This is a genomic window from Pseudorhizobium sp. NPDC055634 (assembly GCF_053618655.1).
The window spans coordinates 54,048-161,405 of sequence record NZ_JBSHHW010000001.1 but is presented as its reverse complement, the minus strand read 5'-3'; the positions used below and the strand labels follow the sequence as shown (position 1 = coordinate 161,405).

Sequence of the window (107,358 nt, the reverse complement as noted above, 5' to 3'; positions counted from 1 at the left end):
CTCTTCCGCCACCGTGATGAAGACGGCCAGGGCATTGAGGTCGGGGGTCATTGGTTAGCGCTCCTTACCAATCCGCAAAGCTCGAGGCGGCTACCGGGCACAATGGCGAGCCTTTACCTTTCCTTCAAGCCCGGACGCCGGGCGAAAACGAGAGAAGGAAAGAACCATGGACAAGATCGTGCTCATCACGGGAGCCTCCAGCGGCATCGGCGCCGGCATCGCCCGCGAACTCGGCAGGGCCGGCGCGACCCTCATACTCGGCGCGCGCCGCACCGAGCGGCTGGACGAGCTTGCGGAGGAAATCCGCAGCTTTGGCGGAAGGGTCGCGACCCGTCGCCTCGACGTCACCGACCGGGACGATGTCGCCGCCTTTGCGCAGGCCGCGCGCGACGAGTTCGGCCGCGTCGACGTCATCGTCAACAATGCCGGCCTGATGCCACTGTCGCCAATGGCCGCGTTGAAGGTCGAGGAATGGGACCGGATGGTCGACGTCAACATCAAGGGCGTCCTCTACGGGATCGCCGCCGTCCTGCCCGAAATGACGGAGCGGGGCTCCGGCCATATCATCAACATCGCCTCGATCGGCGCGCTCACCGTTTCCCCGACGGCTGCCGTCTATTGCGCCACCAAGTTCGCCGTGCGGGCCATTTCCGAGGGCCTGCGGCAGGAGCGGGAGGATATCCGCGTCACCTGCATCCATCCGGGCGTGGTGGAAAGCGAGCTTGCCTCGACGATCACCGATCCTACCGCCGCCGAGGCGATGACGAGCTACCGCGCGATTGCGCTCAAGCCGGACGCGATCGGCCGGGCCGTCCGATTTGCCATCGAGCAGCCGGAAGACGTCGATGTCAGCGAGATCGTCGTGCGTCCGACGCGGTCGCCCAACTGAACGGCTTTAAATCCGGTTGCGGTCGGGTCCCGCCGCACCCGGTGATCCACCCTTGCGGGGACCAAGCCATGAAAGGACTGTTCCCATGCCCCATTCATTCATCGGCCTTCGCGAACTTCTCGTCGCTCTGGTCTTTTCCGCAAGCCTGACGCCGGCCTTTGCCCAGGCACCGGCCGCCGACGCGGCCGCAGAGAACGAGGCCATCGTCCGCGAGGCCTTCGACGAATGGTCGACAGGCGGCAACGTCTTCGAAATCCTCGCCGACGACGTCGCCTGGACCATCCACGGCTCCGGTCCGGTCGCCGGTACCTACAATGGCGTGGAAGATTTCGTGGAGCGGGGGTCCCGCCCGCTGGTGAGCCGGCTGAGCACGCCTCTCGTGCCCGAGGTCCATCACATATGGGCGGTCGGCGACCGGGTCATCATCCGTTTCGACGCGTCCTCCACGACAACCGGGGGCCATCCCTACAACAACAGCTTCGTCTGGATATTCCGGATGGAGGACGGTTCGGTGGTGGAAGCCGAAGCCTTCCTCGACCTCGCGGCCTACCAGGAGGTCGTCGACAACAACGAACCGCGCCTCCCCTAAGGCTCGGGGTATCCCCTCGATCCATGCAGTCATGCTCCATCCACCGAAGAGGAAATCGATCATGATCAGAGCAACCGCAATTGCCGCCGGCCTTCTGCTTTCGGGCTTGCCGGCGAACTCCCAGGAGACACAGATGCAGAACCAGCACCCCTATGTCGGAATGTGGGTCACGGACGACAACCGGGTCCGCCACGAGCTTCTTCCCAACGGCCGATACGACGAGGCCCGCGGCGATCGCGAGAGTGCCTATCAGGGCCGCTACGTGGTCACCGGCAACCACATCGACTACTGGGACGATACCGGCTTTACCGCCGACGGCGAGTTCGTCGACAACGACACGCTGCACCACGGCGGCATGATCCTGCGCCGGAGGCCCTAGCCGGCCTCGACCAGTGCCGCGGGGATCAGTCCCCGGAGCGCATTGCCGACGAAGAGCCGGCGGTTTGCGAGAGCCGCCGGCTTCAGCACTTCCGAACGCGCCCTTCCTTCGCGGATCAGTTCGGCGCGCAGGATGCCGGGAAGCAGGCCGCTCGACAGCGCAGGGGTCAGGAGAACGTTCTCGCCGGCATCGACGAAGAGGTTGGTGATCGTCCCCTCGCAGACTTCGCCGCGTTCGTTGAGGAGGATCACCTCGTCCGCCTCTTCTGTCGGGAACTCGGCGCGGGCCGCGTCATAGAGGTCGCGGCGGGTCGTCTTGTGGCGGAGGAAGGCGTCGTCGGAGGAGAGCCGCTGCGAGGCGATGCGCAGGCGCCAGACCTTGCCTTCCGGCTCCGGCTCGAAGGGCGCGGTGGTGACTTCGGTGCGGCCGCGATAGGTGACGGCAAGGCGCACCCGGAGCGGGGCATCGCCGCCGACGGCAAGTTTCAGCGCCGTCTCGGGATCGACGGGCGAGAGGAATCCGAGCGCGTCGGCCGAGCGCTTCAGCCGGCGGATGTGATGGTCGAGCCGCGGGAATCCCGTTTCCGGCTCCCAGCGGAGGGTCTCGACCAGCGAGAGATCACCTGACTGCCGGCTGCGGGCCGGGCCTTTAGAAGACATTCCTGATATTCCGTCCCGGCTCTCGAATCGATCATGATTCCTCCGCCGCCATTGAAGACGGCATCGCCGCCGTTGAAAAGGGTGAGCGCGTGAAAGGCGAGGGAAAACCGCCCCGGCCTTCGTGTGAAGCCGGCCGTCCACGCAACACCGTCGTGATCCCTCTCCCCAACGAGAGGAGAGGGGGGGCACAGGACAATCGCGAGCCGGTGCTGCGAGACGACCGTGGACCCTGCCGCCTACGTCTCGTCCAGCGCCTCGAGTTCGTCGATCAGGCCCTCGATCATCGAAAGGCCCTTCGACCAGAAGGACGGATCGGTGGCGTCGAGGCCGAAGGGAGCCAGGAGTTCGGAGTGATGCTTGGTGCCGCCGGCCTTCAGAAGCTCGAAATACTTCTGCTGGAAGCCGGGTTCGGCATTCTGGTAGACCGCGTAGAGCGAGTTCACCAGGCAGTCTCCGAAGGCATAGGCGTAGACGTAGAAAGGCGAGTGGATGAAGTGGGGGATGTAGGTCCACCAGTTCTCATAGCCTTCCGAGATGCGGATCGCCGGCCCAAGGCTTTCTTCCTGCACCGACAGCCAGAGTTCGCCGATCTGGTCGGAGGTCAGCTCGCCCTCCTTGCGGGCGGTGTGGAGCTTGCGCTCGAACTCGTAGAAGGCGATCTGGCGCACGACCGTATTGATCATGTCCTCGACCTTCTGGGCGAGCATGGCCTTGCGCTCGCGCTTGTCCTTCGTCTTGTCGAGAAGGGCGCGGAAGGTCAGCATCTCGCCGAAGACGGAGGCGGTCTCGGCGAGCGTCAGCGGCGTCTGCGCCATCAGCGCGCCCTGTCCGCCGGCCAGAACCTGGTGCACACCGTGGCCGAGTTCATGGGCGAGCGTCATCACGTCGCGCGGCTTGCCCATGTAGTTGACGAGGACGTAGGGGTGGGCCGAGGGGACGGTCGGATGGGCGAAGGCGCCGGGCGCCTTGCCGGGACGGACGGGCGCGTCGATCCATTCCTCGTCGAAGAAGCGGCGGGCGATCTCGGCCATTTCCGGGGCAAAGCCCGCATAGGCGGAAAGCACGGTCTCCCTTGCGTCCGGCCACGAGATCAGCGCCTTCGGCGTCTCGGGAAGCGGCGCATTGCGGTCCCAGAAGTTCATCCGGTCCATGCCGAGCCACTTCGCCTTCATCCGGTAGTAGCGGTGGGAGAGACGCGGATAGGCCTCGCGCACCGCCGCCGCCAGCGCATCCACGACCTCGCGTTCCACCCGGTTGGCAAGGTGGCGACTGTCGGCGATGTCCTCGAAGCCGCGCCAGCGGTCGGAGATCTCCTTGTCCTTGGCGAGTGTGTTGGTGATCAGCGTAAAGGTGCGGATGTTCTCCCGGAATGTCCTGGAGAGCGCTTCGGCCGCCTTGCGACGCACCGGCTCCTCCGGTTCCTGCAGCATGTTGAGGGTGATCTCCAGCGGCAGCTTCTCGCCGTCGACCTCGAAGCGCAGTTCGGCCATCGTCTCGTCGAAGAGGCGGTTGAAGGCGGCGGCGCTCGTCATCGACTTTTCGAGGAAGAGCTGCTCAAGCCTGTCCTCCAACTGGTAGGGCTTGTCCTGGCGCAGGTCGACGATCCAGGGGCGATAGTGGCCCGCCTGGGGATCGCGGTCCATGGCGGCATCCACGACCGCGTCGTCGATCCGGTTGAGTTCCAGCGCGAAGAACAGGAGATGGGCGGAAAGATCCGTGAGCTTCGACTGGACGTCGCCATAGAACTTGCCGTTCTCCGGGTTCGACGTGTCGGAGAAATAGGTGAGGCCGGCAAAGGAGCCGATCTTGCCAAGCAGGTCTTCCAGCGCCTCGTAATCGGCAAGCGCCTGGCCAAGACCGGCCTCGCCCGTCTTCGTGGCGGCGTCGGCGAGCTTGCCCTTCCACTTCGCCTCGAATTCCTTCGAAAGTTCCGTCGCCCGCTCCATGTCGGCCTTGAATTCGGGGGCCTCGCGGGAGGCGTAGAGATCCGAAAGCTTCCAGACCGGCAGCAGTCCGAGCGCCGGATCGGTCGCTGCATGTTCTGCGGATGACTGCATGGCCATCGGTGGGTTGTGACGGAGCATCGCCCGGTTCCTTTCCATTCCTCGTATCGCCGCCCTGTTTTCCGTGACGGCCGTTAAAATGCAAGAGTTTCTCAAAAGAGGATGTTCAAGCCTATCTGCCACAACCCCGGCATACGAAGCCCTTGTTGGACATTATGAATGATGTCGGGAGCCGAGCATGATTGCCCAAATCCTTGTAATTGATGACGACCTTGTTCAGCGCCGCCTGTTGAAGAACGCGCTCGAGCAGCACGGACACGTGGTTCACACGGTCGATGACGCTGCGCGTGGCCTCGACGTCCTGAGGAGGGGCGGCGACCAGATCGGCGTCATGGTGCTCGACCTGACGATGCCTGGGTTCGATGGAACAGGCTTTCTCCAGGCGATCCGCGAAGCCGGCATCGAGACGCCGGTGATCGTGCAGGCGGGACGCGGCGGAATAGAGACCGTCGTGGAGGCCATGCGGGCGGGCGCCTTCGATTTCGTCGTCAAGCCGGTCACGCCCGAGCGCATCGCCGCCTCCGTCGCCAATGCCCTGACGGTCGATCGCGGCGAAGGCCGGAGCGAGCCCGCGCGCCGGTCGCGCGGCGGCTCGGCCACGTTCAGCGACATCGTTTCCGCAAGCCCCGAAATGCTGCGCGTCATCGAACTGGCGCAGCGCGCCGCCCACTCGTCGATCCCGGTCGTGCTCGAAGGCGAATCGGGCGTCGGCAAGGAACTGATCGCCCGGGCGATCCGCTCCGAGGGCGACCGCGCCGGCAAGCCGTTCATCACCGTCAACTGCGGCGCCATTCCCGAAAACATGGTGGAAAGCGTCCTGTTCGGCCACGAGAAGGGTGCCTTCACGGGCGCGACCGAACGGCAGACGGGCAAGTTCGTCGAAGCCGACGGCGGCACGCTCTTCCTCGACGAGATCGGCGCACTTCCGCTGGACGTGCAGGTAAGGCTCCTGCGCGCCGTCCAGCAGGGCGAGATCGAAACCGTCGGCTCCTCCAGGGTGCAGCAGGTCAATGTCCGGCTGATCTCGGCGACCAACAAGGACCTCATCGAGGAGGTGAGGGAAGGGCGCTTCCGGGAAGATCTCTACTACCGCCTCAACGTCTTCCCGATCACCATCCCCGCCTTGCGCCGCCGCAAGGAGGACATCCCGCATCTCGCCCGCGTCTTTGCGGAGCGGTTCTCGCTGGAGCAGAAGCTGGCGCGGCCCGTCACCGTCGGTCCGGCGGCGATGGCCCTGCTCACCGCCCACGACTGGCCGGGCAATATCCGCGAACTCGAGAATGCGGTCTTCCGGGCGATCGTCCTGGCCAAGACGGACGAGCTGACGGAGGCGGACTTCCCTCAAATCGCCGCGCAATTGCCCGAATTCCGCTCGGAGGAATTGAGGCAGGCGACGAAGGCCCCGACGGCCGCCCAGAGGATTTCGCAAATACGCCAGGCGTCGTCCCCGACGGCGACGATCGACGCCTCCGACGTCTTCATCGGGCGTCCGACGCAGCCGGCCCGTCCCGATCCGCGCGCGCTTCTCGCCGCCGCCTACCCGACGTCCGCGAACGTGATCTCGAGCACGGATCCGGCCGGAGACGTGCGCAAGCTCGCCGACGTCGAGGAGGAACTCATTCGTTTTGCACTGAAATTCTACCGCGGCCAGATGAGCCAGGTGGCCCGAAAGCTGGGGATCGGCCGCTCGACGCTCTACCGGAAGCTGAAGGACTACGGCATCGACCCCGACAACCCGCTGAAGGAAGCCGCCTGACCTCAGCTCCATTAGGGATCGTTAACCTTCGCGCAAGGATGTTCTGCCACCCTCCGTCACTCTCTTGGTAGCGATTTATTGACTCTTCGAGAGATGCTTGTGATTGTGTGGCAAATTTGCCATCGTCTCACCGCAATTGACAGTCATCAACGACGACGAGGGAAGTTGTCGACAGGACGGGGACAGCCTTGCAGGATCTGAAAGCGAACGAAACGCCGGATGGCGCCGGCACGCGCGGCCACGCGGCCGCCTTCCTGAAGTCGCTCGTGACGGGTGCCGCGTCGCTCGTCATCGCCGGATGTCTCTCTCTTCCGCTATTGTCCGTATCCGCCGTCGAGGCCGCTGCCGAAACGCGCAGCCTGAAGCTCTATTTCGTCCACACGAAAGAGCGTGCCAACATCGTCTTCAAGCGCAACGGCAAGTTCGATCCCAAGGGCCTGCAGCAGATCAACCACATGTTGCGCGACTGGCGTCGCAACGAACCCACCAAAATGGATCCGCGCCTCCTCGACCTCGTCTGGGAAGTCTATCGGCGCAGCGGCGGGAACGACTATATCCACGTCGTGTCCGCCTACCGCTCGCCGACCACCAACGGCATGCTGCGCTCGCGCAGCAAGGGCGTGGCCAAGAACAGCCAGCACATGCTCGGCAAGGCGATGGATTTCTATATTCCCGGCGTCAAGCTCTCCACCCTTCGCGCGCTTGCGATCAAGATGCAGGGCGGCGGCGTCGGCTATTATCCGAGCTCCGGATCGCCCTTCGTGCACCTCGATGTCGGCGGCGTGCGCGCCTGGCCGCGCATGAGCCGTCAGGAACTGGTCAACCTCTTCCCCGACGGCAACACGGTCCACCTTCCGTCCGACGGCAAGCCGCTGCCCGGCTATGCGCAGGCCCTTGCCAGCTACAAGAAGCGCGTCAGCTCCGGCGCGCAGATCGAGATCGCCAGCACCTCGGGCGGCAGTTCCGAAAAGAAGCGGCCCAATCTCCTGGCCATGCTGTTCGGCGGTGGCGACGAGGACGAGGATGCCGATGCAATCGCCGCACCCGCACCCGCGGACCGCCCGGCTCCGGCCGTCCCGGCTGCACCGGCAGCCCAGGTCGCAGAGCCCGTCATGGTCGCGGCCGCACAGCCGCAGGATCTTCCCGGCGTAGAGACGATCGCCGCTCCCGTGCCGCAGACGCGCCCCTCGTTCCGCAACGACGGCGGACCTGGCGGGCTGGCCACGGCCCTCTATTCCCCGGCCCGCAACACGGCGCAGGAGGCGCTCGCCGCAGCACTTCCGGCCCAGCCGGTGCCGGCCGCCGAGGCCGAAGGCGAGGCCTTCGCCGACCTCCAGAAATATGCGATCCCCGTTCCCACCCTTCTCGGCCCGCGCGGCCTCAAGGGCGATGCCGAAGCCGGCGTGATGACCGCATCCGTGGGTGGCGTGCTGCCCGAGGCGGCACTGTCCGCCGTTCCGCTTCCCGCCGCCCGTCCGTCTGGCGCGGAGACGCTCCTGGCATCCGCGGCGATCGATCCCGAGAGCGAAGGCGATCTCGGCGAACAGCAGGCGCTGACGCCGGCGGTGATCGCCGCGCTCGCGCAGAGCGGCGCCTATGCCCGCTCGACGCTTCCTTCTGGCGCCCCGGCTGCCGCCGAAAGGCCGGTCGATGTGGCCTCCCTTCCGGCCGGCGTCCCGGTCGCCGACATGCGCTTCGGCGACGGTTTCGACGCGCCGCAGCAGGTTCCGGTTCCCACCAAGGGCGGCCGCAGCGGAGCCGGCGCGAAGTCGGAAACCGGTGGCGCGCTGACGGAAGACATGCTGGCGAAATGGGCCGTGAGCAACAATCGCCTCTCCGAGGTCGCTTCGGTGAAGGCTCCGCGGGTCGTCACCCGCACGCTGAGCACGGAGTACACGGCGGGCTACGCCTCGAGCGGCTTCAAGCCGGTAACGAAGGTCGCCACGATCGACCCGAACCGGTTCAGCCCGAAGACCCCGGTCAAGCAGTAGCCTGACGAAAAACGGATACAAAAAAAGCCGCCCGAGGGCGGCTTTTTTCATGGCTTGCGACCGGGGCTATTCGACCAGGTAGATTTCCTCCGCCGGCAGCGGCAGCAGGCGCTCGGCCATTTCGGTCTTCAGGTATTCGTGGCGCGCCACTTCTTCCGGCGTCTTGTCCTTCCTGGCGCCGAGGGTGACGAATTCCTCGCGCACGTGGCCGGGCCTGATGCGTGCCTCGACCGTCCTGCCGTGATAGGTGAAGCGCCAGACATAGGGCCCGGGCGGCTCGGTGATCACGTCGCTGCCGCCGATGCTCCAGTCGATCTCCAGGCGGTTGTCGGTCAGGGCGCGGGTGACCATCTCGATGGCATCGCGTCCGCCGGGGCCGGAAAAGGACGTCAGGACATGGATTTCGCGACGCTCCAGCGGTTCGGCGGAAAGGCGCGGGAAGGCAGCCTGCATGGCCTTCAGGCCATGCACCACGCCGCCGGGAAAGCCGCGACCGTGATAGTCGTTGATCGAGTCGAAGGAGAAGGTGAGGGGCTTGCCGTTCTCCGCGACGGTGATGGTGTCATTCATTCGTATATCTCTTCAGATTGGGGATGAAGCGGTCGAGGAACCGCGTGGTGGCGGGCATGAAGTGCGAGCCGTGGTGGAACATCGGATCGAGCGAGGAGACGATCATCCGCCCGGCGGTCGAAACCTCGTCCACATAGAGGATGGCGCGTCCTTGCCCGTCGCGCACCAGCACGTCCGCACCTTCCGGTGCGTCGAACCAGCCGTGGAGATGCCAGGTCACGTCCGCCTTCTCCATGCCCTCCAGCAGGGGATGGCCGGGTCGGGCGATCTCGACGCCGAGGTCGGCACCGGGCTCCAGCCACCACCACCAGTTCGTCGGGGTGGCCGTGAAGCGGACATTGGGGAGCCATAGGTCGGAGCGGCTTTCGCCGAGAGCGACCACCGTGCCGCCCCCCGCAAGATGGGCTGCGACCGTCTCCTTTTGGGCGATCATGCGCTGGGCGGGCGTCCGGCAGGGAACCCAGAGCACATCCGTCGGAGAGAGGACCGAAGCGAGGTCTTCCGGGGCGCAGATGACGTCGAAGGCTTCGGTATAGCGCGGACCTTCGAGGCTGCGGATACTGTAATAGGTGCCCGAGGAGGGCGCGACGATCCTGCGGCCGGCTTCTTGCGACATGCGCGGGCCGCCATAGGTTTCTGCCGGGGCGAGCGGCAGGTCGCCTGCCGGACGAGCGGGATCTTCCGGCCACGGATCGAGGCAGGCGCCGCCGTTCGTCCATGCGATGATGCGGCGTGACAGTTCGGGGGCGAGGCCCCATTCCATGCCGAGCGTCCCGAGGTCGTTGCCGGCATGGGAGAAGACCCGACCGCCCGACGGCCTTGCCCAGACCCAGTCGACCGGCACCCTGGCCGGGCCGAGCCCGTTGACGGCCACCGCGCCTTCCGGCAGCGGATTGCAGCCACGGCCATAGAAACCGGCCACGCCCTTGTTGGTCTCGATCTGCTTCAGGTCGATCCCGGCATAGACCGGATGCGGGTTGATGGAGGAAAGGTCGAAATCGGGGCGTTTCGGTGCCTCGATCGGCCGGTACTGGGCCACGCCGTCGAGCAGCGGCCGCACCATGTGGCCGTTGAAGAACCAGCGTCCGCCGGCATCGAGGAAGGCGGCAAGCGCCGGCTTCATCGCCATCATGGCGTTCTGGTCGAGCTGGTTGCCGGTGATCAGCCCCTTGTGGGTCACCAGCAATTCGGGCGTCAGGTCCGGCTGGTCGACGATAATCACCTCGCCGCGCGCGGCGGCTTCGCGGACTGCTTCGGAGGGCCCTTCATGGGCGGATTTCAGGTAGATGGTCGTCATGCGGCTTCTATTCCGGAAAATGCGGGCAGGATGGCCCGTCTCTGTTCGCCACGGGCGCCCGTCACCTCCACCCAGCGCATGGAGACGCCGTAGAGTTCGGACAGCTTGTCGGGCTGGATCATCTCGGCGACGGGACCGTGGATTTCTTTGCCATCCGGCATCATCAGAAGCACGTCGTCGGCCGCGGCCAGCGCGTGGTTCGGATCGTGGGTGGTGAACAGGATCGCCTTGTCGCGGCGCTGCCGGAGGAGGTTGAGGAGTTCCAGCGTCCGCGACTGGTTGCCGAGATCGAGCGCCGAGGTCGGCTCGTCGAACACGAGCGCCGGCGAACCCGTGGCAAGCGCCCGGGCGATCAGCACCATCTGCCGCTGGCCGCCCGACATGCGGTCGTAGGGCATCTCGGCGAGGTGGCAGGCGCCGACCTCGACGAGGGCCGCCTCCGCGGCGGCGCGATCCTGCTGTCCGGGCTGTCCGAACAGGCCGAGGCGGGCGGCACGCCCCATCACGACCACTTCGAGCCCGGTGAGCTTTGCCTGGGAGGAGCCGTGCTGCGGCACGTAGCCGGCGACCGGCGGCGCCTCGCGCCTGCCCTCCGCCAGCGGCAGGAAACCGAGAAGCGCGCGCAGGAGCGTGGTCTTGCCGCGCCCGTTAGGACCGAGCACCGCCATCGAGCGGCCGACCGGAACGCTGAAGGTGACGTCTGAGAAGAGCGTGCGGCTTCCGAAGGCGACGCTCGCGTTCTGCAGTCCGATCATGCCCTGTTGGCCTCGCAGAAATGGCGGCGCAGCAGGTAGCCGAAGACCGGCGCTCCGATCAGAGCGGTCAGCACGCTGAGCGGGATCTCGGCCGCCGTCAGGGTGCGCGCCAGGGTGTCGATGAAGGTGAGATATGCGGCGCCAAGGAGGGCGGAGGCAGGGATCAGCGCCCGGTGATCCTCGCCGACGAGGATGCGCGCGGCATGCGGCACCACGAGGCCGATCCAGCCGATGATGCCGGCGACGGCAACCGATGTCCCGGTCATGAGCGAGATGGCGACGAAGACGAACCAGCGCTCGCGGTCGGGATTGACGCCGAGCGAGCGGGCCTCCTGCTCGTCGAGCGCCAGGAGGTTCAGCCGGTAGCGCAGCAGCCAGATGATGGCGAGGCCGATCGCCATGCCGGGAACGGCGAGCCAGAGGCGCGGCCAGGTCGCGGTCGAGAAGGAGCCCATCAGCCAGTAGACGATGGCGGGGAGCGACGTGTTGGGATCCGCGAAGAACTGGACGATCGAGACGAGCGCGGCAAAGAGGGCGCCGATGATCATTCCGGCGAGGATGACCGTGATGACCTCGGTGCGGCCGTTGATGCGTGCAAGCAGGCCGACGAGGACGAGGGCGGAGAGGCCGAGGAAGAAGGAGAGGCCCAGGAGCACGATGCCGGCATAGCCGAAGAAGATGGCGAGCGCGCCGCCGAAGGCCGCGCCCTGGCTGATGCCGAGGACCTGCGGCGAGACGAGCGGGTTGCGGAAGACGCCCTGGAGGGCGGCCCCGCCGACGGCGAGGGCGGCGCCCGAAAGTGCCGCGAGGAGCACGCGGGGAAGGCGGACAAGCAGCACGATGCGCTCGTCCATCTGCTCGATCGCGGCGCCCGGATTAAGGACGGCGGCAAGAAGGATCTCGCCGATCCGCCAGATGTCGACGGAGAAGCGGCCCGCGCCGATCGCAAACAGCATGGATGCCAGGAGAACCAGCACCATGGCGCCGAACGCACCGATCTTCAGGACCGGGGACGCCCGGCGCTCGACAACCGTCGGCACCGCCATGCTCACCCTACTTCGCCTTGAACTGCGCGTAGTTGGCAGCGTCGGCCTGCTTGTCGATCCCCAGGATACCGTCGATGTCCTCTTCGGTCAGGTCGTAGTCGTAGAGCGACTTGTAGGCCTTCTTCATTTCGGCCCGCAGGTCGTACTGGAAGACGTCGGGGTGCAGGAGGTTGGCGAGCCACATCCATGTCAGCGGGCTTTCCTGGTTCGGCGGATCCCAGCGATAGCCGCCGAGCGGCATCTTGTAGACCTTGCGTGCCTGCGCCGCCTTGGTGAGCGACAGGATCGGGTCGTCGTAGACGCGGCTTGCGTCCAGCGTCGGCTCGAAGCTGTTGAGCAGGATCACGTCCGGATCCCATTCGGCGATCTGCTCGGCGCTGATCGTCACGCCCTGGCCGTCGAGTTCCGCCGAGGCGGACGTGCCGCCGGCAAGATTGATGTAGAAGCTGTTGTAGTTGCCCTTGTCGCCAGAGGCGGTCATCGTTTCCTGGGCACGCAGCAGGTAGAGAACCTTCGGCTTTTTGTCGGCGGGAATGGCCTGCGATTTCTCCGCCATCTCGGCGGCGACCTGGTCGCGCCAGCCGTTGATCATCTCGGCGCGTTCCGGCTTGCCCATCGCGGTTGCCAGCATCTGGTGGTACTGCTGCGTCTTCTCCTCGGTGCCGTAGGAGATCAGCATGGCGGTAAGGCCGGCATTGGTGATCGGATCGACGAAATCCGGGCCCCGGTCGGCCCACTGTACGACGAGATCGGGATTGGTTGCGGCCAGTTCCTCGACGTTCGGGATGAAGTTCGGCGCGGTGATGTCGGCGGGCCCCGCTTCGGTCTCGGGGAAGATCTTGCCGAGAATGCCGTCGAGGATGGCCTGCTTGGAGGCCGGGTTCATGCCGACCAGCCGGGAGGCGCCGCCGTCGATCGAGATGATGGTCGAGGCGATGGGCATCGGAATGGAGGCGATCCGTTCCGCCGGCTTTTCCAGCGTTATGGTGCGGTTTTCCTGATCGGTGATGGTGATCGGGTCGGCGAAGGCCGGAACCGCGGAGGCGAGGGCCGCGATGGAAACCAGGGTTTTGAGCGAGCTGGACAGATTTGGCACGGGGATGAAGACCTAAACTTGATGTTCGTTATCTTGTTTCGGTCAAATGACAAACGTGACTTTACCTGTCAAGATTAAGGGGAAAAGCGGGCCGCGTGTGCGGCAATTTGCGCAAGATCATCCGGCGTGCGCACGTCGAAAGCCCCGGCATTGAGCGCAATGCCGGGGCTCCGGAAATCTTGGAATTTTGAAAAGGGGGATCGCCTCAGGCTGCGTCGGCTTCCGGCGCGCCTTCGATCATGCCGAGCGCCTGCAGGTAGGTGTCGAGGATCAGTTCCTCTTCCATACGCTCCTGATCGTCCTTCTTGCGCAGCGCGATCACCTTCTTGAGGATCTTGGTGTCGAAGCCCATGGACTTGGCTTCGCCGTAGACGTCCTTGATATCGTCGGCGATCGTCTTCTTTTCTTCTTCCAGTCGTTCGATGCGCTCGACAAATGCGCGGAGTTGGTCGCGGGCGACGCCATGAGCATCAGACATCGAGGTCTCCTGTGTGTAGTGCGTTCTGAGATTGGTCCGTCACCTGCCGCGAAGGGCGGCCGAGGTCAAGCCGAATCGACGGCGGCCTCAGTGATCAACAGGCTTGTTTATATCAAATGCGGCTTTTTGATCGCCGGAAGCCTCGTTCTGGTGGAGCTTCTTCCACTCCTCGTAGGGCATGCCGTAGACGATCTCGCGCGACTGGTCCTTGGTCATCTCGACACCCGCGGCGATGGCGGCGTCGCGATACCAGTTGGAAAGGCAGTTGCGGCAGAAGCCGCCGAGGTTCATCAGGTCGATGTTCTGCACGTCGGTGCGTTCGCGCAGGTGCCGGACGAGACGGCGGAAGGCGGCTGCCTCGAACTCCGTCTGCTGCTGTTGCGTCAGTCCGCTCATGGCCTTCTCCTTCCAGGCGTCAGTTTCCGTAGGGGCCGGTCCGCGAGGGAAACACCCGATACTCGTGCAGCGCCGGATCGTCTTTCAGGGCGGCGAAAACGGGAGCGAGGCGATCGGCCCATTCGTCGATGCCGTTCTCGTCGGCGATCAGGTCCTGCCGCACTTCCAGAAGGGCATGCGGCGTTCCCGACACCATGCAGTGCCGATAGAGCGTGTCACCGCGCAGCGCCCCATCATAAGGCTGATTGTCGCCGATGACGAGATCGCCGTCCCGCCGCAGCATGTCGATGAGGGGCCGGACGGCCCTGTCGTCGCTATCCCAGAGGACGGCGGCGTGCCAGGGCCGGGGCACGCCCTTCCATGCGGGCGTGAACGAGTGCAGCGAGAGGACGAGCGGTGCGCGGCCGCCGGACCCCGCCCTGGCGATCGTACGCTCGACCGCGCGGTGATAGGGACGGTGGTAGGTGTCGAGGCGCCTGTTCCATTCCTCGTCGGTGATCGGGTAGTTGCCCGGTATGATCGCGCCGTCGGAGATCTTCATGATCAGCGTCGGATCGTCCTCGCCCCTGTTCGGGTCGATCAGGAGGCGCGAGAAGCAGCCGAGCACCGCCGGCACGCCCAGCCTCGCCGCGAGCTTGCGGGTCAGTCCCTCGATGCCGATGTCGAAGGCGATGTGGCGGCGGAACGCGCTGTCCGGCAGGCCAAGGCTTTCATATTCGGGCGGAAGACGGTTCATCGCGTGATCGGCGAGCAGCACCATGGAGGCGTCATAATCGCCTTCTACGATTTCGAACGGTACGAAGTCTGGCATGGCGGTTCCGGGTCGCGGCACGGTGCTTCAAGTAGGGTCAGGTTGATCGCACGCAGGCGCCGAACGCGCAAGCACGGTCTCGCCACGCCGGGTTTCGGGCCGCTATAATCGATTAGAGTTGCGTTGACTTTCCACCCCCGAAGGGCGAGAAAGTGCTTCGCGAATAACCATGGGGTTCCATCGGAAGCCGTGTCGAAATCATCCCGCCTATCCCGCTCCCTGCCGCTGCGCTACATCCCCGCGGCCGCATTCCTCGCCTCGCTATGTGTCCCGCTCTTCGCCGCAGGTGCCGCCAGAGCGGACTTCCGCGTCTGTAACGGCACGCAGAACCTCGTCGGCGTCGCAATCGGCTACCGGGCCGAGGAAGGGTGGACGACGGAAGGCTGGTGGCAGGTGCCGGCCTCGACCTGCGCAACGCTGATCGAAGGCGAGCTGCAGTCCCGCTACTACTATCTCTATGCGGAGGACGCCGCACGCGGCGGTCGCTGGACCGGCGAAGTCAACATGTGCGTCGCCGAGAACGAGTTCAAGATCGTCGGCGTCCAGGACTGTTTCGCCCGCGGATACCAGCGCATGGGATTCAAGGAATACGATACCGGGCGTCAGGGAAGCTGGATGGTGCAGCTTTCGGACGCAGCAAGCACGCAGGAAGGCCAGAATTGATGAAGCGTAACCGCAAAGTGAAAATCCTTGCGACCCTGGGGCCTGCGTCATCCGAGGAAGACACGATCCAGAAGTTGCATGAAGCGGGCGCTGACCTCTTCCGCATCAACATGAGCCACGCAAGCCACGAGACGATGCGCATGCTGATCGAGCGCATCCGCTCCGTCGAGGCGCGTTGCGGCCGGCCGATCGGCATTCTCGCCGACCTCCAGGGCCCGAAGCTGCGGGTCGGCAAGTTTGCCGAGACCAAGGTGACGCTGGAGCCGGGGCAGACGTTCACGCTCGACGACCGCGATGAGCCGGGCGATTCAAGCCGCGTCTTCCTTCCGCATCCGGAAATCCTGTCGGCGGTCAAGCCGGGCGACCGGCTGCTGATCGACGACGGCAAGCTGATGCTGCGCGCCGAGAAGACCGACGGGAAGAAGATCGTCTGCACCGTCGTTTCCGGCAACAAGATTTCCGACCGCAAGGGGATCAGCCTGCCCGACACGCTTCTGCCGGTCGGGGTGCTGACGGACAAGGACCGCGCCGATCTCGACGCCGTGCTGGCGACGGGCGAGGTGGACTGGGTGGCGCTCTCCTTCGTGCAGAGGCCGGAAGACCTCGCGGAAGTGCGCAAGATCGCCCGCGGTCGCGTCGGCCTGATGTCGAAGATCGAGAAGCCGCAGGCGATCGAGCGGATCGACGAGATCATCGAACTTTCCGACGCGCTGATGGTCGCGCGCGGTGACCTCGGCGTCGAAATGCCGCTCGAGGCCGTTCCCGGCCTGCAGAAGCAGTTGACCCGGGCCTGCCGCCGCGCCGGAAAGCCCGTGGTGGTCGCCACGCAGATGCTCGAGTCGATGATCAGTTCGCCGGTCCCGACGCGCGCGGAAGTGTCGGACGTCGCAACGGCCGTCTTCGAAGGCGCCGACGCCGTGATGCTCTCGGCGGAATCCGCATCCGGCGACTATCCGGTGGAAGCGGTCACGACCATGGCTTCGGTCGCGAGCACGGTCGAGCAGGATCCGTACTATTCCAACATCATCTACGCCCAGCGCCCGACGCCGGAAGCGACGGGGGCGGACGCCATCTCGCTTGCCGCCCGGCAGATCGCCGAGACGCTGAGGCTGTCGGCCATCGTCACCTACACGTCTTCGGGCAATACGGGCCTGCGCGCGTCGCGCGAACGGCCGCAGGTGCCGATCATCGCGCTCTCGCCGATCGTCCAGACGGCGCGCCGGCTCTCGGTCTGCTGGGGTCTCCACTGCGTCGTCTCGCATGACGCCGAGGATCTTGACGACATGGTCAACCGGGCCTGTCGGATCGTCGTGTCGGAAGGCTTCGGCATGCCGGGCGACCGCATCATCATCTCGGCCGGGGTGCCGCTCGGCACGCCGGGCGCAACCAACATGCTGCGCATCGCCTATATCGGCGCGGACGGCCAGAGCGGCATCTGACACCGGGTCAGGTGCCGGAGGCGCTCAGAGGGTCGCGATGCGGCCCTCGGCGGCGCGCGCGACCGCCTCGAGATCGCGGTCCAGACCCGCAAGCTTCTCGATCGCCGCGACGACGACGTCCGGGACGACATAGTCCGGCTTGTGGCCGAGATTGTCGATCCGGACGAGTTCGGCCTGGCCGATGTCGCGCTTCAGCCCTGCCGAGTGAATTTCCTCCGAGACGATCGCATCGCGGTTGCCGGTGATCACCACCGTCGGCGCGGTGATCGCGCCATAGCGGGGCGAGACCTTCTTCAGGTAGGCATTCAGGTTGGCGACGTCGATCGCATTGTCGTGGAAGTTGCGGGGGCGAAGGACAAGCGCCGGGGCGCCCTCGGTGACGTATTTTTCCGGACGCGGGTTGGGGTGGAAGACGGCGCGGGTCGCGCCCTCGATGCGCGCCAGTCCGGCCGGAAGCGCGACGAGACGGCTGAACAGCCAGCCGAGGCCGGGCATCCTCGCCAGATCGTAATACCAGTCGACGCCGCCGGGCCAGGGATGGGTGGCGGGCGCCAGGAACAGCAGCCCGGCCGTCCGTTCCGGGTGCTCCAGCGCGAAGGTCGCGGCGATCGCGCCCCCGAAGGAATGCCCGACGATGATTGCTTTCCCGATCCCGCGCAGTTCCATCAGCCGTGCGATGGCATCCGCCTGGCCGTCGGGCCAGCCGTTCCGTCCGCTGCCGCGCTCCGAATAGCCGTGGCCCGGGCGGTCGACGAAGAGGAGGTCGGCGCGGCCTTCGAGCCTGCCGCGGAAGGCGGTTTCCTGATCGCGCAGGTTGCCGCTCGCCCCGTGGATGAAGACGATCGGCGGAAGGTCCGCGTCGTCTCCTGCGGGCACGAAGAGCGAGTTCATGCGAAAGCCGCCGACGTCGATCAGCTCGCCGTGATTGGGAAAGGCGTGCTCGATGGCGCGGGCCTTCCAGGCCGTGAAGCCGAATGCGGCCGCGAGCAGCCCGAGAATGGTGAAGGGGGTGATCATCGGACCGTCGGAGGTCTCAGGTGCGGCTGCCCGCAAGCTTCTCCTGAAGCTTGATCGCCGCCTCCTGTGCGTCCCTGTCGGCCGGGTAGACCTCCAGGTATCGCTCCCATGCCTTCAGGGCGAGCTCGTCCTGGCCGTTGCCCTCCAGGATGCCGGCGAGCCCCGAGAGCGCACCGAAGTGGCGCGGTTCGCGGATCAGGACCTGGTTGATGTCCGCCATCGCCTTGCGGCGGTCGCCCATCGTGAAATGGAGGCCGGCGCGGCGGTTCCAGGCTTCCGCGAAGTCGGGCTTGAGGATGGTGATCTGGTCGAGGAAATCGAGCGCGGCGGCGTTGCGCTTCTCGCTTGCGGCCTTCCATGCCCACTGCATCAGCAGGTTCACGGTGGCGCTGCCCGAATCCTCCCATTCGACGAGGATCTGGCTGGCGATGCCGCGTGCCTTGTCCGGATCGCGCTCGCGCTTCAGCGAATCGTAGAGGGTGGAAAGCCGTGCGGCCGGAGCATCCTGCACGACCGCTGCGGCCCGCGGGTCCGGCGGCTGCGCCCACGCCGACGAGCCGGCGGCGAGGGTGGAGGCGATAAGCAGGCTGAAACGAAAACGGCGCATGCGGAAATATGTAATCCGCATGCGCCGAAGGTCAAACCCGAATGAGCCTGCGCTCAACAAATTGAACGGCACCGGGAAACCCGAGCCGCCAAGCGATCAGCCCTGGCGGGCCTTGAAGCGCGGGTTCTGCTTGTTGATGATGTATACGCGGCCCTTGCGGCGAACCAGACGGTTGTCGCGATGGCGGGCCTTCAGCGCTTTCAGCGAATTCTTGATCTTCATTGCTCTTGTCCGCAGGTTTACGAGCGTTTGGGCCCGCTTGTCATTACAATCAAAAGCGCGCCGCTTTTTCCCGAGAAGAAGGGCGCGCTCAAGGTTGGCGTGCAGATACCCCGACGCTCGGCGTCTGTCAACCATTTCGCTCGTTTTTGGGCCCGGTGAGCTGCGTCACGTGGCCCATCTTGCGGCCGGGGCGGGATTCCGTCTTGCCGTAAAGGTGCACGAGGACGTCCTTCCTCGCGAGCCATTCCGGAACGTCGCGGATATCGTCGCCGATCAGGTTGGTCATCACGCAGTCGGAGTGGCGCGCGATATCGCCGAGCGGCAGGCCGGCGACGGCGCGGATGTGCTGCTCGAACTGCGAGACGACGCAGGCCGCCTCGGTCCAGTGGCCGGTATTGTGGACGCGCGGGGCGATCTCGTTGGCCACGAGGCCGCCGTCCGGCATGACGAAGAACTCGATGCCGATGACGCCGACATAGTCGAGCGCCTCCAGGAGCTTGCGCGCTGCTTCGGCAGCCTGGGCAGCGGTCGAATCCGAGATTCGGGCCGGCAGGGTCGAGGTGTGAAGTATGCCGTTCAGATGAACGTTTTCGGCCGGATCGTAGCAGGTGACGGTTCCGTCCAGGCCGCGTGCGGCGATGATGGAGATCTCTCGCTCGAACTCCACCAGGCTTTCGAGAATCAGCGGCACCCGGCCAAGCGAATCGAACGTGCCGGCGGGATCGTGCTGCGGATCGCGGAAGAGCCTCTGGCCCTTGCCGTCGTAGCCGAGGCGGCGGGTCTTGAGGACGCCGGGTCCGCCGAATTCCGCGAGCGCATGCTCCAGGTCGTCCTGGCTGTCGACGGCGCGGAACTCGGCCGTGGCGATTCCGCAGCCGTTGAGGAAGCGTTTTTCGGTGAGTCGGTCCTGGGCGACTTCGAGCGCCCTCGGGGGCGGATAGACCGGCACGGACCGCATCAGTCTCTCCGCCGCCGAGACCGGTACGTTCTCGAATTCGTAGGTGACGATCTGGCAGGCGCGGGCAAGCGCGTCGAGCGCGTCCGGATCGTCATAGGGGGCGACGATCTGCTCGCTGGCGACCTGGGCGGCCGGGCAGTCGGACTGCGGCTCCAGGACGACGATGTGGAAGTTGAGGCGGGCGGCGGCCATGGCAAGCATCCGGCCAAGCTGCCCGCCGCCGATGATCCCGATCGTGGTGACGCTCATCAGCCCTGGTCCATGGGGTATTCGGCGACGCTTGCGGCCTGGTCGGCGCGCCACTCGTCGAGCCGATCGGCCAGATCCTCGTCGCCGAGCGCGAGGACCGCGGCCGCGAGCAGCGCGGCGTTGACTGCGCCGGCGCGCCCGATCGCAAGCGTTCCCACAGGGATCCCGGCCGGCATCTGGACGATCGAGAGCAGGCTGTCCTGTCCGGAAAGGGCCTTGGACTGCACGGGGACGCCGAAGACGGGCAGGGGCGTCATCGCCGCGGTCATGCCCGGCAGGTGCGCCGCTCCGCCGGCTCCGGCGATGATCACCTTGAAGCCCTCGTCGCGGGCGCCCCTGGCAAAACTGACGAGTCGGTCGGGGGTGCGATGGGCCGAGACGATTCTCGCCTCGTAGCCGATGTCGAGCGCGTCGAGCATGTCGGCGGCGTTCTTCATGGTCTCCCAGTCGGACTGGCTTCCCATGATGATGGCGACTGCGGGTCGTTCGGAGGTCATCCGTCTATCCTCCTCAGGCGATGATGTCGGGCAGGATCTGGTCTTCCATCTGGGTGATCTTGTCCTTGATGGCCAGCTTCTTCTTCTTCATGCGCTGGATGCGCAGCGCGTCGCTGCCGACCTGGATCATTGCGTTGATTGCGGCGTCGTAATCCTCGTGCTCCTGACGAAGCCTTGCAAGCGCCAGCCGAATATCCGCCTGTTCCTGGTCCGCCATTTCCACTGTCCCCATTCAACTCGCAACCTGTGCCCGATTGCCGGCAATGTGCGCAAGCTCCTAGCACCAATCGCCATTAACTGGAAGTTACAGCCTGCCACCAATTTGCCGCGCTCAAACCACGTTTTCACCTTCGACAAACGGCGCCGTTCGTGTCACAGTTTCTTCGTAAACGAGAAGCCTCCGGCTCGCTGGGATGGCCGGGGCAGGTTGCGCAAGGAGGATATGCCGCATGACCATTCAGGCTCATATTGCATCGCTTGAAAAGAAGCATGGTGCTCTCGAAGAGGAGCTCCAGAGCGTTCTTGCGTCCCCCTCTGCGGATGATCGCGAGATCGCAGAGCTCAAGCGCCGCAAGCTTCGTCTCAAGGACGAATTGCAACGTCTGAAGGCGTCGACGCGCCACTAACCCTCTAAGGAGAATATCGGGCCGCCGGCGCCCGTCCCAAGGGGGCCTCCAAGGCGGCAATGAAACCATCCACAAGCCTCTGGTCGTGGCTTATCGACGGTCACGACCAGAACTGGTCCAGCCATAGGTTCAACCTGTCGAACCCGCTGTTGTTGATCGAATAGACCCGCCGCGTTCCCGCGACATTCACCATCACCAGATTGCAATCAAGCAGAGCCTTTAGGTGCTGCGATACGGCCGGCCGGCTGATCGGCAGGCCGTGCGCAAGCTCGCCGACGGTCCTTGGTGCACGACGAAGCTCCTCCAGCAGGTGGCGCCGGTTCGGATCGGCGATAGCAGCGAAAGGGTCCGTGCTCGTCATGGGCGAAAGCTAGCCCAAGTCTTGCAGGGTGACAATCCTGTTTGTGCGGCGCAGCAAGGGGGGCAGGGCCGGGGCTTGCGAAGGGCGCTCAGGCCAGAGCATCCCACAGGAGCTTCAGCCCGGTCACCAGCGCAAGGCCGTAGGTCAGCGGATAGAATACTTCCGTCTTCAGGTGGCGGATGACCCAGGCGCCGAGCATGGTCGCGACCATGGCGACGGGAAAAAGGGTCGCCGAGGCGACGAGGTTTTCCGTGTCGAGGGCGCCGAGCGCGAAATAGGGGATAAGCTTGATCGCGTTCACCAGCGCGAAGAAGCGCACGCTGGCGCCCGTATAGGGTTTCGGGTCGAGCTTGAGCGGCAGGGTATAGATCTGGAAGGGCGGGCCGCCCGCATGGGCGACGAAGCTGGCATAGCCGGAAAGCGTGCCCCAGAAGGTTGCCGGGACCGGGCGGTGCGGCTGCGGCGGCGCCTCGCTTGCGCCACCCGTCCACCACTCCTGATAAAAATAGCGGGCCGCAAAGAGGATGGTCGAGACGGCGATCACGAATTTCAGCGCGTCCTGGGACACATAGGCGGAGGTCGCCCAGCCGAGTGCTATCCCAAGGATCGCGCCGGGCAGGAGTATCAGCAGCGTGCGCCGGTCATTGTGGTTGCGCCACGCCCAGAGCGCGACGATGTCCATGACGATGAGGATCGGAAGGAAGATCGCCGCCGCCTGCAGCGGATCGACCACGAGTGCGAGAAGCGGCACGCCCATCAGCGCGAAGGCGCCGCCGAAGCCGCCCTTGGACAGGCCGACGAGCAGCACGGCCGGTATGGCGGCCAGGAAGAAGGTGAGATCGAGAGTCATCGCAGACGGTTGATCCTGATATCGGTCCGGTCTATCGAACGGGGGAAAGGCGAGAAGCTACTCGTCCCACACTTTCGCGGTACAGGAAATACCATGACCGACGTCGAAAACCGCTGCCGCCTCGTCCTGATCCTTCCCGCCGGAGACGACGTGCAGGCCATGTCGGACCAGCTCCGGTCGGCACTTGCCGGCGGGGACGTGGCAACCGTCATCATTCCCCAGTACGACCGCAACGACCAGCAGTTCCAGGTCCTTGCCGAGACGGTGGTGCCAATCATCCAGGAGGCGGGAGCAGCCGCCCTGGTGGCGGGCGACAGCCGCGTCGCCGGACGGGCCAAGGCCGACGGCCTGCATATCGCGGGGAAGCGCGAAGAGATCGAGGACGCGATCGTGAAGTTCACGCCGAAGATGATCGTCGGCGCAGGCGGCGTCTCCGAACGCCACACGGCGCTGGAGATCGGCGAGGTGCAGCCCGACTACATCTTCTTCGGCAAGGTGGACGGCGACATCAAGCCGGAGCCGCATCCGAAGAACCTCGCGCTCGGCGAGTGGTGGGCGTCGATGGTGGAAATCCCCTGCGTCGTCATGGGCGGCAACGACGTTGCCTCCGTGGTCGCCGTGGCTGAGACCGGCGCGGAGTTTGTGGCGCTGCGGGACGCCGTATTCGCCGGACCGGAAGACCCGGAGCGGCAGGTTGCCGAAGCCAACCGGCTTCTCGACGAAAAAGCGCCACGGTTTGACGCTTGATGAACGGCATGCGCCCGTTTCCGATATCAAATGTTCTTGTCAGACTTATGGTCGTCGCCGGGACAACCGCCGCGGCCCTGCCGACTCCCGATGCCGCCGCCCAGCAGCCGCCGCGGGCGGTGACCCGATCCCTCGATGCCGATGCCCAGCCGATCAAGAAGGGCCGGGTGGGGGAAGGCGACGCAGGCGAGCAGCCTGACGGGATCGTGCCTTCCGGCGGGGTGGGGCTCTACCAGCGGATGGGGGCCACCCTTCCGGCGCTCCCGGACGACAAGCCGTACGAAGGACCGGTCGACAACGCATACGGCGCCTTCCAGCGCGGCCTCTACGTTACCGCGCTCGCCGAAGCCCTGCCGCGGGCGGAAGCCGGGGATGCGGCGGCGCAGACGCTGGTCGCGGAGATGATGTCCAAGGGGCTCGGCATCAAGCGGGACCCGAAGACGGCGGCCTTCTGGTACGGCCAGGCCGCCGAGCGCGGCGACCCGGCGGCGATGTTCGAATACGCGCTGATGCTGATGACGGGCCGTCACGTGGCGCGCGACAAGGCGAAGGCCGACGACTACATGCGCAAGGCGGCGGAGGCCGGAAATTCCTCTGCGCAGTTCAACTGGGCGCAGATCCTCGTCTCCGACAATCCCGGCGAAAAGGGCCTGAAGCTCGCACTGCCCTTCTACGAGAAGGCGGCGGAGCAGGGGCTGGCGGACGCGCAATATGCCGTCGCCCAGCTCTACGTGACGCTTGGCGACCTGCCCAAGGAGAAGAAGGCCCTGGCGCGCCGGTGGCTGATGCGCGCCGCAAACTCCGGCTACGACACGGCGCAGCTCGATCTCGGCCTCTGGCTGGTGAACGGGGTCGGCGGCGAACGCGATCTCGACCGCGGGTTCCAGTGGATGCGGATCGCCGCCCTTCGGGGCAATGTCGTGGCGCAGAACAAGCTTGCGCATCTCTATATCAACGCGCTCGGCACCCGCCCCGATCCGGTTGAGGCGGCCAAGTGGTACGTGCTTTCCCGGCGCGCCGGCCTTGCCGATCCGGAACTCGAGGATTTCTACCTCGGCATCGACGAGGCACAGCAGAAGAAGGCAATCGACGCCGCCAACCGGTTCCGCCGAAGCTGATCAGCGGGCGGTTGCCAGCGCATGCCAGACGATCAGCGCGTGTCCGGCCGCAAGCACCACGATGACGAGGAGCCAAAGCCCCTTGTAGAGCCGCGGGGATGCCGAAGCCTTGGGATCGAAACGCGGCGTGAGCGCGAAGATGAGCGTGGCGAAGGCTGCCGCGAGCGGCACGATCGACAGCGCGAAGGGCGCCCGCGCATAGCGGGTGGGCGTGCCGTCCAGTTTGAAGTGGACCGCCAGGTCGACCTCCGATCCGAGGATAGACCACGCCACCAGGGATGCGGCCGCCATCGCCGTCAGGAGAACGGCGCTCGTCGTCAGGGGCAGGGTATTCTTCATCCGTCTCTCCGGCACGTGCGGGCCAACCGGTGCCATCCATAGCGGCAGCGCGAATCGTCGCAAGGGCAGGCGGCTTGCGCGACTTGAATTTCCCTCGTTTTTGTGGTCTTGAACCCGCCGATCACTACATTGCCTGTACAATGCGTCCCGCGGCACCTCACATGCGGGACAGGCTTCCGCAATCCAAGGACCTTCCCGCATGGCACGTTCCGCCCTTCTCAACGTCATGGTTCAGGCCGCCCTCAAGGCCGGCAAGTCGCTGTCGCGCGATTTCGGCGAGGTGCAGAACCTGCAGGTCTCGGTCAAGGGACCGAGCGACTTCGTTTCGCAGGCGGACCTGAAGGCCGAGAAGATCGTGCGGGAGGAGCTGCTCAAGGCGCGGCCGACCTACGGCTTCCTGGGCGAGGAAAGCGAAGAGATCCAGGGCACCGACGGCGCCCATCGCTGGATCGTCGATCCGCTCGACGGCACGACGAACTTCCTGCACGGCATTCCTCAGTTCGCGGTCTCCATCGCGCTGGAGCGCAACGGCGACATCGTCGCCGGAGTCGTCTTCAACCCGGCCACCGACGAACTCTACACGGCCGAAAAGGGCGGCGGTGCGTTCCTCAATGACCGCCGGTTGCGGGTCGCGGCACGCCGCGTCCTCTCCGACTGCGTGATCGGCTGCGGCGTTCCCCATCTCGGGCGCGGCAACCACGGCAAGTTCCTGGTCGAGCTTCGCCACGTGATGGGCGAAGTGGCCGGCATCCGCCGCATGGGCGCGGCATCGCTCGATCTCGCCTATGTCGCGGCCGGACGGCTGGACGGCTTCTGGGAGGCCGAGCTTGCACCGTGGGACGTCGCGGCAGGCCTCGTGCTGATCCGCGAGGCGGGCGGCTTCATCAGCGACATGAAGGGCGGAACCGACATGTTCGGCGAACGCAATATTGTCGCGGGCAACGAGCACATCCAGAAGGCCCTGCTCGAAGTGGCCAACCGGCCCGTTCCCACCCGATAGGGACGGGCGCGGCCCGCCATCCCGGGCTGCCGGACTGTAACACACTTCAATTCGTCTCATTTTTCCACTAGCCTCCGGCAAACACGACCGGAGGCCGAGTCACGATATGGTGGATGCGAGAGTGGACGAACTGGATGAGTCGGAGACCGGTCGGACCGGCTACAGTCACAAGCTCTCCAATCCCGTCCCCTTCCTGTGGACGATGGTGATCTTCCTGATCCTCGTCGGGTTCATCGCCGCCATCCTCTACCGCCAGGCGCACAACGCCTTCATGACCAATCCGGGGCTGAACGGCTTCATCCTCGGGGTGCTGATCATCGGCATCGTGCTGGTCTTCAACCAGGTGATCAGCCTCATTCCGGAGGTCCGGTGGTTCAACTCGTTCCGGGCCGCCGGAAGCGCCGACAAGGTCGGTCGCGAACCGCGGCTGCTCGCCCCGATGCGCGCCCTGATCGGCCGGCGCCGGATGATGGCGCTCTCTCCCTCCTCGCAACGCTCGATCCTCGATTCGATCGGCACGCGCCTCGACGAATCGCGGGAGATCTCGCGCTATCTTATCGGCCTCCTGGTCTTCCTCGGCCTCCTCGGGACGTTCTGGGGACTGATCGGGACGATCGGCTCGATCAGCACCGTCATCCAGACGCTCGACCCCAATGGCGGCGACACCAATGACGTGCTGGCGGCACTGAAGAGCGGCCTGACGGCGCCGCTCTCGGGCATGGGCACGGCGTTTTCGTCCTCGCTGCTCGGGCTTTCCGGCTCGCTGATCCTCGGCTTTCTCGACATCCAGGCGGGGCGCGCACAGAACCGTTTCTATATGGAGGTGGAGAACTGGCTCTCCTCCGTCACGGATGTCGGCTCCGACATTACTCCGTCAACAGGAGGTGCTTCCCGGCTCGGCTCCAACGAGGAACTGCGGGCGCTGACCGAGCAGTTGCGGAAGCTCTCCGCCCTGCAGGCGAAGGCGCAGGACGGGGCGGTCAGCGACAAGTCGCTCTCGGCGATGGCGAACCTTGCCGAAGGCATCCAGGGGCTGGTGAAGAACATGCGCAACGAGCAGCAGATGCTGCGCGACTGGATCGAGGCGCAGCAGGAGGAAGCCAAGGTCCTGCGCCGGACGCTCGACCGCCTTTCCGAGAAGATCGGGAGCAAGTAGCAGATGGCGCTCGTCAAGAACCGCCGCCGCGAGCGTGGCGTCGATTACTGGCCGGGCTTCGTGGATGCCCTCTCCACCCTGCTTCTCGCCATCATGTTCCTGCTCACCGTCTTCGTGCTGGCGCAGTTCCTGCTCAGCCGCGAGATCAGCGGACGCGACGAGGTGCTGAACCGGCTGAACACCCAGATCGCCGAACTGACCGAACTCCTGGCGCTCGAGAAGGGCAATGCGCAGGACCTGGAGGATACGCTCGCCAACCTGCAGTCCTCGCTTGCCAGCTCAGAGAACGAACGGTCCCGCCTGCAGTCCCTGCTCGACCAGGGCACGGGCGCCGGCGACGCCGCCAATGCGCGGATCGGGGAACTGACGCAGACCCTCAACGAGGAGCAGCAGGTCAGCGCCCGGGCGATGAGCCAGATCGAGCTTCTCAACCAGCAGATCGCCGCCCTGCGGGCGCAGATCGCGGCGGTGGAGCAGGCGCTGCAGGCGTCGGAGGCGAAGGATCAGGATTCGCAGGCGCAGATCGCCGACCTCGGCCGCCGGCTGAACGTCGCGCTGGCGCAACGCGTCCAGGAACTCAACCGCTACCGCTCCGACTTCTTCGGGCGGCTGCGGGAAATCCTCTCCGACCGCGAAAACATCCGCATCGTCGGCGACCGATTCGTGTTCCAGTCGGAAGTGCTGTTTCCGGTCGGCGGGAGCGAGCTGGACGATGCGGGGCGGGTCGAGATGGGCAAGCTTGCCGAAGCGCTTCTCGACCTCGCCAAGGAAATCCCACCGGAGATCAACTGGGTGCTTCGCGTCGACGGCCATACGGACAATGCGCCGCTCTCCGGCACCGGGCGCTACCGCGACAACTGGGAGCTCTCCTCGGCCCGCGCGACCTCGGTGGTCAAATACCTGATCGAGCAGGGCGTGCCGGCAAACCGGCTGGTGGCCGCGGGGTTCGGGGAATTCCAGCCGATCGCCGCGGGAGATGCCCCGGAGGCCCGCAACCAGAACCGGCGCATCGAACTGAAGCTTACAGAGCGCTGACCACCGGGCGTTCCATGTCGTGGAACTGCAGCCGCGCCAGCCTGGCGTAGAGGCCGCCCTTCGCGACGAGGCTTTGATGCGTCCCTTCCTCGACGATCCGCCCGTCTTCCATGACGAGGATGCGGTCGGCCTTGAGGACGGTCGCCAGGCGATGGGCGATGACCAGCGTCGTCCGTTCCTTCATCAGCCCGTCGAGCGCCTTCTGCACGAGCGTCTCGCTCTCGGCGTCGAGGGCGGAAGTCGCCTCGTCGAGGAGCAGGACCGGCGCGTCGCGCAGGATGGCGCGGGCGATGGCGATCCGTTGCCGCTGGCCGCCCGAAAGGGTCACGCCGCGCTCGCCGGCCAGGGTGTCGTAGCCGTGCTCGAGCTTCTCGATGAATTCGTGCGCCTGCGCGGCGATGGCGGCGGCACGCACTGCCTCGCGGCTGACGCCGGCGGTGCCGAAGGCGATGTTGTCGTGGATGGAAGCCGCAAAGATCGTCACGTCCTGCGGCACGAGCGCGATCCGGCTGCGGATATCGGCGAGCGCCGCATCCCGCAGGTCGACGCCGTCGAGCCGCACGGTCCCGGAGACCGGATCGTAGAAGCGCAGCAGAAGCGAGAAGATGGTGCTCTTGCCGGCGCCGGACGGGCCGACGATCGCGACCGTCTCGCCCGGACGGACATCGAGGCTAAGCCCGTTCAGCGTCACGGTGTTCTCGCGGGAGGGATAGGCGAAGGAGACGTCGTCGAAGCTGACGGCGCCGCGCGGCGGGCGGGGAAGGGCGATAGGGGAGGCCGGATCGCGCACCGCCGGCACCTCGTCCAGAAGCTCCGACAGGCGTTCGGCAGCGCCGCCGGCCTGCGAGAGTTCGCCCCAGACTTCCGAGAGCTGGCCGAGCGCGCTTGCGGCAATCACCGAATAGAGGACGAACTGGCCGAGCGTTCCTGCCGTCATCGTGCCGGCGAGCACGTTCTGGGCGCCGTACCAGAGCACGCCGACGATGCTGCCGAAGACCATGAGGATCGCAAAGCCCGTCAGCAGCGCACGCGAGCGGATGGCGGCGCGGGCGGCGTCGAAGGCATCCTCGACGGTCGCCCCGTAGCGCGCCGCCGCGGCGGCCTCGCCGTTGAAAGCCTGGACGGTGCGGGTGGCGCCGATCGTCTCCGACGCGAAGGCGGAGGTGCGGGCAAGGGTATCCTGCGCGGCGCGGGAGCGCTTGCGGACCGAGCGGCCGAAGGCGACCAGCGGGAAGACGATGACCGGGATTGCGCCGAGCGCGAGGCCCGAAAGCTGCGGGCTCGTGTAGATCATCATCGCCATCGCGCCGATGCAGAGGATGGTATTGCGCAGCGCCTGGGAGGCGGCGGATCCGAAGGCGGACTTGATCTGGGTGGTGTCGGCGGTCAGTCGGGAGACGATCTCGCCCGACTGGTTGACGTCGAAGAAGGCGGGCGAAAGGCGCGTCACGCGCGCAAAGACGTCGCGGCGAAGGTCGGCGACCACGCGCTCGCCGACGGTGATGACGAAATAGTAGCGAAGCGCGCTCGCCAGCGCGAGGAGGCTCGCCAGCGCCAGCAGCATGCCGAAATAGTTGTCGATGAAGCTTCCGTCGGCGGCCGCGAAGCCGCGGTCGACCATGCGCCGGACCGCGAGCGGCAGCGCAAGCGTCGCGGCGGCGGAGAGGATGAGGCTGAAGAGGGCGCCCATGACGAGGCCACGGTAGCGTGACAGATAGGGAAGGAGCCTCGCAAGCGGGCGGATGCCCTTGCCATTTGCCTGTCGTTCTTCTGAATGCGCCACTTTATCCCCGGATTGATCGGACTCTTTTCTGAGACCGGCGGTACTTGTGCTCCCGGCGCCCTTCCTGTATAGGCTCCGCATCGAATTGGGAAGCCGTGGCCAGCCGGTCTGCGGCTTCATTTATTGAAGAGGGTCTGCGATCGCAATTGCGACATTTGGACCTCGCAGCGCAGGATTATCGACATGAAGGCTGACATCCATCCGCAATACCACACGATCAAGGTGGTCATGACCGACGGCACCGAGTACGAGACCCGCTCGACCTGGGGTTCGGAAGGCGCGACCATGAACCTTGAAATCGACCCGAAGTCGCATCCGGCATGGACCGGCGGCAACCAGCAGCTCATGGACCGCGGTGGCCGCGTCTCCAAGTTCAACAAGCGTTTCGGCGGCCTCGGCCTCTAATCCTTGTCTGCAAGTGGTTTTTGAAAGACCCGGCTCCGGCCGGGTTTTTTTATGCCTTGCGGTCGGCTCAAACGGCACAAAAAAAGCGGGCCGAAGCCCGCCTGTTCCGGATCGGTCGCCGATCAGGCGCCGAAGGCCGTGTGCAGGAGATGAAGCTGCGCGCGCACGCCGTTCTCGTTGCTCGGCACCGGGGCATCGCCCGGGCGATAGATCTCGCGGTCGAGAAGCGCCACGCGGTTCTGGAGCCTCAACGAGCGCTCCACGAGGTCGCGGAAGCCCTCCGGAAGGTCCAGCCAGCCCGGTGCGTTCTTGTCGACGTTGAAGCCGTCGAGGCGAACCTTGTTCTTCTCGGCCAGGACCTGGTCGCGGCTCATCTCGCCATTGTTGACGGCGCGTTGCAGCAGCAGCCAGGATGCCATCTGCATCAGGCGGGTGGTGAGGCGCATCGATTCTGCGGCATAGAGCACGGAAGCCACGCGCGGCAGGACCTTGGAGGCTGCACGACCCGGGCCGTCGAGGTAGCTTGCGGTTTCCTCGACCAGGGCCATGCCCTCGGTATAGAGCGCCTTGAACTGCGACGAAGCTGCGGCGCGGCCTGCAAAGTTGACGGTGTTCAATCCGTGTTCGGACATCGAAATCATCCTGCTAACGCATCACAATACAGGCAATGACCCCGGGAAGGGAAAGTTCCCTGGCGCCTCTCCTAGAAGTTAAGATGGAGTTTATAGCTGTAAACCGCAAGCCGTTTCTTAAGGAAGGGTTAATACCCACACCTTTGCTCGGCGCGCAAAAAAGAAGAGCCGCGAAAGCGGCTCTCAAGGTAAAACAGGGAGAAAAGTCAGACCCAGTCGCCACATGGTGAAAACCGTCTGAATCCAGGAGGCCCGGATGTTCATCATAATGTACGTTAATGCTTAACGTCCGGTTAAAGGCGGGATTGGTCTGCCCTAAATCTCCCGTTTCGGGACATCAGGAGCGGAAGAAACTGTCGGCGGCGCGCCGGCCGGCCGCCTTCTTCTGCTTTTCCTCTTCCAGGCGGACGATTTCCTGCCGCAGCAGAGCGATCCGCCTGTCGAGCTCGTCGGCCGACAGGGCGTCGAGTTCGCAGCCGATCTCGTGGGAAACCGGCTTTTTGGGTCTGTCGTCGTCCGTGAAGCTCATGACGAGGGCCTCTCGTGATCCGGGTCGCCGCCGCCTTCGGCCGCACGGGGATTAAGCAGCAGACTCTCCGGCGTCGTCAAGGACGGGGCGAGGGCGGGCGAGCCGGAATAGCTGTCGCGATCCTCCACCGGCACCGCCGGCCTCCGGCGGCTGCGGAAGATCGAATAGGCGGTGACGAGGATGTGGGCAAGCGCGGTGACGGCAAAGAGCGCGTAGGGGCCGAGCCAGGTCATGACCGGGCCGCCGAGCGTCGGGCCGATGATCGTGCCGATGCCGAAGAGCAGCAGCAGTCCCCCCGAGACCTTCACGAAGTCTTCCGGCGCGGCATGGTCGTTGGCATGGGCGACGGCGATCGGATAGAGCGCGTTGGCGGCGGCGCCATAGGCGGCGATCAGGATGATGATCGCATAGACGTTCTCCGGCCGGAACAGGAAGAGCGCCAGGCCCGCGGTCGCCGCAAGTCCCGACAGGGCGGCCAGCACGAAACGGCGGTCCATCCGGTCGGAGAATCGCCCGGCGGGAAACTGGGCGATCGCGCCGGCGAAGATGGTGATCGACACCATGACGGCGATGGTCGACGGGTCGAGGCCGGCGCGCGCGCCGAAGACGGCGGCGAGCGTGCCGTAGGCGCCGTTGGCGGTACCGACCAGCAGGATCGCCACGAAGGAGACAGGGGAGTTGCGGTAGAGCGCCCTGAGGTCCAGCCGGACGCGCTTCAGCGGCTGCGGCGAGGCTGCCTTGGAAACGGCGGTCGGGATGATGGCGAGGCAGTAGAGGATGCCGCAGATCATGAACAGGACGGGCGTCGAGATGTCCGCGAAGGGCACCATCATCTGGCCGCCGACGACGCCGAACAGGGTGATGGAGATGTAGAAGGAGAAGATTGCGCCGCGGCTCTCGTTGGTGGCGCGTTCGTTCAGCCAGCTTTCGATGATCATCGACGTGCCCGCGGTGCAGAGCCCGGTGACCGCACGGAGGATGAGCCAGGCGGTCTGGTCGACGAGGATGCCGGTGAGCAGCACGTTGAGGCAGATCAGCGCGCCGAAGCCTGCGAAGGCGCGGACATGGCCGATGCGCCTGACGAGATTGGGGGCAACGAAGCAGCCGACGACGAAGCCGGTCGCCCAGGTCGTGCCGATAAGGCCGAGGATCTCGTTTGAATAGCCCTCGTACGATCCCCTCACGGGGAGCAGCAGGCCCTGCAGGCCGTTGCCGAGGAACAGAAAGAGCGTGCTCGTAAGCAGCGCCAGGATCGGGAGGAGGTTACGTCGCATCGTGCATGACCAGCTTCTTCTCTCCTTCAGATGGGCATCGGGAGGCCAGGGAATTATATGTTGCCTATACCGTCAATCGGGGATTAACGGGCGAAGCGAAAAGCTTTCATGGCAACCGATTCGGTGCGGGGCATTGGTGGCCACCAAACATGTCCAGCCTGTGACGGCGCCGGACCGAAGGAGAGACACATGACGAAAGCCATCGGCGTTCTCCTCGTCCTGGCGATGCTGGTCCATATCATCCGGCCGCTCGGCCTGCCGGGGCTCAGGCGCCGAGGCGACTTCTGGAAAGTGGCCGTCGCGGCCTTCGTGATATGGGGCGGCGCCCTCCTGGTGAGGGACTTTTCCTGAGGCCTGCCCGGACGTGAGAAAGGCCGCACCGTTTCCGGCGCGGCCTTTGCAATCTCCGGGCTTCGAGAGCCGGATCAGACCTTCTCGACGCTCGCCTTGTAGATCTGGTCGATCGTCGCGGCGAGGCTCGCATCGAACTCCGCATCGCTCATGGTGACGCGCATCTTTTCCGTCAGCGCGCGGGAGAAGCTCGCGATCATGCCATGGTTGTGGCTGAGCTTCTCGCAGGCATCCGCGGTGCTGTAGCCGCCGGAAAGGGCGACGACGCGGACGACAGACTTGTGGGCGACGAGCGGGGCGTAGAAATCGGCGACCGTCGGGATCGTCACCTTCAGCATGACCTTTTCGTCCGCCGGAAGCTTGTCGAGCTGCTGCGCGATCTCGTCGCGGAGGATGGCCTCGGCCTCCTGCTTGGTGGGGCTCTTGATGGAGACTTCAGGCTCGATGATCGGAACGAGGCCCTGGCCGATGATCTGGCGGCCGACCTCGAACTGCTGCTTCACGACGGCGGCGATCCCGGCCTTGTCCGCATGGGCGATCACCGAGCGCATCTTGGTGCCGAAGATGCCCTTTTCGCGGGCACGGATCAGCAGCGCGTCGAGATCGGGCATGGCCTTCATCAGCTGGACGCCGTTCTCTTCGGCTTCCAGGCCCTTGTCGACCTTGAGGAAGGGCACGACGCCGCGCTTTTCCCAGAGATAGGAAGGAACCGGCTGGCCTTCGACGTCGCCGTCCATGGTGCGCTCGAACAGGATCGCGCCGATGACCTTTTCGCCGGTGAAGGCGGGCGCGCTCATGATGCGGACGCGCATGGCGTGCATCAGGCGGAACATTTCCTCTTCGCCGTCATAGTCCGACTCCGAGATGCCGTAGAGGCTGAGCGCCTTGGGTGTGGAGCCACCGCTCTGGTCCAGCGCGGCAATGAACCCCGGGGCGGAGCTGATCTTTTCCAACATCTTCGCGTCGACCATATGTGACTCCTGTTTTTTGAATTGCGCGATGCGCGTTCCCCGAACTCATGTCCCGGACGACCGGCGGAATGTCCCGCATTTCCGCCTCGCCGCCGAAACCGTGTCAGCGCGATATCAGAAGTTGTCGGGCATTCAAATCCCGCTCTAATCTATTGAAACGTTTGAAATTATTTCAATCGTTTAAAATGTCTAAATTGTTTAAACGTGGTTGATGAAGGCGCGGCGGCTCCTACCTTCCGCGCCTTCATCCCGTTTTTACTTCGAGAGCACCGCGACGCCCGGCAGTTCCTTGCCTTCCATCCATTCGAGGAAAGCACCGCCGGCCGTCGAGATATAGGTGAAGTCGTCGGCAACGCCGGCATGGTTGAGGGCGGCCACCGTATCGCCGCCGCCGGCAATCGAGACGAGCCTGCCCGAGCGCGTCTCATCGGCGGCATGGCGGGCTGCCGCGACGGTCGCACGGTCGAAGGGCGCGATCTCGAAGGCGCCGAGGGGGCCGTTCCAGACGAGCGTATGCGCCTTCGAGATCCAGTCGTTGACCTTCTCGATCGACTTCGGCCCGATATCGAGCACCATCGCATCGGCGGGGATGGCGTCGATCGCCACGACCTCGTTGTCGGCGCCGGCCTTGAACTCTCGGGCCACGACGCCGTCCACCGGCAGGACGATGGTGCAGCCGGAGGCTTCCGCCTCGACCATGATGTTCTTCGCGGTCGCCGCCAGATCGTGCTCGCACAGCGACTTTCCGACGGAGACGCCGCGCGCGGCGAGGAAGGTGTTCGCCATGCCGCCGCCGATCACCAGGGCATCGACCTTCTGCACGAGGTTCATCAGCAGGTCGATCTTGGTGGAGACCTTGGCGCCGCCGACGATGGCGACCACCGGACGGGCCGGGTTGCCCAGGCCCTTCTCCAGCGCCTCAAGTTCGGCCTGCATGGTGCGGCCGGCATAGGAGGGCAGGTGGTGGGCGAGGCCTTCGGTCGAGGCATGGGCGCGGTGTGCGGCCGAAAAGGCGTCGTTGACGTAGATGTCGCCGTTCTTCGCAAGTTCGGCCGTGAAGTCCGGGTCGTTCTTTTCCTCGCCCTTGTGGAAGCGGGTGTTCTCCAGGAGCAGGATGTCGCCATCATTCATCCGGGCGATCGCTTCGGCGGCGGGGGCGCCGATGCAGTCGGAGGCGAAGAGGACGGCATGGTCGAGAACCTGCTCGACGGCGGGCAGGATCGTCGAGAGCGACATTTCAGGCACGACCGCACCCTTGGGGCGTCCGAAATGCGCCAGGAGGATCACCTTGGCGCCCTTGTCGGAAAGCTCCAGGATGGTCGGCGCGACGCGTTCGATCCGCGTCGTGTCGGTCACATTGCCGTCCGCAACCGGGACGTTGAGATCGACGCGCAGGAGCACGCGCTTCCCGGCGATATCGTTGAGGTCGTCGATGGTCTTGAAAGCAGGCATGGCATGATCCTCGTCGGCAGATGGTCGCGAGGGACCATACTATTCCTGACCGGTCGCGCAAGGCACCGGCCCCGTGTCGAGGCCGGCAAATTCTACTCTCCGTGGTGGCCCGGCTCCGGCGTCTTCAGCGACTTGCCGCGATAGTGGCGCAGCCGGTCGCGTATCCGGTGGGCGATTTCGCGCATGTTGATGAAGATGGGCAGGGTGGTCGCGGGCTCCACCGGCTCCAGCGAAATGCCGATGCTGCGGATCGCCTGCTGTTCGTCGAGATCGCGGACGATCAGCACGACGGAGCCGAAGCGGACGCGGTCGGCGTATTCCGCTACGCCGCCGAGACGATAGGCGACGAGTTCGGCAATCGTCATGCTCTGCTCGGCCGGGGAGAGGAGCCCCGGGCCATAGGCCGCGTCGAGCTCCTTGGCGGGCCGCGAGGGCGAGATGGCGAAGGCGCCGAAGAATTCCTCGTCATCCTGCTCGACGGGTGCGCGGCTCGCGAAAAGGCGGTCGAGGAGCCGGATATAGTTCGGGGTGACGAAGAGATAGACCTGGTCGCCCTCCTGCAGACGTCCCGCATACTGGTAGCGCATGCTGCGGCCGTCCCTGATGACGAGGGAAGGCAATGCCCAGCGCGGGATACGCTCGCCGCGAAGGACGGGGCTGTCCTTCATGACACGATAGGAGATGAGCTCGTGGGTCGATTTTCCCGGAAGGTCCAGCTCGATCTTGTCGATCTCGCCGAGCCGCGGCGGGATGATCAAGCCGAGCTTTCGCGCCATGGGCTTGATCGTCCATCCCTGCACGATGAGCGAGACCATGACGATAATGAAGGCGGTGTTGAAGAACAGGAGGCCGTTTTCCATGCCGCCGAGGAGCGGCAGGATGGCGAGCAGGATGGAGACGGCGCCGCGCAGGCCGACCCAGGCCACGAACCCGGTTTCCTGCTGCGTCATCTGGAAGGGCAGGAGGCTCAGCCAGACCGCGAGCGGGCGCGCGACGAATATCAGGAAGAGCCCGAGGATGACCGCCGGGACGGCGACCGTGAGGAACTGCGAGGGGGTCGCGAGCAGGCCGAGCACGATGAACATGATGATCTGGGCGAGCCATGTCAGCCCGGAGTGGAAACGGGCGATGGATTCGCGCGCGAAGATCTTGCTGTTGCCGGAATATATGCCGGCGACATAGACGGCGAGGAAGCCGCTGCCGCCGATCGCGCCGGTGAAGGCGAAGACGAGCAGGCCGAGCGCGAACGCGAAGATCGGGGCAAGGCTGCGGTCGGAGGTGAAGCGGTTGAGGATCCAGACGATCATCATGCCGCCCAGAAGGCCGAAGATGAGGCCGAGCGCCATCTGCTCGACGAAGAGCAGCAGGAACTCCGCGTCGAGGCCCGCGAAGCCCTCGCCGCTGGCGAGCACCTCGACAAGCGCGATGGTGAGGAAGATCGCCATCGGGTCGTTGGTGCCGGATTCCACCTCGAGCGTGGAGCGCACCTGCTCGCGGATGTTGATGCCGCCGATGCGCAGCAGGAAGAAGACGGCTGCCGCATCCGTCGACCCGACGATGGAGCCGAGGAGGAGGCCTTCAAGCCAGGAGAAGCCGAGGAGCAGCATGGCCGCGAAGGCGAAGATGGAGGCAGTGAGGACGACGCCCACCGAAGCGAGCGTGAGGGCCGGCCAGGCGGCGACGCGGAAGGAGTGGATGGAGGTCCCGAAGCCGGAATCGAAGAGGATGACGGCGAGGGCTAGAGAGCCGAGCATGTAGGCGAAGGCGAAATTGTCGAAGGCGATCCCGAACCCGTCGACGCCGGCGATCAGGCCGATCGACAGGAAGACGAGCAGCAGCGGCGCGCCGAAGCGGAAGGCGATCAGGCTGGAGAAGGCAGCCACCAGCACGAGGATCGTGCCCACCAGCAGGAAAATGTAGAACGCCTCCACCATTCCGATGCTCTCCATTGGGACAGGCTCGACGATTGCAGCGCCGGTGGCGGTGCTCGTTAACCTGTCGGATCTCACATGTCTTGGATTTCCGCCGGGCGGAAAGAATCAAGAGGAAGTGAATAAGGCGGGAACAAATCCGGCAACAGAAGGGCGGCGAAAAAGAAAACGGCGGCCGGAATGTCCGGCCGCCGTTTAAAAAAGCGATTGGGGTGGAAATGACCTAGAGCAGCTTGCCCATCGCGACGGCCGTATCGGCCATGCGGTTGGAGAAGCCCCACTCGTTGTCGTACCAGGTGAGGATGCGAACGAGGTTGCCTTCCAATACCTTGGTCTGCTCGGCTGCGAAGTTGGACGAATGCGGATCGTGGTTGAAGTCAACCGATACGAGCGGACCCGTGACGTAGTCGAGGATGCCCTTCAGTTCGCCGTCGGCGGCGGCCTTGATCGCCGCGTTGACTTCTTCCTTCGTGACGTTGCGCGAAGGAATGAACTTCAGGTCGACGACGGAAACGTTCGGGGTCGGCACGCGGATCGCCGAGCCGTCGAGCTTGCCCTTCAGTTCCGGCAGGACCAGGCCGACGGCCTTGGCTGCGCCGGTGGAGGTCGGGATCATCGACAGGGCAGCGGCACGGGCCCGGTAGAGGTCCTTGTGCATGGTGTCGAGGGTCGGCTGGTCGCCCGTGTAGGAGTGCACGGTCGTCATGTAGCCCTTCTCGATGCCGAAGGCCTTGTGCAGGACATAGGCGACCGGGGCGAGGCAGTTCGTCGTGCAGGACGCGTTGGAGACGACGAGGTCGTCCTTGGTCAGCGTGTTGTGGTTGACGCCGAAGACGACCGTCTTGTCGGCGCCGTCGGCCGGGGCCGAGACGAGGACGCGCTTGGAACCGTTCGAAAGGTGCAGCGACGCCTTCTCCTTGGAGGTGAAGATGCCCGTGCATTCAAGCGCGATGTCGACGTCGCCCCAGGGCAGTTCCTTGGGGTCCTTGACGGCGGTCACCTTGATCGGCTTGCCGCCGCCGACGACGATCGAGTCGCCTTCGACCCGGACCTCGGCAGGAAACTTCCCGTGGACGCTGTCGTAGCGCAGAAGATGGGCATTGGTCTCGACCGGGCCCAGATCGTTGATGGCGACGACCTCGATGTCGGTCCGGCCGGATTCCTGGATGGCGCGCAGGACGTTGCGACCGATGCGGCCGAAGCCGTTGATGCCGACTTTCACTGTCATTTCAGATACTCCCGTCTGTCTGTCGTAACATTGGTTCAACCTTGCTGACGCGAGGGAACGGCTTCAGGAAAGTCGCTTCTCGGTAGCAGCCACCACGGCTTCCGCCGTGATGCCGAAGTGCTTGTAGAGATCCTTTGCCGGCGCCGAGGCCCCGAAGGACTTCATGCCGATGAAGATGCCGTCGGAGCCGATCAGGGCATCCCAGCCCTGGCGGACGCCGGCCTCGACCGCGACCTTGACCGGCGAGGTGCCGATGATGGCGGTCCGGTAGTCCTCGTCCTGGTCCATGAAGAGCTCGACGCAGGGAACGGAAACCACGCGGGTGGCGATGCCCTTCTGCTCCAGCATGCCGGCGGCCTTGACGGCGATCTCGACCTCCGAGCCGGAGGCGAAGATGGTGACGCGGGCGTCGCTCGACGACACGAGGTCATAGGCACCGTAGGCGCAGAGGTTCTTCTCTTCGTATTCCTTGCGGACCGGCGTCAGGTTCTGTCGCGTCAGCGCCAGGCCGGAGGGACGCTTCTTTTCCTTGAGCGCGAGCTGCCAGCATTCCGCCGTCTCCGTCTCGTCCGCGGGGCGGAAGATCAGGAGGTTCGGGATCGCGCGCAGCGATGCCAGCTGCTCGATCGGCTGGTGCGTCGGGCCGTCTTCGCCGACACCGATGGAATCGTGGGTCCAGACATGGACGACGCGGATGCCCATCAGGGCCGCGAGGCGGACCGACGGCCGGCAGTAGTCGGAGAAGATCAGGAAGCCGCCGGCATAGGGGATCAGGCCGCCGTGAAGGGCGATGCCGTTCATCGCGGCTGCCATGCCGTGCTCGCGGATGCCGTAGTGGATGTAGCGGCCGGAGAAGTCGGTCGGCGTGATCGCCTTCATCTGGCTCGTCTTGGTATTGTTCGACGGCGTCAGGTCGGCGGAACCGCCCAGGACCTCGGGCAGAAGCCCGTTGATGATCTCGAGCGCGTCCTCGGAAGCCTTGCGGGTCGCGACGGTCGGGTTGTTCGCGGCGATCTTCTTCTTGAAGGCATCGATCGTGCTGTCGAAGCCGCCGGGCAGGTCGCCCGCGAAGCGGCGGACGAATTCGGCGCGGGTTTCCGCCGGGGTGGCGGCAAGCCGTGCTTCCCATTCCTTGCGGGTCTTGGTCGAGCGCAGGCAGGCGAGGCGCCAGGCATCGAGAACGTCGGCCGGCACGCTGAAGGCTTCCGCCTCCCATTCGAGCGCGGTGCGCGCCGCGGCGATCTCTTCGGCTCCGAGCGGACTGCCGTGCACCTTGTGCGTTCCCTGCTTGTTGGGAGCGCCGAAGCCGATCACGGTCTTGCAGGCGATGAGGGTGGGCTTGTCGGAAAGCTGTGCTGCCTCGATGGCCGCGGCGATGGCATCCGGATCGTGGCCGTCCACCTGGATCGTGTTCCAGTTCACCGCCTTGAAGCGGGCGATCTGGTCGGTGGAATCGGAGAGCGAGACGGCACCGTCGATGGTGATCGAGTTGTTGTCCCAGAAGACGATCAGCTTGTTGAGCTTGAGGTGGCCCGCCAGAGCGATGGCCTCCTGGCTGATGCCTTCCATCAGGCAGCCGTCACCGGCGAGGACATAGGTGTGATGGTTCTGGAGGTCGGAGCCGAATTCCTCGGCGAGCTTGCGCTCGGCGATCGCCATGCCGACGGCATTGGCGAGGCCCTGGCCGAGCGGGCCGGTGGTGGTCTCGACGCCCGAGATGTGTCCGTATTCCGGGTGGCCGGCGGTCTTGGAGCCGAGCTGGCGGAATTCCTTGAGGTCCTCGATGGTGAGGTCTTCGTAGCCCGTCAGGTAGAGCAGCGAATAAAGGAGCATCGAGCCGTGGCCTGCCGACAGCACGAACCGGTCGCGGTTCGGCCAGAGCGGGTTCTTCGGGTCGAAGTTCATGAAGCGCGTGAACAGGACGGTCGCGACGTCGGCGGCGCCCATGGGCAGGCCCGGGTGGCCGGAATTGGCCTTCTCCACGGCGTCCATGGAGAGGAAGCGGATCGCATTCGCCATCCGATTGTGTTTTTCGCGAGAGATCATGACTATTCCGCTGTTTCCGGGTGTCGTTCACGGTCCTTTCGGGGACCGGATGAAAGCGGGCTGATCCTTAGCAGGTGCGCCGGACAAGTCAACAAACCCGGGACCTCCAGTATGCCGCGGGGGCCGGGCGGCGAGGGCCCGGCAGCGGGGCGGAACGGGGTCGCGGCCGCGGCGCCGGCGCGACGATTCACAGGATTGACGCGCGCCGGGCAGGGGTTTTGTTGACCCCTCCGGCCGGCAAGATTAGTCTGTGCGCATTCTCGGCAGATGGCGCCGTTTTGAGTCGGCGCCCTGCCCATATTTCAACGGAAGACATGGATGCCGGCGGACAAGACGTTGGATCAGGCGCTCGCGGAACTGGCTGCTGCCATCGGCAGCCTGGAAAACGCGGTCGACATGCGGATCGAACACCAGCGCCAGAACAGCGAGATCGAGGGCGAGGTCCGCCGTGTCCACGAGGACCGGGCGCGCCTGGCGCAGGAGCTCGACCAGTCACAGTTCCGTGCGAACCGGCTGGAAGAAGTCAACCGCGAGGTCTCGCGCCGGCTCGTCACCGCGATGGAAACCATACGCGCGGTTCTCGACCGCTGACGGCGACAGGGGAAGGCAAGCATGGCCCAGGTGACGGTGACGATCGACGGCAAGGCCTACCGCATGGCCTGCGAGGAAGGGCAGGAAGACCACCTGAGCGGTCTCGCCGCCCGCTTCGACCGTTATGTGGGACACCTGAAGTCGCAGTTCGGCGAGATCGGCGACCTGCGGATCACGGTCATGGCCGGGATCATGGTCATGGACGAGCTTTCCGAACTTTCGCGGAAGGTGGAAGGCCTGGAGGCGGAGGTCCGGACGCTCAATTCCGCCCAGGCGGGCGTGCTCGAGGATCGCCACCAGAATGAACAGGTGCTGGTCTCGACGCTCGACGAACTGACCGGGCGTCTTGCCTCGCTGACGGCGAAGCTCACGGGGCGGCCGGCGTCGATCAACTGAACGGCGGCCGGGACTGGCGCTTCAGCGATTTTGCGGCTATATCTCGGATGCGGTCTGCGCCTCACGACAGGAACCACAATCCCTGGGGCCATACTCGATCCTTAGGGAGCTGTCCCTGACCAGGCCCGTGGGCTTGGACATACGGCGCCCACCTACTCTGTAGGCACCCAGGATCGTAAATCTCCATCGGTTGCGTGGATCGCACCCTTCTTCCAGACCGCCGACGCCGGGACAACGGCCCCGCCGCGCCCATCGGGCTTCTCAGGTCCACTTTCGTCAAGCGCATCTTGGTCAGACGCACATTGTCGGGTTCGATGTCTGGAAGTCCTGTCCGGGCGAGGGGCTGACGGTAGCGGGCGGCGTCGCGCTCTCCCGCAGAACCGAAACGCCCAGTCTCAGGCTCTGCCCCAGCGCCCAGGAGGCGGCGAAGGACTCGACCCTGAAGTGCCGCTGCGTGGCTACACCGTTCTCCACGATGCAAACGCTGTAGCGGTCGATAGCTGAAATCAAGAGAACTCTGTTCGTTTCCATCGCCAGACCCTCATCCCTGAAGGCGACGATACGCGGTTTTCGAGGCTGGAACAGTGCGAGAATTAGCACTGCCTTAAGAATACATAAGACGAAAGTCGAATCCTTGACTTTGTCCGGTGCAGGCCCGAGTTTCGGCCCGCCTCAACTTTTCGGGATGCCATGCCGCTCAGTACCAATACCTTCGCACGCTCGTCGATCCTCATGCTTCTGGTCGGCGCGGCGATCCTCGTGGGGATCGTGTTCTCGTCTTTGTTCCAGGCGCGGATGACGCAATCCTACTTCGACAACGTCATGCAGTTGCGGACTGCGCGCTCCGCGTCGGCCGACATGCTCATCCTGCTCCACGCTGCCGAGACCGGCCAGCGCGGCTACCTGCTGACGCAGAACAGGTCGTTCCTGGAGCCCTACGAGCAGTCGCTGAACGAGCTTCCGGTGCGGCTGGAAAGGCTGAGATCCGCTCTCAAGGCGGAAGCCTCGATGGCCGACCAGATCGCCCGGATCGAGTTCCTGATCAACGAGAAGCTCTCCGAACTGCGCCAGACAGTCGAGATGGTGGAGGGCGGCGACGTTCCGGGGGCGGTCGCCATCGTGCGCGCCGATTATGGCCGCCAGGTCATGAGCGAAGTGCGCGAACTGCTGCAGGGCTTCATCGACACGTTCCAGGCAAGGCTCGATACGGGCGCGGAGGAACTGTCGGCCTCGGCTGCCTCGATGCAGTGGTTCGCGATCGGCGGCGGCATCGTCATCCTTGCGGTGGTCGGCGGCGCGATCATGATCGTGGCACAGCATGTGCGGGAACTGTCGCGGGCACGCGAGGCGGTGGAGGGGCTCAATGCGAGCCTCGAGGAGCGCGTCGAGGAGCGGACGGAAGACCTGATGCAGGCCAACCGCGAGATCCAGCGCTACGCCTACATCGTCTCGCACGACCTGCGCGCACCGCTCGTCAACATCATGGGCTTCACCAGCGAGCTCGACGCGACGCTGGCGACGGTGAAGGCCTACGTGCTCGCGGAAGGGGCGACGCTCACCGAGGACCAGGTGCGCGATGCGCGGCTGGCGGTCGAGGAGGACCTGCCCGAGGCGATCTCCTTCATCCGCTCGTCGACGAAGAAGATGGATGCGCTGATCAACGCCATCCTGAAGATTTCCCGCGACGGGCGGCGTGAGTTGCGGCCGGAGGCGATCGACCTTGCCGAACTGCTGGAGAACACCGCAGCGTCGATCTACCACCAGGTCGACGAGGCGGGCGGCGAAGTCCGCATCGCCGTCGGCGGCGCGCGCGGGATGATATCGGACCGCTTCTCGCTCGAGCAGGTGTTCGGCAACCTGTTCGACAATGCCGTCAAGTACCGCCACCCGGACCGGCCGCTGCATCTGGCGGTCAGGGCCATGCCGGGAGGCCGCAACTCCATCCGCATCGAGGTGGAGGACAACGGCCGCGGCATCGCGCCGGAGGATCACGAACGGGTTTTCGAGCTTTTCCGCAGATCCGGCGTGCAAGACAAGGCGGGAGAGGGTATAGGCCTCGCGCATGTGCGGTCGTTAGTCAGAAATTTAGGCGGCGAGATTACCGTGACATCGACCTTGGGGGGAGGATCCACTTTCATTATCCGCCTGCCCACGGATCTGTCCCAGTATGTCAGGAGTAGCGGGTCATGAAAGCTGCAGCAAAAGAAGTCACGATCGTCATGGTCGAGGACGACGAGGGCCACGCACGCCTCATCGAGAAGAACGTGCGGCGCGCCGGCGTCAACAACGAGATCGTTCCCTTCACAAACGGCAATGCCGCCCTGGATTACATCCTCGGCCCGGACCGTACCGGCGCCAGCACCCAGGAACGCCACCTGCTGATCCTGCTCGACCTCAACCTGCCGGACATGTCGGGTATTGACATCCTCGAGAAGGTGAAGTCCAACGCTCATGCGAAGCGCCTGCCGGTCGTCATCCTGACCACCACGGACGACGAGCGGGAAATTCAGCGTTGCTATGACCTCGGCGCCAATGTCTACATCACGAAGCCGGTCGACTACGACAGCTTCGCCCACGCGATCCGTCAGCTCGGTCTGTTTTTCTCTGTGATGCAAGTGCCGGGGCAATAACGGAAACAGATGTCGCAGACCATCCTCTATGTCGACGACGATCTCGCGCTGGCACGGCTGGCGCAGAGATATCTGGGGCGCGCCGGCTATGACGTCGTGCACGCCGCAGGCTCCGCCTCGGCGCTGGAGGCGCTGGAAAGCAACACATTCTCGGCGATCGTTCTCGATCACTATCTGCGCTCCGAAACGGGGCTGCAGATCCTTGCCGTGCTGAAGGAGCGCAACATCGCGCTTCCCGTCATCTACGTCACCGGCTCCAGCGAGGCGACCATCGCCATCGAAGCGCTGAAGAACGGCGCATCCGACTACGTCATCAAGACGGTCGGCGAGGAATTCTGGCCGCTGATGGAAAGCGCGCTGCGCCAGGCCATCACCAGCGCCGAGCTCAGGCAGGCCAAGGAAAAGGCCGATCACGAGATCCGCCTCGGCAAGGAGCGGGCGGAAGTCCTGCTCGCGGAAGTCAACCACCGCGTCGCCAACAGCCTGGCGCTCGTCGCCGCGCTCATCCGCCTGCAGGTCTCCAACAGCCGCAGCGACGCCGTGAAGGAGGCGCTGACCGAGACCCAGGCCCGCATCACCGCGATCGCCGGCATGCACCGCAGCCTCTACACGTCGGACGACGTCCGGCAGGTGGAGATGGACAAGTATCTCGGGACGCTCGTCAAGGAAGTGCAGAACTCGGTCAACATGGAGCAGCAGGGACCGGTGATCCGGCTGGAAGCCGATCCGGTATCACTCACCTCCGACCGTGCCGTGTCGGTGGGCATGATCGTCACCGAGCTCCTGACCAATGCGATCAAGTACGCCTATACCGCCGGAGGCGAGGGCGAGGTTCGCGTCACCCTGCAACGGCTGGCGCCCGACCAGGTACTGCTGGTCGTCGAGGATGACGGAGTGGGCTGGACGCAGGACGATACGCCGAAGGGAACGGGGCTCGGCAGCCGCATCGTCAAGTCGATGGCGGCGACGCTCGGCTCCGCCGTCGAGTACAAGCCGAGAACCAGCGGGACCCGCGCCGAACTCCTTCTTTCGCTTCACTGCTGACGCCATGTCCGCGACCTGGCTGCCATTGCCACAGGGCCTTACGAGCCCTATCATCTCCTCCACCTGGATAAGCGACCTCGGTCCGTGCGCAAGCCGCGCCGGACGGGCGCCGACCCCTGGACGGAAGTTTCTGGGCGACCTGCATCCAGTTGCGCTGCCGATGCGGCGCGCCGGCGGGTCGATTCCGTCCCAACCGAGAGTTTTCCTTGTTAGTTGAAATTCTGATCGTCCTCGCCCTCACCGTCATCAACGGCGTCCTTGCCATGTCCGAGCTTGCCGTCGTCTCCGCCCGATCGGTGCGTCTCAAGGTCATGGCGGACCAGGGCAAGGGAGGGGCAAGCCTCGCGATGAAGCTTGCCGAAGATCCGGGCCGCTTCCTGTCGACCGTGCAGATCGGCATCACGCTGGTCGGCGTCCTGTCGGGCGCATTCTCCGGCGCCACGCTCGGCGCCCGCTTTGCCACCTGGCTGGAGGCGCAGGGCATGTCCGACGCATGGTCCGACGCGCTCGGCGTCGGCTCCGTGGTCGTCGCCATCACCTATCTCTCGCTGATCGTCGGCGAACTCGTGCCGAAGCAGATCGCCCTGCGGGCGCCCGAGACGATCGCCGCGCGCGTGGCGCCGGCGATGAGCTTCCTCGCGAAGATCGGCGCGCCGCTCGTCTGGCTGCTCGACCTGTCCGGACGGCTGGTGCTCGGGCTTCTCGGCCAGAAGGAAGAGCCGGCCGATCGCGTGACGGAAGAGGAAATCCGCACCGTGCTTGCCGAAGCGCAGAGCGCCGGGGTGATCGAGACGGAAGAATCCGCGATGATCTCCGGCGTCATGCGGCTCGCCGACCGGACCGCCCGCGGCCTGATGACGCCGCGCCGCGACGTGGAGGTCCTGGACATCGAGGACGACACCGACGAACTGCGCGAGCAGTTGCGCAAGACGACCCGTTCGCGCCTGCCTGTCCGCAACGGAAGCTCCGACGAGATCCTCGGCGTGCTCTTCGTCAAGGATGCATTCGACTTCGTGGCGTCGGGCAAGGGGCCGGACCTGCGGTCGCTGATGCGCGAGGCGCCGGTGGTCTCCGACCTGACGGGCGCGCTGGACGTCATCCAGGCGCTCCGCCGCACGCCGGCGCATATGGTGCTCGTCTATGACGAATACGGCCACTTCGAGGGGATCATCACCTCCGGCGACGTGCTGGAGGCGATCACCGGGGTGTTCCAGGAGGACGAGACCCAGGAGCCCGCGATCGTCGCGCGCGAGGACGGCTCCTACCTCGTCGCCGGCTGGATGCCGATCGACGAATTCGGACATGCCATGGGCATCCGGGTCGGCAGCGACCTCGACTACGAGACGGTCGCAGGCTTCGTCCTCGACGAGATCAAGCACCTGCCGGAACTCGGCGAGCGCTTCGAGCGCCAGGGCTGGACCTTCGAAGTGGTCGACCTCGACGGCCGGCGGATCGACAAGCTGATCGTCCGGAAGACCGAAGAAGCGGCAGAGTGATGGACGAGGACAGGCCAGCCAAGCCAAGGCTGAGGGCTGGCCGCCTTGCTGCCCGGGATGCCATTCCGCTCACCGAGCGGATCGAGAAGAGCCTGAACATCGCCGATCACGGCCTTGCCGCGATCGCGGTCGAGCCCGGATGCATCGTCTCCGGGTTCCTGCCGATCCGCACCGAGGTGGACCTGCGCCCGCTGATGGCGGGGCTGAGGCAGAAGGGCGCGCGCATCTGCGTGCCGGTCATCCTCGACAAGGAGCGGATCGTCTTCAGGGAACTCGTGCCCGGCGCGCCGCTGGTTGATTGCGGCTTCGGGACCTCGGCACCGGGGCCTGATGCCGCGGAACTGGAGCCGGACATCATGCTCGTGCCGGTCGCGGCCTTCGACGCGCGCGGCCACCGGATCGGCTATGGAGGCGGCTATTATGACCGCGCCATCGCCCGGCTCCACGAAAAAGGCCTGCAACCGCGTCTGATCGGGATTGCCTTCGACTGTCAGGAAGTGGCATCAGTCCCGGCCGAACCGCACGACATCAGGCTTCCGGCGGTGCTGACCGAGAGTGGCCTGCGCCACCTCGAATGATGATATGATTGGACAAGCATGCGGCTTCTGTTTCTCGGTGATATGGTCGGCAAGAGCGGGCGGACCGCGGTCTGGGAACGGCTTCCGGGCCTCGTTTCCGATCTCCGGCTGGATTTCGTCATCGTCAACGGCGAGAACGCCGCCGGCGGGTTCGGGATCACGGAAGACATCTTCCTGGAGACGATCAATGCCGGCGCCGACGTGGTGACGACCGGCAACCACGTCTGGGACCAGAAGGAGGCGGTGGTCTTCGCCGACCGTCACGAGCAGTTCCTGCGCCCGGCGAACTATCCGGCGGGCACGCCCGGCCGGGGCTCCGGCATCTACTACGCCCGCAACGGCGCCCGGGTCCTCGTCGCCAACATCATGGGCCGCGTGTTCATGCATCCGGAACTCGACGATCCCTTCAAGAGCGCGGAAGCCATCCTCGCCGCCTGTCCGCTGAAGGAACAGGCGGATGCGATCGTCTTCGACTTCCACGCGGAGGCCACGAGCGAGAAGCAGTGCTTCGGTCATTTCGTCGACGGTCGCGCAAGCCTCGTCGTCGGGACGCATACCCATGTCCCGACCGCCGACTGCCAGATCCTCAACGGCGGCACCGCCTACATGTCGGATGCCGGCATGTGCGGCGACTACGATTCCTCGCTCGGCATGGACAAGGAAGAGCCGCTCAACCGGTTCATCTCGAAGATGCCGAAGGGCCGGTTCGAGGCCGCGAGCGGGCCCGCCACGATCTGCGGCCTCGGCGTCGAGATTTCCGACAGTTCGGGCCTCGCCGAAAAGATCGCGCCGCTCCGGCTGGGGGCACGGCTCGAGGAAACCATCCCCTCCTTCTGGAACTGAGCGGGAACCGGGCGCCCCGAAATGACGGAAATGTGAGGCCCGCAGCCCGCGGGCCGGCTGGACCGGCAATCCCGCTTGCAGCATCCTTGCCCGGCAACGGACCAGGGAGTGGCATGATGCTGCGGACTGTCGCCTTCCTTCTCGTCACGCTGGCGGCGTCTGCGCCTGTGCGCGCACAGGATGCCCCCGGGGACGCCCCCGAGAACGCACCCCAGCATTCCCCCTTGGCAGTCAGCCAGTGCCAGGCGATCGCCAGAGCGCTGCCGGACACGCGCTTCGCCTCGTGGTCCGGCGACGATAGCCTGCCGGTAGTGCTCGCCCAGGCCGAGGAGCGTTCGGACCTTGCCGACAGGGAGACGGTGGACATCACCTATGTCGGCCACTCCACCTATTTCATCGAGACGCCGGGCGGCGTCGGCATCGCCACCGACTACAGCGGGCTCTACCGGCCGTCGCGGCTGCCCAATGTCGTGACCATGAACAAGGCGCATTCCAGCCATTTCACGCTCGCTCCGGACGCCGGGATAGAGCAGGTCCTGCCGGGCTGGAGCGACGTCCCGGGCGAAAGGGCGCAGCATCATGTCGTGGTGGGCGACGCCTATATCCGCAACGTCTCCACCGACATCCGTTCCTGGGGCGGCGATTACGAGGAGGGCGGCAACTCGATCTTCATCTTCGAGATCGCCGGGCTCTGCATCGGCCATCTCGGGCACCTGCACCACGAGCTCACCGACAGCCACTACGGCGAGATCGGCCGGCTCGACATACTGATGGTGCCCGTGGACGGCGGGCTGACACTCGGCGCCGACAGCATGAGCCGGGTTGTCGACCGGCTGCGGTCGTCGCTGATCCTGCCGATGCACCGGCCGGGCGGCCTCGACCGGTTCATCGGCATGCTGGCTGGAAAGTTCGACGTCCGCTATGCGAGCGAGCCCGTCATCCGGGTCTCCATGCGCACGCTGCCGAAGCGGCCGACCATCCTCGTGCCGCAGGAATGTAGGTCAGGGAGCGCCGGGGGAAACGTCGGTGAGCGCTTGAACCGCAGGCTCATCGAAACTATAACCCCGGGATTCACCACATCGATGTGACTAGGGGTTCCATGGCCGGCCATTCACAGTTCAAAAACATCATGCACCGCAAGGGACGGCAGGACGCCGTCCGTTCGAAAATGTTCTCGAAGCTCGCGCGCGAAATCACCGTCGCGGCGAAGGGCGGCATGCCCGATCCCGCGATGAATCCGCGCCTGCGCCTGGCGATCCAGAACGCCAAGGCACAGTCGATGCCGAAGGACAATATCGAGCGCGCCATCAAGAAGGCGGCGGGCGGCGATGCCGAGAACTACGAGGAAGTCCGCTACGAAGGCTACGGCCCGGGCGGCGTCGCCGTCATCGTCGAGGCGCTGACGGACAACCGCAACCGCACCGCCTCTTCGGTCCGCTCCAGCTTCTCGAAGGCCGGCGGCGCGCTCGGCGAAACCGGTTCGGTTTCCTTCTCCTTCGACCGCGTCGGCGAGATCGTCTACAAGGCCGAGGTCGGCGATGCCGACAAGGTGATGGAAGCGGCGATCGAGGCGGGTGCCGAGGACGTGACGTCCGACGAGGACGGGCACACGATCTACTGCGCCTTCGAGGACATGAACGAGGTCTCCAAGGCGCTCGAGGCGACCCTGGGCGAGGCGGAATCGGTCAAGTCGATCTGGAAGCCGCAGAACACCGTCCCCGTGGACGAGGAGAAGGCCCAGTCGCTGATGAAGCTCATCGACGTGCTGGAAGACGACGACGACGTGCAGAACGTCTACTCGAACTTCGAGGTCTCCGACGAAGTCATGGCGAAGCTCTCGGCCTGATAATTACAACGGAGAAGGCGCCGGTCAGGGCGCCTTTTCCATCATCGGCAGGCCGGCGAGGAGTTCGACCGACCTCAGCCGCGCGGCGATGTCGTGGATCGGCATCGAGACGATCAGTTCGTCCGCCCCTGTTTCTCCGAGGAATGCAGAGAGTTTCGCCTCCAGCGTCGCGGGCGCGCCGACCGCCGCGTAGCGCAGCGTATGATCGACGCTGATCCGTTCCATGTCCGACCAGAGGCCGTCCATCGTGTCCACGGGCCGCGGGAACTTGCCGCGGACATTGCGGCGCAGGTTGATGAACTGCTGCTGCGCCGAGGTGAAGAGGCGGGCCGCTTCCTCGTCGGTGTCCGCCGCCACCCCCATCACGCCGACCATGACGTAAGGCTGGTCGAGCGATGCCGACGGCTGGAAACGCTCGCGATAGATGGCGATCGCGTCCATCAGCATGTCCGGCGCGAAGTGCGAGGCAAACGCGTAGGGCAGGCCGAGAGCGGCTGCGAGATGAGCGCTGTAGAGGCTCGAGCCGAGCAGCCAGAGCGGAACGTTGGAGTTCGCGCCGGGGACGGCCAGGATCGGCTGGTCTTCCGTCGGGGGGCCGAGCAGGCGCTGCAGTTCGATGATGTCGTGCGGGAAGTTTTCCGCCCCTGCCTCGAGATTGCGACGGAGCGCCCGGGCGGTGCGCATGTCCGTGCCGGGCGCGCGACCGAGGCCGAGGTCGACGCGGCCGGGGAAGAGGGCTTCAAGCGTCCCGAACTGCTCGGCGATCACCAGCGGCGAATGGTTGGGGAGCATGACGCCGCCCGAACCGATGCGGATGCGGCTGGTCGCCGCCCCGACATGGCCGATGACGAGGGCGGTCGCGGCGCTGGCAATGCCCGGCATGCCGTGGTGTTCCGCAAGCCAGATGCGCTTGTAGCCGTGCTCCTCGGCCTTGCGCGCCATCTGCCGCGACTGGTCCAGCGCGTCGCCCACGTCGAGGCCTTCGGGGACGGGCGAAAGATCGAGGATGGAAAAGGGTATCATCTTCATTCCTGACAGAAACGGGGCCGGGCGGTCACCTCATATAGGCACTTGATCCGCCGATGCGAGGCAGGGCCGAGCGTTCCGTCAGGGAAGAGCCTTTCCGATCAGGATTTGACCAGTGTCAGATGACCGCGGCGGCCGGATCCCGGTGCCGGCGTGAAGGGCGGAAGAAGTTCTCCCGACGGCTTGAAGCGGTCGGCCTGGCGATCGATCTCGGCGGCTGCCCGGTCGATGGCGTCGAGGTGGAAGAGCGGCGGATGCGGTACCTTGTCCGGATCGTCCAGCCTGCGGATGGTCGGGGCGAGATCGGCGCGGATCGCCTCCAGTTCCTTTTCTCCCCGGCGCATGCCGTCGCCGAGCGCCCGTGCCTGCGTGTCGGCCGCCTCCAGGTAGAGGTCATGGGCCTCGAACTCGCGGCCGAGCTTTGCGATCGCCTCGCCCGATGCCTCAGACGAACCCATGGCGCCGTCCGCTTCGTGCCCGATCGCTTCCAGCGTCGTCTCGATCTGCTGGGTGATGGCATGGAGCGTCTTGGCGACACCGAGCGTGTCGTCGCTCGCCGGCGCCGTATGGGCGGCATTGACGCCGCTGTTGAGGGCCAGGAGGGCGGCTTCCCGGACGACAGGCCGGAGGTCGTCAACGAGCGCCTTCAACCGGGACAGCGAGCCGCGGGCATCGCCCGCAGCACTTCCCGCCTGCGCTGTCGCCTGGCGCGGACGGTCGAGGTCGAGACGGGCATTGTGCAGGATGGTGGAGACATGGTCGGCGCGGGCCGCGTGGCTGCGGGTGGCATTCTCGACGCTGGCGAGGGAAGCGAGGGCGGCCGACACGGCGGCGGCGCGACCGTTTTCCTCCTCCGTCCTGACATGCAGCCCGCGGCGCATTTCCTCCGATTCCGACCGGAGTTCACGGGTGCGGCTGATGATCTCGTCGAGACTGGTCGAAAGGGACCTCAGTCCCCGGTTGAAATCCTTGCGCATGCCTTCGAAGGCGCGGGGGAAGGCCATGTCGATGTTCTGGTAGATATCGCCTGCGGCCAATCTGCGAAGGCTGCCGTCGAGGGCATCGGCCACCGCGCGTAGTTCCAGCAGTTCGTTCTCGAGCCTGTCTCGATCCCGCATGTCGGCCTCCTCATGATTCCGTATGCGCAGTTCTGGCGAGCTAATTCACCATGAGGAAGAGTGTTGCATGCACGAACGCCCTTTTGCACGGGACTTCGCCAACGTGGTTAACGCGGCTTTAACGTTTGCGAAGCCCGGGTGTTTTTGTTTTGTTCACATTTCGCGTGGCATTGCTGGGGCAGCGGCTTTAGGATTACCCCCATGACAGACACGATTCGCATCATCGGCATCGATCCCGGCCTGAGGCGCACGGGCTGGGGCGTCATCGAGACGCTCGGCAACAGCCTGCGCTTCGTCGCGTCCGGGACGGTGACGTCGGACGGCGACCTCGATCTCGCCTCGCGGCTCTGCCAGCTGCACGACGGACTTGCCGAAGTCGTGCATGCCTACCAGCCGGACGAGGCGGCCGTGGAGCAGACCTTCGTCAACAAGGATGCGGTGGCGACCCTGAAGCTCGGCCAGGCGCGCGGCGTCGTGATGCTGGTGCCGGCGCGCGCCGGCCTTCGGGTCTCGGAATATGCGCCGAATGCCGTCAAGAAGGCGGTGATCGGGGTGGGGCACGGGGAAAAGCAGCAGATCCACCTGATGCTGAAGATCCTGATGCCGAAGGCCACCTTCGTCGGCAACGACGCGGCGGATGCGCTGGCGATCGCCATCTGCCACGCTCATAACCGGGGCGGCGAGAGGATGCGCAAGGTCCTGGCCGGCGCCTAGGATGTTCTTGACTTGTTCCGCGGGTAATAATAATCCTTACTCGCAAGGAGATTGTCATGCGCGTCACATCCAAGGGTCAGGTGACCATTCCGCGGGATCTGCGGGAACTGGTCGGCATCGAACCGAACTCGGAAGTGGTCTTCACCGTCGAGAACGGTCGGCTGGTCGTCGCGCCGAAGAACGATCCGCTGCACGAGCAGGAACGGCAGCGGCTGGAAAACTTCATGGCGACGCTGCAGCGCCTGGAAGGAACCGGTGACCCGTCGATCGATGCGGATGTCCTGATGGACATGACGCGGGACCGTTGAGATGGCCGTTCTGGTCGATACCGGTATCCTCGTCGACATCGCCGCACGCGATCCGGTCTGGCTGGCGTGGTCGCGCGGCGTTCTCGCAAAGCTCGTCGGGCGGGTGCCGCTGATCATCAATCCCGTCATTTATGCGGAATTCTCCGTGCGCTATCGCGACATGGACGAAGTCGATGCGTTGCTGCCGGCGGAGGAATTCCGACGTGAAGGGCTGCCGTGGGCGGCGGCCTCCGCGGCCGGTGCGGCATTCGGCGTCTACCGGCGGGCCGGCGGAGCGCGAGACCGCGTGCTGCCGGACTTCCTGATCGGGGCGCATGCATTGATCCGCGGCTATTCCATCGTCACGCGCGATCCGACGGGCTATCGGCGCTACTTTCCCGATGTTCCCCTCATCACCCCCGAAACCCATCCCCTGCAACGGACGGACCCATCCCCATGATCGGCAAGCTCAAAGGCACCATCGAAGAGATCGGCGACGACCACGTTCTCGTCGACGTGCATGGCGTCTGCTACGAGGCCTTCTGCTCGGCCCGCACCCTGTCGCGGCTCGGATCGGCGGGGGAGGCGGTCGTGCTGTTCATCGAGACCTATGTGCGCGAGGACCAGTTGAAGCTGTTCGGCTTCCTGTCGGCGCTGGAGCGCGAGTGGTTCAACCTGTTGCAGAGCGTACAGGGGGTCGGGGCCAAGGTGGCGCTCGCGGTTCTCTCGACGCTGACGCCGTCGGAACTGGCGAACGCGATCGCGCTGCAGGACAAGACGTCGGTGTCGCGGGCGCCGGGCGTGGGGCCGAAGGTCGCGGTGCGCATCGTCACGGAACTGAAGAACAAGGCCCCGGCCTTCGCGGGCGAGGCAGCCGGCAGCATCGGCTTCAAGCAGGAACTGGGAGAGGGTGTGGCCTCGGCACCGGTTTCCGATGCGGTGTCGGCTCTGACCAATCTCGGCTATTCCCGCGACCAGGCCGCCAATGCGGTTGCCGCCGCGCTGAAGAGTGCCGGCGAAGGCGCCGACAGCGCCAGGCTGATCAGGCTCGGGCTGAAGGAACTGGCGCGGTGAGGCCTTTCCCCGCGTGCCAATCCGGCCGCCTTCGTGTATGGAATTGCGAGAAATTTCTGACGGACATGAATGATGAGTGATGCCGCCCGCCTGATTTCGCCGGAAAAGCGGGGCGAGGACCTCGACACGGCCCTGCGCCCGCAATCCCTGGACGAGTTCACCGGCCAGGCGGAGGCGCGCGCCAACCTCAAGGTGTTCATCGAGGCCGCCAAGAACCGCGGCGAGGCGCTCGACCACGTGCTCTTCGTCGGCCCGCCCGGGCTCGGCAAGACCACGCTCGCGCAGATCATGGCGAAGGAACTCGGGGTCAATTTCCGGTCCACCTCCGGGCCGGTCATCGCCAAGGCGGGCGACCTTGCGGCGCTGCTCACCAATCTCGAAGAGCGCGACGTGCTGTTCATCGACGAGATCCACCGGCTGAACCCGGCCGTGGAGGAAATCCTCTATCCGGCCATGGAGGATTTCCAGCTCGACCTGATCATCGGCGAGGGACCCGCCGCGCGGTCGGTGAAGATCGACCTCTCGAAGTTCACGTTGGTGGCCGCGACGACCCGCATCGGGCTCCTCACGACGCCGTTGCGCGACCGGTTCGGCATTCCCGTCCGGCTGGCCTTCTACACGGTGGAGGAACTGGAACTGATCGTGCGGCGCGGTGCACGGCTGATGAACCTTCCGATGACCGACGAGGGAGCGCGCGAGATCGCCCGGCGCGCCCGCGGGACGCCGCGTATCGCAGGCCGACTGCTGCGGCGGGTCCGCGACTTCGCCGAGGTGGCGCGGGCCGACGCGGTGACGCGGGAGATCGCCGACGAGGCGCTGACCCGCCTCCTCGTCGACAACCGCGGCCTCGACCAGCTCGACAACCGCTATCTCACCATGATCGCGATGAACTTCGGCGGCGGCCCGGTCGGTATCGAGACCATTGCCGCCGGGCTCTCGGAACCGCGCGACGCGATCGAGGACATCATCGAGCCCTACATGATCCAGCAGGGTTTCATCCAGCGGACCCCGCGCGGGCGGGTGCTGACGGCGACCGCCTGGAAACACCTCGGGCTGCAGCCGCCGAAGGACCTCGAGGCCGCGCAGTTCCGGATTCAGTTCGACGATGAGTGAGGACCTGCGGGTTCGCAGGACGTTCGGCGAGGGCAGGGCCTGGTTCAGGGGAGCATCGGGCAAGACAGTATGGAAGCCGCGACGGGCACAAGATCGGGTTCGGGCTTGGTCGTGCCGCTGGGATTAAAGGGGACTATTTCCTGATCGCTTTCGCAAGACGGCCGGCATGACGGAGACGCAAGAGAAAGAGTGGCCGAAGCGCTTCATCGTTACCATCAAAGCTGCGCCGCGCGTGGGGCTGCTCTATTGGTGCGCGTTCCATGACGAGCGACATATCCATATCCCTGAGATGTGGAAAGTTCGGCCTGTCGTCGTCGTCAGCCGGAAGAACAGTCTTCGTGGCAAGTGTACCGTTCTCCCGTTCTCGACCAGCGAACGCAACGAGAGTGGGGAATTAGCATTCGAAGCCAGCGCCGCGACCCGCAAGCTTCTCGACAACAGCGACCGAACCTGGGTCTTGTGCGATCATCCCGTAACAGTCGCTACCTCGCGCCTCTCCCAGATCAAAGGCGGGGTTCCTCGGATGCCGCGAAACGAGCTGGCGGATGTGCTCAGCCTGATGCTCAAGTCTCTCGCTGCACCGTTGCCCTAATCGACTGGCTGTTGAATTTCCCCACAGAATGTTTATATTGGCGTCATTCGCGGGGTTGAAAGACCTTCGCCGCCCGGAAACGGGAGTCATAAGCGGAGCCGCCTGAAAGGGCGGCTTTCGTCGTTTTAGGCGGCATCATGTGGATGCCCTGTCTTCTGCCCCTGAGCTAGCTACGCTGCAGGTAAAACATCCCTGACGGCGTCCGAAAGGCCAAAAGATCTAGGGGGCGACCCAACTCCTCGCAACCCTCTCCACTGTTGCCGCCAGAAGCGGAAGACTGCCCGGCTGCCAGCCGAGCGCGCGGATGCGTCCGGTCGGCATGGCGGCGACCTGCGCTGTGTCGGCTTCCGGCGGCAGGGGATGAGGCGCGCCGGTCATGCGCTTCACCTCCGCCAGGATGGCATGCGTGTCGGTGACGATATCGGAGACGTTGTAGGCGCGGTCGGCGCGGATGTGGGCCTCGTCGGCCTCGAGCACGAGGCGGACGGCCTGCGCGACGTCGCCGCCGTGGACCTCGCTCCCGGCGCGGGAAACCACCGGCCTGCCTGCCAGATAGTCGGCGATCAGTGTATCCCACTTGTTGGGGCGAAGATCGCCGTAGACGCCGGTGAGCCGGAGGCTGGCGGTCGTGAACCCGGGCGCATCGAGTTCCGCCAACGCCCGTTCCGCCGCGAGTTTCACCTGGCCGTAGAGCGAGACGGGCGAGAGGAGGGCGCCCTCGTCGAGCGCGTCGCCCTCCTGGAGGCCGTCATAGACGGCGCGGCTGGAGAGAAAGACGAGGCGCCGGACGCCGGCTTTCCTCGCGGTCTCGAACAGCCTGACGCTTCCCTCGAGGTTTCGCCGGCGGAAGCCGTCCGGATCATCGCCTTCGCCGCCGCGATAGCGCCCTGGCAGGTGGTCGAAGGCCGCGTGGACGAAGGCGTCGATCCCCCTGAAGGCGTCGCTCTGGTCGAGGGTGGGGTCGAGCAATAGCGGCACGAAGCTCGCCGGCCCCGAAAACCAGCCGGCGGGCGGCTTCGACCTTCCGCCGACCGCCACGTCCCATCCCGCCTCCTGAAGCCCGTTGACGACATAACGGCCGACAAGCCCGGAGCCTCCGGAGACGAGCACCCTCATCCGGCGCCCCCCGGGCGTGGTAGGGTCGAAAGGTCGAGAATCGTGCCGGTCCGGTGCATGTGCTCCCACAGTTCGATCAGCGGGCCCAGCAGGTGGGCTTTAGGATGGTCCTTCTCCCAGGGCTTCTCGTACTGGTAGTGCAGGATGGAGATGTTCTTCCAGTCCCACAGTCCCGGCAGGTTGAACCAGACATATTGCAGCATGTTCATCGTCACCGGCAGCCCGTGCCAGTCCGGAAAGAAGGTTTCCAGGAAGGTCTGGTCGGTGCGCCGCCAGAAGGCATCGGGACGGTCGAGAAGGTCGAGCATGCGGTCGAAGGTCTGGTGGCAGGGTCTCGCGACGAAGACGCCGGAGTTCAGGCGATGAAAATCTGCAAGGCTCTCGTAGACATTGGGCGCGGCGGAAAATTCCGGATAATCGAAGAGCTTCTCGATGTTGCGCAGCACGATCGCGTCCGCGTCGATGAAGACGCAGGTATCGTATTCGACAAGCTGCCAGAGATGGAGCTTGCAGAAATTGTCGAGGGGCGTGTGGAAGTCCGGCTTGCGGCCCTTGGTGAAGGGAGCACGACGGTCGACGGCCCCGCGGCTGTGGCGCTCGTTGAAGGCGTCCGAGAGCGGCAGGTGATCCGCTTCCACGAGGCGGCAACGGAGCGCGACGAGGGGCGCCAACGCTACGGCATCGACGCCGCCCGTATGAAGCACGACGAGATCGGCGGGCGTTTGCGTCAGCCGCAGCGAGCGTGCAAGCGCGGTTGCCCCGAGCGCGTAGTCGGCATTGGTCACCAGTGTCACGAAACATTTCTTTGAAAGGGCGGGGGAGGCCGCCCGTATGGTCGGCCGACCGGCAGGGATCGTCATCAGGACACCGATTTCAGCCTCTTGCCTTCCGGATCGCGTTCGATCTTGGCGGCGATGGACTTTGTCCAGGCGGAAACGGCCGGGACGCGGGAGCGGTCGACGCGGTAGGCGAATTTCCGCGCCACGTCGACGATCTCCTCCAGCAGGCCTTCCCCCAGCGTCGTCGGTGCGAGCCCGAGGCTCATGAACTTGTCGTTCCTCACGACAAGGTCGTTCTCCGCCGCCTCCTTGCGCGGGTTCGGGAGCCAGGCGATCTCGGAGCCCGTCATGCGGGCGACCATTTCGGCGAGGTCGCGCACCCGGTGGGTTTCGGTCATCTGGTTGAAGATCTCGACCCGGCCGCCCCGCTGCGGAGGATTGTTCAGGGCGATCTCGATGCAGCGCACGGAATCCTGGATGTGGATGAAGGCGCGGGTCTGGCCGCCCGTGCCGTGCACGGTCAGCGGATAGCCGATGGCCGCCTGGATGAGGAAGCGGTTCAGCACCGTGCCGTAGTCGCCGTCATAGTCGAAACGGTTGACCAGCTGCGCATGCCGGCGGGTCTGTGCGGTATGGGTGCCCCAGACGATGCCCTGGTGCAGGTCGGTGATCCTGACGCCGTCGTTCTTCGCGTAGAAGGCGAAGAGCTGCTGATCGAGGCATTTGGTCATGTGGTAGATGGAGCCCGGATTGCTGGGGTAGAGGATTTCCTGGCTGACGGTCGTGCCGTCCATGGTCTCGATCCCCACCGGCAGGTAGCCCTCGGGGATCGCCGCGCCGATCGTCGAATAGCCGTAGACGCCCATGGTGCCGAGGTGGACGAGGTGGGCGTCGAGATCGAGCTCGACCATGGCATTCAGCAGGTTGTGCGTGGCGTTGACATTGTTGTTGACGGTGTAGTTCTTGTGGCGGTCGCTCTTCATGGAATAGGGCGCGGCGCGCTGCTCGGCGAAATGCACGATGGCATCCGGCCGATGCTGGGCGAGCCAGGACTTGAGCAGTTCATAGTCTTTCGCGAGGTCGATCAGGTGGAAGTGGATGCGCCGTCCCGTCTCCGCCTGCCAGACGCGCGTCCGCTCCTGGATGGAATCCATCGGCGTCAGCGACTGGACGCCGAGTTCCGTGTCGATCCATCGGCGCGACAGGTTGTCGAGGATGTGGATCTCGTGGCCGGCCTCGGAGAGGTGGAGGGAGGTCGGCCAGCCGACGAATCCGTCGCCGCCGAGAACTGCAATCTTCATGAAACGACTCCACTGGTTGTCGGTCCCGGTTTCAGATAGGGCGGATTTGTGACACGAACACTATGCCTCCCGATCAGCGATCATCGGGACATCACGAAGGGCCACTGGGGCACGAATATGACAGACGAGAGCTTTCTTCTTTCCGGCCAGCTCACCGAGACGGGGCACCGGCTGGTCCAGCGGGTCTATTACGAAGACACGGATTTCTCGGGGCTCGTCTACCATGCCCGCTACCTGCATTTCCTGGAGCGGGGACGGACGGACTACCTGCGCTGCCTCGGCTGCCAGCAGAGCGATCTTCTTGCCGCCGACGAGGAAGGGCTGGTCTTCGTCGTCCACCGGATGGAGATCGACTTCAAGCTGTCGGCGAAGATGGACGACGTGCTGACCATCCTGACCGCGACGGAGAAGGCAGGCGGCGCCAAGATGGTGCTCACCCAGGAGATCCGCCGGGGCGACACACTGCTGATCGCGGCACGGGTGGTAATCGCCGTCATTAACCGCCACGGCCGTCCGCGGCGGCTGCCGGAAAGCGTGGCGGAGAAGTTCATGAAGTCCGCAAAGTAGACATCAGGGCCGTCCGGTAACCTAACCTTAACCCTAATGGGTGCTTACTCGCAGGCGAGGAATTCGTGCAGCGCACGCCTTCCTTTGACCAAATTTGAAGGCGAGAAGCCATGCTGAAAGCTCAGGGCACCTTGGGATAGAGCGCAACGGCGACCATGAATTTTCGCGAGAGCGCTTTTGAACCCGCCCGGTCCCGTGCCGGGCGTTTGGATTCGGGGATATTGGATAGATGGAAGAGGTAGGTTTGGCGGCAGCGGCCCACGACGTCAGTCTCTGGGCGCTGTTCATGCAGGCCGGCTTGGTCGTCAAGCTGGTCATGATCGGACTGCTCGGGGCCTCGGTCTGGACCTGGGCGATCGTCATCGACAAGTATGTCAGCTACGGCAAGGCGAAGCGCCAGTTCGACCAGTTCGAACAGGTGTTCTGGTCCGGCCAGTCGCTGGAAGAGCTCTACCGGACGCTGGCGGAGCGGCAGAATGTCGGCCTCGCCGCCATTTTCGTCGCTGCCATGCGCGAGTGGAAGAAGAGCTTCGAACGCGGCGCCCGCTCGCCGATCGGCCTTCAGATGCGTATCGACCGGGCGATGGACGTGACCATGGCGCGCGAGAGCGAGACCTACGAGTCGCGCCTCGGCTCGCTGGCGACGATCGGATCGGCAGCACCGTTCATCGGCCTCTTCGGCACGGTCATCGGCATCATGACCTCGTTCCAGGCGATCGCCGGCTCCAAGTCGACCAATCTCGCCGTCGTGGCGCCGGGTATCGCCGAAGCGCTGCTCGCGACCGCGATCGGCCTTGTCGCGGCCATTCCCGCCGTCATCGCCTACAACAAGTTCTCCGCCGAGGCAGGCAAGCTCACCGGTCGCATGGAAGGTTTTGCCGACGAGTTCTCGGCCATCCTGTCCCGTCAGATCGACGAGAAGCTGCAGCCGCGCGCGGCTGCGCAGTAAGCGGCCAGAGGAGACACGTCCATGGGTATGTCGGTTGGAGCCAAGGGCGGCAGCGGCGGGCGCAGGCGGCGCGGCGGGCGAAAGAACGGCCTGGTCAGCGAAATCAACGTCACGCCGCTCGTCGACGTCATGCTGGTGCTGCTGATCATCTTCATGGTGGCGGCCCCGATGATGACTGTCGGCGTGCCGATCGACCTGCCGGAAACGCAGGCGAAGGCGATGAACGCGGATACGCAGCCGATCACCGTATCGGTCAATCCGGCCGGAGAGATCTACCTGCAGGAAACCGCCATCGCGCTCGACGAGGTCGTGGCGAAGCTCGAGGCGATCGCCACCACCGGCTACAACGAGCGCATCTACGTGCGCGGCGACACCGCCGCCGCCTATGGCGTCGTGATGAAGGTCATGGCGCGCATTTCCGCGGCCGGCTTCAAGAATATCGGTCTCGTAACGCTGCAGGAACAGGAGCAGTGATCAGTTCGCCATGAAGGGAAGTCTCGGGACATCTCTGGTAGTGCACTCCGTGGTGCTTGGCTGGGCGCTCATTTCCCTGGGCTCTCCGGCCTCTTTCGACGTGGCCGACGTCGAGGCGCTGCCGGTCGACATCATTCCGGTGGAATCGATCACCCAGATCCAGCAGGGCGACAAGAAGGCTCCGATGGCCGAGAAGGCCGCGCCGGTCCCGACGACCAAGCCGAACATTGTCGAGAACGCCGAAAATGCCGGCGACAACGACATCGACCTGAAATCGCCGCCGACGCCGGCGAAGCGTCCGGTCGAGACGGAGGTCGCCGCCGCTCCGGAGAAGACCGACAAGCCGCTCCCCAATCCGACCACGGAGACGAACCAGGTAAGGGACATCGTGCCGGAGGAAACGGCGCCGAAGCCCACCGAGGTTGCGGCACTTCCGGAGACGAAGCCCGAGATCGCGCCCGAGCCGAAGCCGGAGCCCACTCCGGAGCCGGTTCCCGAAGAGGCGGCCGCCGAGGAAGTGCCTCTGCCGGACGCCGTCCCGGTGCCGGCCGCGCGGCCGAAGCCCGAGCCGCCGAAGGAACAGGCAAAGCCCGCCGAAAAGCCGGCCGAAAAGAAGCCTGAAACGCCCAAGGCGGCGGAGAAGCCGACCGACAAGAAGGTTGCCGACAAGAAGCAGGAGACCGCCAAGTCGACCTCCTCGAAGGAAAGCGACTTCAATGCCGACGAGATCGCCGCCCTCCTCAACAAGCAGGAGGCGGCCGGCGGAGGCGCGAAGCGCTCGACCGAGACCGCGGCGCTCGGCGGCAAGAAGACCACCAGCGGATCGACTCTGAGCCAGAGCGAAATGGATGCGCTGCGGGGCCAGATCCAGAACAACTGGTCAATCATCGCCGGTATCGAGGGTGCCGAGGGCGTCATCATCACCGTCAAGATGAACCTCGATGAAAGCGGCCAGATCATCGGTCGTCCCGAAGTATCGGCAAGCGGGGGCTCCGACACCGCGCGGCGCACTCTCGAAGGCAGCGCGCTGCGCGCCGTCATGCGCTCGGCACCCTTCAAGAACCTTCCCGTCGAGAAATACGATGCCTGGAGCGAGGTTGTCGTGAACTTCGACCCCAGCGAAATGCTGTAAAAGCTGAAAGGCTGAACATTATGATGAAACGTTCTTTCATCCGCCTGATGATCGCGTTTGCCGGCATGGCGATGTCCTTCGCCCCGGCCCACGCGCTGGTGGAGATCAACATCAACAAGGGCAATGTCGAGCCGTTGCCGATCGCGATCACCGATTTCCAGTCGGGCAATGAACTGGGCGCACAGATCAGCCAGGTGATCGCCGCCGACCTGCAGCGATCCGGCCTGTTCGCGCCGGTCAACAAGGCCGCCTTCATCGAGAAGATCTCCAATCCCGACCAGCCGCCGCGCTTCGAGGACTGGAAGGTCATCAATGCGCAGGCGCTGGTGACCGGTCGCGTCACGCGCGAGGCCGACGGACGGCTGCGCGCCGAATTCCGCCTGTGGGACACGTTCGCCGGCCAGCAGATGACCGGCCAGCAGTTCTTCACCCAGCCGGAAAACTGGCGGCGCGTCGCCCATATCATCGCCGACGCCATCTACGAGCGCGTCACCGGCGAGAAGGGCTATTTCGACACGCGCGTCGTGTTCGTTTCCGAAAGTGGCCCGAAGAACGCCCGCCAGCGGCAGCTGGCGATCATGGACCAGGACGGCTTCAATGTCCGCCAGTTGACCAACGGCAAGGACATCGTGCTGACGCCGCGGTTCTCGCCGAACCGCCAGGAAGTCACCTACATGTCCTTCGAGGGCGACCAGCCGCGCGTCTACCTGCTGCAGCTGGAGACCGGGCAGCGCGAAGTCGTCGGCAACTTCCCCGGCATGACGTTTGCGCCGCGCTTCTCGCCGGACGGCCAGAAGGTGATCATGAGCCTCCAGCAGGAGGGCAATTCCAACATCTACACGATGGACCTGCGGTCGCGCACGACGACCCGCCTCACCAACACCGCGGCGATCGATACCTCTCCGTCCTATTCTCCTGACGGCAGCCGCATCGTCTTCGAAAGCGACCGCGGCGGGCGCCAGCAGCTCTACGTGATGGGTGCCGATGGTTCGGGCCAGACGCGCATTTCCTTCGGCGACGGCTCCTATTCGACCCCGGTCTGGTCGCCGCGCGGGGACCTGATCGCCTTCACCAAGCAGTCGGGCGGCAAGTTCTCGATCGGTGTCATGAAGCCGGACGGGTCGGGCGAGCGCATCCTGACGACGGGCTTCCACAATGAGGGCCCGACCTGGGCACCGAACGGCCGCGTTCTGATGTTCTTCCGGCAGAATGCCGGGGCAGGGGGGCCGCAGCTCTACTCGATCGACCTGACGGGCTACAACGAACAGCAGATCAAGACGCCGGCCTACGCCTCGGACCCGGCCTGGTCGCCGCTCCTCGAATAATGGCAAAATGCGGACAGGAGGCGGGTTCCCGCCTCTTTGCCGCCCCATTCTCCTGAAAAAGGAGCACGTCAAGGGACACCGAATCGGCCTGTTAACCATACGAATTTGAAGATGATTAACCGATCTCGGTTAGAGTCTGGCAACTCTGTTACATTGATCTAAGGAGAGACCGGCAATGGGCCGCACCGATATTCCGGCAGTCAGCCGAATGCAGACAATCGCTCGCAACCCGGCCGTCATCGCCCTGACGCTCGCACTTGCACTGGCGGGCTGCGCCAACAAGAAGAACCTGCCGAACAATGCCGGCGATCTCGGGCTCGGCGGCGCCGCCGGCGCGGCAACGCCCGGCTCCAGCCAGGACTTCACGGTCAATGTCGGCGACCGCATCTTCTTCGACACCGATTCCACGTCGATCCGCGCCGATGCCCAGCAGACGCTCGACCGCCAGGCGCAGTGGCTGCAGCGCTATCCGAACTACGCGATCACGGTCGAGGGCCATGCCGACGAACGCGGCACGCGGGAATACAACCTCGCGCTCGGCGCCCGCCGTGCGGCCGCCACCAAGGAATACCTCGCCTCGCGCGGCGTTCCGGCCAACCGCATGAGGACGATCTCCTACGGCAAGGAAAAGCCGGTCGCCGTCTGCGACGACATTTCCTGCTGGTCGCAGAACCGCCGCGCTGTCACCGTGCTCGGCGGAGCCGGGATGTAATCTTCCCCGCGTCCAAACGATTTCGTGAAGGCGGTCCGGGTGGCCGCCTTTTCGCTTTTTCATAGTTTGGCCGAACTTCGCTCCAATTTACATGGAGAGTTCAGTTGCATTTTGGCGCGGATTGACAAAATCTCCAATCGCGCCAAGCCGGCGCAGATCAAAGCAGGACGGACAATATGAAGAAACTTGTCTTGGCAGCAATGCTGGGGCTGATGGCGGCGGGCGGCCCGGCCGGGGCGTTCTCGTTGCCCGAACTTCTGCCGGGGGGCAGACAGGCCCCGCAGCAGCCGAGCCCCTCCGCACCACCGATGGTTCTTGCCCAGAGCGGTGATGCGTCCATCCGCGTCCAGCAGCTGGAGGAGCAGATCCGCCAGCTGAACGGCCGGATCGAGGAAATGAGCTTCCAGCTTCTGCAGATGCAGGAGCAGATGCGAAAGACGCAGGAAGATAACGAGTTCCGCTTCCAGGAACTGGAGAAGAGCGAAAACGGAGCGGCCGGGAAACCGGCCGTCGCCGCTTCGGGGCAGGGGACGACTGCGGTTCCCGCGCCGCCGGCGGACGATGTCGCGCGCATCATCGACACGCCGCCTCAGGCCTCGCCTGAAACCCAGCCGCAGGGAGCGGCCCCCGGGGAGACGGTCCTCGGCTCGATCGAATTCGACCCGAGCGGCAATCCGAAGACGGTGACCCGCAACGATGCCGACAATTCCGCAGGTCTTCCCGGCGTTGATACCGGCCCCGGCCTGCCCCAGGGGCAGGGTCAGGGGCAGCCGCAGCCGCAGGATCCCCAGCAGACCGCCTCGCTCGGCAGCGAGAGCGATGTCTACCAGGTCGCCTACAACCACATCCTGTCGGGCGACTATGCGCTCGCGGAGAAGGAATTCACCCAGTATCTCTCGGAGTTTCCCGAAGGCCCGCGCTCGGCCGATGCCAGCTTCTGGCTCGGCGAGGCGCAGTATTCGCAGGGCAAGTACAACGAGTCCGCGCAGACCTTCCTGAACGCCCACCAGACCTACGGCAAGTCGGCGAAGGCGCCGGAAATGCTGTTGAAGCTCGGCATGTCGCTTGCAGCCCTCGACAACAGCGAGACCGCCTGCGCCACATTGCGGGAAGTCACGAAGCGCTATCCCAAGGCGCCGCGCGCCGTCATCGCGAAAGTTTCCTCCGAGCAGAAGCGCTTGCGCTGCTGACCGGGCCGTGCTGACCGGGCTCCCCTCCTCGATTTCTCCCGACGCCGCCATCCGCAGCCTGCTGGCGCGACTGGCAAGGCCCGCAAGGCTGCTGGTCGCCGTTTCCGGCGGCAGTGACTCGCTCGGCCTGCTTTTCTCCCTCGCGCGCCATCGCCAGGACGGCGTCTCGCTGCTTGCGGTCACCGTGGATCACGGGCTGAGGATGGGATCGGCTGAGGAAGCGGAGGACGTGGGCCGCATCTGCGGCAGGCTGGGCATTCCCCACACGACCAAGAGATGGATCCGCGAAAAGCCCTCGACCGGAATTGCCGCGGCCGCCCGGGAAGCGCGATACAAGCTGCTCTGCGAAGCCGCCGACGAGGGGGAGGCAACCGCCATCCTCACCGGCCACACGCTCGACGACCAGATCGAGACCGTGACGATGCGGGCGGCCCGCTCTCCCGATCCGGAGGCTCCCGGACTTGCCGGCATGGCCGAGGCGGTGCTGCTCCATCGCCGCCACTGGCTGCTTCGACCGCTCCTTCGGACGCGGCGCCAAGACATCCGCATGCTTCTCGCCGAACTCGGCCAGGACTGGATCGACGACCCTTCCAATGCCGACCGGCGATCGGAGCGGGTGCGCACCCGAATGGCGCTCGCGGACACGCCGGGCGTGCTGCTCGAGGAGATCGACGCGGCCTCGCAGAGGCGGGGCGCCTGTGCCGACGCCGCGGCGGCATGGCTTGCCGATCACGCGAGCGTCCAGCGGTCGGTCCTCATGCATGTGTCTCCCGAAGGCTTCTCCGAAGACCCGGCCGTCGTTCGCTATGCGCTGTCCGCCGCCGTTGCCGTCCTCGGGGGACGCGAACAGAGACCGGCGGCCGACAGTCTGGAGCGATTGATGGCGGCCTGCCGGCTCGATGCTCCCTGGACATCGACCGTGGGTCGGGTCATCCTCGACCGCCGCCGTTCGGGTCTCTATCTCTGCCGCGAGAGCCGCAATCTCCCATCCCTCGCGCTTGCCCCCGGCGCGGCGGCAATCTGGGACGATCGCTTCAGGATATCGAACCTCTCGGACGAAGCGCTGACGCTGCTTCCTTCCGGTGACCGCGGCGCAAACCTGTTCGAAGACGCCCCCGCCTCGATCGCGACACGGGCAGGCGCGGCGTTGCCTCCCGGCGCGGATGCCGGTGCCTGCGACAACGAAGACGCGGCGCGCGTCTCCTGCACGCCGGTGCTTGCGCCATTCGACCGTTTCCTGCCGCAGTTCGACCTGAAACTGGCAAGCGCCTTCGCCAAGCTCATGGGATGCGAGGGTTTTCCGGCGCTTCCCGTCGGCGATGCGGGTCGGAAAAGATAACCAGTCCGTCCGGTTTGCCTTGGCAAGGGCCGGGTGCACCCCTATGTTAGCGGCAAGCAAAGGCGGCCCTCGGGCCACCTCTCATATCCCCGGGGAGTTCGATGAACCCAAACTTTCGCAATTTTGCCCTCTGGGCGATCATAGCGCTGCTGTTGATCGCGCTTTTCAGCATGTTCCAGACGGCGCCGTCGCAGACCAGCTCGCGCGAGATCCCGTATTCGACCTTCCTCAGTGATGTGGATTCCGGACGCGTCCGCGAAGTGGTCGTGACCGGCAACCGCGTCATGGGGACCTATGTCGAGAACGGCGCAGGCTTCCAGACCTATTCGCCGGTGGTCGACGACACCCTGCTCGAACGTCTCCAGTCGAAGAACGTCACCATCGTCGCACGTCCCGAGACGGACGGCTCCTCCGGCTTCCTGAGCTATCTCGGAACGCTGTTGCCGATGCTGCTGATCCTCGGCGTCTGGCTGTTCTTCATGCGGCAGATGCAGGGTGGCTCGCGCGGCGCGATGGGCTTCGGCAAGTCCAAGGCGAAGCTCCTGACGGAAGCCCACGGCCGCGTCACATTTGACGACGTCGCAGGCGTCGACGAGGCCAAGCAGGACCTCGAGGAGATCGTCGAATTCCTGCGCGACCCGCAGAAGTTCCAGCGTCTCGGCGGACGCATCCCGCGCGGCGTGCTCTTGGTCGGACCTCCGGGCACCGGCAAGACGCTGCTCGCCCGCTCCGTCGCCGGCGAGGCGAATGTGCCCTTCTTCACCATTTCCGGCTCCGACTTCGTCGAAATGTTCGTCGGCGTCGGCGCAAGCCGCGTCCGCGACATGTTCGAGCAGGCCAAGAAGAACGCACCCTGCATCATCTTCATCGACGAAATCGATGCCGTCGGCCGCCATCGTGGCGCCGGTCTCGGCGGCGGCAACGACGAACGCGAGCAGACGCTCAACCAGCTGCTGGTCGAGATGGACGGCTTCGAGGCGAACGAGGGCATCATCCTCATCGCCGCCACCAACCGTCCGGACGTTCTCGACCCGGCGCTCCTGCGTCCCGGCCGCTTCGACCGCCAGGTCGTTGTTCCGAACCCGGACATCGTCGGCCGCGAGCGCATCCTCAAGGTTCACGTCCGCAACGTTCCGCTTGCGCCGAATGTCGACCTCAAGGTCCTGGCGCGCGGTACACCCGGCTTTTCCGGCGCCGACCTGATGAACCTCGTCAACGAAGCCGCGCTGATGGCCGCGCGCCGCAACAAGCGGCTCGTCACCATGCAGGAGTTCGAGGACGCCAAGGACAAGATCATGATGGGCGCCGAGCGCCGTTCCTCGGCCATGACCGAGGCGGAGAAGAAGCTCACCGCCTATCACGAGGCAGGTCACGCCATCACGGCGCTGAAGGTCGCCGTCGCCGATCCGCTGCACAAGGCGACGATCATTCCGCGCGGTCGTGCGCTCGGCATGGTCATGCAGTTGCCGGAAGGCGACCGCTATTCCATGAGCTACAAGTGGATGGTTTCCCGACTGGTCATCATGATGGGCGGTCGCGTTGCCGAGGAACTCACCTTCGGCAAGGAAAACATCACCTCGGGCGCCTCGTCCGACATCGAGCAGGCCACCAAGCTTGCCCGCGCCATGGTCACGCAATGGGGCTTTTCCGACGTGCTCGGCCAGGTTGCCTACGGCGAGAACCAGCAGGAAGTCTTCCTCGGCCACTCCGTGTCGCAGTCGAAGAACGTCTCCGAGGCGACCGCGCAGAAGATCGACAACGAGGTGCGCCGCCTGATCGACGAGGCCTACCAGGAAGCCCGCCGCATCCTTACCGATTACCACGACGAGTTCGTGGCGATCGCCGAAGGTCTGCTCGAATACGAGACGCTCTCGGGCGACGAGATCAGGGCGCTCATCAAGGGCCAGAAGCCGAGCCGCGACCTCGGTGACGATGCCCCGCCTGCGCGCGGATCGGCAGTGCCGACCGCCGGCACCAAGAAGGACGAGCCGAAGGGCGGCGAGGCAGAGGGCGGCATGGAGCCGCAGCCGCACTAAGCCCGGTCCAGAAAACGGTCTACTGCCGCCAGCCTTTCAGAATGCAGACAAGGAGCCGCCCCCGGGCGGCTCTTTGCGTTGGTAACGGGATGTAATGGGTTTTGATGCTATTTTATGTGCCAGGACCCACAAAATATGGCATTACCGCAGCCCCCGAGGGACGGATGAGCCCGTTATTGCCGCGGCCCTTGCCGCGAAGCGCGCCGTGGAGGCGCGGCACGAAGGAGCATGCATGACACGCCGCTATTTTGGCACCGATGGAATCCGAGGGCATTCCAACGTATTCCCGATGACGCCGGACCTTGCGATGCGGGTGGGACTGGCCGTGGGAACGATCTTCCGGAACGGCAGCCACCGCCACCGCGTGGTCATCGGCAAGGACACGAGGCTTTCGGGCTACATGCTGGAGAACGCGATGGTTGCGGGCTTCACGGCAGCGGGTCTCGACGCCTTCATCCTCGGGCCGATCCCGACGCCGGCCGTGGCGATGCTGACGCGCTCGCTGCGGGCCGATGTCGGCGTGATGATCTCCGCATCCCACAATCCCTACGAGGACAACGGCATCAAGCTTTTCGGCCCGGAAGGCTACAAGCTCTCCGACGCGCTGGAGATGGAGATCGAGGAACTGATCGAGAAGGACATGACCGGTCAGCTGGCGAAGGCCGGCGACATCGGCCGGGCCAAGCGCGTCGACGGCGTCCATGACCGCTATGTCGAGCATGCCAAGCGCACCCTGCCGCGCGAGGCGACGCTCCAGGGCCTGAGGGTCGCGATCGACTGCGCCAATGGTGCAGCCTACAAGGTGGCGCCCGCCGTTCTCTGGGAGCTTGGCGCCGAGGTGGTCACGATCGGCAACGAGCCGGACGGGCAGAACATCAATCTCGACTGCGGCTCCACGCACCCGGCGGCGCTCCAGAAGAAGGTGCACGAGGTCCGGGCCGATATCGGCATCGCGCTCGACGGCGACGCGGACCGCGTCATTATCGTCGACGAACTGGGCGACGTGGTCGACGGTGACCAGCTGATGGCCGTGATCGCCGAAAGCTGGCTCGCGGAAGGCCGCCTCCAGGGCGGCGGGATCGTCGCGACCGTGATGTCCAACCTCGGGCTGGAGCGCTACCTCGCGTCGAAGGGCCTGGGGCTCGCGCGCACCAAGGTCGGCGACCGCTACGTCGTCGAGCACATGCTCGCCCACAACTTCAACGTCGGTGGCGAGCAGTCCGGCCATATCGTGCTGTCGGATTTCGGGACGACCGGAGACGGGCTGGTGGCCGCCCTGCAGATCCTCGCGCGCGTCAAGCGGACCGGCTTGACGGTCAGCGAGCTATGCCGTCGCTTCGAACCGGTTCCGCAGCTTCTGAAGAACGTCCGCTTCGCCGGTGGCAAGCCGCTGGAGAACGCGACCGTGCAGCAGGCGATCGCCGATGCCGAGGCGGAACTTGCGGGCAAGGGCAGGCTCGTCATCCGTCCCTCCGGCACCGAGCCGCTGATCCGGGTGATGGCGGAGGGCGACGACCGCGGCCAGATCGAGCGGATCGTCGACGAACTGGTTGGCGTGATCGGAAGCGCACGGCCGGTTGCGGCCTGAAAATACTGCATCTTCGAAGATTGAAAGCCGGCCGACGTGCCGGCTTTCCAGCATGAGTTGTGGTAAACCGGTATAGTTAAGCGGAACTTTACCTTTCATCCTCATTATCCATCACGGATCAACCCGTTGGTTATGGCGTCGCCTACCAATGACGATGCGAGCTTGGAGATGAAGCCATGAAATGGAGCCTGCCCGGCGCGGGTGCACTTTTGCTGATGGTCAGCGTTGCCCACTCCGCCGACCTTTATCAGCCTGAAGCCCTGCCGCTCATGGATGCGCCTGAAATCACCGTCCAGGAGGCCAGCGGCTGGTACCTGCGGGGAGATGTCGGCTACTCTTTCAACAAGATCCGCGGCGTCGAATATTTCCAGGGCTCCAACGAGCTTCTCAGCGATTTCGCGACGGCCTCGCTGAAGGACAGTTTCGTGATCGGCGGCGGTGTCGGCTACCAGATCAACAGCTACCTGCGCACGGACGTCACGTTCGACTACCTGACCTCGGCGAAGTTCCGCGGCAGCACCCGGGGTGAATGCGTCGATGCGTTCGGCGCCAATCCGGTCGCCTGCTCGTCTTCGGACCGGTCCTACATGCATGCCTATTCGCTGATGGCCAACGCCTATGTGGATCTCGGCACCTACGGCTACGTGACGCCCTATGTTGGCGCCGGCATCGGCGGGTCCTACGTCAAGTGGGGCAAGCTGAAGAACCGGATCTGCGACGATCCCTATCGCTCCGGCTGCTATGGCAACGATCATGAAGGCGAACGGAGCTGGCGCTTCACCTACGCCCTGATGGCGGGTGCGACGGTCGACATCACCTGCGCGCTGAAGGCCGATGTCGGCTACCGGTTCCGCCACATCACCGGCGGCGACATGTTCGGCTATGCCGAGCAGGGCGGCCCGGGTTCGGACAAGGGCTTCCACAGCCACGAGGCCCGCGTGGGCGCGCGCTACGTCTTCGGCGGCTGCGACACGCCGGTCGCCTACGAGCCGGCGCCGGAAGCGCTCGTCTACAAGTAAGACTTTCCAATCGCTGCGATCTCAGAAGGGCCGTCCGGAATGCCGGGCGGCCCTTTCCCGTTCCCGCGAATGCGATGTTGGAAACCGGGAGGGTCAAACTTCTTCGCTTGACAGCGACTCGATCGGGGAATACCCACGGCGGCGGGACACCTCTCCCCAACGAGAGGCTTTCTATCTGGAAGGATAGCCATAATGGCGGATCTCGCACTAAAGCCGGACGTACGTCCGAACAACACCCATTTCTCTTCTGGTCCTTGCTCGAAGCGCCCCGGTTGGTCGCTCGAAGCGCTTTCCGATGCCCCGCTCGGTCGCTCGCACCGCGCCAAGGTCGGCAAGGCCAAGCTCAAGCAGGCGATCGACCTTACCCGTGAAATCCTGAACGTGCCGGCGGATTACCGCATCGGCATCGTGCCGGCTTCCGATACCGGTGCCGTGGAGATGGCGCTCTGGTCGCTGCTCGGCGAGCGCGGCGTCGACATGCTGTCCTGGGAAAGCTTCGGCGCCGGCTGGGTCACCGATGTCGTCAAGCAGCTGAAGCTCAAGGACGTTCGCAAGTTCGAGGCCGACTACGGCCTGCTGCCGAACCTTGCCGAAGTCGATTTCGACCGTGACGTCGTCTTCACCTGGAACGGCACCACCTCGGGTGTTCGCGTCCCGAATGCCGACTTCATCCCGGCAGACCGCAAGGGCCTGACCATCTGCGACGCCACCTCGGCTGCGTTCGCGCAGGACATGGACTTCTCCAAGCTCGATGTCGTGACCTTCTCCTGGCAGAAGGTCCTGGGCGGCGAGGGCGGCCACGGGATGCTGATCCTGTCGCCGCGTGCCGTCGAGCGGCTGGAAAGCTACGTTCCCGCCTGGCCGCTGCCGAAGATCTTCCGCATGACCAAGGGCGGCAAGCTGATCGAAGGCATCTTCACCGGCGAGACGATCAACACGCCGTCCATGCTCTGCGTCGAGGACTATATCGATGCGCTCGAGTGGGCGAAGTCCGTCGGCGGCCTCAAGGCACTGATCGCCCGCGCCGACGCCAATGCGCAGGTAATCTTCGACTTCGTGACAAAGAACGACTGGATCGCCAACCTCGCCGTGAAGGACGAGACGCGCTCCAACACCTCGGTCTGCCTCAAGATCGTCGATCCCGCGATCGCCGCACTCGATGCCGATGCGCAGGCAGCGTTCGCCAAGGGCATGGTCTCCCTTCTCGAGAAGGAAGCCGTGGCTCTCGACATCGGCGCCTACCGCGATGCGCCCTCGGGCCTTCGCATCTGGGCAGGTGCCACGATCGAGACGGCCGACATGCAGGCGCTGATGCCGTGGCTTTCCTGGGCCTACGAGACCCAGAAGGCGGCACTCGCCAAGGCTGCTGCGTAAGCTGACTTTTTTCCGGTCCCGCGGGCGCGGGATCGGGCCATCCCGATACAGAGACTGAACCTCATTCAAGGAGCCCATAGAATGGCACCTCGCGTCCTCGTATCCGACGAACTGTCGGAAACCGCCGTCCAGATCTTCCGCGACCGCGGCGTCGAAGTCGATTTCCAGCCGAAGCTCGGCAAGGACAAGGAAAAGCTCGCCGAGATCATCGGCAACTACGATGGCCTGGCCATCCGCTCGGCCACCAAGGCGACCGAGAAGCTGATCGCCGCCGCCACCAACCTGAAGGTGATCGGCCGCGCCGGCATCGGCGTCGACAATGTCGACATCCCGGCTGCCTCCAAGCGCGGCATCATCGTCATGAACACGCCGTTCGGCAACTCGATCACCACGGCCGAGCACGCCATCGCACTGATGTTCGCCGTTGCCCGCCAGATCCCCGCGGCCGACGCCTCCACGCAGGCCGGCAAGTGGGAGAAGTCGAAGTTCATGGGCGTCGAGATCACCGGCAAGACGCTCGGCGTCATCGGCGCCGGCAATATCGGCGGCATCGTCTGCAAGAAGGCGATCGGGCTCGGCATGCATGTCATCGCCTACGATCCCTTCCTCTCCCCCGAGCGCGCCGCTGAAATGGGCGTCACCAAGGTCGAGCTCGACGAACTGCTCGCCAAGGCCGACTTCATCACGCTGCACGTGCCGATGACGGACAAGACGCGCGGCATCCTGTCGAAGGAGGCACTCGCCAAGACGAAGCCGGGCGTGCGCATCATCAACTGCGCCCGCGGCGGTCTGGTCGACGAAGCGGCACTTGCCGAAGCCATCAAGTCCGGCCATGTGGCCGGCGCCGGCTTCGACGTCTTCGAGGTGGAGCCCGCCACGGAAAGTCCGCTCTTCGGCCTGCCGAACGTCGTCTGCACGCCGCATCTCGGTGCATCGACCACGGAAGCCCAGGAAAACGTTGCCCTGCAGGTCGCCGAGCAGATGTCTGACTACCTCGTCAAGGGTGCCGTTACCAACGCCATCAACATGCCGTCGATCACGGCCGAGGAAGCGCCCATCCTGAAGCCCTTCATCCGCCTCGCAGACGTGCTGGGCGCCTTCGTCGGCCAGGTGACGGAAAGCGCGATCAAGGAAATCGAGATCCTCTACGACGGCTCGACCGCCGAGATGAACACCAAGGCGCTCACCAGCGCGCTTCTGGCCGGCCTCATCCGCAACCAGGTGTCGGACGTCAACATGGTCTCCGCGCCGATCATGGTGAAGGAGAAGGGGATCGTTCTCTCCGAGGTCAAGCGCGACAAGACCGGCGTCTATGACGGCTACATCAAGCTCACCGTGACGACGCAGAACCAGACCCGCTCGATCGCCGGGACCGTCTTCTCCGACGGCAAGCCGCGCTTCATCCAGATCAAGGGCATCAACATGGACGCCGATGTCGGCGCCAACATGATCTACATCTCCAACACCGACGTTCCGGGCATGATCGGCTTCATGGGCACGACGCTCGGCGAAGGCGGCGTCAACATCGCCAACTTCCAGCTCGGCCGCGACAAGCAGGGCGGCGACGCGATCGCGCTCCTCTACGTGGACGAGCCGGTGAAGCAGGAAGTCCTCGACAAGCTGACCGCCAATCCGGCGATCCGCCAGGCGAAGTCGCTGGTCTTCAACGTCGACTGATCGTCCTCCCAAGGACCGTGTGAGGGGCCCGGCGCGGATTTTTTGCGCCGGGCCCCTTGTTGTTGGCGGACCGGGCAGGGCAAATGCGGTGCGCGGGGCTTAAATTCCGCTGCTTCGATAGTTATATGAAGGGTAAATCCGCTTGTTGCGGATCGAGAGGAGACAAGAATGCTTTCATCCATCCGGCGCTTCCGGCATGCCTTCGCGGTTGCCGCCATCGCCATGGCGGTGTCGCTGGCCGCCGTCGACTTCGCAGAAGCCCGCCGTGGCGGCGGCTTCGGCAGCCGAGGCACGCGCACCTTCAACACGCCTGCGATCACCCGGACGGCGCCGACCCCGGCTGCCCCGGTCGACCGGACGATGACGCCGCGCACTCAACAGAATGCCGCGACCCCGAATGCCGCACGCCCGCAGACGGCGCCGCAGAACCGCGGCCTGTTCGGGGGCCTTGCAGGCGGTCTTCTCGGCGGTCTCTTCCTCGGCGGCCTGTTCGGCATGCTGATGGGCAACGGCTTCGGCGGCGCTGCCGGCTTCCTCGGCATGCTGCTTCAGGTGGCGCTGATCGGCGGCCTTGCCATGCTGCTGATGCGCATGTTTGCCCGTCGCCAGCAGACTGCCGGTGGTCCTTCGGCAGCCGGAACCGGAGCCGGGGCCGGAAACGCCCATGCCTACCAGGCGCCGCAGGGCGAAGGCCGCGGGTTCCAGATCCCGAAGATCGGCGGATTTTCCGGCGGCGCCGCAGCGGCGCAGGCGGAAACCATCCGCGAGGCCTCCGACGCGACCGACGAGATCGGCATCACCAACCGCGACCTCGAGCAGTTCGAAAAGCTGCTGCAGCAGGTGCAGGCGGGTTATGCGGCGGAAGACTATGCGGCGCTGCGCGCCATCACCACGCCCGAAGCCATGTCCTACCTGGCCGAGGAACTGGGCGAGAACGCCACGAGCGGCCTGAAGAACGACGTCCGCGACGTGACGCTCCTGCAGGGAGACCTGTCGGAAGCCTGGCGCGAGAACGGCCAGGAATACGCGACGGTCGCCATGCGCTACTCCAGCATCGACGTCATGCGCGATCGCAACACCGGCGAAGTCGTCCAGGGCGATGCAGACACTCCGACGGAAACGGTCGAGCTGTGGACCTTCGTGCGCAAGCCGGCCCGGGACTGGCAGCTTTCGGCGATCCAGAACGCTGCCTGATATCAGAGGCGGGCAAGGGTGAGCGGATCACGCTCCCCACCGTAAAACAGGTCAAGGGCTCGCTCGTAAGGCGAGCCCTTTTCGCTGACTTCCGCAAAGAGCGACATCGAGCTCCTGAACTTCATGTCGTCGGGCGAGCCGAGGATGTCGTGGGCGCTCCGGCCGGAATGCGCCAGCATCAGGCCGGTGCATTCCAGGAGCCGCGGACCGAGCACCGGATGCTTGAGATAGGCCTCCGCCTCGGAGCGCGAGGCGATCGCATAGCGCATGGCCATAGGCGAGGAGCCCAGTCCCCTGACCTGCGGAAAGACGAACCACATCCAGTGCGAGCGCTTGCGGCCGTCCTTCAGTTCCGCCGTCACCTGGCGGTAGACGCCGTCCTGCGCCTCGACGAAGCGCTGCAGGTCGTAAGGATCGCTCATCGGTTTCTCCGCCGCGTCGTGACTGCCGCAAGTGTGCCGCAAATATGAAATTGTCGCGACAGCTCTTTTCCATGCTGCATTGCACGCTAACCTTGACCGGATGGAAGCACGTCTCGAACAGTATATCCACGTCCTCGTCCGCTGGCTGCCGGATCCCGTCGTCAGCATCCTGATCCTGATCGCCGGGTTGGGGGTCGGATGGCTCCTGCACAGGATCGCCTTCCGGATACTCACCCGGCTTGCGGAAAAGCGGGACCTCTTCTGGCGCTCGCTGGTGCAGCGCACCCGGCTTCCGCTCCGGTTCGCGATCCTCACCTGGACGCTCTCGCTCGGCGTCGTCGTCGCGCCGCTCAGCAGCGGTGGCGAAACGGTCCTGCGCCATATCCTCCTCCTCTGCTTCATCGTCGTGCTCGGCTGGATGGCGCGGACGGCGCTGCATATCTGGACGACCGTCTATCTCCGCCGCTTCAAGCTCGATGCGGAGGACAACCTGCTTGCCCGCAAGCACGTCACCCAGTCGCGCATCATGGAGCGGGTGGCGGCGACGGGCATCATCGCGCTGACGCTCTCGGCGGCGCTGATGACCTTCCCGGCGGTGCGCCAGTACGGCGTCTCGCTGCTCGCCTCCGCGGGTGTCGCCGGTATCGTCCTCGGCCTCGCCCTGCAGCCGGTCCTGAAGAACCTCTTCGCCGGCATCCAGCTCGCCATCACGCAGCCGATCCGCATCGACGACGCGCTCCTGGTGGAAGGAGAGTGGGGCAAGGTCGAGGAGATCACTTCCACCTATGTCGTCGTCCGGCTCTGGGACTGGCGCCGGCTGATCCTGCCGCTCGGCTATTTCATCGAGACGCCGTTCCAGAACTGGACCCGCGAGGGGGCAGCCCTGATCGGCACGGTGATGATCTATCTCGACTACAGCGTGCCGGTGGACGAGATCCGGCGAAAGGTGGAGGAGATCGCGCGGGCGTCGAAGCTGTGGGACGGGCAGGTGGTGAACATTGCCGTCACCGACTTCCGGGAGAACGTGATGGAGGTCCGCATCCTCGTCTCGGCGGCGGATGCCGGCAAGGCCTTCGACCTGCGCTGCGAGGTGCGCGAGAAGTTGATCGACTTCATCCAGCACACCTATCCCTCCGGCCTGCCGAAGGTCCGCGCGGAAGGAGCCTCCGGTGCCGGCGCGGCGGCAGCCGTGGCGGACACGGGCCGGGCGCGTTCGCTGCAATCCTGATGCGGGAAGGGCGACCTTGCGTGAAAGGCCATTCCTTTCTATATCCGGGCGATCCCGGGCCGCGGTGGACGAACCCTCCGTGCCTGCTGACCCGCCTGCTGACTTGCCTGCGGCATGGCCGCGGGCGAGCGACCGAGTGAGAGAGTTCCGTGAATACGCTGGATTTCAACAAGAGGCCGGAAGATACGCGCGTCGTGGTCGCCATGTCGGGCGGCGTCGATTCCTCGGTCGTCGCCGGTCTCCTGAAGCGGCAGGGCTATGACGTGCTCGGCATCACGCTGCAGCTCTACGACCACGGGGCTGCCGTTCACCGCGCCGGCTCCTGCTGCGCCGGGCAGGACATCGACGATGCGCGCCGCGTCTCCGAGACGCTCGGCATTCCCCATTACGTGCTCGACTACGAGAAGCGCTTCCGCGACGCGGTGATCAATCCGTTCGCCGAGGCCTATGCCATGGGCGAGACGCCGATCCCCTGCGTCGCCTGCAACCAGACGGTCAAGTTCGCGGACCTCCTGGCGACGGCGAAGGAACTCGGCGCCGATGCGCTGGCGACCGGCCATTACATCCGGTCGGAGCCGAACCCCTCGGCAGGCAATCCCGGCCGCCGCGCCCTCTACCGGCCGATCGACGCCGATCGCGACCAGAGCTGGTTCCTGTTCGCCACCACCCAGGAGCAGATCGACTACCTGCGCTTTCCGCTCGGCGGCATGTCGAAGGCGCAGGTGAGGGCGCTTGCGGAGGAGATGGGCCTCGTCGTCGCACAGAAGGCCGACAGCCAGGACATCTGCTTCGTCCCGCAGGGGCGCTACACCGACATCATCAACAAGGTGAAGCCGAATGCCGCGCTGGGCGGCGACATCGTCCACATGGACGGGCGCGTGCTCGGCCAGCACGATGGCATCGTGCACTACACGATCGGCCAGCGCCGCGGCATCGGGGTTGCGACGGGCGAGCCGCTCTACGTGGTCTATCTCGATGCCCGCGGCCGCCGCGTCATCGTCGGGCCTAAGGAAGCGCTCGACACGCGCCGGGTATACCTTCGCGACGTCAACTGGCTGGGCGACGGCACGCTCTCGGAAGACGCGCGCGACGGCTTTTCCTGCTTCGCGAAGGTCCGCTCCAGCCGGCCGCCGACGCCGGTCGTGCTCCACTGCGACGAAAGCGGCATCTACGTCGACCTCGTCGAGGGCGAGGCGGGCGTGGCGCCGGGGCAGGCCTGCGTGCTCTATTCCGGCCAGGGCGCCGATGCCCGCGTCTGGGGCGGCGGCTTCATCGAGCGCTCGGAACGCGCGCCGGAGGCCGAAGCCTCCATCAAGGCGCTGCTTGCGGCGCCGGTTGCAGCCTGAGGCCCGGATCGCCGGGCCTTCGAAAAAACGCCTAAGACCGTGCTTGACACTTCCATCGCACCGGTCTTATAAGCCGCACATCCGAACGGAGCCGCCTTTCAGCACGCTGAAAATAAAAGGCCGGTGACCCGTGTGGCGGGGTAGCTCAGGTGGTTAGAGCAGCGGAATCATAATCCGCGTGTCGGGGGTTCAAGTCCCTCTCCCGCTACCATTTTTTCCCCATTGATGACGTTCTTCGCAGGTCCCGTTGACCCGCGTTTCCCGTGTCCGTCCAGGGCCTGGCAACAGGCTGTACCGGCGTGACGGGGGCGCGAAGCCGGGTGCGCCGCCGGTGCAGGTGGCGGAGGGGCTTTCATCCTTCGGCTCGTCACCGCGGATCACTCTTTCCTAGAGCGAATGGTCGGCCTCCTGCCGGAGCCTCAGCGCTGCCGAAAGGAGCGATCTCGTCCTGAAGGCGGCCATCGGCAGCGGCTTGGAGCCGTCGCGCGCGGATTGAATTTTCCGTTCCATGTAATCGAGCGCCTCGAGGATTTCCTCGCTGCACACCGTATCGTCGTTTGCGAGCCTGCTTGCCATCACTGCTATCGGGCTATGCATGATGATCCCACTGATGGATACGCATCCAGGGCCACTTCCCGTATGCGAAATGTATCCTGTACTCATGTTGCGACGCATTCAAGTCGCCGCAAGGCATTTTGTTTGCGGTACAATTCGCAGCAGTTTGAAACATTCGGGACGGGAGCGACGCACCGCAGGGGCGGCCTTCCACCGCGGTTGCGGGGACGGCGACGGCGGCCCCCCCGGGGGCCTCCCGGGCGGCCCGGGAACCCTGACCGTCCCTGGCGAGTTCTCGCCGTTTCCAGGAAGGGATTGCGAGAAGACAGTGTCGGGAGAATGCATGGCAGGCATGGATGCCGATGGGCACGACATGTCGGGATCGCCGTTCAACTGCGTGGTGGTCGGGGGCGGCCCGGGCGGCATGACGGCGGCGATATACCTCGCCCGCATGAACCGCAGGACGCTGGTCATCGACGGCGGAGCGAGCCGCGCGTCGCTCATCCCCCGCTCCTACAACCATCCGGGTTTTCCGGGCGGGATCAGGGGCGAGGATCTCCTTGGGCGGATGAGGGCGCAGCTGGCGCTTTTGCGGGTGCCTGTGGTCGGGGCCAGGGTTTCCAGCATGGAAAAGACGAGGGAGGGTTTCTTCAGGATCGGGGTCGATGCCGATCCGGGGCTGATGGCGCAGACGATCGTGCTTGCGACGGGGCTCAAGGACAATCTGCCGCCCTTCGCCGATGCCCGCGGGATGGTGGCGGAGGGTTACCTGCGGATCTGCCCCATCTGCGACGGGTTCGAGATCGCCGGGCGGCCGGTCTGCGTGATCGGCAACGGCATGCGGGCGGTGGCCGAAGCCCGCTTCCTCAAGACATTCACCGATCGGATCGCCATCGCCACACTCGGGGAGCGACCGGAATGGCATGCCGACGGGCAGGCATCGCCCGCCGAAGAGGGGATCGAGGTCATCACAAGGCCGCTGGCCTCGCTGGAGAAGGCGGGAGACAGCGAGACGACGCTGGTGTTCGGCGACGGCACGCGGCTTGAACGGGTCATTCTCTATTCCGCCCTGGGGGTTCGGCCGCGCTCGCGTCTTGCCGCCGATCTCGGAACGGCGCTGGAGGAAGACGGGCGGATCGGCACCGGCTCCCACCAGGAGACCGCCGTCGAGGGATGCTTTGCCGTGGGGGACGTGGTAACCGGGCTCAACCAGCTCGGCGTCGCGATGGCGCAGGGCGAGATCGCGGCGGTTGCCATCCACAATCGTCTGCGGGGCGTGCGGGGCCGGGGAACCGCGCGAAGCAGATGAGGGTTATCATCAGGCACACAGCAAGGAGTGTTGGCGATGAGGCATTTCCTGACGGTCGCGACGCTTGCCCTCATGGTTTCCGGTTGTACCACAGGTTCGTTGGGTGACGGGCCGGGGCTGGAGCCCATTCCCGGCAGCATCACCTATGGCGGCCAGCCGCGCACGAGGCTGACCAAGGCCCCTATCGGCAGCCCGGTCAGCCACCAGTTCACCAATGCGCTCGGCCAGCGCGTGGTGGAGCGCTACGTGATCCAGCCGGACCGCAGTCTCAAGCTCGTCTGGCGGCGCATCTACCGCGACGGGCTGTTTGACGATTTCTAGCGGCCCCGCGGCAGCCTCTTTCCCGCCCGGCCCCCCGCCCGGCGTCGCGCGGGTCACATTGACGCGCGTCGAACGAAGCTCTTGCCGTCGGGCGGGCTTCGGCGTTTAAGGGGGCGATTGCGGGAAAGGAAGCAGAATGTCATCTGATGCCCAGTGGCCACCATTGTCCCCCTATGCCACCGGTCTTCGGGGGCGCTGCCCCCGTTGCGGGCAGGGCCACATGTTCAGCGGCTTCCTGACGCTCAGGCCCCGATGCGAGGTCTGCGGGCTCGATTATTCCTTTGCCGACCCCGCCGACGGCCCGGCCTTCTTCGTCATCTGCTTCGCCTGCGTGCCGAGCGTGGCGCTCGCCGTATGGATCGAGGTCGTCTTCCAGCCGCCCTTCTGGGTGCACCTGCTGACCTCGCTTCCCTTCATCCTGCTGACCTGCATTCCACCGCTCCGGCCACTCAAGGGATGGCTCGTCGCCAGCCAGTATTTCTACAAGGCGGAGCAGGGACGGATCGACCGCGATCCGCGCTGACGGGGCGACCCTGCGCGCGTCGGTGACGCCCTGAGCCGAACGGATCAAGGAACCTTTCCGGCCCGAAACAATTCGTCAGGTAATCATACGGAGCCTGACGATGCTGAATGTCGATAACAAGAACGATGACGAAACCCACCGCCGTGCCCTCGCGGTCGAGGGGGCGGTGCTCCTTCTCATCGACGGGCTGGCGGCGCGCGGAACAATCTCTGCCGACGAGGCGGAGGACATGCTGCGGATATTGTCCAAGAGCTCGGACTTCTCGGCGGCACGTGCGTCCAGTTCGCTGCGCATCATCGAGCAGCTGCGGCGGCTTCGCGGCGGCGACGGACAGGCGACGCCCGGCGCCTGAGGCGATCGCCGTCCGTTGATATCGACGCCGGTGCGATGGCATGCGGACCATGCCGGGGACACCAATCCGACGGGAACCTAGCCTCTCCGTGACCGTTCGATCACCGAACTCCCAAAGTTCCCCCAGGCTTCCCAAAGCTCCCCCAGGTAGAGAGGACATCATGAACCACTATCCCAGGCCTCCCTTTCCCGAACAGCAGCAGCCAATGCCCGGCTATACCAGGAAGATGGAGCCGGTTCCCGATCACGGTGAGCATTCCTATAATGGGTCGGGGCGTCTGGCGGGCATGAAGGCGGTCATCACCGGCGCCGACAGCGGCATCGGACGCGCGGTCGCCATCGCCTATGCGCGCGAGGGCGCGGATGTGCTGATCTCCTACCTGGACGAGGAGGAGGACGCGCAGGAGACACGGAGATGGGTCGACAAGGCGGGCCGCAAGTCCGTTCTCGTTCCCGGCGACATCCAGTCGGCCGAGCACTGCAAGAGGATCGTCGACAAGGCGGTGAGCGAGTTCGGGGGGATCGACATCCTCGTGAACAATGCCGCGCACCAGGCGACCTTTGCCGACATCGGCGACATCAGCGACGACGAGTGGGAGCTGACCTTCCGCGTCAACATCCACGCCATGTTCTATCTGACCAAGGCAGCCGTGCCGCACATGAAGCCCGGCAGCTCGATCATCAATACCGCGTCCATCAATTCCGACAGTCCCAATCCCAGCCTGCTCGCCTATGCGACGACGAAGGGCGCTATCCAGAACTTCACGGCGGGCCTCGCGCAGATGCTTGCCGAAAAGGAGATCCGCGCCAATGCGGTCGCCCCCGGGCCGATCTGGACACCGCTCATTCCCTCGACGATGACGGAAGACAAGGTGAAGAACTTCGGCACGCAGGTGCCGATGCAGCGTCCCGGCCAGCCGGCCGAACTGGCGACGGCCTATGTCATGCTCGCCGACCCGATGTCGAGCTATGTCTCCGGCGCGACGATCGCGGTGACCGGCGGCAAGCCGATGATCTGAGGCTGCGGCCCGGTGCCTGCGGAAGGCCGGGCCTTGCTTTCCTGACCTGCGCTTACGTGCGGCGGCCGACCTCGCGCGCGAGATCCTCGAAGTCGAAGCTTTCGCCGCGTTCCGCCGCCTCGTTGGCGAGGAGAAGGATGCGGATCGGAAAGGCGACCGCCTTCTGGTGGGATAGCGAGACAGTCAGCGGCTTGCCGTCCTCGAGCACGGTCTGCTCGGCGGCCTGCAGGGCCTCCTGGACTTCGGCATGGGTGACGATGCCCTTGTTGACCAGCAGGTTGTTGATCGCCGCGAAGGCGAGATAGAGGCCTTCCAGCTGGGGATTGGCGGTATTCATGTTTCCGTCCTTTCTGTCGACGCCGGAACCATGGCAGCGGCGTTTTCATCAATGAGCCGGGCACCGCGCTGGCTGGTGGCGTAGCGCCATATCCACTGGATGCTGACGAGCAGCCGCTTCTCGAAATTGACGAGCAGGTAGACGTGCACGATCGCCCAGAGGAACCAGGCGAAACGCCCCTTGAGGCGCCGGGTGCCGAAGTCGAAGATCGCGGCATTGCGTCCGATGACGGCGGTGTTACCGCGGTCGCGGAAGGAAAAGGGCTGCGGCTGCCGTCCTTCCAGCAGGCGCGACCGTAGCGCCTTGCCGAGATATTCTCCCTGCTGCTTGGCGACCTGCGCCAGCGCGGGCAGGGGCTTTCCGTCATCCGAGAGGCCGAGCGCCGTGTCTCCGACGGCATAGACGTCGGGGCAGCCGGTGACGGCAAGGTCGGGCTCGACCGGGACCCGCCCGCCGGCCTTTCCCTCGACGCCGAGCCAGGTGGCCGCAGGCGATGCGCGCACGCCCGCTCCCCAGATGACGCTGCCGGTCCGGATCGACCGGCCGCCGGCGACGACGTCCTCCTTGCTGATCGATTCCACGGTGAGGTTCGTCAGCACCTCGACGCCCGCCTTCTCCAGTTCCTTCCGTGCGTAGTCGGCCAGTTCCTCGGGAAAGGCCGACAGGATGCGCGGGCCCGCCTCGATCAGGATCACCCGGAAATGCTCGGGCTGCAGGCGGCGGAAGTCCCGCGAGATCATGAAATGGCCGAGCTCGGCGATGGCGCCCGCCATCTCGACGCCGGTCGGGCCGCCGCCGATGACGACGCTGGTCAGCAGCGCCTTCTTTTCCTCCGGATCGTTCGCCAGTTCCGCCTTCTCGAAGGAGAGAAGCAGGCGCTGGCGGATCAGGCGCGCCTCGTGGATCGTCTTCAGGCCCGGCGCCCAGGCCCGCCAGTCTTCGTTGCCGAAGTAGTTGTATTCGGAGCCGGTGGCGAGCACGAGGACATCGTAGGGGACCGGGCCGCCTTCATCGACGAGCACGTGCTTGTGCTCGCGGTCGATGCCGGTGACCTCCGCCAGCACGACGCGGATATTGCGATAGCGCCCCAGGGTACGCCGGATCGGCTCGGAAATATCGGCGGGCGACAGGGCCGCCGTCGCCACCTGATAGAGGAGGGGCTGGAAGAGGTTGTGGTTGCGCCGGTCGATGACGGTGACGTCGATATCGGAATTTCCCAGTTCGCGGGCGCAGGCGAGCCCGCCGAAACCGCCTCCGACAATGACTACCCGGGGGACTACCCGGGGGACCGCCCGAGGGACTGCCTGAGGGACTACCCGGGGCTTCGCCGTCGGCGCGTTCGGATCCTTCATTGAGTGCACGTGCTTCTCCCCTCGTGGCTGCTTGTGGCTGCCGTCCATGGCCGGGACGATGGTCAACATCACCCGGCGGCCAATTGTTCCCGGCCTTGCGACGGAGGGAACCTTTTGCACGAGCCGCCGTTCACATCCCCGAGAAACAAAGGAGAACGCTATGTACAGCATCGTCTGGTTGGTGGGCGCCGTCGTGATCGTCATCGCCATTCTCAACCTCGTGGGCTTTGCCTGACCACCCTTTCCCCCAAGACATTCCCAAAGACATCTTCCCAAAGATATCGCATCAAGAAGGAGCGACACATGAACAGCATCGTTTGGCTCGTCGGAGCCGTGGTTATCGTCCTCGCCATCCTGTCCTTTCTCGGCCTCGGCTGATACCCGCAGGAGCCGAAGACCAAAAAAGGGCGCCGATCCTCGATCGCCGCCCTTTTTCTTTGCCCGGAAGTGCTGTCCTCACATGGAGCGGAGCAGCGCGAAGGGGTGGTCGACGAAGGCCCAGGCCAGGGGCAGGCTGTCGGACGGATCGAACCGCCGTCCGCTGAAGACGTCCCGATAGGCCCGTCCCCGCAGGGCTTCCGGCAAGGGAAGAACGGTCTCTTCCCAGCGATCGGACAGGCGCCGGTCTCCCTGGCGGAAGGCCCCGAGCACGAGACGGGGCGCAATGAGCACCAGCGCCGCGTCCTCGGTAAGCCTGGCGAAGGAGACGAGGTTCTTCGCCCGCTTGCCCTGCGGGAGGAGAGGCAGGTACTCGCCGGTGCGGAAAAGGAGGGGATCGTGGCGGCGCAGGTGAAGGACGCTGCAGATGATCTGCTGCTTGAGCCGGCCCGAGCGCCAGTCTTCCTCCTCCGTCCCGAGACTGCCGGGCATGAGGCCCGCCGACAGGGCCTCGAAATCCGACTCCCGGCGATTGTCGGGGTCGACGAGGCTGAGGTCCAGCCGCTCGCTGCCCTGATAGATGTCGGGCACGCCGGGCGCGGTGAGCTTGATAAGCGTCTGGGTGATGCCGTTCACGAGCCCCGCCCGGACGAAAGGTTCGAGCGTGGCGCGGAAATCCTCCAGGAATTCAAGGTTCGCCGGCGAGAGAAGATGGCGCGCATAGGCGCGGACTGCATCCTCGTACCGGTCATCCGGATCGCTCCATGTGGTGCGCCCCTTGGCTTCCCGAAGCGCCTTCTCGACATATTGCAGGAAGCGCTCCTCCAGCGCCTTCAGCCCGTCCGTATCGTCCGGGGCAAGATCGGTCGGCCAGGCGCCGGCAAGCGCCTGGTAGAGCATCCATTCGGTGGCCGGTTCCGGTGCCGCTCCATCCGACAGCGCCGTTACGGCGGCACGGTTCATCTCCCGCCAGCGGTTCACCGCCTCCGCCCAGTGATCCGGGGCCTCGGTGATCGTGTAGAGGCGAGCGCGTGCATCCTCGCCGCGCTTGGTGTCGTGGGTGGACGTGGCCGACAGGCCATCCGGCTGACGCTCGGCCCTTGTCCGCATCTCGTCGTGGAAGCGCTGGAGCGATGCGGGATGTGGATCGGCTTCGCTGCCGACCTCGTTCAGCGCCAGGAGCCTGTGGTTGCGGAAGAACAGCGTATCTTCCAGAGATTTCGCCATGAGCGGACCGGTGATCTGCTGGAAGCGGGTGCGGAACAGGCGGGCCTCCTCGCGGTCGCCGCCCGCCTCGCCGGAAAGCAGGCGGTGCAGGAAGGAAAGCGCCTGCTCGTCCGGAGCGTGGGGACCCGTCCGCACCGTCTCCACGACACGGTCGAGGAGCACCTTTCCCTCGTTCGGCAGGCCCTGATCGGTCGCATAGGTGCGATAGACCGGAAAGGCGACAAGCATTTCCCGAAGCGCGTCATGCATCGCCCCGGGTTCGGCTTCCGCATCACCGTCGGCCTCAAGTAGATTCCGAGCGAGTTTCAGAAGTGTATTTACTTCTCCTTCGAAGTTGTTGTTCGCCATCAACAATTTTGCATTGCGCAGTTCTTCGAGCGGCGACGCCGTATCCCCGGCGACGCTGCGGTATGCGGCGGTCAGCGCCTCATGCGTGCTGCCGTCCACAAGGACGTTGCCGAGCGCGGTGACGAATTCGTAGCCGGTGGTGCCGGAGACCGGCCAATCGGCGGGGATCTGCTCACCCTCGCCGAGGATCTTCTCGACCACGATGTACACGTCCGGGCCGACGGCCGCCCGCAGCCTGTCGAGATAGCCCTTCGGGTCGGCGAGGCCGTCCACGTGGTCGATGCGCAGCCCGTCCACCCGGCCGTCCCGCACCAGTTCCAGCACGGTCCGATGCGCCGCCTCGAAGACTTCCGGATCCTCGACCCGCAGGCCGACGAGGCCGGTGATCTCGAAGAAGCGCCGGTAGCTGAGATCGCGGGGCGCGTCCCGCCAGGAGATCAACCGCCAGGGCTGCAGGTCGTGCAGCGCGGCAAGCTCCTGCGGGCGGGAGGCGGCCAGGACCTCCTCCTCCCGTCCCGCGTAGGAGGAGGGGGTGAGGGGATAGTGGCTGTCGTAATAGGCGATCGCCGGTTTTCCGGTTTTGGGGTCGGGCTTTACCGAAAGCTCCCCCTTGGCAAGCACCTCCTCGAACGTGTCGCCGAGAAAGGGCAGCGTCAGTTTCCGGCTCCAGTCGATGTCGAAATAGCGCGCGTAGCGGCTTTCGCGCCCATGTTCCACCACGTCCCGCCACCAGCGGTTTTCCAGCGATGCGGCCATGTGGTTGGGCACGATGTCGAGGATCAGCCCGAGTTCGTACTCGCGCAGCGTATCCGACAACCTCAGGAAGCCGTCGCGGCCGCCCAGCACGGGATCGAACTCGTTTGCATCGGTGACGTCGTAGCCGTGGGTCGAGCCGTCGGTGGCGGAAAATACCGGCGAGGCATAGAGATGGCTGATGCCGAGCCGCCGGAGATAGGGAACCAGCCCGGCGGCACGTTCGAAGGTCATTCCGTTGCGGAACTGGAGGCGATAGGTCGAGGTCGGGATCGTCATCGGCTGCCTCCGGCGCCGACTGTGACGACGATGCTGTCGGGACCGAGCCGTCCGTCCTTACCCGCATCGGGGGGCAGGCGGTGGACCACGTCGCCCGGCAGGACCGGCAGCGGTTTTGCCTCCGCGCCGAGATTGATCGCCATGCCGATCTCGCCGTCGGGGAACAGCCAGGTGACGGCGACGAGCCCGTCCTCGGCCTTAACGATGCTGCCGCCCGCCTGCCTTGCCGATCCCAGCATCGGCACGATGAGCTTGCGGCGAAGGGCCAGCAGGTCGCGGACAAGATCGAGCCACTTGCGGCCTTCCGGCGATGTCACCTTGCTCCAGTCGAGCTTGCATCCGGTGAAGGTCGCCTCCGCGTTGGGATCGGGGATTTCCTCGTCCTCGTGGCCATGCCCGGCGTGGCCGGCGAACTCCCTCCGGCGGCCGTCGCGCACGGCCTTGGCCAGTTCGCCGTGGAAGTCGGTGAAGAACAGGAATGGACGGGTCTCCCCGAACTCCTCGCCCATGAAGAGGAGCGGGATATGCGGCGAGAGGAGAAGCGCGGAGAGAAGCGCCCCTGTCTTCTGGGGCCCGGCGAGCGTCAGCAGCCGGTCGCCGAAGGCGCGGTTGCCGACCTGGTCATGGTTCTGGATGAAGTCGACGAAGGCGACGGGCGGCTGGCCGGTGCTCGGGACGCCGCGCTCCTCGCCCGCATGCACCGACAGTTCCCCCTGGAAGGCGAAGCCTTCGGCCAGGGATCGTGCGACGTGGCGTTCCGTCTCGCCGGCGAAATCCCTGTAGTAGCCGTCGGTCTCGCCTGTCGCGTAGACATGGATGGCGTTGTGGAAGTCGTCGTTCCACTCGGCGGTGAAGAAAGGCACGCTGCCGTCCTCGCGGCGTTCGTGCAGGAGGGTGATGTTGCGGGCATCCTCCGTCGTCAGGTGGATGTGGCGGTCCGGGAATTCGGCCCGCAGACGTTCGGCGATCTCGATGAGGATGTCCTTTTCCGACTTCTCGTCGCTTATCTGGTCGATGGCGTCGAAGCGCAGGCCGTCAAGCTGGAACTCGTCCAGCCAGTAGAGGGCGTTCTCGACGAAGAAGCTGCGCACCGGCGGCAGTTCGTAGGCGATCGCCGCGCCCCAGGGCGTGTGCTTTTCCGGGTGGAAGAACTCGGGCGCCAGCAGCGGCAGGTAGTTACCCTCCGGGCCGAAGTGATTGTAGACGACGTCGAGGATGACCATCATGCCGTGGCCATGTGCGGCGTCGATGAAGGCCTTGAAATCCTCCGGCGGGCCATAGGCGCTGTGCGGCGCGTAGAGCAGCACGCCGTCATAGCCCCAGCCGCGATTGCCGCCGAACTGCGCGATCGGCATGACCTCGATCGCGGTGATGCCGAGTTCGGCCAGATGCGGCAGCTTGTCGATCGCCGCGCGGAAGGTGCCGGCCTCGGTGAATGTCCCCACATGCAGTTCGTAGATGACCGCCTCTTCCCAGGGCCGGCCGCGCCATTCGCTGTTGCGCCATTCGTAGGAGGTCGGGTCGATGACCAGCGAGGGTCCTTTGACGTCGTCCTTCTGGCCGCGGGACGCTGGGTCGGGCACGGCGGTGCCGTCGGCCAGCACGTAGGAATACTCGGCGCCGGCGGCGACACCGACCGCCAGGAGCTCGAACCATCCGTCGGCGTCGCGGGTCATCGGTGTCTCGCTGCCGTCGAGGCGAAGCGCCACCTGCGACTGGCCGGGCGCCCACAGCCGGAACCTGACCTCGCCGACGGCGGTGTACTCGGCGCCCCAGGTGCGGGGATATGCATGGAATTCGTCTGCTGGCTCTATAGCGGAAGTCATTTGCCACCCTTCGAGAAAGAGTGCGCCAAACGAGTGAAATCGCCTCGGGTTCCGTTCCTGTCGCGGGGTCGGCGAAAGCCGCAAGAAAATTGCCATTCGCGCGCGCAATTCGCAGTTTCGCCTCACGCAACAAAATTGCTCAACCGCGTTGTCGGCCCTAGATTACCGGAAGGCCCGTTTCGAGGAGAGGAAACGCGCCTGCCCGTCGGTTCTCAGGAGGGAGAAGCGCGAATGACCGATGCCCCGAGGCTCAGTCTGCATGTCCCGGAACCGGAAGTGCGTCCGGGCAACAAGCCGGACTTTTCCCATGTCAGCATTCCCCGGGCGGGCTCCGTCCGGCGCCCGGAGATCGACGCCGATCCGGAAAGCATCCGCGATCTTGCCTTCTCCATCATCCGCGTCCTGAACCGCGAGGGCGAGGCGGTCGGCCCCTGGGCCGGTACGCTGACGACGCAGGAACTGATGGAGGGGCTGCGGACCATGATGCTGCTGCGCGCCTTCGACCAGCGCATGCTGATGGCGCAGCGCCAGGGCAAGACCTCCTTCTACATGCAGCATCTGGGCGAGGAGGCGGTCTCCTGCGCCTTCCGGCGCGCGCTGGAACCCGGCGACATGAATTTCCCGACCTACCGGCAGGCGGGCCTTCTGATCGCCGGCGGCTATCCGCTGGTCGAGATGATGAACCAGATCTATTCCAACGACGCCGATCCGCTGAAGGGCCGGCAGCTGCCGGTGATGTATTCCTCCCGGGAGCACGGCTTCTTCTCGATCTCCGGCAACCTCGCGACGCAATATGTGCAGGCCGTTGGCTGGGCCATGGCCTCGGCGATCAAGAACGACACGAAGATCGCCGCTGCGTGGATCGGCGACGGGTCGACGGCGGAGTCTGATTTCCACGCCGCGCTCGTCTTCGCCTCGACCTACCGGGCGCCCGTGATCCTCAACGTCGTCAACAACCAGTGGGCCATCTCGACCTTCCAGGGGATCGCCCGCGGGGGATCGGGAACCTTCGCTGCCCGCGGGCTCGGCTTCGGGCTGCCGTCGCTCCGGGTCGACGGCAACGACTATCTCGCCGTCCATGCGGTGGCGAAATGGGCGGCGGAACGTGCAAGGCGCAATATCGGACCGACACTCATCGAACATGTCACCTACCGCGTCGGCGCCCATTCGACCTCTGACGATCCCTCCGCCTACCGCCCGAAGGAGGAGTCGGAGGCATGGCCGCTCGGCGATCCCGTCATCCGGCTGAAGAACCACCTGATCCGCATCGGCGCCTGGAGCGAGGAACGCCACACGCAGATGGAGGCGGAAATCCGCGACGCCGTGGTCGCCGCGCAGAAGGAGGCGGAGCGGCACGGCACCCTGCATGCCGGCGGGCGGCCCTCGATGCGCGACATGTTCGAGGGCGTCTATGCGGACATGCCGCCGCATCTGAGGCGCCAGCGCCAGAAGGCGGGGGTCTGAGCCATGGCGCGCATGACGATGATCGAGGCGATCCGCAGCGCGATGGACGTCGCCATGGGCCGCGACGAGGACGTCGTGGTCTACGGGGAGGATGTCGGCTACTTCGGCGGGGTCTTCCGCTGCACGCAGGGGCTCCAGCAGAAATACGGCAAGACCCGCTGCTTCGACGCGCCGATCTCGGAATCGGGCATCGTCGGCACGGCGATCGGCATGGCCGCCTACGGCCTCAAGCCCTGTATCGAGATCCAGTTCGCAGACTACATGTATCCCGCCTATGACCAGCTGACCCAGGAGGCGGCGCGGCTGCGATACCGGTCGAACGGCGACTTCACCTGCCCGATGGTGGTGCGCATGCCGACCGGAGGCGGGATCTTCGGCGGGCAGACGCACAGCCAGAGCCCGGAGGCGCTGTTCACGCATGTCTGCGGCCTGCAGGTCGTGGTGCCCTCCAACCCCTACGACGCCAAGGGGCTGCTGATCGCGGCCATCGAGAATCCCGACCCGGTGATCTTCCTGGAACCGAAGCGGCTCTATAACGGGCCCTTCGACGGCCATCACGACCGGCCGGTCATGTCCTGGGCCGGGCATTCCCTGGGCGAGGTGCCGGAGGACTATTTCGCGGTACCGCTCGGCAAGGCCGTGGTGCGGCGGGAGGGCTCTGCCGCCACTATCCTCGCCTATGGCACGATGGTGCATGTCGCCGAGGCGACCGCGGAGGAAACCGGCATCGATGCGGAGATCATCGACCTGCGGTCTCTCGTTCCGCTCGATCTGGAAACGATCCTCGCCTCGGTCAGGAAGACCGGCCGCTGCATGGTGGTGCACGAGGCGACACTGACGTCGGGCTACGGCGCCGAACTGGTCGCGCTGGTGCAGGAACATTGCTTCTACAATCTCGAGGCGCCCATCGCCCGCGTCGCCGGCTGGGACACGCCTTATCCGCATGCGCAGGAATGGGACTACTTTCCCGGGCCGGCACGGCTCGGGGAGGCGCTTCGCGACCTGATGGAGGCGTAACATGGCAACGCAGTCGATCAAGCTTCCCGATGTCGGCGAAGGCGTCGCCGAGGCGGAACTGGTGGAATGGCATGTGGACGTGGGCGATCCGGTTCGCGAGGACATGGTGCTGGCGGCGGTGATGACCGACAAGGCCACCGTCGAGATCCCGTCTCCCGTCGAGGGCGAGGTCGTGTGGCGGGGCGGCGATGTCGGCGACGTCATCGCCACCGGTACGGTCATCCTTAAGATAAGGGTCGCCGGCGAAGAGGAGAGAGAGGAGACCGCTCCCTCCGAGGAGCCTGCCGCGGACGAGGAAGAGGCGGCGGGCGTCGCTGCGCCCGACATGCCGATCGCTCCGCGCAAGCCGGATGGGAAGGGCGAGCCTCCGGAGCCGCCTGCGTCATTCTCTTTGGCACCGGCTTCGTCATTGTCATCGGCAGCGGCATCTTCCGGCGGACCGCCACGCGACAAGGGCGAAAGGCCGCTGGCATCGCCGGCGGTGCGCCTCAGGGCGAGGGAGGCGGGCGTCGATCTCCGCCGGGTGTCCGGCAGCGGTCCGGCCGGGCGCATCACCCATGAGGATCTCGACGCCTTCCTGGAACAGGGTCGCGCAGCGCCCGCAAGGGTCGGGCCGCAACCCGACAACACGATCCGGGAGATCAAGGTCGTCGGGCTTCGCCGGCGCATCGCGGAGCGCATGGCGCTGTCGAAGTCGCGCATCCCCCACATCACCTATGTGGAGGAGATCGACATGACGGCGCTGGAGGAATTGCGGGCCCGCCTCAACGGCGAGCAGAAGCAGGGCCGCCCGAAGCTGACGATCCTGCCCTTCCTGATGCGGGCGATCGTCAAGGCGGTTGCCGAGCAGCCGATGGTCAACTCCCTCTATGACGACGAGGCCGGCGTGATCCGCCAGCATGGCGGCGTTCACATCGGCGTCGCGGCGCAGACGCCGGCGGGACTGGTCGTTCCGGTGGTCCGGCATGTGGAGGCGAGGGACATATTCGACTGCGCCCGCGAGGTCGCCCGCCTGAGCGAGGCCGCCCGCAACGGGACCGCGCAGCGGGAGGAACTGAGCGGATCGACGATCACCGTCAGCTCGCTCGGCGCCATGGGCGGCATCGTCTCGACGCCGGTCATCAACCATCCGGAAGTCGCCGTCATCGGCGTCAACAAGATCGCCGTCCGCCCGCACTGGGACGGCACGCAGTTCGTGCCGCGCAAGATGATGAACCTGTCATCCAGCTTCGACCACCGGGTGATCGACGGCTGGGACGCGGCCACCTTCGTCCAGCGCCTCAAGTCGCTGCTGGAAGCGCCCGCCATGATATTCGTCGAGGGATGAGATGAGGGAGATCACCTGCAAGCTCCTGGTCATCGGCGCCGGTCCGGGCGGCTATGTCTGCGCGATCCGCGCCGGGCAGCTCGGCATCGACACGATGATCGTCGAAATGAACAAGGCGGGCGGGACCTGTCTCAATGTCGGCTGCATCCCGTCCAAGGCCATCATCCACGCGGCCGACGAATATGCGACGGCTCTCGGCATGGCTGCCGGGCGGAACGTCACGGGGATCCGCGTGGCCGATCCCGCCATCGATCTTGCAAGGACGGTGGCCTGGAAGGACGGCATCACCGGGCGCCTGTCGCTCGGAGTGATCAACCTCCTGAAGAAGGCCGGCGTGAAGGCGCTCGCCGGGCGCGCCCGGTTTCGCGACGGCAAGACGGTGGAAGTCGAGACGGAGACGGGGCTGCAGGTGGTCCGCTGCGAAAACGTCGTGATCGCCACCGGGTCGGCGCCGGTGGAACTGCCGGCGCTGCCCTTCGGCGGCCGCGTGATCTCCTCCACCGAGGCACTGTCGCTGACGGAGGTTCCGGAAAGCCTCGCCGTCGTCGGCGCCGGCTATATCGGCCTCGAGCTCGGGACGGCATTTGCGAAGCTCGGCGCAAGGGTGACAGTCGTCGAGGCGCAGGAGCGCATCCTCCCCCTCTACGACGCGGCGCTGACACAGCCCGTCGCAAGGCGGATCGCGGCACTCGGCATCGAGGTTTTGACGCAGACAGCGGTCAAGTCTCTTTCCCCCGACGGGGAGGCCCTCGTGGTGGAGGGCGGCGACGGCGAGCGGAAGATCGCCGCGGAACGCATCCTCGTCACCGTCGGCCGGCGCCCGGTGACGGAAGGCTGGGGTCGCGAGGAGCTGGAACTCGACATGGAGGGCCGCTTCATCCGGATCGACGGCCAGTGCCGCACCTCCATGCGCGGGATCCATGCGATCGGCGACGTGACGGGAGAGCCGATGCTGGCGCATCGGGCGATGGCGCAGGGGGAGATGGTGGCGGAGATCATCGCGGGCAAGCCGCGAAGCTGGGACAAGGTGGCGATCCCGGCGGTGTGCTTCACCGATCCGGAAATCGTCTCCGTCGGCCTTTCCCCGGAGGAGGCAAGGCGGGCCGGCCACGAGGTGAAGATCGGCCAGTTTCCGTTCACGGCGAACGGCCGGGCGATGACGCTCGCCTCGGAAGAAGGGTTCGTGCGGGTGGTGGCGCGCGCGGACAACCACCTGGTTCTCGGCATTCAGGCGGTCGGAGCGGGCATCTCGGAACTGTCCGCCGCCTTTTCGCTCGCGCTCGAGATGGGAGCGCGGCTGGAGGATGTCGCCGGCACGATCCACGCCCATCCGGCCCAGTCGGAAGCGTTCGCGGAGGCCTCGCTCAAGGCACTGGGCCACGCCCTGCATATCTGACCCGACCGGGGCCCAGCGAGCCCGGGCCGGCCCGGATCAGGGACCGGGCGCCGGGCTGTCCCTGGTGCCGGATTCGCGGTCCGTCTTGTCGGTTTCCTTCTTCTGGTCCTTGCTGTCCTGGCGGGCGAGTTCGCGGTCTATGACCTCGCGGGAGCCCTCCGCCGGGTCCTGTTCCGGGTGGTCCTTCTCGTCTGACTTGTGGGCTGACATGGCAGTCTCCTTCCATCTGCGCCGAACCGCCGGCGGGCCTGCTTGTTCCTAGAGTTCAAGCAGCGCGTAGGGGCGTCCGGTCGGTTTTTCGATGTGGGAGGCGACGTTGTAGACGGGCGCGCCGCCGGGCGTCCTGCCCTCGTAGGTACCGCGATGGGCATGCCCGTGGACGACGGCAGAGACGGGAAAGCGGTCGATGGTTTCCGCCAGGCGCGAGGAGCCGAGGAAGGGGTAGATTTCATGGGGTTCGCCGACCACGGTCTCCGGGATCGGCGCGTAATGCAGCACGACCATTGCCCGTTCGGACCGAACCTGGCGCAGGGCGTTTTCGAGCCGCATGGTTTCCTCGACGCTCTCGGCCACCATGGCCTTGATGGCGGGCTCGCCGAAGGAGCCCAGCATGTAGCGGCCGAAGCCGCCGGCGAAGCCCTTGACGCCGGCAAAGCCGACGCCGTTGATCTCGACCGCATTGCCTTCGAGCAGCTGCACGCCGGCATCCTTGATGATGGACCTCACGTCCTCGACATGCCCGCACTCGTAGTCGTGGTTGCCGAGGACGGCGACGATCGGGATGGAGCAGGAGCGCAGGTCCGCCGCAAGGAGCTCGGCCTCCTTCGGCTTGCCGAGATCGGTCAGATCGCCGGTCAGGACGAGAATGTCGGCCGCCTGCGAGATCTCGCTGAACAGGTCCTTGTAGGAACCGGCGCCGCTCTCCTTCACGTGCAGGTCGCCCATGGCGGCGATCTTCTGCTTGCCGTTGCCGGCCTTCTGTTTCTTCGCCGTTGCGTCCTCGTCCGTCCTTGCCACGCCAGACCTCCTTATGCCGGTTCCTGGTTCACGCCCTCGCGCCATTCGCCTTCGCCGCCGACGTCCGCAAAGCCCCATTCCTTGACGTCGATCTCGAAGTCGACGCGGCTGAACATGCGGCCGCGGCATACCTTCATCTGCGGCAGCGGCAGCTGGCGCTGGGCCTGCAGGCGGTCGAGCAGTTCGTCGATCAGCCATTCGGGAACCTTGTCGCGCTCGGTGGGGTATATCCATCGGAAATTCAGGAGGTGGATGAGGAGCACCTCCCAGTGGACCTCCATGTGGTTGAGCAGCCGCTGCCAGTCGATCTGGTCGTGGGCGCGCAGGATGACGTGCACGACGTCGCCGCCGTCATAGCGGTGGCGAAGCTGTACGAAGCATTTCGACCAGATGAGCTCGGTCGGCGCGATGATGCGCACCGGGCGGCCGTTCATCTCGATCTGGCGGGCGTGCTCGAACCACGCGTCGCCGATCGGCATCGTGCCGTTGGAGGCCGCGAAAATGACGTCGAAGAAGTGCTTTCCCCGGATGACCTTGCCGAGCCAGCGGTCGTCCTCGACCTCGATCTCATAGCCCTTCGCCTTGAAGTGGGCGAGGATGCGGGCGTAGTCGCCGGCGCGGCAGAAGATGTCGAGATCCTTGGTCGGGCGGGAAATCCCGGTATAGGCACTCACCGCATAGGTGCCGGCAAGCAGGAAGGGAATGTCGGCGCGCGCCAGTTCCTCCAGCGCCTCTTCGACGAAGGCCTCCGCCTCGGCGTCGACGAGGGTCGGGGACGCCTTCACCTCGATCTGCGGCATCGTGTGGATCATGTCTCGCTGGGCCCGTTCCGGAGGCCTTCCACTGTCGGCGTCCATGGCTTTCTCCAGAGGGTTCACGGGGGGAGCGCTCCTCAGCGCTCCGGCTTTTCGGCATTCGCCAGCGAACTGATGCTGCCGTCGTCGTTCTCGATGTCCTCGCGGCCGTCGAGTTCTTCGAGGTCCGTCTTGACCAGATAGGCGTCGATGGTGCCGAGCCTGGAGGCTTCGCGGACGGCGTCGGGATTGGCGCCCTCGTCGTTTGCGGCGTCCAGAGCCTCGTCCAGGCGTTCGCGCCGTTCCTCGTCCGCACGGGTGGAGGCATCCTTCTCGGCTGCGGTTTTGTCCGTGGTGTCCTTGGCGTCCATGACCCTTGTCCTTTCATCGCTGTGCCGCCTTCCAACGGGAGGCGATGCGCTTGGTTCCCTTGAGACGACCCGATGAGGGGCAGGAACCAAGCGCATCGCCGCAGGTTCGAGGGCGGGGCTGAAACCGAAGGAGGATCACATGCCTGCAAAATCCAAGGCGCAGCAGAAGGCGGCGGGCGCCGCACTCTCCGCCAAGCGTGGCGACACCAAGAAGAGCGAACTCAAGGGCGCTTCGAAAAGCATGGAGAAATCCATGAGCGAGAAGGAACTCAAGGACATGGCATCGACGAAGCGGAAGGGAAAGCCCGAGCACGCCGCGAAGTAGCGCCGCGCTCCCATCGCATCTCTTCGGACGTTTCCCGCCGGTTGCTCAGGCGCTAGGGCGGATAAGTGCGGTCACCGAACGTGGCCGCCCCCGCGCGGACGCAATGGCCGTGTAACGAAACCGGGATATGCTTTCCGGCGCGAGACGCCGCGGCGCCTCGCGAAGATCGAGGCAGACGGATCAGGAACGGAGGATCGCATGCCCCCCGAGGAACTCGACAGGACATTGACCGCCCTTCCGCTTCGGGTGGGGACCTATGTGCCGGACGACCTGCTGGAAGACTGGTTCGCGCCGGGGACCGGGATGAACCCGGTCAGCGACGAGGCGCTGAAGGCAGCGGAAGCCTACGGGCGACGCTTCGAATGCGAGTTCAAGTATTACCCCGAACGACAGGAAGGGGTGTTCTGGAAATGGGTTCCGGCCATCTGACCATCCCTGGCCGGCGCGTGCCGTAGCGGCAGGCGCCGGGTCAGGTGGTCGGAGGTGGCCGAAGCACCCGGCAGCGCCGGATGTTCGCGATCTCCGGCGCCGGTCAGGCCGCGGCGTATCGGTCGCGCAGCGCCTCGAACCTGGCAAGCTGCTCGGTGATCAGTTCCCGCTGCTCGTCGCGGCGGACGAACACCTTGAACATGGCCGCGCCCTTGGCGTTCATGAACCAGACGGAGCAGGAGCGGCGTCCGTGGAACGGGCGATCGACGAAGGTGATCGAGGCGCAGTTGTCCTTGCGGATGTGGCCGCCGATCGGGCTGTCGCCGTGGATGTTGAACCAGCCATGGCCTTCCGAGCCCTGCGGCAGGCTGCCTTCGGCCTCCAGCACGATGTCCTCGGTATGGACGATGAAGAGGACCTCGCCCCAGCCGGTCATGTCGGACCAGATGTCGGCAAAGGCCTCGCTTGCGGCGATCACCGCCGCGCCCTGCGGCAGGAGTTCGAGTATTTCGGCCGGGGTGACCTCGGCCTTGGCGGCAAGCGCCTCCACGACCCCGTCGGGCTTTTCCGAAAGGGCTGCGAGTGCCCGTTCCCTGCGGCCGCTTTCGGCCTGTGCCAGCGCGTTCATGGCGTCCTCACGCGGCATCGGCTTTGCGGGCGCCACTGCGGTCTTCGTGGATGATGACCTCGAAGCCTTCGAAATGCGGGCCGGACAGGTATTCCACCTTGCCGCGGTTCTCGCCGGCCTTGGCATGGGCGGCGCGGAACTGGTCGGACTTCGTCCATGCCTGGAAATGCTCGAAGCTCTCCCAGACCGTGTGCGAAGCGTAGAGCGTGTGGTCCTCGGACTTCGGACCCTTCAGCATGTGGAACTCGATGTATCCGGGCATTTCCGCAAGGCGGCCCTCGCGTCCGCGCCAGATGGCTTCGAACGCCTCCTCATGACCGGGCACGACGCGGAATCGGTTCATCGCGATGTACATTTTTCAGGTCCCTCTCAAAAGTTTCACTTCGCCCTCAAGTTATCTGCGGGGCGGCGCCTTGAAAAGCGGAAAAAACTTGCGTAGTCAACTCAAGTTATCGCTTGGGGGCACCGACGGCCTCCAAAATCCAAGGCTATGGGTGAGACATGACGGGATATCTCGGTAAATTGAGGACGGGCTTGGTCGCGGCTGCGGCAGCGCTGGTCGTTTCGGCTTCGGCGGTTTCCGCTTCCGGCGAGGCGAACCCGTCGGCGCAACGCATCGTCTCCATCGGCGGGACGATCACCGAGGTGCTCTATGCGCTGGGCGCGCAGGACCGGATCGTCGCGGTGGATTCGACCAGCACCTATCCGGCCGAGACGCGTGCCAAGCCTGATATCGGCTACATGCGGGCGCTTTCCGCCGAGGGTATCCTCGCGCAGGAGCCCGACCTGATCCTGGCCGAGGAAGGGGCGGGGCCGCCGCCGGTCATCGAGATCCTCGAAGCCAGCAAGATCCCCATGGTGACGGTGCCCACGCCTCCCGAAGGGTCGGCGATCGGCCGGAAGATCCGTGACATCGGCGCGGCCGTCGGCCTCGTCGAGGAAGCCGAGGCGCTCGCCGGAAAGACGGAGGCCGAGCTGAGTGCGCTTGCCGGGGACGTGGCGAAGATCGCCGGCCCGCGCAAACGCGTCCTCTTCGTGCTGTCGCTCGCCAACGGCCGGGTGATGGCCGGCGGCGCCGACACGGAGGCCGCCGCGATCATCGAGATGGCGGGCGGCATCAATGCGGCGCCGGGCATTTCCGGCTACAAGCCGATGGCGGACGAGGCGGTGATCGCCGCCCGGCCGGACGTGGTCCTGGTGATGACCCGCGGCAATCACGAACTGACGGCGAACGACGTCTTCGCCCTTCCGGCCCTCCAGGCCACTCCCGCGGCGCAGGCGAAGGCGCTGGTCTCGCTGGACGGCCTGCTGCTGCTCGGTTTCGGGCCGCGCACGCCGGAGGCGGCGCGCGAGGTGATGGAGAGGCTCTATCCGGACGGTGGCAACTGATGTCTGAGATGGCCCTTCCGGTGAAGACCTCCCGCATCGAGGGTGACCGGACGCTGCACGGGTTCCTGACACTGGCCGTGCTGGTCGGGCTGGTGGTGGCCGCATCGCTGGTCTCGCTGTCGAGCGGGCCGACCGGCGTCGGGCTTGGCGATCTCTTCGCCTATCTCCTCGGCGGGGAGGGCCTGTCGGCGCAGGATATCGTGGTGCTGGAGGCCGTGCGGCTGCCGCGCACCGCGCTCGGGCTCCTGGTCGGGGCGGGCCTTGCCGTCTCCGGCGCGATGATGCAAGGCCTGTTCCGCAATCCGCTGGCGGATCCGGGCATTGTCGGGGTCACGTCTGGTGCGGCGCTTGCCGCGGTCGTCGCGATCGTGCTCGGCCCGACGCTCCTCCTGCCCGTCGCTCTCCTCTTCGGCAACCAGTTCCTGCCGCTGATGGCCTTTCTCGGCGGACTGGCGAACACCTGGGTGCTCTACGTCATCGCGACGCGCGACGGACGGACGTCCACCACGGCGCTCATCCTCTCCGGCATCGCCATCGGGGCGCTCGCGGCCGCGGTGATGGGCCTGCTGATCTTTCTCGCCGACGACCGGCAGCTTCGCGACATAACCTTCTGGAGCCTCGGCTCGCTCGGCGGCGCGACCTTCGGCCGGGTATCTCGGTCCTGCCCTTCATCCTCTTTGTCATGGCGACGATACCCTTCGTGGCGCGCGGCCTCGATGCGCTCGTGCTCGGAGACGCGGCGGCCTTCCACATGGGCGTGCCGGTGCAGCGGCTGAAGCGGATCGTCATCGTGGCGGTCGCCGCGGCCTGCGGCTCGACCGTCGCGGTCGCCGGCTCGATCGGCTTCGTCGGCATCGTCGTGCCGCATCTCCTGCGTCTCGTCACCGGTCCGTCGCACCGCTTCCTGCTGCCCGCATCGGCGCTCGGCGGCGGCGCGCTGCTGCTCATCGCCGACAGTGTCGCGCGCACCGTCGCGGCACCGGCGGAACTGCCGATCGGCGTCATCACGGCGCTCTTCGGCGCCCCGGTCTTCCTTTTCCTGCTGCTCGGCAAGGGCGGCATCCGGCTCGGAGAAACCCCATGATCTCGGCGGAATCCATCACCGTGGCGCGGGGCGGCCGCACGCTTCTCTCGGACGTCGCGATTACCCTCCGGCCGGGCAGCTTCACCGTGATCATCGGGCCGAACGGAGCGGGGAAGTCCACCCTGATGAAGGCCCTTTCCGGTGAACTGCGTCCCGACCGCGGGAAGGTCGCCTATCACGACCGCGAGATCGGCCGCTACCAGCCGGTAGAGCTTGCGCGCCTGCGGGCCGTGCTGCCGCAGTCGGTGCAGCTTTCCTTCCCCTTCACCGCGCTTGAAATCGTCCGCATGGGAGCAGTTGCCCAGGGCGCCCGCAATCCGACCGAACAGGCAAGGCAGGCGCTGTCGCGCGTCGGCCTGCGCGGCTTCGAGCCGCGGCCCTATCCCTCGCTCTCCGGTGGCGAACAGCAGCGGGTCCAGTTTGCCCGGGCCCTGGCCCAGGTTCCGGACCCGGTCGCGCAGGGCGTTTCGCGCGCACTCTTCCTCGACGAGCCGACCGCGAGCCTCGACCTCGGCCACCAGATTTCCGTGCTGGAGGTCGCCCGCGATTTCGCCGCTGCCGGCGGCATTGTGCTGGCCATCCTGCACGACCTCAACCTTGCCGCGGAATTTGCCGATCACCTTCTGGTGCTCGACAGGGGCAGGGTGGTGTCGCAGGGCACGTGCCTCGATACCGTCTCCGATGCCACGATCGGCAAGGTCTACGGCATTGCCGGAGCGGTGGGGCGGCTTCCCGCCGAGCATATTCCCTTCGTCCTGCCGCAGGCACGCCACCGCGCGGACGCCTGACGCCCTCTCAGGCGGACGGCGGTTCCGGCCGCGTCACGACGTAGATCGCCGGCAGGATCATTATCGCGGCGACGAAGGCCGCGCGCAGGCCCGGCGGCGACGTGCCGAACCAGAAGAATGCGTAGCTGATCGACATCATCACCACGGCGGCGATCTTCGCCTTGCGGGGGATCGCGCCCCGTTCGCGCCAGTCGCGCAGCGGCCGGCCGAACCGCGGGTGGTCAAGAAGCCATGCCTCCAGGCGCGGAGAGGATCGGGCAAAGCAGGCGACCGCCATGATCAGGAAGGGCGTCGTCGGCAGGATCGGCATGAAGGCGCCGATGATGCCGATCACCAGAAGAAGCCATCCGAGACTGAGGTAGACAATGCGCATGAAGACCCTCTCCGGTCCATCCCGCTGCCCTTGGTGCCAGGCGGCGCCGGCGCGGGGCAGAGCGCCATATGATCATCCCTTCCGCCTATTTCAATCGGCCTTTCCGTTGCAAGCTTGATGTGAATTCGCCAACGCCGTGATTGGCAAGCGGATCGGGATTTCCGATAAAGCGCTGCAATGCATGAAAAGGAGTTACACGACGTGGCGAAGATGATCCATTCGATGATCCGGGTGCTGGACGAGCAGCGGTCCGTCGATTTCTACCAGCGGGCGTTCGGCCTCACGGTTGCGGAGCGCATCCCGTTCGACGGCTTCACCCTCATCTATCTCTCCAATCCGGAAACCGGCTTCGAACTCGAGCTGACGGTCAATGCCGGGCGCCAGGAGCCCTACGTGCTCGGTGACGGCTACGGGCATCTCGCGGTCGCGGTCGAGGATGTGGAGGCGGAGCACCGCCGGTTCGGCGAACTCGGCTTCACCATCGGCAAGCTCGTCGACATGCCGCGGGACGGAAAGCCGTTCGCACGCTTCTTCTTCGCCACCGATCCGGACGGCTACAAGATCGAGGTCCTGCAGCGCGGCGGGCGGTTCGGGTAGGGGGCGTCATGGTCGAGGGGATCAGACTGGAGGAAAGCTGGAGGCAGGCGCTGGAGCCTGAATTCGGCAACTCGTACATGAGCGAACTGCGCCGCTTCCTCGTCAGCGAAAAGGAGGCGGGCAAGCGCATATTCCCGAAGGGCGGCGAATATTTCCGCGCGCTCGACCTCACGCCGCTCGACGAGGTCAAGGTGGTGATCCTCGGGCAGGATCCCTATCACGGGCCCGGCCAGGCGCACGGCCTGTGCTTCTCCGTCCAGCCGGGCGTGCGCATCCCGCCGTCTCTCGTCAACATCTACAAGGAACTGAAGAGCGATCTGGGCATCGAGCCGGCGCGCCACGGCTTCCTGGAGCACTGGGCAAGGCAGGGCGTCCTGCTGCTCAACAGCGTCCTCACCGTCGAGGAGGCGCGCGCCGCCTCGCATCAGGGGAAGGGCTGGGAGCGGTTCACCGATGCCGTGATCCGGACGGTCAACGAACGGTGCGACGGCGTCGTCTTCATGCTCTGGGGCGCCTATGCCCAGAAGAAGGCGGCCTTTGTCGATCGGGCGCGGCATCTGGTGCTGCGGGCGCCGCATCCGTCCCCGCTTTCGGCCCATAACGGCTTCTTCGGGAGCCGGCACTTCTCGCAGGCCAACGCCTTCCTCGTCTCCAGGGGCAGGCAGCCGATCGACTGGAGGCTGCCGGATCTTTCGTGATTTTGTGAACGCGTTCCAGAGCGTCGTCGTTCATAAAGTGAACGATCCGTTCGGTGGAGCACTTCTATGCACGCGCCGTCCCGATCCACAAATATAGCCCCAGAGAAGGCTCAGGGAGCCAGAAAGGGTTTCAACATGCTCGGACAGATCAGGGGTCTGCACCACGTCACGTCGATGGCGGCAAGCGCCCGCACCAACAACCGGTTCTTCACCGATACGCTCGGACTGCGCCGGGTGAAGAAGACCGTCAATTTCGACGCCCCCGACGTCTACCATCTCTATTACGGCGACGAGGTCGGCACGCCGGGCTCGGTGATGACCTATTTCCCGTTTCCCCATATCGCGCGCGGCCGCCCCGGTACCGGCGAGGTCGGCACGACGTTGTTTTCGGTGCCGGAAGGTTCGCTCGGCTACTGGAGCGACCGGCTTGCCGATGCCGGCGTCGAGGGCATGAAGACCGATAGCGCCTTCGGCGAGAACCGGCTGCATTTCGCCGGGCCCGACGGCGACGGCTTTGCGCTGGTCGAGGTCCGGGACGATCCGAGAGAGGCCTGGACCGGCAACGGCGTCGGTGAGGATCATGCGATCCGCGGCTTCCACTCCGCCTCGCTTCGCCTGCGCGACGAGGGAGCGACGACCGAGCTCCTGAAGTTCATGGGCTATCAGCCGATCGATACGGAGGACGGCGTCACCCGACTCGGCATCCCCGGCGGAAACGGCGCCGACGTCATCGATATCGAGACGATGCCGAACATCAACGGTGCGCGCCTCGGGGCCGGATCGGTCCACCACATCGCCTTCGCGGTCGAGAACCGCGAGAAGCAGCTCGAAGTCCGCAAGGCGCTGATGGATACCGGCTACAACGTCACGCCCGTCATCGACCGCGACTATTTCTGGGCGATCTACTTCCGCACGCCGGGCGGCGTGCTTTTCGAGATCGCCACCAACGAACCGGGGTTCGATCGCGACGAGGACACCGCGCATCTCGGCGAGGCGCTGAAGCTGCCGACGCAGCATGCGCATCTCCGGTCGATGCTCGAGGAACATCTTGAACCGCTGGACGCATAGGTCGTCTGGCGCAAGGAGTAAGACATGAGTCATGACAGTTACGTACATCGGGCGCGTGCCGGTGCAGCGGGGGCCCCGATCCTCTTCGTCTTCCACGGGACGGGCGGCGACGAGAACCAGTTCTTCGAGTTCGGCGGCCAGCTTCTGCCCGAGGCGACGATCATTTCCCCGCGCGGCGACATCTCCGAGCACGGCGCTGCACGCTTCTTCCGCCGCAAGGCCGAAGGCGTCTACGACTGCGAGGACCTTTCGCGGGCAACGAACCGGATGAGCGAGTTCGTGGCCGCCAACCGCGAGCACTACAAGGCAGGCCCGATCCTCGGGCTCGGCTTTTCCAACGGCGCCAACATCCTTGCGAGCATGCTGATCAACAAGCCGGGCCTGTTCGAAGCGGCCGTGCTCATGCATCCGCTCATTCCCTTCGAGCCACGGGAGCGGACGGAAAAGGCGAGCGGCCGGGTGCTCATCACGGCCGGCGAACGCGATCCGATAGCCTCGGTTGAACTGACGCAGTCGCTTGCCGACTATTTCCGCCGGTCGGGCGACGAGGTCCAGCTCGACTGGCATCCCGGAGGACATGAGATCCGGGCAAGCGAGATCGAGGCCGCAAAGCGCTTCCTGGCTCCCTACAGGGGCTAGTCGCGCGAATGCCCCGCTTGCGGGAGGATCGGGCTTGCACGATAGTGAGCCGGCCTTCCGCAGCGGAGCCTCGCCCATGAGCCATCACCTCAAGTTCCTCATCGACGGACGCTGGGTCGAACCGGCAGTTCCGGTCGCCCTCGACGTCATCGATCCCGCCACCGAGGAAGCCTTCACGCAGATCGCGCTCGGTTCGGCGGAGGACGTCGATCGGGCGGTTCTCGCGGCGAGGGCGGCATTCCCCGCATTCTCGCTCTGGTCGAAGGACGAGCGGCTGGCGCTTCTGCGCCGCATCCTTGCCGCATACGAGGCGCGCTACGAGGAGATCGCTCAGGCGGTGAGCCGGGAAATGGGCGCGCCGCTCGCCTTTGCCCGCGACAGCCAGGCGGCCGCCGGCAAGGCGCACCTGATCGCCACCATCGAGGCGCTGGAGGATTTCGTCTTCACTGAACGGCGCGGCACGACCATGGTGGTGCGCGAGCCGGTCGGGGTCTGCGCGCTCATCACCCCCTGGAACTGGCCGCTCAACCAGATCGTCTGCAAGGTGGCGCCGGCGATTGCCGCCGGCTGCACCATGGTGCTGAAGCCGTCGGAGATCGCGCCGGTCAGCGGCATCATCTTCGCGGAGGTCATGGAGGCGGCTGGCACCCCCGCCGGCGTCTTCAACCTCGTCAACGGAACCGGGCCGGACGTCGGCCAGGTCATGGCCGGCCATCCCGGCGTCGACATGGTCTCGTTCACCGGTTCGACGCGGGCCGGCGTCATCGTCGCCAAGGCCGCCGCCGACACCGTCAAGCGCGTGGCCCAGGAACTCGGCGGCAAGTCGGCAAACATCATCCTTCCCGACGCGGAACTGCAGAGAGCGGTGTCGGAAGGGGTGGTTTCCTGCTTCGGCAATTCCGGCCAGTCCTGCGATGCGCCGACCCGCATGCTGGTGCCGCGCGACCGTCACGACGAGGCGCTCGGCATTGCAAGGGTCGCGGCGGAAGCCCTGAAGGTGGGCGATCCGCGGGCCGCCGGGACGGATCTCGGCCCGGTCGTCAGCGAGCAGCAATACGCCAAGATCCAGCGGCTGATCGAGGCCGGCATCAAGGAGGGCGCGACGCTGGTGACGGGCGGGCCCGGACGTCCGGAGGGGCTCAACCGGGGCTATTACGTACGGCCGACCGTCTTCGGCGACGTCACCAACGACATGACCATCGCCCGCGAGGAGATCTTCGGCCCGGTCCTGTCGATTCTGCCCTATGACGGCGAGGACGAGGCGGTCGCGATCGCCAACGACACGGTCTACGGGCTTGCCGCCTACGTGCAGTCGGGCAACCTCGAGCACGCGCGCGAGGTTGCGGCGCGGCTGCGAGCCGGCTCGGTCTACATCAACTATCCGGACTGGGATACGCGGGCGCCGTTCGGTGGCTACAAGCAGTCCGGAAACGGCCGCGAGTATGCCGACTGGGGCATTCACGACTTCCTCGAGATCAAGGGCATCGTCGGTTACGGCGGGTGAGGGAAGGGCGCGGAGCCGCCCCCTTTCCAGCGCGCCGGATATTCCTCTAAGCTGCCGATGGCCCCGTGGCCGCCAAAGAGGATGGAACACATGAAAAACAAGCTGCTCGCATCGACGGTCTTCGCCATGACCGTCGCCTTCTCGTCCGCTGCCCTCGCGCAGGAGGCGGAAATCCGCATCGCCACCGAGGGCGCCTATCCGCCCTTCAACTATACGGACGCGGACGGCTCGCTGAAGGGCTTCGACGTCGATATCGCCAATGCGCTCTGCGAGGAGATGAAGGCGAAATGCACCATCGTCGCTCAGGACTGGGACGGCATCATCCCGGGGCTGATGGCCGACAAGTACGACGCCATCGTCGCGTCGATGAGCATTACCGAGGAACGCAAGCAGCAGATCGATTTCACCGAGAAGTACTATACGACCCCGCTTGCGGTGATCGCGCCGAAGGACGGCGAGGTGAAGGGCGTCTCGGCCGAGGAGCTGAAGGGCAAGGTGGTCGGGGCCCAGGCCTCCACCACGCAGGCGAACTACGCCACGGACGTCTACGAGAAGGCGGGCATCGAGGTGAAGCTCTACCCGACGCAGGAGGAGGCGGCGGCCGACCTGCAGAACGGCCGGATCGACGCCCTGATCTCCGACAAGTTCGTGGTCGCCGACTGGCTGAACGGCGACGGCAAGGATTGCTGCGTCATGGTGGGAGACGTGCCGGGCACCGAGACCGAGGCAGGCATCGGCATCCGCAAGGGTGAGGACGACCTGAAGCAGCGCTTCAACGCCGCGATCCAGGCGATCGTCGCCGACGGCACCTACGGAAAGATCGTCGCCAAGTACTTCCCGTTCGACATCTATTGATCCCCTGCTGATCGGGGCACCCGAAAGGCCCGGAAACGGGATGAACGAGGCCGCCGGACCCGCCCGGCGGCTTTTGCGTCAGTACCCGCAGGACCGCAGCTGGGCCTCGTATTTCTGGGCAATGCCGGCGGAGCGCTGCGCCGCCTTCCTGGCGGTCTGCGAGAAGCTGCCGCGCGCATAGCCCGCGTGGCCGGAATAATAGGCGAGGTAAAGGTTGTAGGTGTCGTTGCGCGGGATGCCGTTCTTGACGCTGCTACGGTTGTGATACCAGCCGACGAAGTGGATGGCATCGCCGAAATCGGTGCGGCGCGCCGACCAGCGTCCGGTGGAGCGCTGGTATTCCAGCCAGGTGCCGTCGAGCGCCTGGGCATAGCCGTAGGCGGTGGACTGGCGCTTCCACGGGATGAAGCCGAGCAGCTTGGTGCGGGGAGGGCGCGCGCGGGCACGGAAGCCGGATTCCGTATAGATCGTCGACATCAGGACCGGGACCGGAACCCCGAACTCCCGCTCGACCTTCCTGGCGTCTCGCGACCAGTTGTTGAACAGCCCATCCTTCTGCTCGAATACCGCACAGGCATTGTTGATCCGGCTCGGTGCCGATGCGCATGCGGACAGCAGCAACAGGAGCGCGATGGAGAAC

Annotated in this window: 116 protein-coding genes, 1 tRNA gene, 1 other RNA gene and 2 pseudogenes (2 of these 120 running past the window's edge); 70 read left to right on the top strand and 50 right to left on the bottom strand. The window is 65.5% G+C overall.

Features of this window, described 5'->3' with window-relative positions; translation table 11 throughout:
• Positions 1–51: the 5' end (the start) of a LysR family transcriptional regulator gene (locus ACWGPT_RS00890; protein ID WP_452603683.1), read on the bottom strand. Its footprint begins 846 nt before the window's first position; the window shows 51 of its 897 coding nt (coding positions 1–51); its start codon is at positions 49–51; its stop codon lies off the left edge, out of view.
• 115 nt (positions 52–166) lie between these two features.
• Between ACWGPT_RS00890 and ACWGPT_RS00885 the strand changes: the two genes are divergently transcribed.
• From ACWGPT_RS00885 to ACWGPT_RS00875, 3 genes are all read left to right on the top strand, one after another.
• The gene (locus tag ACWGPT_RS00885) at positions 167–889 is read left to right on the top strand and encodes an SDR family oxidoreductase (RefSeq protein ID WP_452603682.1); all 723 of its coding nucleotides are present in this window, start codon (positions 167–169) and stop codon (positions 887–889) included.
• An 85-nt stretch (positions 890–974) separates the two neighbouring features.
• The gene (locus ACWGPT_RS00880; protein ID WP_452603681.1) at positions 975–1,478 is read left to right on the top strand and encodes a nuclear transport factor 2 family protein; all 504 of its coding nucleotides are present in this window, start codon (positions 975–977) and stop codon (positions 1,476–1,478) included.
• A 61-nt stretch (positions 1,479–1,539) separates the two neighbouring features.
• Entirely contained in the window at positions 1,540–1,857 is a 318-nt protein-coding gene (locus ACWGPT_RS00875; RefSeq protein ID WP_452603680.1) for an Atu4866 domain-containing protein, read from the top strand.
• On the opposite strand, the gene ACWGPT_RS00870 is transcribed toward ACWGPT_RS00875, so the two are convergent.
• The 3 genes and pseudogenes from ACWGPT_RS00870 to ACWGPT_RS00860 form a co-directional block, all read right to left on the bottom strand.
• Positions 1,854–2,516, bottom strand: a complete 663-nt coding sequence (locus ACWGPT_RS00870) for an aminotransferase class IV family protein (RefSeq protein WP_452603679.1) — start codon at positions 2,514–2,516, stop codon at positions 1,854–1,856. The genes ACWGPT_RS00875 and ACWGPT_RS00870 overlap by 4 nt on opposite strands.
• A pseudogene (locus ACWGPT_RS00865) lies at positions 2,468–2,626 on the bottom strand (aminodeoxychorismate synthase component I); the annotation flags it as partial. The pseudogene ACWGPT_RS00865 and the gene ACWGPT_RS00870, both read right to left, overlap by 49 nt.
• Positions 2,627–2,752: 126 nt before the next feature.
• On the bottom strand, positions 2,753–4,600 hold the full coding sequence (locus ACWGPT_RS00860) for a M3 family oligoendopeptidase (RefSeq protein WP_452603678.1): 1,848 nt from the start codon (positions 4,598–4,600) through the stop codon (positions 2,753–2,755).
• Between the two features lie 157 nt (positions 4,601–4,757).
• On the opposite strand from ACWGPT_RS00860, the gene ACWGPT_RS00855 reads away from it, so the two are divergent.
• Positions 4,758–6,335 (top strand): sigma-54-dependent transcriptional regulator, encoded by a 1,578-nt coding sequence (locus ACWGPT_RS00855; RefSeq protein WP_452603677.1) that lies wholly within the window; start codon positions 4,758–4,760, stop codon positions 6,333–6,335.
• 188 nt (positions 6,336–6,523) lie between these two features.
• Entirely contained in the window at positions 6,524–8,326 is a 1,803-nt protein-coding gene (locus tag ACWGPT_RS00850; RefSeq protein ID WP_452603676.1) for a DUF882 domain-containing protein, read from the top strand.
• 66 nt (positions 8,327–8,392) lie between these two features.
• Here the strand turns inward: ACWGPT_RS00850 and ACWGPT_RS00845 are convergent, their stop codons facing one another.
• The 8 genes from ACWGPT_RS00845 to ACWGPT_RS00810 all read right to left on the bottom strand — a co-directional run bounded on the left by ACWGPT_RS00845 (position 8,393) and on the right by ACWGPT_RS00810 (position 14,775).
• Positions 8,393–8,896: a hypothetical protein gene (locus tag ACWGPT_RS00845; protein WP_452603675.1), complete on the bottom strand. Its 504-nt coding sequence runs from the start codon at positions 8,894–8,896 to the stop codon at positions 8,393–8,395.
• Complete coding sequence (locus ACWGPT_RS00840; RefSeq protein ID WP_452603674.1) at positions 8,889–10,193, bottom strand: hypothetical protein; 1,305 nt, start codon at positions 10,191–10,193, stop codon at positions 8,889–8,891. The genes ACWGPT_RS00845 and ACWGPT_RS00840 overlap by 8 nt, the downstream gene beginning before the upstream one ends.
• Positions 10,190–10,948 (bottom strand): ABC transporter ATP-binding protein, encoded by a 759-nt coding sequence (locus tag ACWGPT_RS00835; RefSeq protein ID WP_452603673.1) that lies wholly within the window; start codon positions 10,946–10,948, stop codon positions 10,190–10,192. Before ACWGPT_RS00835 ends, ACWGPT_RS00840 begins: the two co-directional genes overlap by 4 nt.
• A complete protein-coding gene (locus ACWGPT_RS00830) occupies positions 10,945–11,994 on the bottom strand; it encodes a FecCD family ABC transporter permease (RefSeq protein ID WP_452604083.1) in 1,050 nt (349 codons plus the stop codon). The genes ACWGPT_RS00835 and ACWGPT_RS00830 overlap by 4 nt, the downstream gene beginning before the upstream one ends.
• A gap of 7 nt (positions 11,995–12,001) precedes the next feature.
• Positions 12,002–13,090: an ABC transporter substrate-binding protein gene (locus tag ACWGPT_RS00825; RefSeq protein ID WP_452603672.1), complete on the bottom strand. Its 1,089-nt coding sequence runs from the start codon at positions 13,088–13,090 to the stop codon at positions 12,002–12,004.
• A gap of 205 nt (positions 13,091–13,295) precedes the next feature.
• The gene (locus ACWGPT_RS00820) at positions 13,296–13,568 is read right to left on the bottom strand and encodes a DUF2312 domain-containing protein (RefSeq protein WP_052639299.1); all 273 of its coding nucleotides are present in this window, start codon (positions 13,566–13,568) and stop codon (positions 13,296–13,298) included.
• A gap of 87 nt (positions 13,569–13,655) precedes the next feature.
• Complete coding sequence (locus ACWGPT_RS00815; RefSeq protein WP_452603671.1) at positions 13,656–13,964, bottom strand: DUF1244 domain-containing protein; 309 nt, start codon at positions 13,962–13,964, stop codon at positions 13,656–13,658.
• A 19-nt stretch (positions 13,965–13,983) separates the two neighbouring features.
• Complete coding sequence (locus tag ACWGPT_RS00810) at positions 13,984–14,775, bottom strand: N-formylglutamate amidohydrolase (RefSeq protein ID WP_452603670.1); 792 nt, start codon at positions 14,773–14,775, stop codon at positions 13,984–13,986.
• Positions 14,776–15,000: 225 nt separating this feature from the next.
• Between ACWGPT_RS00810 and ACWGPT_RS00805 the strand changes: the two genes are divergently transcribed.
• Together ACWGPT_RS00805 and pyk are read left to right on the top strand one after the other, a co-directional pair.
• The gene (locus ACWGPT_RS00805) at positions 15,001–15,438 is read left to right on the top strand and encodes a DUF1036 domain-containing protein (protein WP_452604082.1); all 438 of its coding nucleotides are present in this window, start codon (positions 15,001–15,003) and stop codon (positions 15,436–15,438) included.
• Positions 15,438–16,877, top strand: coding sequence for a pyruvate kinase (gene pyk, locus ACWGPT_RS00800; RefSeq protein ID WP_452603669.1), 1,440 nt, complete (start codon positions 15,438–15,440; stop codon positions 16,875–16,877). Before ACWGPT_RS00805 ends, pyk begins: the two co-directional genes overlap by 1 nt.
• A gap of 24 nt (positions 16,878–16,901) precedes the next feature.
• On the opposite strand, the gene ACWGPT_RS00795 is transcribed toward pyk, so the two are convergent.
• From ACWGPT_RS00795 to ACWGPT_RS00770, 6 genes are all read right to left on the bottom strand, one after another.
• Positions 16,902–17,894, bottom strand: coding sequence for an alpha/beta fold hydrolase (locus ACWGPT_RS00795; RefSeq protein WP_452604081.1), 993 nt, complete (start codon positions 17,892–17,894; stop codon positions 16,902–16,904).
• Between the two features lie 16 nt (positions 17,895–17,910).
• Positions 17,911–18,501, bottom strand: coding sequence for a hypothetical protein (locus ACWGPT_RS00790; protein WP_452603668.1), 591 nt, complete (start codon positions 18,499–18,501; stop codon positions 17,911–17,913).
• A 96-nt stretch (positions 18,502–18,597) separates the two neighbouring features.
• On the bottom strand, positions 18,598–18,723 hold the full coding sequence (gene ykgO, locus ACWGPT_RS00785) for a type B 50S ribosomal protein L36 (protein WP_003497670.1): 126 nt from the start codon (positions 18,721–18,723) through the stop codon (positions 18,598–18,600).
• Positions 18,724–18,850: 127 nt separating this feature from the next.
• A complete protein-coding gene (locus tag ACWGPT_RS00780) occupies positions 18,851–19,930 on the bottom strand; it encodes a 5-(carboxyamino)imidazole ribonucleotide synthase (protein ID WP_452603667.1) in 1,080 nt (359 codons plus the stop codon).
• Positions 19,930–20,427 carry a 5-(carboxyamino)imidazole ribonucleotide mutase gene (purE, locus tag ACWGPT_RS00775; protein WP_452603666.1) on the bottom strand — a complete coding sequence of 166 codons (498 nt, stop codon included), beginning with the start codon at positions 20,425–20,427 and terminating at the stop codon, positions 19,930–19,932. Before purE ends, ACWGPT_RS00780 begins: the two co-directional genes overlap by 1 nt.
• Positions 20,428–20,440: 13 nt before the next feature.
• The gene (locus ACWGPT_RS00770; RefSeq protein ID WP_452603665.1) at positions 20,441–20,644 is read right to left on the bottom strand and encodes a YdcH family protein; all 204 of its coding nucleotides are present in this window, start codon (positions 20,642–20,644) and stop codon (positions 20,441–20,443) included.
• Positions 20,645–20,876: 232 nt separating this feature from the next.
• On the opposite strand from ACWGPT_RS00770, the gene ACWGPT_RS00765 reads away from it, so the two are divergent.
• Positions 20,877–21,053, top strand: a complete 177-nt coding sequence (locus tag ACWGPT_RS00765; RefSeq protein ID WP_452603664.1) for a YdcH family protein — start codon at positions 20,877–20,879, stop codon at positions 21,051–21,053.
• A 100-nt stretch (positions 21,054–21,153) separates the two neighbouring features.
• On the opposite strand, the gene ACWGPT_RS00760 is transcribed toward ACWGPT_RS00765, so the two are convergent.
• Positions 21,154–21,414 (bottom strand): ArsR/SmtB family transcription factor, encoded by a 261-nt coding sequence (locus tag ACWGPT_RS00760; protein ID WP_452603663.1) that lies wholly within the window; start codon positions 21,412–21,414, stop codon positions 21,154–21,156.
• An 88-nt stretch (positions 21,415–21,502) separates the two neighbouring features.
• The gene (locus ACWGPT_RS00755) at positions 21,503–22,264 is read right to left on the bottom strand and encodes a sulfite exporter TauE/SafE family protein (RefSeq protein WP_452603662.1); all 762 of its coding nucleotides are present in this window, start codon (positions 22,262–22,264) and stop codon (positions 21,503–21,505) included.
• Positions 22,265–22,357: 93 nt separating this feature from the next.
• Here ACWGPT_RS00755 and ACWGPT_RS00750 point away from each other — a divergent pair, with 93 nt between their 5' ends.
• Positions 22,358–23,011, top strand: a complete 654-nt coding sequence (locus ACWGPT_RS00750; RefSeq protein WP_452603661.1) for a thiamine phosphate synthase — start codon at positions 22,358–22,360, stop codon at positions 23,009–23,011.
• 8 nt (positions 23,012–23,019) lie between these two features.
• Positions 23,020–24,129 carry a tetratricopeptide repeat protein gene (locus ACWGPT_RS00745; protein WP_452603660.1) on the top strand — a complete coding sequence of 370 codons (1,110 nt, stop codon included), beginning with the start codon at positions 23,020–23,022 and terminating at the stop codon, positions 24,127–24,129.
• Here ACWGPT_RS00745 and ACWGPT_RS00740 read toward each other — a convergent pair whose 3' ends face one another.
• The gene (locus ACWGPT_RS00740) at positions 24,130–24,468 is read right to left on the bottom strand and encodes a hypothetical protein (protein ID WP_452603659.1); all 339 of its coding nucleotides are present in this window, start codon (positions 24,466–24,468) and stop codon (positions 24,130–24,132) included.
• Positions 24,469–24,667: 199 nt separating this feature from the next.
• Between ACWGPT_RS00740 and ACWGPT_RS00735 the strand changes: the two genes are divergently transcribed.
• From ACWGPT_RS00735 to ACWGPT_RS00725, 3 genes are all read left to right on the top strand, one after another.
• Positions 24,668–25,468: an inositol monophosphatase family protein gene (locus ACWGPT_RS00735; RefSeq protein WP_452603658.1), complete on the top strand. Its 801-nt coding sequence runs from the start codon at positions 24,668–24,670 to the stop codon at positions 25,466–25,468.
• A 106-nt stretch (positions 25,469–25,574) separates the two neighbouring features.
• The gene (locus tag ACWGPT_RS00730) at positions 25,575–26,624 is read left to right on the top strand and encodes a flagellar motor protein MotA (protein ID WP_452603657.1); all 1,050 of its coding nucleotides are present in this window, start codon (positions 25,575–25,577) and stop codon (positions 26,622–26,624) included.
• Between the two features lie 3 nt (positions 26,625–26,627).
• Positions 26,628–27,659 carry a peptidoglycan -binding protein gene (locus ACWGPT_RS00725; protein ID WP_452603656.1) on the top strand — a complete coding sequence of 344 codons (1,032 nt, stop codon included), beginning with the start codon at positions 26,628–26,630 and terminating at the stop codon, positions 27,657–27,659.
• Here ACWGPT_RS00725 and ACWGPT_RS00720 read toward each other — a convergent pair.
• Positions 27,646–29,562, bottom strand: coding sequence for an ABC transporter transmembrane domain-containing protein (locus tag ACWGPT_RS00720; protein WP_452603655.1), 1,917 nt, complete (start codon positions 29,560–29,562; stop codon positions 27,646–27,648). The two genes, ACWGPT_RS00725 and ACWGPT_RS00720, sit on opposite strands and share 14 nt — an antisense overlap.
• A 63-nt stretch (positions 29,563–29,625) precedes the next feature.
• Between ACWGPT_RS00720 and rpmE the strand changes: the two genes are divergently transcribed.
• Complete coding sequence (gene rpmE / locus ACWGPT_RS00715) at positions 29,626–29,847, top strand: 50S ribosomal protein L31 (protein WP_052639260.1); 222 nt, start codon at positions 29,626–29,628, stop codon at positions 29,845–29,847.
• A gap of 122 nt (positions 29,848–29,969) precedes the next feature.
• On the opposite strand, the gene rcdA is transcribed toward rpmE, so the two are convergent.
• From rcdA to ACWGPT_RS00700, 3 genes are all read right to left on the bottom strand, one after another.
• Positions 29,970–30,479, bottom strand: coding sequence for a protease adaptor protein RcdA (gene rcdA, locus ACWGPT_RS00710; protein ID WP_452603654.1), 510 nt, complete (start codon positions 30,477–30,479; stop codon positions 29,970–29,972).
• 337 nt (positions 30,480–30,816) lie between these two features.
• Positions 30,817–31,008, bottom strand: coding sequence for a DUF1192 domain-containing protein (locus ACWGPT_RS00705; RefSeq protein ID WP_452603653.1), 192 nt, complete (start codon positions 31,006–31,008; stop codon positions 30,817–30,819).
• Complete coding sequence (locus tag ACWGPT_RS00700) at positions 31,005–32,282, bottom strand: MFS transporter (protein WP_452603652.1); 1,278 nt, start codon at positions 32,280–32,282, stop codon at positions 31,005–31,007. The genes ACWGPT_RS00705 and ACWGPT_RS00700 overlap by 4 nt, the downstream gene beginning before the upstream one ends.
• 189 nt (positions 32,283–32,471) lie before the next feature.
• On the opposite strand from ACWGPT_RS00700, the gene ACWGPT_RS00695 reads away from it, so the two are divergent.
• Complete coding sequence (locus tag ACWGPT_RS00695; protein WP_452603651.1) at positions 32,472–32,633, top strand: hypothetical protein; 162 nt, start codon at positions 32,472–32,474, stop codon at positions 32,631–32,633.
• A gap of 74 nt (positions 32,634–32,707) precedes the next feature.
• Here the strand turns inward: ACWGPT_RS00695 and ACWGPT_RS00690 are convergent, their stop codons facing one another.
• From ACWGPT_RS00690 to tkt, 5 genes are all read right to left on the bottom strand, one after another.
• Positions 32,708–33,604, bottom strand: coding sequence for a fructose bisphosphate aldolase (locus tag ACWGPT_RS00690; RefSeq protein WP_452603650.1), 897 nt, complete (start codon positions 33,602–33,604; stop codon positions 32,708–32,710).
• A 255-nt stretch (positions 33,605–33,859) separates the two neighbouring features.
• On the bottom strand, positions 33,860–35,056 hold the full coding sequence (locus ACWGPT_RS00685; RefSeq protein ID WP_452603649.1) for a phosphoglycerate kinase: 1,197 nt from the start codon (positions 35,054–35,056) through the stop codon (positions 33,860–33,862).
• 92 nt (positions 35,057–35,148) lie between these two features.
• Positions 35,149–37,005 carry a potassium/proton antiporter gene (locus tag ACWGPT_RS00680; RefSeq protein WP_452603648.1) on the bottom strand — a complete coding sequence of 619 codons (1,857 nt, stop codon included), beginning with the start codon at positions 37,003–37,005 and terminating at the stop codon, positions 35,149–35,151.
• Between the two features lie 205 nt (positions 37,006–37,210).
• Entirely contained in the window at positions 37,211–38,215 is a 1,005-nt protein-coding gene (gap, locus tag ACWGPT_RS00675; RefSeq protein ID WP_452603647.1) for a type I glyceraldehyde-3-phosphate dehydrogenase, read from the bottom strand.
• Between the two features lie 63 nt (positions 38,216–38,278).
• Positions 38,279–40,261 carry a transketolase gene (gene tkt / locus ACWGPT_RS00670; protein WP_452603646.1) on the bottom strand — a complete coding sequence of 661 codons (1,983 nt, stop codon included), beginning with the start codon at positions 40,259–40,261 and terminating at the stop codon, positions 38,279–38,281.
• A 318-nt stretch (positions 40,262–40,579) separates the two neighbouring features.
• Between tkt and ACWGPT_RS00665 the strand changes: the two genes are divergently transcribed.
• The 3 genes from ACWGPT_RS00665 (at position 40,580) to ssrS (ending at position 41,453) form a co-directional block, all read left to right on the top strand.
• A complete protein-coding gene (locus tag ACWGPT_RS00665; protein WP_452603645.1) occupies positions 40,580–40,852 on the top strand; it encodes a DUF4164 domain-containing protein in 273 nt (90 codons plus the stop codon).
• 21 nt (positions 40,853–40,873) lie between these two features.
• Entirely contained in the window at positions 40,874–41,248 is a 375-nt protein-coding gene (locus tag ACWGPT_RS00660) for a cell division protein ZapA (RefSeq protein WP_452603644.1), read from the top strand.
• Between the two features lie 48 nt (positions 41,249–41,296).
• Positions 41,297–41,453: non-coding RNA, 6S RNA (gene ssrS / locus ACWGPT_RS00655), on the top strand.
• 86 nt (positions 41,454–41,539) lie between these two features.
• Here ssrS and ACWGPT_RS00650 read toward each other — a convergent pair.
• Positions 41,540–41,779: a hypothetical protein gene (locus ACWGPT_RS00650; RefSeq protein WP_452603643.1), complete on the bottom strand. Its 240-nt coding sequence runs from the start codon at positions 41,777–41,779 to the stop codon at positions 41,540–41,542.
• A gap of 159 nt (positions 41,780–41,938) precedes the next feature.
• Here ACWGPT_RS00650 and ACWGPT_RS00645 point away from each other — a divergent pair, with 159 nt between their 5' ends.
• The 8 genes from ACWGPT_RS00645 (at position 41,939) to ACWGPT_RS00610 (ending at position 49,685) form a co-directional block, all read left to right on the top strand.
• Positions 41,939–43,438 (top strand): sensor histidine kinase, encoded by a 1,500-nt coding sequence (locus ACWGPT_RS00645; RefSeq protein WP_452603642.1) that lies wholly within the window; start codon positions 41,939–41,941, stop codon positions 43,436–43,438.
• A complete protein-coding gene (locus ACWGPT_RS00640; RefSeq protein ID WP_452603641.1) occupies positions 43,435–43,878 on the top strand; it encodes a response regulator in 444 nt (147 codons plus the stop codon). The genes ACWGPT_RS00645 and ACWGPT_RS00640 overlap by 4 nt, the downstream gene beginning before the upstream one ends.
• A 9-nt stretch (positions 43,879–43,887) precedes the next feature.
• Complete coding sequence (locus tag ACWGPT_RS00635; protein WP_452603640.1) at positions 43,888–44,922, top strand: sensor histidine kinase; 1,035 nt, start codon at positions 43,888–43,890, stop codon at positions 44,920–44,922.
• Positions 44,923–45,143: 221 nt separating this feature from the next.
• Complete coding sequence (locus ACWGPT_RS00630) at positions 45,144–46,418, top strand: hemolysin family protein (RefSeq protein ID WP_452604080.1); 1,275 nt, start codon at positions 45,144–45,146, stop codon at positions 46,416–46,418.
• The gene (locus ACWGPT_RS00625; protein ID WP_452604079.1) at positions 46,418–46,996 is read left to right on the top strand and encodes a 5-formyltetrahydrofolate cyclo-ligase; all 579 of its coding nucleotides are present in this window, start codon (positions 46,418–46,420) and stop codon (positions 46,994–46,996) included. Before ACWGPT_RS00630 ends, ACWGPT_RS00625 begins: the two co-directional genes overlap by 1 nt.
• 18 nt (positions 46,997–47,014) lie before the next feature.
• A complete protein-coding gene (locus ACWGPT_RS00620; protein ID WP_452603639.1) occupies positions 47,015–47,839 on the top strand; it encodes a TIGR00282 family metallophosphoesterase in 825 nt (274 codons plus the stop codon).
• Positions 47,840–47,952: 113 nt separating this feature from the next.
• A complete protein-coding gene (locus ACWGPT_RS00615) occupies positions 47,953–48,927 on the top strand; it encodes an MBL fold metallo-hydrolase (RefSeq protein ID WP_452603638.1) in 975 nt (324 codons plus the stop codon).
• Positions 48,928–48,938: 11 nt separating this feature from the next.
• Positions 48,939–49,685, top strand: a complete 747-nt coding sequence (locus tag ACWGPT_RS00610) for a YebC/PmpR family DNA-binding transcriptional regulator (RefSeq protein WP_452603637.1) — start codon at positions 48,939–48,941, stop codon at positions 49,683–49,685.
• A 24-nt stretch (positions 49,686–49,709) separates the two neighbouring features.
• Here ACWGPT_RS00610 and ACWGPT_RS00605 read toward each other — a convergent pair whose 3' ends face one another.
• Positions 49,710–50,708, bottom strand: coding sequence for an LLM class flavin-dependent oxidoreductase (locus tag ACWGPT_RS00605; RefSeq protein ID WP_452603636.1), 999 nt, complete (start codon positions 50,706–50,708; stop codon positions 49,710–49,712).
• 104 nt (positions 50,709–50,812) lie between these two features.
• Positions 50,813–51,829 carry a hypothetical protein gene (locus tag ACWGPT_RS00600; RefSeq protein WP_452603635.1) on the bottom strand — a complete coding sequence of 339 codons (1,017 nt, stop codon included), beginning with the start codon at positions 51,827–51,829 and terminating at the stop codon, positions 50,813–50,815.
• Between the two features lie 201 nt (positions 51,830–52,030).
• Between ACWGPT_RS00600 and ruvC the strand changes: the two genes are divergently transcribed.
• From ruvC to ACWGPT_RS00570, 6 genes are all read left to right on the top strand, one after another.
• Positions 52,031–52,543, top strand: coding sequence for a crossover junction endodeoxyribonuclease RuvC (ruvC, locus tag ACWGPT_RS00595; RefSeq protein WP_452603634.1), 513 nt, complete (start codon positions 52,031–52,033; stop codon positions 52,541–52,543).
• A gap of 56 nt (positions 52,544–52,599) precedes the next feature.
• Positions 52,600–52,851, top strand: a complete 252-nt coding sequence (locus ACWGPT_RS00590; protein WP_452603633.1) for an AbrB/MazE/SpoVT family DNA-binding domain-containing protein — start codon at positions 52,600–52,602, stop codon at positions 52,849–52,851.
• Between the two features lies 1 nt (position 52,852).
• Positions 52,853–53,290, top strand: coding sequence for a type II toxin-antitoxin system VapC family toxin (locus ACWGPT_RS00585; RefSeq protein ID WP_452603632.1), 438 nt, complete (start codon positions 52,853–52,855; stop codon positions 53,288–53,290).
• Positions 53,287–53,904 carry a Holliday junction branch migration protein RuvA gene (ruvA, locus tag ACWGPT_RS00580; protein ID WP_452603631.1) on the top strand — a complete coding sequence of 206 codons (618 nt, stop codon included), beginning with the start codon at positions 53,287–53,289 and terminating at the stop codon, positions 53,902–53,904. Before ACWGPT_RS00585 ends, ruvA begins: the two co-directional genes overlap by 4 nt.
• A gap of 72 nt (positions 53,905–53,976) precedes the next feature.
• A complete protein-coding gene (gene ruvB, locus ACWGPT_RS00575; RefSeq protein ID WP_452603630.1) occupies positions 53,977–55,017 on the top strand; it encodes a Holliday junction branch migration DNA helicase RuvB in 1,041 nt (346 codons plus the stop codon).
• A 166-nt stretch (positions 55,018–55,183) separates the two neighbouring features.
• Positions 55,184–55,609: a type II toxin-antitoxin system PemK/MazF family toxin gene (locus ACWGPT_RS00570; RefSeq protein ID WP_452603629.1), complete on the top strand. Its 426-nt coding sequence runs from the start codon at positions 55,184–55,186 to the stop codon at positions 55,607–55,609.
• 219 nt (positions 55,610–55,828) lie between these two features.
• Here ACWGPT_RS00570 and ACWGPT_RS00565 read toward each other — a convergent pair whose 3' ends face one another.
• From ACWGPT_RS00565 to ACWGPT_RS00555, 3 genes are read right to left on the bottom strand one after another with little or no spacing between them, the layout of a single operon-like run.
• The gene (locus ACWGPT_RS00565; RefSeq protein ID WP_452603628.1) at positions 55,829–56,725 is read right to left on the bottom strand and encodes an NAD-dependent epimerase/dehydratase family protein; all 897 of its coding nucleotides are present in this window, start codon (positions 56,723–56,725) and stop codon (positions 55,829–55,831) included.
• Positions 56,722–57,585 (bottom strand): glycosyltransferase, encoded by an 864-nt coding sequence (locus ACWGPT_RS00560; RefSeq protein WP_452603627.1) that lies wholly within the window; start codon positions 57,583–57,585, stop codon positions 56,722–56,724. The genes ACWGPT_RS00565 and ACWGPT_RS00560 overlap by 4 nt, the downstream gene beginning before the upstream one ends.
• A complete protein-coding gene (locus ACWGPT_RS00555; RefSeq protein WP_452603626.1) occupies positions 57,585–58,805 on the bottom strand; it encodes an NAD-dependent epimerase/dehydratase family protein in 1,221 nt (406 codons plus the stop codon). The genes ACWGPT_RS00560 and ACWGPT_RS00555 overlap by 1 nt, the downstream gene beginning before the upstream one ends.
• Before the next feature lie 117 nt (positions 58,806–58,922).
• Between ACWGPT_RS00555 and ybgC the strand changes: the two genes are divergently transcribed.
• The 14 genes from ybgC to ACWGPT_RS00485 all read left to right on the top strand — a co-directional run bounded on the left by ybgC (position 58,923) and on the right by ACWGPT_RS00485 (position 75,381).
• On the top strand, positions 58,923–59,372 hold the full coding sequence (ybgC, locus tag ACWGPT_RS00550; RefSeq protein WP_452603625.1) for a tol-pal system-associated acyl-CoA thioesterase: 450 nt from the start codon (positions 58,923–58,925) through the stop codon (positions 59,370–59,372).
• Between the two features lie 229 nt (positions 59,373–59,601).
• Positions 59,602–60,321 (top strand): protein TolQ, encoded by a 720-nt coding sequence (tolQ, locus tag ACWGPT_RS00545; RefSeq protein ID WP_452603624.1) that lies wholly within the window; start codon positions 59,602–59,604, stop codon positions 60,319–60,321.
• Positions 60,322–60,342: 21 nt separating this feature from the next.
• Complete coding sequence (gene tolR, locus ACWGPT_RS00540) at positions 60,343–60,795, top strand: protein TolR (protein WP_452603623.1); 453 nt, start codon at positions 60,343–60,345, stop codon at positions 60,793–60,795.
• A 10-nt stretch (positions 60,796–60,805) separates the two neighbouring features.
• On the top strand, positions 60,806–61,927 hold the full coding sequence (locus ACWGPT_RS00535) for a hypothetical protein (protein ID WP_452603622.1): 1,122 nt from the start codon (positions 60,806–60,808) through the stop codon (positions 61,925–61,927).
• 20 nt (positions 61,928–61,947) lie between these two features.
• The gene (gene tolB, locus ACWGPT_RS00530) at positions 61,948–63,252 is read left to right on the top strand and encodes a Tol-Pal system beta propeller repeat protein TolB (RefSeq protein WP_452603621.1); all 1,305 of its coding nucleotides are present in this window, start codon (positions 61,948–61,950) and stop codon (positions 63,250–63,252) included.
• Between the two features lie 175 nt (positions 63,253–63,427).
• Positions 63,428–63,964, top strand: coding sequence for a peptidoglycan-associated lipoprotein Pal (gene pal / locus ACWGPT_RS00525; RefSeq protein ID WP_452603620.1), 537 nt, complete (start codon positions 63,428–63,430; stop codon positions 63,962–63,964).
• A gap of 176 nt (positions 63,965–64,140) precedes the next feature.
• A complete protein-coding gene (ybgF, locus tag ACWGPT_RS00520) occupies positions 64,141–65,154 on the top strand; it encodes a tol-pal system protein YbgF (RefSeq protein WP_452603619.1) in 1,014 nt (337 codons plus the stop codon).
• Between the two features lie 7 nt (positions 65,155–65,161).
• Positions 65,162–66,493 carry a tRNA lysidine(34) synthetase TilS gene (gene tilS, locus ACWGPT_RS00515; protein WP_452603618.1) on the top strand — a complete coding sequence of 444 codons (1,332 nt, stop codon included), beginning with the start codon at positions 65,162–65,164 and terminating at the stop codon, positions 66,491–66,493.
• A 101-nt stretch (positions 66,494–66,594) separates the two neighbouring features.
• Complete coding sequence (gene ftsH, locus ACWGPT_RS00510) at positions 66,595–68,529, top strand: ATP-dependent zinc metalloprotease FtsH (RefSeq protein WP_452603617.1); 1,935 nt, start codon at positions 66,595–66,597, stop codon at positions 68,527–68,529.
• 232 nt (positions 68,530–68,761) lie between these two features.
• Positions 68,762–70,117, top strand: coding sequence for a phosphoglucosamine mutase (gene glmM / locus ACWGPT_RS00505; protein ID WP_452603616.1), 1,356 nt, complete (start codon positions 68,762–68,764; stop codon positions 70,115–70,117).
• 176 nt (positions 70,118–70,293) lie between these two features.
• The gene (locus ACWGPT_RS00500; RefSeq protein WP_452603615.1) at positions 70,294–71,136 is read left to right on the top strand and encodes an outer membrane protein; all 843 of its coding nucleotides are present in this window, start codon (positions 70,294–70,296) and stop codon (positions 71,134–71,136) included.
• 192 nt (positions 71,137–71,328) lie between these two features.
• Complete coding sequence (locus ACWGPT_RS00495) at positions 71,329–72,510, top strand: phosphoserine transaminase (protein ID WP_452603614.1); 1,182 nt, start codon at positions 71,329–71,331, stop codon at positions 72,508–72,510.
• Between the two features lie 81 nt (positions 72,511–72,591).
• Positions 72,592–74,187: a phosphoglycerate dehydrogenase gene (gene serA, locus ACWGPT_RS00490; protein ID WP_452603613.1), complete on the top strand. Its 1,596-nt coding sequence runs from the start codon at positions 72,592–72,594 to the stop codon at positions 74,185–74,187.
• Positions 74,188–74,355: 168 nt separating this feature from the next.
• Positions 74,356–75,381, top strand: coding sequence for a Tim44 domain-containing protein (locus ACWGPT_RS00485; protein ID WP_452603612.1), 1,026 nt, complete (start codon positions 74,356–74,358; stop codon positions 75,379–75,381).
• Positions 75,382–75,383: 2 nt separating this feature from the next.
• Here ACWGPT_RS00485 and ACWGPT_RS00480 read toward each other — a convergent pair whose 3' ends face one another.
• Entirely contained in the window at positions 75,384–75,803 is a 420-nt protein-coding gene (locus tag ACWGPT_RS00480; protein ID WP_452603611.1) for a DUF1810 domain-containing protein, read from the bottom strand.
• Positions 75,804–75,903: 100 nt separating this feature from the next.
• On the opposite strand from ACWGPT_RS00480, the gene ACWGPT_RS00475 reads away from it, so the two are divergent.
• From ACWGPT_RS00475 to ACWGPT_RS00465, 3 genes are all read left to right on the top strand, one after another.
• Positions 75,904–77,031, top strand: coding sequence for a mechanosensitive ion channel family protein (locus ACWGPT_RS00475; protein WP_452603610.1), 1,128 nt, complete (start codon positions 75,904–75,906; stop codon positions 77,029–77,031).
• A gap of 149 nt (positions 77,032–77,180) precedes the next feature.
• The gene (mnmA, locus tag ACWGPT_RS00470; protein WP_452603609.1) at positions 77,181–78,377 is read left to right on the top strand and encodes a tRNA 2-thiouridine(34) synthase MnmA; all 1,197 of its coding nucleotides are present in this window, start codon (positions 77,181–77,183) and stop codon (positions 78,375–78,377) included.
• Positions 78,378–78,511: 134 nt separating this feature from the next.
• Positions 78,512–78,588: transfer RNA gene (locus tag ACWGPT_RS00465), tRNA-Met, on the top strand.
• A gap of 176 nt (positions 78,589–78,764) precedes the next feature.
• On the opposite strand, the gene ACWGPT_RS00460 is transcribed toward ACWGPT_RS00465, so the two are convergent.
• Complete coding sequence (locus ACWGPT_RS00460; protein ID WP_452603608.1) at positions 78,765–78,953, bottom strand: hypothetical protein; 189 nt, start codon at positions 78,951–78,953, stop codon at positions 78,765–78,767.
• Between the two features lie 322 nt (positions 78,954–79,275).
• Here ACWGPT_RS00460 and ACWGPT_RS00455 point away from each other — a divergent pair, with 322 nt between their 5' ends.
• From ACWGPT_RS00455 to ACWGPT_RS00435, 5 genes are all read left to right on the top strand, one after another.
• Complete coding sequence (locus tag ACWGPT_RS00455; protein WP_452603607.1) at positions 79,276–80,241, top strand: NAD(P)/FAD-dependent oxidoreductase; 966 nt, start codon at positions 79,276–79,278, stop codon at positions 80,239–80,241.
• Between the two features lie 36 nt (positions 80,242–80,277).
• A complete protein-coding gene (locus tag ACWGPT_RS00450) occupies positions 80,278–80,562 on the top strand; it encodes a hypothetical protein (protein ID WP_452603606.1) in 285 nt (94 codons plus the stop codon).
• Positions 80,563–80,698: 136 nt separating this feature from the next.
• A complete protein-coding gene (locus tag ACWGPT_RS00445) occupies positions 80,699–81,085 on the top strand; it encodes a DUF983 domain-containing protein (protein ID WP_452603605.1) in 387 nt (128 codons plus the stop codon).
• Between the two features lie 100 nt (positions 81,086–81,185).
• Positions 81,186–81,437 (top strand): hypothetical protein, encoded by a 252-nt coding sequence (locus ACWGPT_RS00440; RefSeq protein WP_452603604.1) that lies wholly within the window; start codon positions 81,186–81,188, stop codon positions 81,435–81,437.
• A 160-nt stretch (positions 81,438–81,597) separates the two neighbouring features.
• The gene (locus ACWGPT_RS00435; protein ID WP_452603603.1) at positions 81,598–82,455 is read left to right on the top strand and encodes an SDR family oxidoreductase; all 858 of its coding nucleotides are present in this window, start codon (positions 81,598–81,600) and stop codon (positions 82,453–82,455) included.
• 52 nt (positions 82,456–82,507) lie between these two features.
• Here the strand turns inward: ACWGPT_RS00435 and ACWGPT_RS00430 are convergent, their stop codons facing one another.
• Positions 82,508–82,792, bottom strand: coding sequence for a hypothetical protein (locus ACWGPT_RS00430; protein ID WP_452603602.1), 285 nt, complete (start codon positions 82,790–82,792; stop codon positions 82,508–82,510).
• Positions 82,789–84,144, bottom strand: a complete 1,356-nt coding sequence (locus ACWGPT_RS00425; protein ID WP_452604078.1) for an NAD(P)/FAD-dependent oxidoreductase — start codon at positions 84,142–84,144, stop codon at positions 82,789–82,791. Before ACWGPT_RS00425 ends, ACWGPT_RS00430 begins: the two co-directional genes overlap by 4 nt.
• Before the next feature lie 46 nt (positions 84,145–84,190).
• Between ACWGPT_RS00425 and ACWGPT_RS00420 the strand changes: the two genes are divergently transcribed.
• Positions 84,191–84,379, top strand: coding sequence for a hypothetical protein (locus ACWGPT_RS00420; protein ID WP_452603601.1), 189 nt, complete (start codon positions 84,191–84,193; stop codon positions 84,377–84,379).
• Between the two features lie 221 nt (positions 84,380–84,600).
• Here ACWGPT_RS00420 and treY read toward each other — a convergent pair whose 3' ends face one another.
• Together treY and treZ are read right to left on the bottom strand one after the other, a co-directional pair.
• Positions 84,601–87,129: a malto-oligosyltrehalose synthase gene (gene treY / locus ACWGPT_RS00415; protein ID WP_452603600.1), complete on the bottom strand. Its 2,529-nt coding sequence runs from the start codon at positions 87,127–87,129 to the stop codon at positions 84,601–84,603.
• Positions 87,126–88,955, bottom strand: coding sequence for a malto-oligosyltrehalose trehalohydrolase (gene treZ, locus ACWGPT_RS00410; protein ID WP_452603599.1), 1,830 nt, complete (start codon positions 88,953–88,955; stop codon positions 87,126–87,128). Before treZ ends, treY begins: the two co-directional genes overlap by 4 nt.
• Before the next feature lie 231 nt (positions 88,956–89,186).
• Here treZ and ACWGPT_RS00405 point away from each other — a divergent pair, with 231 nt between their 5' ends.
• Genes ACWGPT_RS00405 through lpdA form a run of 4 tightly spaced genes read left to right on the top strand, consistent with a single transcriptional unit; the run spans position 89,187 to position 94,159 of the window.
• Positions 89,187–90,419, top strand: a complete 1,233-nt coding sequence (locus tag ACWGPT_RS00405; protein ID WP_452603598.1) for a thiamine pyrophosphate-dependent enzyme — start codon at positions 89,187–89,189, stop codon at positions 90,417–90,419.
• Positions 90,420–90,422: 3 nt separating this feature from the next.
• Positions 90,423–91,436: an alpha-ketoacid dehydrogenase subunit beta gene (locus ACWGPT_RS00400; RefSeq protein WP_452603597.1), complete on the top strand. Its 1,014-nt coding sequence runs from the start codon at positions 90,423–90,425 to the stop codon at positions 91,434–91,436.
• A 1-nt stretch (position 91,437) separates the two neighbouring features.
• Positions 91,438–92,763, top strand: a complete 1,326-nt coding sequence (locus tag ACWGPT_RS00395; RefSeq protein ID WP_452603596.1) for a dihydrolipoamide acetyltransferase family protein — start codon at positions 91,438–91,440, stop codon at positions 92,761–92,763.
• Position 92,764: 1 nt separating this feature from the next.
• Positions 92,765–94,159: a dihydrolipoyl dehydrogenase gene (lpdA, locus tag ACWGPT_RS00390; RefSeq protein WP_452603595.1), complete on the top strand. Its 1,395-nt coding sequence runs from the start codon at positions 92,765–92,767 to the stop codon at positions 94,157–94,159.
• A gap of 36 nt (positions 94,160–94,195) precedes the next feature.
• On the opposite strand, the gene ACWGPT_RS00385 is transcribed toward lpdA, so the two are convergent.
• The 4 genes from ACWGPT_RS00385 to ACWGPT_RS00370 all read right to left on the bottom strand — a co-directional run bounded on the left by ACWGPT_RS00385 (position 94,196) and on the right by ACWGPT_RS00370 (position 96,341).
• Positions 94,196–94,369, bottom strand: coding sequence for a hypothetical protein (locus tag ACWGPT_RS00385; protein WP_452603594.1), 174 nt, complete (start codon positions 94,367–94,369; stop codon positions 94,196–94,198).
• A 48-nt stretch (positions 94,370–94,417) separates the two neighbouring features.
• The gene (locus tag ACWGPT_RS00380) at positions 94,418–95,104 is read right to left on the bottom strand and encodes a metallophosphoesterase family protein (protein WP_452604077.1); all 687 of its coding nucleotides are present in this window, start codon (positions 95,102–95,104) and stop codon (positions 94,418–94,420) included.
• A gap of 83 nt (positions 95,105–95,187) precedes the next feature.
• A complete protein-coding gene (locus ACWGPT_RS00375) occupies positions 95,188–95,988 on the bottom strand; it encodes a nucleotidyltransferase family protein (RefSeq protein WP_452604076.1) in 801 nt (266 codons plus the stop codon).
• 80 nt (positions 95,989–96,068) lie between these two features.
• Entirely contained in the window at positions 96,069–96,341 is a 273-nt protein-coding gene (locus ACWGPT_RS00370; RefSeq protein WP_452603593.1) for a hypothetical protein, read from the bottom strand.
• 139 nt (positions 96,342–96,480) lie between these two features.
• Here ACWGPT_RS00370 and ACWGPT_RS00365 point away from each other — a divergent pair, with 139 nt between their 5' ends.
• Together ACWGPT_RS00365 and ACWGPT_RS00360 are read left to right on the top strand one after the other, a co-directional pair.
• Entirely contained in the window at positions 96,481–96,666 is a 186-nt protein-coding gene (locus ACWGPT_RS00365) for a DUF3008 family protein (RefSeq protein WP_452603592.1), read from the top strand.
• Between the two features lie 198 nt (positions 96,667–96,864).
• A complete protein-coding gene (locus tag ACWGPT_RS00360) occupies positions 96,865–97,095 on the top strand; it encodes a hypothetical protein (protein WP_452603591.1) in 231 nt (76 codons plus the stop codon).
• 103 nt (positions 97,096–97,198) lie between these two features.
• On the opposite strand, the gene hutX is transcribed toward ACWGPT_RS00360, so the two are convergent.
• Both hutX and ACWGPT_RS00350 read right to left on the bottom strand, forming a co-directional pair.
• The gene (gene hutX / locus ACWGPT_RS00355) at positions 97,199–97,723 is read right to left on the bottom strand and encodes a heme utilization cystosolic carrier protein HutX (RefSeq protein WP_452603590.1); all 525 of its coding nucleotides are present in this window, start codon (positions 97,721–97,723) and stop codon (positions 97,199–97,201) included.
• A 7-nt stretch (positions 97,724–97,730) separates the two neighbouring features.
• A complete protein-coding gene (locus ACWGPT_RS00350) occupies positions 97,731–98,078 on the bottom strand; it encodes an antibiotic biosynthesis monooxygenase family protein (protein ID WP_452603589.1) in 348 nt (115 codons plus the stop codon).
• 146 nt (positions 98,079–98,224) lie between these two features.
• Here ACWGPT_RS00350 and ACWGPT_RS00345 point away from each other — a divergent pair, with 146 nt between their 5' ends.
• The 3 genes and pseudogenes from ACWGPT_RS00345 (at position 98,225) to ACWGPT_RS00335 (ending at position 100,984) form a co-directional block, all read left to right on the top strand.
• Entirely contained in the window at positions 98,225–99,112 is an 888-nt protein-coding gene (locus tag ACWGPT_RS00345; RefSeq protein ID WP_452603588.1) for a heme/hemin ABC transporter substrate-binding protein, read from the top strand.
• Positions 99,112–100,196: pseudogene (locus ACWGPT_RS00340) on the top strand (FecCD family ABC transporter permease). The gene ACWGPT_RS00345 and the pseudogene ACWGPT_RS00340 overlap by 1 nt, the downstream one beginning before the upstream one ends.
• The gene (locus ACWGPT_RS00335) at positions 100,193–100,984 is read left to right on the top strand and encodes a heme ABC transporter ATP-binding protein (protein WP_452603587.1); all 792 of its coding nucleotides are present in this window, start codon (positions 100,193–100,195) and stop codon (positions 100,982–100,984) included. Before ACWGPT_RS00340 ends, ACWGPT_RS00335 begins: the two are co-directional and overlap by 4 nt.
• A gap of 7 nt (positions 100,985–100,991) precedes the next feature.
• Here ACWGPT_RS00335 and ACWGPT_RS00330 read toward each other — a convergent pair whose 3' ends face one another.
• Positions 100,992–101,357, bottom strand: coding sequence for a YbaN family protein (locus ACWGPT_RS00330; RefSeq protein WP_452603586.1), 366 nt, complete (start codon positions 101,355–101,357; stop codon positions 100,992–100,994).
• Positions 101,358–101,558: 201 nt separating this feature from the next.
• On the opposite strand from ACWGPT_RS00330, the gene ACWGPT_RS00325 reads away from it, so the two are divergent.
• From ACWGPT_RS00325 to ACWGPT_RS00300, 6 genes are all read left to right on the top strand, one after another.
• A complete protein-coding gene (locus ACWGPT_RS00325) occupies positions 101,559–101,954 on the top strand; it encodes a VOC family protein (protein ID WP_452603585.1) in 396 nt (131 codons plus the stop codon).
• Positions 101,955–101,962: 8 nt separating this feature from the next.
• Positions 101,963–102,652: a uracil-DNA glycosylase gene (gene ung / locus ACWGPT_RS00320; protein ID WP_452603584.1), complete on the top strand. Its 690-nt coding sequence runs from the start codon at positions 101,963–101,965 to the stop codon at positions 102,650–102,652.
• A gap of 135 nt (positions 102,653–102,787) precedes the next feature.
• Complete coding sequence (locus tag ACWGPT_RS00315) at positions 102,788–103,720, top strand: VOC family protein (protein WP_452603583.1); 933 nt, start codon at positions 102,788–102,790, stop codon at positions 103,718–103,720.
• Positions 103,721–103,744: 24 nt separating this feature from the next.
• Positions 103,745–104,359, top strand: a complete 615-nt coding sequence (locus ACWGPT_RS00310) for an alpha/beta hydrolase (protein WP_452603582.1) — start codon at positions 103,745–103,747, stop codon at positions 104,357–104,359.
• Positions 104,360–104,435: 76 nt separating this feature from the next.
• Positions 104,436–105,863 (top strand): aldehyde dehydrogenase family protein, encoded by a 1,428-nt coding sequence (locus ACWGPT_RS00305; protein WP_452603581.1) that lies wholly within the window; start codon positions 104,436–104,438, stop codon positions 105,861–105,863.
• Positions 105,864–105,965: 102 nt separating this feature from the next.
• The gene (locus ACWGPT_RS00300) at positions 105,966–106,718 is read left to right on the top strand and encodes an ABC transporter substrate-binding protein (RefSeq protein WP_452604075.1); all 753 of its coding nucleotides are present in this window, start codon (positions 105,966–105,968) and stop codon (positions 106,716–106,718) included.
• A 78-nt stretch (positions 106,719–106,796) separates the two neighbouring features.
• Here ACWGPT_RS00300 and ACWGPT_RS00295 read toward each other — a convergent pair whose 3' ends face one another.
• Positions 106,797–107,358 carry the 3' portion of a transglycosylase SLT domain-containing protein gene (locus ACWGPT_RS00295; RefSeq protein ID WP_452603580.1) on the bottom strand. 11 nt of this gene lie beyond the right edge of the window, so only the last 562 of its 573 coding nucleotides appear in the window; its start codon lies beyond the right edge, outside the window; its stop codon occupies positions 106,797–106,799.

What these genes read in the sequence shown, in the direction of transcription:
- ACWGPT_RS00450 (WP_452603606.1), top strand. Translation starts at nt 80,278, where the DNA reads ATGAGGCATTTCCTGACGGTCGCGACGCTTGCCCTCATGGTTTCCGGT.
- ACWGPT_RS00880 (WP_452603681.1), top strand. Translation starts at nt 975, where the DNA reads ATGCCCCATTCATTCATCGGCCTTCGCGAACTTCTCGTCGCTCTGGTC.
- ruvB (WP_452603630.1), top strand. Translation starts at nt 53,977, where the DNA reads ATGAGTGATGCCGCCCGCCTGATTTCGCCGGAAAAGCGGGGCGAGGAC.
- ACWGPT_RS00345 (WP_452603588.1), top strand. Translation starts at nt 98,225, where the DNA reads ATGACGGGATATCTCGGTAAATTGAGGACGGGCTTGGTCGCGGCTGCG.
- ACWGPT_RS00475 (WP_452603610.1), top strand. Translation starts at nt 75,904, where the DNA reads ATGGAAGCACGTCTCGAACAGTATATCCACGTCCTCGTCCGCTGGCTG.
- ACWGPT_RS00310 (WP_452603582.1), top strand. Translation starts at nt 103,745, where the DNA reads ATGAGTCATGACAGTTACGTACATCGGGCGCGTGCCGGTGCAGCGGGG.
- tolR (WP_452603623.1), top strand. Translation starts at nt 60,343, where the DNA reads ATGGGTATGTCGGTTGGAGCCAAGGGCGGCAGCGGCGGGCGCAGGCGG.
- ACWGPT_RS00740 (WP_452603659.1), bottom strand. Translation starts at nt 24,468, where the DNA reads ATGAAGAATACCCTGCCCCTGACGACGAGCGCCGTTCTCCTGACGGCG.
- ACWGPT_RS00830 (WP_452604083.1), bottom strand. Translation starts at nt 11,994, where the DNA reads ATGGCGGTGCCGACGGTTGTCGAGCGCCGGGCGTCCCCGGTCCTGAAG.
- ACWGPT_RS00400 (WP_452603597.1), top strand. Translation starts at nt 90,423, where the DNA reads ATGGCGCGCATGACGATGATCGAGGCGATCCGCAGCGCGATGGACGTC.
- ACWGPT_RS00615 (WP_452603638.1), top strand. Translation starts at nt 47,953, where the DNA reads ATGATGCTGCGGACTGTCGCCTTCCTTCTCGTCACGCTGGCGGCGTCT.
- ykgO (WP_003497670.1), bottom strand. Translation starts at nt 18,723, where the DNA reads ATGAAGATCAAGAATTCGCTGAAAGCGCTGAAGGCCCGCCATCGCGAC.
- rcdA (WP_452603654.1), bottom strand. Translation starts at nt 30,479, where the DNA reads ATGTCCGAACACGGATTGAACACCGTCAACTTTGCAGGCCGCGCCGCA.
- ACWGPT_RS00685 (WP_452603649.1), bottom strand. Translation starts at nt 35,056, where the DNA reads ATGCCTGCTTTCAAGACCATCGACGACCTCAACGATATCGCCGGGAAG.
- ACWGPT_RS00535 (WP_452603622.1), top strand. Translation starts at nt 60,806, where the DNA reads ATGAAGGGAAGTCTCGGGACATCTCTGGTAGTGCACTCCGTGGTGCTT.
- ACWGPT_RS00735 (WP_452603658.1), top strand. Translation starts at nt 24,668, where the DNA reads ATGGCACGTTCCGCCCTTCTCAACGTCATGGTTCAGGCCGCCCTCAAG.
- ACWGPT_RS00305 (WP_452603581.1), top strand. Translation starts at nt 104,436, where the DNA reads ATGAGCCATCACCTCAAGTTCCTCATCGACGGACGCTGGGTCGAACCG.
- ACWGPT_RS00570 (WP_452603629.1), top strand. Translation starts at nt 55,184, where the DNA reads ATGACGGAGACGCAAGAGAAAGAGTGGCCGAAGCGCTTCATCGTTACC.
- ACWGPT_RS00730 (WP_452603657.1), top strand. Translation starts at nt 25,575, where the DNA reads ATGGTGGATGCGAGAGTGGACGAACTGGATGAGTCGGAGACCGGTCGG.
- ACWGPT_RS00695 (WP_452603651.1), top strand. Translation starts at nt 32,472, where the DNA reads ATGACGAAAGCCATCGGCGTTCTCCTCGTCCTGGCGATGCTGGTCCAT.
- tkt (WP_452603646.1), bottom strand. Translation starts at nt 40,261, where the DNA reads ATGATCTCTCGCGAAAAACACAATCGGATGGCGAATGCGATCCGCTTC.
- ACWGPT_RS00645 (WP_452603642.1), top strand. Translation starts at nt 41,939, where the DNA reads ATGCCGCTCAGTACCAATACCTTCGCACGCTCGTCGATCCTCATGCTT.
- ACWGPT_RS00460 (WP_452603608.1), bottom strand. Translation starts at nt 78,953, where the DNA reads ATGGCAAGCAGGCTCGCAAACGACGATACGGTGTGCAGCGAGGAAATC.
- ACWGPT_RS00690 (WP_452603650.1), bottom strand. Translation starts at nt 33,604, where the DNA reads ATGGTCGACGCGAAGATGTTGGAAAAGATCAGCTCCGCCCCGGGGTTC.
- ACWGPT_RS00440 (WP_452603604.1), top strand. Translation starts at nt 81,186, where the DNA reads ATGCTGAATGTCGATAACAAGAACGATGACGAAACCCACCGCCGTGCC.
- pal (WP_452603620.1), top strand. Translation starts at nt 63,428, where the DNA reads ATGGGCCGCACCGATATTCCGGCAGTCAGCCGAATGCAGACAATCGCT.
- ACWGPT_RS00395 (WP_452603596.1), top strand. Translation starts at nt 91,438, where the DNA reads ATGGCAACGCAGTCGATCAAGCTTCCCGATGTCGGCGAAGGCGTCGCC.
- ACWGPT_RS00315 (WP_452603583.1), top strand. Translation starts at nt 102,788, where the DNA reads ATGCTCGGACAGATCAGGGGTCTGCACCACGTCACGTCGATGGCGGCA.
- ftsH (WP_452603617.1), top strand. Translation starts at nt 66,595, where the DNA reads ATGAACCCAAACTTTCGCAATTTTGCCCTCTGGGCGATCATAGCGCTG.
- ACWGPT_RS00625 (WP_452604079.1), top strand. Translation starts at nt 46,418, where the DNA reads ATGGACGAGGACAGGCCAGCCAAGCCAAGGCTGAGGGCTGGCCGCCTT.
- ACWGPT_RS00860 (WP_452603678.1), bottom strand. Translation starts at nt 4,600, where the DNA reads ATGCTCCGTCACAACCCACCGATGGCCATGCAGTCATCCGCAGAACAT.
- ACWGPT_RS00680 (WP_452603648.1), bottom strand. Translation starts at nt 37,005, where the DNA reads ATGGAGAGCATCGGAATGGTGGAGGCGTTCTACATTTTCCTGCTGGTG.
- serA (WP_452603613.1), top strand. Translation starts at nt 72,592, where the DNA reads ATGGCACCTCGCGTCCTCGTATCCGACGAACTGTCGGAAACCGCCGTC.
- ACWGPT_RS00425 (WP_452604078.1), bottom strand. Translation starts at nt 84,144, where the DNA reads ATGAAGGATCCGAACGCGCCGACGGCGAAGCCCCGGGTAGTCCCTCAG.
- ACWGPT_RS00375 (WP_452604076.1), bottom strand. Translation starts at nt 95,988, where the DNA reads ATGATCCACACGATGCCGCAGATCGAGGTGAAGGCGTCCCCGACCCTC.
- ACWGPT_RS00600 (WP_452603635.1), bottom strand. Translation starts at nt 51,829, where the DNA reads ATGCGGGATCGAGACAGGCTCGAGAACGAACTGCTGGAACTACGCGCG.
- treY (WP_452603600.1), bottom strand. Translation starts at nt 87,129, where the DNA reads ATGACGATCCCGACCTCGACCTATCGCCTCCAGTTCCGCAACGGAATG.
- ACWGPT_RS00445 (WP_452603605.1), top strand. Translation starts at nt 80,699, where the DNA reads ATGTCATCTGATGCCCAGTGGCCACCATTGTCCCCCTATGCCACCGGT.
- ACWGPT_RS00725 (WP_452603656.1), top strand. Translation starts at nt 26,628, where the DNA reads ATGGCGCTCGTCAAGAACCGCCGCCGCGAGCGTGGCGTCGATTACTGG.
- tolQ (WP_452603624.1), top strand. Translation starts at nt 59,602, where the DNA reads ATGGAAGAGGTAGGTTTGGCGGCAGCGGCCCACGACGTCAGTCTCTGG.
- ybgC (WP_452603625.1), top strand. Translation starts at nt 58,923, where the DNA reads ATGACAGACGAGAGCTTTCTTCTTTCCGGCCAGCTCACCGAGACGGGG.
- ACWGPT_RS00370 (WP_452603593.1), bottom strand. Translation starts at nt 96,341, where the DNA reads ATGGACGCCAAGGACACCACGGACAAAACCGCAGCCGAGAAGGATGCC.
- ACWGPT_RS00590 (WP_452603633.1), top strand. Translation starts at nt 52,600, where the DNA reads ATGCGCGTCACATCCAAGGGTCAGGTGACCATTCCGCGGGATCTGCGG.
- ACWGPT_RS00760 (WP_452603663.1), bottom strand. Translation starts at nt 21,414, where the DNA reads ATGACGAGCACGGACCCTTTCGCTGCTATCGCCGATCCGAACCGGCGC.
- ACWGPT_RS00820 (WP_052639299.1), bottom strand. Translation starts at nt 13,568, where the DNA reads ATGTCTGATGCTCATGGCGTCGCCCGCGACCAACTCCGCGCATTTGTC.
- ACWGPT_RS00565 (WP_452603628.1), bottom strand. Translation starts at nt 56,725, where the DNA reads ATGAGGGTGCTCGTCTCCGGAGGCTCCGGGCTTGTCGGCCGTTATGTC.
- ACWGPT_RS00875 (WP_452603680.1), top strand. Translation starts at nt 1,540, where the DNA reads ATGATCAGAGCAACCGCAATTGCCGCCGGCCTTCTGCTTTCGGGCTTG.
- ACWGPT_RS00585 (WP_452603632.1), top strand. Translation starts at nt 52,853, where the DNA reads ATGGCCGTTCTGGTCGATACCGGTATCCTCGTCGACATCGCCGCACGC.
- ACWGPT_RS00745 (WP_452603660.1), top strand. Translation starts at nt 23,020, where the DNA reads ATGCGCCCGTTTCCGATATCAAATGTTCTTGTCAGACTTATGGTCGTC.
- ACWGPT_RS00705 (WP_452603653.1), bottom strand. Translation starts at nt 31,008, where the DNA reads ATGAGCTTCACGGACGACGACAGACCCAAAAAGCCGGTTTCCCACGAG.
- ACWGPT_RS00635 (WP_452603640.1), top strand. Translation starts at nt 43,888, where the DNA reads ATGTCGCAGACCATCCTCTATGTCGACGACGATCTCGCGCTGGCACGG.
- pyk (WP_452603669.1), top strand. Translation starts at nt 15,438, where the DNA reads ATGAAGCGTAACCGCAAAGTGAAAATCCTTGCGACCCTGGGGCCTGCG.
- ung (WP_452603584.1), top strand. Translation starts at nt 101,963, where the DNA reads ATGGTCGAGGGGATCAGACTGGAGGAAAGCTGGAGGCAGGCGCTGGAG.
- ACWGPT_RS00360 (WP_452603591.1), top strand. Translation starts at nt 96,865, where the DNA reads ATGCCCCCCGAGGAACTCGACAGGACATTGACCGCCCTTCCGCTTCGG.
- ACWGPT_RS00560 (WP_452603627.1), bottom strand. Translation starts at nt 57,585, where the DNA reads ATGACGATCCCTGCCGGTCGGCCGACCATACGGGCGGCCTCCCCCGCC.
- ACWGPT_RS00500 (WP_452603615.1), top strand. Translation starts at nt 70,294, where the DNA reads ATGAAATGGAGCCTGCCCGGCGCGGGTGCACTTTTGCTGATGGTCAGC.
- ACWGPT_RS00720 (WP_452603655.1), bottom strand. Translation starts at nt 29,562, where the DNA reads ATGAAGCCGCAGACCGGCTGGCCACGGCTTCCCAATTCGATGCGGAGC.
- ACWGPT_RS00870 (WP_452603679.1), bottom strand. Translation starts at nt 2,516, where the DNA reads ATGTCTTCTAAAGGCCCGGCCCGCAGCCGGCAGTCAGGTGATCTCTCG.
- ACWGPT_RS00770 (WP_452603665.1), bottom strand. Translation starts at nt 20,644, where the DNA reads ATGGCGGACCAGGAACAGGCGGATATTCGGCTGGCGCTTGCAAGGCTT.
- ACWGPT_RS00795 (WP_452604081.1), bottom strand. Translation starts at nt 17,894, where the DNA reads ATGATCACCCCCTTCACCATTCTCGGGCTGCTCGCGGCCGCATTCGGC.
- ACWGPT_RS00420 (WP_452603601.1), top strand. Translation starts at nt 84,191, where the DNA reads ATGGCCGGGACGATGGTCAACATCACCCGGCGGCCAATTGTTCCCGGC.
- rpmE (WP_052639260.1), top strand. Translation starts at nt 29,626, where the DNA reads ATGAAGGCTGACATCCATCCGCAATACCACACGATCAAGGTGGTCATG.
- treZ (WP_452603599.1), bottom strand. Translation starts at nt 88,955, where the DNA reads ATGACTTCCGCTATAGAGCCAGCAGACGAATTCCATGCATATCCCCGC.
- ybgF (WP_452603619.1), top strand. Translation starts at nt 64,141, where the DNA reads ATGAAGAAACTTGTCTTGGCAGCAATGCTGGGGCTGATGGCGGCGGGC.
- ACWGPT_RS00640 (WP_452603641.1), top strand. Translation starts at nt 43,435, where the DNA reads ATGAAAGCTGCAGCAAAAGAAGTCACGATCGTCATGGTCGAGGACGAC.
- tolB (WP_452603621.1), top strand. Translation starts at nt 61,948, where the DNA reads ATGATGAAACGTTCTTTCATCCGCCTGATGATCGCGTTTGCCGGCATG.
- ACWGPT_RS00335 (WP_452603587.1), top strand. Translation starts at nt 100,193, where the DNA reads ATGATCTCGGCGGAATCCATCACCGTGGCGCGGGGCGGCCGCACGCTT.
- ACWGPT_RS00660 (WP_452603644.1), top strand. Translation starts at nt 40,874, where the DNA reads ATGGCCCAGGTGACGGTGACGATCGACGGCAAGGCCTACCGCATGGCC.
- ACWGPT_RS00605 (WP_452603636.1), bottom strand. Translation starts at nt 50,708, where the DNA reads ATGATACCCTTTTCCATCCTCGATCTTTCGCCCGTCCCCGAAGGCCTC.
- ruvC (WP_452603634.1), top strand. Translation starts at nt 52,031, where the DNA reads ATGACAGACACGATTCGCATCATCGGCATCGATCCCGGCCTGAGGCGC.
- lpdA (WP_452603595.1), top strand. Translation starts at nt 92,765, where the DNA reads ATGAGGGAGATCACCTGCAAGCTCCTGGTCATCGGCGCCGGTCCGGGC.
- ACWGPT_RS00755 (WP_452603662.1), bottom strand. Translation starts at nt 22,264, where the DNA reads ATGACTCTCGATCTCACCTTCTTCCTGGCCGCCATACCGGCCGTGCTG.
- ACWGPT_RS00380 (WP_452604077.1), bottom strand. Translation starts at nt 95,104, where the DNA reads ATGGGCGACCTGCACGTGAAGGAGAGCGGCGCCGGTTCCTACAAGGAC.
- ACWGPT_RS00405 (WP_452603598.1), top strand. Translation starts at nt 89,187, where the DNA reads ATGACCGATGCCCCGAGGCTCAGTCTGCATGTCCCGGAACCGGAAGTG.
- ACWGPT_RS00650 (WP_452603643.1), bottom strand. Translation starts at nt 41,779, where the DNA reads ATGGAAACGAACAGAGTTCTCTTGATTTCAGCTATCGACCGCTACAGC.
- ACWGPT_RS00610 (WP_452603637.1), top strand. Translation starts at nt 48,939, where the DNA reads ATGGCCGGCCATTCACAGTTCAAAAACATCATGCACCGCAAGGGACGG.
- ACWGPT_RS00665 (WP_452603645.1), top strand. Translation starts at nt 40,580, where the DNA reads ATGCCGGCGGACAAGACGTTGGATCAGGCGCTCGCGGAACTGGCTGCT.
- glmM (WP_452603616.1), top strand. Translation starts at nt 68,762, where the DNA reads ATGACACGCCGCTATTTTGGCACCGATGGAATCCGAGGGCATTCCAAC.
- ACWGPT_RS00435 (WP_452603603.1), top strand. Translation starts at nt 81,598, where the DNA reads ATGAACCACTATCCCAGGCCTCCCTTTCCCGAACAGCAGCAGCCAATG.
- ACWGPT_RS00750 (WP_452603661.1), top strand. Translation starts at nt 22,358, where the DNA reads ATGACCGACGTCGAAAACCGCTGCCGCCTCGTCCTGATCCTTCCCGCC.
- ACWGPT_RS00855 (WP_452603677.1), top strand. Translation starts at nt 4,758, where the DNA reads ATGATTGCCCAAATCCTTGTAATTGATGACGACCTTGTTCAGCGCCGC.
- ACWGPT_RS00790 (WP_452603668.1), bottom strand. Translation starts at nt 18,501, where the DNA reads ATGCGCCGTTTTCGTTTCAGCCTGCTTATCGCCTCCACCCTCGCCGCC.
- ACWGPT_RS00495 (WP_452603614.1), top strand. Translation starts at nt 71,329, where the DNA reads ATGGCGGATCTCGCACTAAAGCCGGACGTACGTCCGAACAACACCCAT.
- ACWGPT_RS00330 (WP_452603586.1), bottom strand. Translation starts at nt 101,357, where the DNA reads ATGCGCATTGTCTACCTCAGTCTCGGATGGCTTCTTCTGGTGATCGGC.
- purE (WP_452603666.1), bottom strand. Translation starts at nt 20,427, where the DNA reads ATGACCTCCGAACGACCCGCAGTCGCCATCATCATGGGAAGCCAGTCC.
- ACWGPT_RS00840 (WP_452603674.1), bottom strand. Translation starts at nt 10,193, where the DNA reads ATGACGACCATCTACCTGAAATCCGCCCATGAAGGGCCCTCCGAAGCA.
- ACWGPT_RS00810 (WP_452603670.1), bottom strand. Translation starts at nt 14,775, where the DNA reads ATGCCAGACTTCGTACCGTTCGAAATCGTAGAAGGCGATTATGACGCC.
- ACWGPT_RS00885 (WP_452603682.1), top strand. Translation starts at nt 167, where the DNA reads ATGGACAAGATCGTGCTCATCACGGGAGCCTCCAGCGGCATCGGCGCC.
- ACWGPT_RS00480 (WP_452603611.1), bottom strand. Translation starts at nt 75,803, where the DNA reads ATGAGCGATCCTTACGACCTGCAGCGCTTCGTCGAGGCGCAGGACGGC.
- ACWGPT_RS00765 (WP_452603664.1), top strand. Translation starts at nt 20,877, where the DNA reads ATGACCATTCAGGCTCATATTGCATCGCTTGAAAAGAAGCATGGTGCT.
- ACWGPT_RS00620 (WP_452603639.1), top strand. Translation starts at nt 47,015, where the DNA reads ATGCGGCTTCTGTTTCTCGGTGATATGGTCGGCAAGAGCGGGCGGACC.
- ruvA (WP_452603631.1), top strand. Translation starts at nt 53,287, where the DNA reads ATGATCGGCAAGCTCAAAGGCACCATCGAAGAGATCGGCGACGACCAC.
- ACWGPT_RS00350 (WP_452603589.1), bottom strand. Translation starts at nt 98,078, where the DNA reads ATGTACATCGCGATGAACCGATTCCGCGTCGTGCCCGGTCATGAGGAG.
- ACWGPT_RS00385 (WP_452603594.1), bottom strand. Translation starts at nt 94,369, where the DNA reads ATGTCAGCCCACAAGTCAGACGAGAAGGACCACCCGGAACAGGACCCG.
- ACWGPT_RS00485 (WP_452603612.1), top strand. Translation starts at nt 74,356, where the DNA reads ATGCTTTCATCCATCCGGCGCTTCCGGCATGCCTTCGCGGTTGCCGCC.
- ACWGPT_RS00845 (WP_452603675.1), bottom strand. Translation starts at nt 8,896, where the DNA reads ATGAATGACACCATCACCGTCGCGGAGAACGGCAAGCCCCTCACCTTC.
- ACWGPT_RS00365 (WP_452603592.1), top strand. Translation starts at nt 96,481, where the DNA reads ATGCCTGCAAAATCCAAGGCGCAGCAGAAGGCGGCGGGCGCCGCACTC.
- ACWGPT_RS00455 (WP_452603607.1), top strand. Translation starts at nt 79,276, where the DNA reads ATGGCAGGCATGGATGCCGATGGGCACGACATGTCGGGATCGCCGTTC.
- ACWGPT_RS00700 (WP_452603652.1), bottom strand. Translation starts at nt 32,282, where the DNA reads ATGCGACGTAACCTCCTCCCGATCCTGGCGCTGCTTACGAGCACGCTC.
- ACWGPT_RS00555 (WP_452603626.1), bottom strand. Translation starts at nt 58,805, where the DNA reads ATGAAGATTGCAGTTCTCGGCGGCGACGGATTCGTCGGCTGGCCGACC.
- hutX (WP_452603590.1), bottom strand. Translation starts at nt 97,723, where the DNA reads ATGAACGCGCTGGCACAGGCCGAAAGCGGCCGCAGGGAACGGGCACTC.
- ACWGPT_RS00815 (WP_452603671.1), bottom strand. Translation starts at nt 13,964, where the DNA reads ATGAGCGGACTGACGCAACAGCAGCAGACGGAGTTCGAGGCAGCCGCC.
- ACWGPT_RS00780 (WP_452603667.1), bottom strand. Translation starts at nt 19,930, where the DNA reads ATGAGCGTCACCACGATCGGGATCATCGGCGGCGGGCAGCTTGGCCGG.
- gap (WP_452603647.1), bottom strand. Translation starts at nt 38,215, where the DNA reads ATGACAGTGAAAGTCGGCATCAACGGCTTCGGCCGCATCGGTCGCAAC.
- ACWGPT_RS00835 (WP_452603673.1), bottom strand. Translation starts at nt 10,948, where the DNA reads ATGATCGGACTGCAGAACGCGAGCGTCGCCTTCGGAAGCCGCACGCTC.
- ACWGPT_RS00430 (WP_452603602.1), bottom strand. Translation starts at nt 82,792, where the DNA reads ATGAATACCGCCAATCCCCAGCTGGAAGGCCTCTATCTCGCCTTCGCG.